Origin of the sequence: Corynebacterium testudinoris (assembly GCF_001021045.1) — a bacterium.
Taxonomy (GTDB): domain Bacteria; phylum Actinomycetota; class Actinomycetes; order Mycobacteriales; family Mycobacteriaceae; genus Corynebacterium; species Corynebacterium testudinoris.
The window spans coordinates 2,627,136-2,721,226 of record NZ_CP011545.1 but is presented as its reverse complement, the minus strand read 5'-3'; the positions used below and the strand labels follow the sequence as shown (position 1 = coordinate 2,721,226).

96 protein-coding genes and 1 riboswitch (1 of these 97 only partly in view) are annotated in these 94,091 nt (G+C 63.7%); of the genes, 43 read left to right on the top strand and 53 right to left on the bottom strand.

Annotation, left to right across the window (positions count from 1 at the left end; all coding sequences use genetic code 11):
* Positions 1 to 723 precede the first annotated feature (723 nt).
* From rpmH to CTEST_RS12940, 8 genes are all read left to right on the top strand, one after another.
* Positions 724 to 867: a 50S ribosomal protein L34 gene (rpmH, locus tag CTEST_RS13485; protein WP_015402223.1), complete on the top strand. Its 144-nt coding sequence runs from the start codon at positions 724 to 726 to the stop codon at positions 865 to 867.
* Between the two features lie 15 nt (positions 868 to 882).
* A complete protein-coding gene (rnpA, locus tag CTEST_RS12965) occupies positions 883 to 1,251 on the top strand; it encodes a ribonuclease P protein component (RefSeq protein ID WP_083985639.1) in 369 nt (122 codons plus the stop codon).
* Positions 1,244 to 1,525, top strand: a complete 282-nt coding sequence (gene yidD, locus CTEST_RS13480) for a membrane protein insertion efficiency factor YidD (RefSeq protein ID WP_083985637.1) — start codon at positions 1,244 to 1,246, stop codon at positions 1,523 to 1,525. Before rnpA ends, yidD begins: the two co-directional genes overlap by 8 nt.
* 5 nt (positions 1,526 to 1,530) lie before the next feature.
* Entirely contained in the window at positions 1,531 to 2,490 is a 960-nt protein-coding gene (gene yidC / locus CTEST_RS12960) for a membrane protein insertase YidC (protein WP_047254099.1), read from the top strand.
* An 88-nt stretch (positions 2,491 to 2,578) separates the two neighbouring features.
* Positions 2,579 to 3,235, top strand: coding sequence for a 16S rRNA (guanine(527)-N(7))-methyltransferase RsmG (gene rsmG / locus CTEST_RS12955; RefSeq protein WP_047254098.1), 657 nt, complete (start codon positions 2,579 to 2,581; stop codon positions 3,233 to 3,235).
* A gap of 82 nt (positions 3,236 to 3,317) precedes the next feature.
* Positions 3,318 to 4,235 (top strand): ParA family protein, encoded by a 918-nt coding sequence (locus CTEST_RS12950; RefSeq protein ID WP_047254097.1) that lies wholly within the window; start codon positions 3,318 to 3,320, stop codon positions 4,233 to 4,235.
* Entirely contained in the window at positions 4,235 to 5,341 is a 1,107-nt protein-coding gene (locus tag CTEST_RS12945) for a ParB/RepB/Spo0J family partition protein (protein WP_047254096.1), read from the top strand. Before CTEST_RS12950 ends, CTEST_RS12945 begins: the two co-directional genes overlap by 1 nt.
* Positions 5,342 to 5,355: 14 nt before the next feature.
* Positions 5,356 to 6,018, top strand: coding sequence for a hypothetical protein (locus CTEST_RS12940; RefSeq protein ID WP_047254095.1), 663 nt, complete (start codon positions 5,356 to 5,358; stop codon positions 6,016 to 6,018).
* Here the strand turns inward: CTEST_RS12940 and CTEST_RS12935 are convergent.
* The 7 genes from CTEST_RS12935 to CTEST_RS12905 form a co-directional block, all read right to left on the bottom strand.
* On the bottom strand, positions 6,015 to 7,196 hold the full coding sequence (locus CTEST_RS12935; protein ID WP_047254094.1) for an N-acetylmuramoyl-L-alanine amidase: 1,182 nt from the start codon (positions 7,194 to 7,196) through the stop codon (positions 6,015 to 6,017). The two genes, CTEST_RS12940 and CTEST_RS12935, sit on opposite strands and share 4 nt — an antisense overlap.
* A gap of 57 nt (positions 7,197 to 7,253) precedes the next feature.
* Positions 7,254 to 7,577 carry a thioredoxin gene (gene trxA, locus CTEST_RS12930; RefSeq protein WP_047254093.1) on the bottom strand — a complete coding sequence of 108 codons (324 nt, stop codon included), beginning with the start codon at positions 7,575 to 7,577 and terminating at the stop codon, positions 7,254 to 7,256.
* 11 nt (positions 7,578 to 7,588) lie between these two features.
* Positions 7,589 to 8,536, bottom strand: coding sequence for a thioredoxin-disulfide reductase (trxB, locus tag CTEST_RS12925; RefSeq protein ID WP_047254092.1), 948 nt, complete (start codon positions 8,534 to 8,536; stop codon positions 7,589 to 7,591).
* Between the two features lie 87 nt (positions 8,537 to 8,623).
* Entirely contained in the window at positions 8,624 to 9,181 is a 558-nt protein-coding gene (locus tag CTEST_RS12920; protein WP_047254091.1) for a sigma-70 family RNA polymerase sigma factor, read from the bottom strand.
* Positions 9,182 to 9,279: 98 nt separating this feature from the next.
* The gene (locus CTEST_RS12915; RefSeq protein WP_047254090.1) at positions 9,280 to 12,564 is read right to left on the bottom strand and encodes a lipid II flippase MurJ; all 3,285 of its coding nucleotides are present in this window, start codon (positions 12,562 to 12,564) and stop codon (positions 9,280 to 9,282) included.
* Between the two features lie 6 nt (positions 12,565 to 12,570).
* The gene (locus CTEST_RS13630) at positions 12,571 to 15,117 is read right to left on the bottom strand and encodes a hypothetical protein (protein WP_047254089.1); all 2,547 of its coding nucleotides are present in this window, start codon (positions 15,115 to 15,117) and stop codon (positions 12,571 to 12,573) included.
* Positions 15,114 to 15,917, bottom strand: coding sequence for an NUDIX hydrolase (locus CTEST_RS12905; protein WP_047254088.1), 804 nt, complete (start codon positions 15,915 to 15,917; stop codon positions 15,114 to 15,116). The genes CTEST_RS13630 and CTEST_RS12905 overlap by 4 nt, the downstream gene beginning before the upstream one ends.
* A 74-nt stretch (positions 15,918 to 15,991) precedes the next feature.
* Here CTEST_RS12905 and CTEST_RS12900 point away from each other — a divergent pair, with 74 nt between their 5' ends.
* Genes CTEST_RS12900 through CTEST_RS12885 form a run of 4 tightly spaced genes read left to right on the top strand, consistent with a single transcriptional unit; the run spans position 15,992 to position 19,122 of the window.
* Positions 15,992 to 17,464 (top strand): CCA tRNA nucleotidyltransferase, encoded by a 1,473-nt coding sequence (locus tag CTEST_RS12900; protein WP_047254087.1) that lies wholly within the window; start codon positions 15,992 to 15,994, stop codon positions 17,462 to 17,464.
* A gap of 7 nt (positions 17,465 to 17,471) precedes the next feature.
* Positions 17,472 to 18,077 carry a YqgE/AlgH family protein gene (locus CTEST_RS12895; RefSeq protein WP_047254086.1) on the top strand — a complete coding sequence of 202 codons (606 nt, stop codon included), beginning with the start codon at positions 17,472 to 17,474 and terminating at the stop codon, positions 18,075 to 18,077.
* 2 nt (positions 18,078 to 18,079) lie between these two features.
* Positions 18,080 to 18,781 carry an AzlC family ABC transporter permease gene (locus CTEST_RS12890; RefSeq protein ID WP_047254085.1) on the top strand — a complete coding sequence of 234 codons (702 nt, stop codon included), beginning with the start codon at positions 18,080 to 18,082 and terminating at the stop codon, positions 18,779 to 18,781.
* Positions 18,763 to 19,122 (top strand): branched-chain amino acid transporter permease, encoded by a 360-nt coding sequence (locus tag CTEST_RS12885; RefSeq protein ID WP_083985635.1) that lies wholly within the window; start codon positions 18,763 to 18,765, stop codon positions 19,120 to 19,122. The genes CTEST_RS12890 and CTEST_RS12885 overlap by 19 nt, the downstream gene beginning before the upstream one ends.
* Here the strand turns inward: CTEST_RS12885 and CTEST_RS12880 are convergent.
* From CTEST_RS12880 to CTEST_RS12855, 6 genes are all read right to left on the bottom strand, one after another.
* Positions 19,119 to 19,439, bottom strand: a complete 321-nt coding sequence (locus CTEST_RS12880; protein ID WP_047254473.1) for a hypothetical protein — start codon at positions 19,437 to 19,439, stop codon at positions 19,119 to 19,121. The genes CTEST_RS12885 and CTEST_RS12880 overlap by 4 nt on opposite strands.
* A gap of 50 nt (positions 19,440 to 19,489) precedes the next feature.
* Positions 19,490 to 20,473 (bottom strand): bile acid:sodium symporter family protein, encoded by a 984-nt coding sequence (locus CTEST_RS12875; protein WP_047254083.1) that lies wholly within the window; start codon positions 20,471 to 20,473, stop codon positions 19,490 to 19,492.
* 31 nt (positions 20,474 to 20,504) lie between these two features.
* Positions 20,505 to 22,049 (bottom strand): tripartite tricarboxylate transporter permease, encoded by a 1,545-nt coding sequence (locus tag CTEST_RS12870; protein WP_047254082.1) that lies wholly within the window; start codon positions 22,047 to 22,049, stop codon positions 20,505 to 20,507.
* A complete protein-coding gene (locus CTEST_RS12865) occupies positions 22,049 to 22,642 on the bottom strand; it encodes a tripartite tricarboxylate transporter TctB family protein (RefSeq protein ID WP_052844403.1) in 594 nt (197 codons plus the stop codon). Before CTEST_RS12865 ends, CTEST_RS12870 begins: the two co-directional genes overlap by 1 nt.
* A gap of 30 nt (positions 22,643 to 22,672) precedes the next feature.
* Positions 22,673 to 23,620 carry a Bug family tripartite tricarboxylate transporter substrate binding protein gene (locus CTEST_RS12860; RefSeq protein WP_236686103.1) on the bottom strand — a complete coding sequence of 316 codons (948 nt, stop codon included), beginning with the start codon at positions 23,618 to 23,620 and terminating at the stop codon, positions 22,673 to 22,675.
* Positions 23,621 to 23,856: 236 nt separating this feature from the next.
* Positions 23,857 to 24,537, bottom strand: a complete 681-nt coding sequence (locus tag CTEST_RS12855) for a GntR family transcriptional regulator (protein ID WP_047254080.1) — start codon at positions 24,535 to 24,537, stop codon at positions 23,857 to 23,859.
* Between the two features lie 93 nt (positions 24,538 to 24,630).
* Here CTEST_RS12855 and acnA point away from each other — a divergent pair, with 93 nt between their 5' ends.
* Entirely contained in the window at positions 24,631 to 27,249 is a 2,619-nt protein-coding gene (acnA, locus tag CTEST_RS12850) for an aconitate hydratase AcnA (protein WP_236686102.1), read from the top strand.
* On the opposite strand, the gene CTEST_RS12845 is transcribed toward acnA, so the two are convergent.
* Positions 27,215 to 27,559: a Rieske (2Fe-2S) protein gene (locus tag CTEST_RS12845; RefSeq protein ID WP_201774853.1), complete on the bottom strand. Its 345-nt coding sequence runs from the start codon at positions 27,557 to 27,559 to the stop codon at positions 27,215 to 27,217. The two genes, acnA and CTEST_RS12845, sit on opposite strands and share 35 nt — an antisense overlap.
* Before the next feature lie 490 nt (positions 27,560 to 28,049).
* On the opposite strand from CTEST_RS12845, the gene CTEST_RS13935 reads away from it, so the two are divergent.
* Positions 28,050 to 28,184 (top strand): hypothetical protein, encoded by a 135-nt coding sequence (locus tag CTEST_RS13935; RefSeq protein ID WP_260452630.1) that lies wholly within the window; start codon positions 28,050 to 28,052, stop codon positions 28,182 to 28,184.
* Between the two features lie 112 nt (positions 28,185 to 28,296).
* Here the strand turns inward: CTEST_RS13935 and CTEST_RS12835 are convergent, their stop codons facing one another.
* The 5 genes from CTEST_RS12835 to CTEST_RS13470 all read right to left on the bottom strand — a co-directional run bounded on the left by CTEST_RS12835 (position 28,297) and on the right by CTEST_RS13470 (position 32,129).
* On the bottom strand, positions 28,297 to 29,871 hold the full coding sequence (locus CTEST_RS12835; RefSeq protein WP_047254077.1) for a hypothetical protein: 1,575 nt from the start codon (positions 29,869 to 29,871) through the stop codon (positions 28,297 to 28,299).
* On the bottom strand, positions 29,868 to 30,749 hold the full coding sequence (locus CTEST_RS12830; RefSeq protein WP_047254076.1) for an ABC transporter ATP-binding protein: 882 nt from the start codon (positions 30,747 to 30,749) through the stop codon (positions 29,868 to 29,870). Before CTEST_RS12830 ends, CTEST_RS12835 begins: the two co-directional genes overlap by 4 nt.
* A 467-nt stretch (positions 30,750 to 31,216) precedes the next feature.
* Positions 31,217 to 31,570: an SRPBCC family protein gene (locus CTEST_RS12825; protein ID WP_047254075.1), complete on the bottom strand. Its 354-nt coding sequence runs from the start codon at positions 31,568 to 31,570 to the stop codon at positions 31,217 to 31,219.
* 176 nt (positions 31,571 to 31,746) lie between these two features.
* Positions 31,747 to 31,884, bottom strand: coding sequence for a Clp protease N-terminal domain-containing protein (locus tag CTEST_RS13475; protein ID WP_083985633.1), 138 nt, complete (start codon positions 31,882 to 31,884; stop codon positions 31,747 to 31,749).
* Positions 31,881 to 32,129 (bottom strand): hypothetical protein, encoded by a 249-nt coding sequence (locus CTEST_RS13470; protein ID WP_083985631.1) that lies wholly within the window; start codon positions 32,127 to 32,129, stop codon positions 31,881 to 31,883. Before CTEST_RS13470 ends, CTEST_RS13475 begins: the two co-directional genes overlap by 4 nt.
* 135 nt (positions 32,130 to 32,264) lie before the next feature.
* Here CTEST_RS13470 and CTEST_RS12820 point away from each other — a divergent pair, with 135 nt between their 5' ends.
* Positions 32,265 to 32,762, top strand: coding sequence for a GyrI-like domain-containing protein (locus CTEST_RS12820; protein WP_047254074.1), 498 nt, complete (start codon positions 32,265 to 32,267; stop codon positions 32,760 to 32,762).
* On the opposite strand, the gene trpA is transcribed toward CTEST_RS12820, so the two are convergent.
* The 7 genes from trpA to CTEST_RS12785 form a co-directional block, all read right to left on the bottom strand.
* Positions 32,763 to 33,605: a tryptophan synthase subunit alpha gene (gene trpA / locus CTEST_RS12815; protein ID WP_047254073.1), complete on the bottom strand. Its 843-nt coding sequence runs from the start codon at positions 33,603 to 33,605 to the stop codon at positions 32,763 to 32,765.
* A 2-nt stretch (positions 33,606 to 33,607) separates the two neighbouring features.
* Complete coding sequence (gene trpB, locus CTEST_RS12810) at positions 33,608 to 34,855, bottom strand: tryptophan synthase subunit beta (RefSeq protein WP_083985630.1); 1,248 nt, start codon at positions 34,853 to 34,855, stop codon at positions 33,608 to 33,610.
* Positions 34,856 to 34,863: 8 nt separating this feature from the next.
* Positions 34,864 to 36,297 carry a bifunctional indole-3-glycerol-phosphate synthase TrpC/phosphoribosylanthranilate isomerase TrpF gene (gene trpCF / locus CTEST_RS12805; RefSeq protein WP_047254470.1) on the bottom strand — a complete coding sequence of 478 codons (1,434 nt, stop codon included), beginning with the start codon at positions 36,295 to 36,297 and terminating at the stop codon, positions 34,864 to 34,866.
* Positions 36,284 to 37,312 carry an anthranilate phosphoribosyltransferase gene (gene trpD / locus CTEST_RS12800; protein ID WP_047254071.1) on the bottom strand — a complete coding sequence of 343 codons (1,029 nt, stop codon included), beginning with the start codon at positions 37,310 to 37,312 and terminating at the stop codon, positions 36,284 to 36,286. The genes trpCF and trpD overlap by 14 nt, the downstream gene beginning before the upstream one ends.
* On the bottom strand, positions 37,313 to 37,960 hold the full coding sequence (locus tag CTEST_RS12795; protein ID WP_047254070.1) for an anthranilate synthase component II: 648 nt from the start codon (positions 37,958 to 37,960) through the stop codon (positions 37,313 to 37,315).
* Positions 37,957 to 39,519 (bottom strand): anthranilate synthase component 1, encoded by a 1,563-nt coding sequence (locus CTEST_RS12790; RefSeq protein WP_047254069.1) that lies wholly within the window; start codon positions 39,517 to 39,519, stop codon positions 37,957 to 37,959. Before CTEST_RS12790 ends, CTEST_RS12795 begins: the two co-directional genes overlap by 4 nt.
* 264 nt (positions 39,520 to 39,783) lie before the next feature.
* Entirely contained in the window at positions 39,784 to 40,251 is a 468-nt protein-coding gene (locus CTEST_RS12785) for an SdpI family protein (RefSeq protein WP_047254068.1), read from the bottom strand.
* A 109-nt stretch (positions 40,252 to 40,360) separates the two neighbouring features.
* On the opposite strand from CTEST_RS12785, the gene CTEST_RS12780 reads away from it, so the two are divergent.
* On the top strand, positions 40,361 to 41,605 hold the full coding sequence (locus CTEST_RS12780; protein WP_047254067.1) for a dicarboxylate/amino acid:cation symporter: 1,245 nt from the start codon (positions 40,361 to 40,363) through the stop codon (positions 41,603 to 41,605).
* Here CTEST_RS12780 and CTEST_RS12775 read toward each other — a convergent pair.
* The gene (locus tag CTEST_RS12775; RefSeq protein ID WP_047254066.1) at positions 41,580 to 41,867 is read right to left on the bottom strand and encodes a hypothetical protein; all 288 of its coding nucleotides are present in this window, start codon (positions 41,865 to 41,867) and stop codon (positions 41,580 to 41,582) included. The genes CTEST_RS12780 and CTEST_RS12775 overlap by 26 nt on opposite strands.
* Positions 41,868 to 41,889: 22 nt before the next feature.
* Positions 41,890 to 42,019, bottom strand: a riboswitch (SAM riboswitch).
* A gap of 198 nt (positions 42,020 to 42,217) precedes the next feature.
* Complete coding sequence (locus CTEST_RS12770) at positions 42,218 to 42,595, bottom strand: YbaN family protein (RefSeq protein ID WP_047254065.1); 378 nt, start codon at positions 42,593 to 42,595, stop codon at positions 42,218 to 42,220.
* Between the two features lie 41 nt (positions 42,596 to 42,636).
* Here CTEST_RS12770 and CTEST_RS12765 point away from each other — a divergent pair, with 41 nt between their 5' ends.
* Both CTEST_RS12765 and leuS read left to right on the top strand, forming a co-directional pair.
* On the top strand, positions 42,637 to 44,628 hold the full coding sequence (locus tag CTEST_RS12765; RefSeq protein WP_047254064.1) for an exo-alpha-sialidase: 1,992 nt from the start codon (positions 42,637 to 42,639) through the stop codon (positions 44,626 to 44,628).
* Positions 44,629 to 44,639: 11 nt separating this feature from the next.
* On the top strand, positions 44,640 to 47,453 hold the full coding sequence (gene leuS, locus CTEST_RS12760) for a leucine--tRNA ligase (RefSeq protein WP_047254063.1): 2,814 nt from the start codon (positions 44,640 to 44,642) through the stop codon (positions 47,451 to 47,453).
* Here leuS and CTEST_RS12755 read toward each other — a convergent pair.
* Entirely contained in the window at positions 47,450 to 48,439 is a 990-nt protein-coding gene (locus CTEST_RS12755; protein WP_047254062.1) for an MDR family oxidoreductase, read from the bottom strand. The two genes, leuS and CTEST_RS12755, sit on opposite strands and share 4 nt — an antisense overlap.
* A gap of 51 nt (positions 48,440 to 48,490) precedes the next feature.
* Positions 48,491 to 49,924 (bottom strand): HNH endonuclease signature motif containing protein, encoded by a 1,434-nt coding sequence (locus tag CTEST_RS12750; protein ID WP_158408171.1) that lies wholly within the window; start codon positions 49,922 to 49,924, stop codon positions 48,491 to 48,493.
* Between the two features lie 91 nt (positions 49,925 to 50,015).
* Between CTEST_RS12750 and CTEST_RS12745 the strand changes: the two genes are divergently transcribed.
* The 3 genes from CTEST_RS12745 to CTEST_RS12735 all read left to right on the top strand — a co-directional run bounded on the left by CTEST_RS12745 (position 50,016) and on the right by CTEST_RS12735 (position 51,912).
* Complete coding sequence (locus tag CTEST_RS12745; protein WP_047254060.1) at positions 50,016 to 50,558, top strand: VanZ family protein; 543 nt, start codon at positions 50,016 to 50,018, stop codon at positions 50,556 to 50,558.
* Positions 50,559 to 50,621: 63 nt separating this feature from the next.
* Complete coding sequence (locus tag CTEST_RS12740) at positions 50,622 to 50,939, top strand: cupin domain-containing protein (RefSeq protein ID WP_047254059.1); 318 nt, start codon at positions 50,622 to 50,624, stop codon at positions 50,937 to 50,939.
* Between the two features lie 7 nt (positions 50,940 to 50,946).
* Entirely contained in the window at positions 50,947 to 51,912 is a 966-nt protein-coding gene (locus CTEST_RS12735; RefSeq protein ID WP_047254058.1) for a DNA glycosylase AlkZ-like family protein, read from the top strand.
* Positions 51,913 to 52,045: 133 nt separating this feature from the next.
* On the opposite strand, the gene CTEST_RS12730 is transcribed toward CTEST_RS12735, so the two are convergent.
* The gene (locus CTEST_RS12730) at positions 52,046 to 53,695 is read right to left on the bottom strand and encodes a bifunctional ADP-dependent NAD(P)H-hydrate dehydratase/NAD(P)H-hydrate epimerase (RefSeq protein WP_047254057.1); all 1,650 of its coding nucleotides are present in this window, start codon (positions 53,693 to 53,695) and stop codon (positions 52,046 to 52,048) included.
* Positions 53,696 to 53,730: 35 nt separating this feature from the next.
* Between CTEST_RS12730 and CTEST_RS12725 the strand changes: the two genes are divergently transcribed.
* On the top strand, positions 53,731 to 54,420 hold the full coding sequence (locus CTEST_RS12725; protein ID WP_052844402.1) for a YwaF family protein: 690 nt from the start codon (positions 53,731 to 53,733) through the stop codon (positions 54,418 to 54,420).
* On the opposite strand, the gene paaZ is transcribed toward CTEST_RS12725, so the two are convergent.
* A complete protein-coding gene (gene paaZ / locus CTEST_RS12720; RefSeq protein ID WP_047254056.1) occupies positions 54,402 to 56,438 on the bottom strand; it encodes a phenylacetic acid degradation bifunctional protein PaaZ in 2,037 nt (678 codons plus the stop codon). The two genes, CTEST_RS12725 and paaZ, sit on opposite strands and share 19 nt — an antisense overlap.
* Before the next feature lie 88 nt (positions 56,439 to 56,526).
* On the opposite strand from paaZ, the gene CTEST_RS12715 reads away from it, so the two are divergent.
* The gene (locus CTEST_RS12715; protein WP_047254055.1) at positions 56,527 to 56,919 is read left to right on the top strand and encodes a PaaI family thioesterase; all 393 of its coding nucleotides are present in this window, start codon (positions 56,527 to 56,529) and stop codon (positions 56,917 to 56,919) included.
* Positions 56,920 to 56,952: 33 nt separating this feature from the next.
* On the opposite strand, the gene CTEST_RS13800 is transcribed toward CTEST_RS12715, so the two are convergent.
* Positions 56,953 to 57,453 (bottom strand): HPP family protein, encoded by a 501-nt coding sequence (locus CTEST_RS13800; RefSeq protein WP_047254054.1) that lies wholly within the window; start codon positions 57,451 to 57,453, stop codon positions 56,953 to 56,955.
* Between the two features lie 104 nt (positions 57,454 to 57,557).
* On the opposite strand from CTEST_RS13800, the gene CTEST_RS12705 reads away from it, so the two are divergent.
* On the top strand, positions 57,558 to 58,112 hold the full coding sequence (locus CTEST_RS12705; RefSeq protein ID WP_047254053.1) for a TetR/AcrR family transcriptional regulator: 555 nt from the start codon (positions 57,558 to 57,560) through the stop codon (positions 58,110 to 58,112).
* Here the strand turns inward: CTEST_RS12705 and CTEST_RS12700 are convergent.
* The 10 genes from CTEST_RS12700 to paaI form a co-directional block, all read right to left on the bottom strand.
* A complete protein-coding gene (locus tag CTEST_RS12700; protein ID WP_047254052.1) occupies positions 58,109 to 58,945 on the bottom strand; it encodes a 3-hydroxyacyl-CoA dehydrogenase family protein in 837 nt (278 codons plus the stop codon). The genes CTEST_RS12705 and CTEST_RS12700 overlap by 4 nt on opposite strands.
* 1 nt (position 58,946) lies before the next feature.
* The gene (locus CTEST_RS12695) at positions 58,947 to 59,708 is read right to left on the bottom strand and encodes an enoyl-CoA hydratase/isomerase family protein (protein ID WP_047254051.1); all 762 of its coding nucleotides are present in this window, start codon (positions 59,706 to 59,708) and stop codon (positions 58,947 to 58,949) included.
* 4 nt (positions 59,709 to 59,712) lie between these two features.
* The gene (locus CTEST_RS12690) at positions 59,713 to 60,915 is read right to left on the bottom strand and encodes a thiolase family protein (RefSeq protein WP_047254050.1); all 1,203 of its coding nucleotides are present in this window, start codon (positions 60,913 to 60,915) and stop codon (positions 59,713 to 59,715) included.
* Between the two features lie 34 nt (positions 60,916 to 60,949).
* Positions 60,950 to 61,720 (bottom strand): enoyl-CoA hydratase/isomerase family protein, encoded by a 771-nt coding sequence (locus tag CTEST_RS12685; protein ID WP_047254049.1) that lies wholly within the window; start codon positions 61,718 to 61,720, stop codon positions 60,950 to 60,952.
* A 12-nt stretch (positions 61,721 to 61,732) separates the two neighbouring features.
* The gene (gene paaE / locus CTEST_RS12680) at positions 61,733 to 62,911 is read right to left on the bottom strand and encodes a 1,2-phenylacetyl-CoA epoxidase subunit PaaE (RefSeq protein ID WP_047254048.1); all 1,179 of its coding nucleotides are present in this window, start codon (positions 62,909 to 62,911) and stop codon (positions 61,733 to 61,735) included.
* A complete protein-coding gene (gene paaD / locus CTEST_RS12675; protein ID WP_047254468.1) occupies positions 62,911 to 63,438 on the bottom strand; it encodes a 1,2-phenylacetyl-CoA epoxidase subunit PaaD in 528 nt (175 codons plus the stop codon). The genes paaE and paaD overlap by 1 nt, the downstream gene beginning before the upstream one ends.
* 5 nt (positions 63,439 to 63,443) lie before the next feature.
* Positions 63,444 to 64,280 carry a 1,2-phenylacetyl-CoA epoxidase subunit PaaC gene (gene paaC, locus CTEST_RS12670; protein WP_047254047.1) on the bottom strand — a complete coding sequence of 279 codons (837 nt, stop codon included), beginning with the start codon at positions 64,278 to 64,280 and terminating at the stop codon, positions 63,444 to 63,446.
* A complete protein-coding gene (gene paaB / locus CTEST_RS12665; protein WP_047254046.1) occupies positions 64,277 to 64,567 on the bottom strand; it encodes a 1,2-phenylacetyl-CoA epoxidase subunit PaaB in 291 nt (96 codons plus the stop codon). The genes paaC and paaB overlap by 4 nt, the downstream gene beginning before the upstream one ends.
* An 18-nt stretch (positions 64,568 to 64,585) precedes the next feature.
* Complete coding sequence (gene paaA / locus CTEST_RS12660) at positions 64,586 to 65,536, bottom strand: 1,2-phenylacetyl-CoA epoxidase subunit PaaA (RefSeq protein ID WP_047254045.1); 951 nt, start codon at positions 65,534 to 65,536, stop codon at positions 64,586 to 64,588.
* A 92-nt stretch (positions 65,537 to 65,628) separates the two neighbouring features.
* Positions 65,629 to 66,060, bottom strand: a complete 432-nt coding sequence (gene paaI / locus CTEST_RS12655) for a hydroxyphenylacetyl-CoA thioesterase PaaI (protein ID WP_047254044.1) — start codon at positions 66,058 to 66,060, stop codon at positions 65,629 to 65,631.
* 139 nt (positions 66,061 to 66,199) lie between these two features.
* On the opposite strand from paaI, the gene CTEST_RS12650 reads away from it, so the two are divergent.
* From CTEST_RS12650 to CTEST_RS12640, 3 genes are all read left to right on the top strand, one after another.
* Positions 66,200 to 66,808: a TetR/AcrR family transcriptional regulator gene (locus CTEST_RS12650; RefSeq protein ID WP_047254043.1), complete on the top strand. Its 609-nt coding sequence runs from the start codon at positions 66,200 to 66,202 to the stop codon at positions 66,806 to 66,808.
* 252 nt (positions 66,809 to 67,060) lie between these two features.
* A complete protein-coding gene (locus CTEST_RS12645; RefSeq protein ID WP_047254042.1) occupies positions 67,061 to 68,374 on the top strand; it encodes an AMP-binding protein in 1,314 nt (437 codons plus the stop codon).
* 83 nt (positions 68,375 to 68,457) lie between these two features.
* Complete coding sequence (locus CTEST_RS12640) at positions 68,458 to 69,798, top strand: MFS transporter (protein ID WP_047254041.1); 1,341 nt, start codon at positions 68,458 to 68,460, stop codon at positions 69,796 to 69,798.
* Here the strand turns inward: CTEST_RS12640 and CTEST_RS12635 are convergent.
* Positions 69,795 to 70,607: an Fpg/Nei family DNA glycosylase gene (locus CTEST_RS12635; protein ID WP_144413292.1), complete on the bottom strand. Its 813-nt coding sequence runs from the start codon at positions 70,605 to 70,607 to the stop codon at positions 69,795 to 69,797. The genes CTEST_RS12640 and CTEST_RS12635 overlap by 4 nt on opposite strands.
* Before the next feature lie 70 nt (positions 70,608 to 70,677).
* Here CTEST_RS12635 and CTEST_RS12630 point away from each other — a divergent pair, with 70 nt between their 5' ends.
* Positions 70,678 to 72,171: a DUF1846 domain-containing protein gene (locus CTEST_RS12630; protein ID WP_047254039.1), complete on the top strand. Its 1,494-nt coding sequence runs from the start codon at positions 70,678 to 70,680 to the stop codon at positions 72,169 to 72,171.
* Between the two features lie 10 nt (positions 72,172 to 72,181).
* Positions 72,182 to 73,087 carry an oxygen-dependent tRNA uridine(34) hydroxylase TrhO gene (gene trhO, locus CTEST_RS12625; protein ID WP_047254038.1) on the top strand — a complete coding sequence of 302 codons (906 nt, stop codon included), beginning with the start codon at positions 72,182 to 72,184 and terminating at the stop codon, positions 73,085 to 73,087.
* Here trhO and CTEST_RS12620 read toward each other — a convergent pair.
* The 4 genes from CTEST_RS12620 to CTEST_RS12605 are packed head-to-tail and all read right to left on the bottom strand — an operon-like array spanning position 73,065 to position 76,190.
* A complete protein-coding gene (locus CTEST_RS12620; protein WP_047254037.1) occupies positions 73,065 to 73,598 on the bottom strand; it encodes a hypothetical protein in 534 nt (177 codons plus the stop codon). The genes trhO and CTEST_RS12620 overlap by 23 nt on opposite strands.
* Before the next feature lie 21 nt (positions 73,599 to 73,619).
* Complete coding sequence (locus CTEST_RS12615; protein WP_047254036.1) at positions 73,620 to 74,573, bottom strand: universal stress protein; 954 nt, start codon at positions 74,571 to 74,573, stop codon at positions 73,620 to 73,622.
* A gap of 20 nt (positions 74,574 to 74,593) precedes the next feature.
* Complete coding sequence (locus tag CTEST_RS12610; RefSeq protein ID WP_083985775.1) at positions 74,594 to 75,055, bottom strand: MarR family winged helix-turn-helix transcriptional regulator; 462 nt, start codon at positions 75,053 to 75,055, stop codon at positions 74,594 to 74,596.
* Positions 75,056 to 75,098: 43 nt separating this feature from the next.
* Positions 75,099 to 76,190 (bottom strand): inositol-3-phosphate synthase, encoded by a 1,092-nt coding sequence (locus CTEST_RS12605; RefSeq protein WP_047254034.1) that lies wholly within the window; start codon positions 76,188 to 76,190, stop codon positions 75,099 to 75,101.
* Positions 76,191 to 76,338: 148 nt separating this feature from the next.
* On the opposite strand from CTEST_RS12605, the gene CTEST_RS12600 reads away from it, so the two are divergent.
* The 9 genes from CTEST_RS12600 (at position 76,339) to CTEST_RS12560 (ending at position 84,876) form a co-directional block, all read left to right on the top strand.
* The gene (locus tag CTEST_RS12600) at positions 76,339 to 76,704 is read left to right on the top strand and encodes a DUF5318 family protein (RefSeq protein ID WP_047254033.1); all 366 of its coding nucleotides are present in this window, start codon (positions 76,339 to 76,341) and stop codon (positions 76,702 to 76,704) included.
* A gap of 99 nt (positions 76,705 to 76,803) precedes the next feature.
* Positions 76,804 to 78,954, top strand: coding sequence for a transglycosylase domain-containing protein (locus CTEST_RS12595; RefSeq protein WP_047254032.1), 2,151 nt, complete (start codon positions 76,804 to 76,806; stop codon positions 78,952 to 78,954).
* A gap of 5 nt (positions 78,955 to 78,959) precedes the next feature.
* Positions 78,960 to 80,360 carry a glycosyltransferase family 87 protein gene (locus CTEST_RS12590; protein WP_047254031.1) on the top strand — a complete coding sequence of 467 codons (1,401 nt, stop codon included), beginning with the start codon at positions 78,960 to 78,962 and terminating at the stop codon, positions 80,358 to 80,360.
* Positions 80,357 to 80,545: a hypothetical protein gene (locus CTEST_RS12585; protein ID WP_047254030.1), complete on the top strand. Its 189-nt coding sequence runs from the start codon at positions 80,357 to 80,359 to the stop codon at positions 80,543 to 80,545. Before CTEST_RS12590 ends, CTEST_RS12585 begins: the two co-directional genes overlap by 4 nt.
* 159 nt (positions 80,546 to 80,704) lie before the next feature.
* Complete coding sequence (rpsF, locus tag CTEST_RS12580) at positions 80,705 to 80,992, top strand: 30S ribosomal protein S6 (protein ID WP_144413291.1); 288 nt, start codon at positions 80,705 to 80,707, stop codon at positions 80,990 to 80,992.
* Between the two features lie 78 nt (positions 80,993 to 81,070).
* Positions 81,071 to 81,688, top strand: a complete 618-nt coding sequence (locus CTEST_RS12575) for a single-stranded DNA-binding protein (RefSeq protein ID WP_047254028.1) — start codon at positions 81,071 to 81,073, stop codon at positions 81,686 to 81,688.
* Positions 81,689 to 81,773: 85 nt separating this feature from the next.
* A complete protein-coding gene (gene rplI / locus CTEST_RS12570) occupies positions 81,774 to 82,226 on the top strand; it encodes a 50S ribosomal protein L9 (protein ID WP_047254027.1) in 453 nt (150 codons plus the stop codon).
* A gap of 582 nt (positions 82,227 to 82,808) precedes the next feature.
* Entirely contained in the window at positions 82,809 to 84,308 is a 1,500-nt protein-coding gene (dnaB, locus tag CTEST_RS12565; protein WP_047254026.1) for a replicative DNA helicase, read from the top strand.
* A 94-nt stretch (positions 84,309 to 84,402) separates the two neighbouring features.
* A complete protein-coding gene (locus tag CTEST_RS12560; protein WP_047254025.1) occupies positions 84,403 to 84,876 on the top strand; it encodes a hypothetical protein in 474 nt (157 codons plus the stop codon).
* A gap of 59 nt (positions 84,877 to 84,935) precedes the next feature.
* Here the strand turns inward: CTEST_RS12560 and CTEST_RS12555 are convergent, their stop codons facing one another.
* Entirely contained in the window at positions 84,936 to 86,099 is a 1,164-nt protein-coding gene (locus CTEST_RS12555) for an MFS transporter (RefSeq protein WP_047254024.1), read from the bottom strand.
* A 278-nt stretch (positions 86,100 to 86,377) separates the two neighbouring features.
* Here CTEST_RS12555 and CTEST_RS13715 point away from each other — a divergent pair, with 278 nt between their 5' ends.
* The gene (locus CTEST_RS13715; protein ID WP_158408170.1) at positions 86,378 to 86,521 is read left to right on the top strand and encodes a hypothetical protein; all 144 of its coding nucleotides are present in this window, start codon (positions 86,378 to 86,380) and stop codon (positions 86,519 to 86,521) included.
* On the opposite strand, the gene CTEST_RS12550 is transcribed toward CTEST_RS13715, so the two are convergent.
* The 3 genes from CTEST_RS12550 to CTEST_RS12540 all read right to left on the bottom strand — a co-directional run bounded on the left by CTEST_RS12550 (position 86,518) and on the right by CTEST_RS12540 (position 90,450).
* Positions 86,518 to 87,855 (bottom strand): MFS transporter, encoded by a 1,338-nt coding sequence (locus CTEST_RS12550; protein WP_047254023.1) that lies wholly within the window; start codon positions 87,853 to 87,855, stop codon positions 86,518 to 86,520. The two genes, CTEST_RS13715 and CTEST_RS12550, sit on opposite strands and share 4 nt — an antisense overlap.
* Before the next feature lie 26 nt (positions 87,856 to 87,881).
* Positions 87,882 to 90,158: a heavy metal translocating P-type ATPase gene (locus CTEST_RS12545; protein ID WP_144413290.1), complete on the bottom strand. Its 2,277-nt coding sequence runs from the start codon at positions 90,156 to 90,158 to the stop codon at positions 87,882 to 87,884.
* A gap of 85 nt (positions 90,159 to 90,243) precedes the next feature.
* Entirely contained in the window at positions 90,244 to 90,450 is a 207-nt protein-coding gene (locus CTEST_RS12540; RefSeq protein WP_047254022.1) for a heavy-metal-associated domain-containing protein, read from the bottom strand.
* A gap of 155 nt (positions 90,451 to 90,605) precedes the next feature.
* Here CTEST_RS12540 and trxA (CTEST_RS12535) point away from each other — a divergent pair, with 155 nt between their 5' ends.
* Both trxA (CTEST_RS12535) and CTEST_RS12530 read left to right on the top strand, forming a co-directional pair.
* Positions 90,606 to 90,989, top strand: a complete 384-nt coding sequence (gene trxA / locus CTEST_RS12535) for a thioredoxin (RefSeq protein WP_047254021.1) — start codon at positions 90,606 to 90,608, stop codon at positions 90,987 to 90,989.
* Between the two features lie 139 nt (positions 90,990 to 91,128).
* On the top strand, positions 91,129 to 91,935 hold the full coding sequence (locus CTEST_RS12530) for a PspA/IM30 family protein (RefSeq protein WP_047254020.1): 807 nt from the start codon (positions 91,129 to 91,131) through the stop codon (positions 91,933 to 91,935).
* A 22-nt stretch (positions 91,936 to 91,957) separates the two neighbouring features.
* Here the strand turns inward: CTEST_RS12530 and CTEST_RS12525 are convergent, their stop codons facing one another.
* Complete coding sequence (locus tag CTEST_RS12525; RefSeq protein ID WP_047254019.1) at positions 91,958 to 93,259, bottom strand: NYN domain-containing protein; 1,302 nt, start codon at positions 93,257 to 93,259, stop codon at positions 91,958 to 91,960.
* A 191-nt stretch (positions 93,260 to 93,450) separates the two neighbouring features.
* Here CTEST_RS12525 and CTEST_RS12520 point away from each other — a divergent pair, with 191 nt between their 5' ends.
* Entirely contained in the window at positions 93,451 to 93,825 is a 375-nt protein-coding gene (locus CTEST_RS12520; protein ID WP_047254018.1) for a GntR family transcriptional regulator, read from the top strand.
* A protein-coding gene (locus CTEST_RS12515; RefSeq protein WP_047254017.1) for an ATP-binding cassette domain-containing protein crosses the window boundary here: on the top strand, positions 93,822 to 94,091 show its 5' portion. 627 nt of this gene lie beyond the right edge of the window; 270 of the gene's 897 nt are visible here — the first part of the coding sequence; it begins with the start codon at positions 93,822 to 93,824; the stop codon falls past the right edge of the window. Before CTEST_RS12520 ends, CTEST_RS12515 begins: the two co-directional genes overlap by 4 nt.

Sequence of the window (94,091 nt, the reverse complement as noted above, 5' to 3'; positions counted from 1 at the left end):
AGGCCAGATTCACTAAAAAAGTGGCTGCAACCTCGCTATCCACAAAGTTATCCACAGGTGTGGAGAACGGACCCCCGGATATGTTATCCACAGCCTAGTCGAAAGCTTGTGGATAACCTATTTCGGGAGTTTTAAGGCTGTGACCTGGCATTAAAGGAGAAAAGACTAAAACTCTCAACCTCTAATTTACAGTTATCCACAGATCCATTCACTCACACGGTGTGATTCATTCTGATTGCTCTATTGTTACTAGCTCGCTGGAAGCGCTGTCTAGTGATTTGCTTTCAGTCGTGTGGCGCCAGCGTCCGGGGCACCCACGACTGAGCGGAAGGTTGCCAGGACGAATAAGCAAAGACCCCGGTAACCAGCACTGAAAGACAATGATGTTATTTCAGGTGCCCCCGCTCGCCCCAGGTGAACGAGTGGGCGTGTCGATTTGTTCGAGGTCCGCGCATTCGCGTAGTCTGGCATGGTCTGTCACACCACCGGACACGTCGCCTCATGTCTTCACCGGCCTGAGAACTTCGCCGGAGGGTGTGTGTGAGAGCAGAGTCGGCACTGAATTCGGGCCGCGGCACGCACTACCCCGCCGCGCGTCTGTGTGGACCCTGCGCGCCACAGGTGGAGAAATCTTGCCACCCGGGGCATCTCAAAACTGTCATTTCACATTTGAACGGACGGCTGATCCCGGTCAGCCTCCGCGTTACGTAGAGGAGAACAACCGTGGCAAAGGGCAAGCGGACGTTCCAACCAAATAACCGTCGTCGTGCACGCGTGCACGGCTTCCGTACCCGTATGCGTACCCGCGCCGGTCGTGCAATCGTCTCGGCTCGTCGTCGTAAGGGTCGCGCCAAGCTCACCGCTTAGAAGGAGCACACCCCGGTGCTTCCTCAGCAGCATAAATTCACATCACCGTCCGATTTTAGTCGGACGATGAAGCGTGGACGTCGCGCAGGAACCCGCACCGTGGTGGTCCACCTCGTGGATCGCTCCAGCATGCCCGACGCGGATGTCGCCCTCCAGGGCGGCCCCCGCGTCGGGTTCATTGTCTCTAAAGCCGTTGGGAACGCGGTGATCCGTCACCGCACCACCCGACGGCTTCGACATATCTGTGCGGGACGCTTTGACTCCCTCGCAATCCCCACTGACCTGGTGATTCGTGCCCTGCCTGCGGCAGGGACGGCGTCGACAAGCGAGCTCGACCGCGACCTGGACACCGCACTGCGAAAACTGGGAGTAAGCCATGGATGACGGCCTGCCCACTCCGCGGGGATTCGTCGCCCGAGGGCTGGCAGCGGCAGTGCGTTTCTACCAAAACTATCTGTCCCCGCTTAAGATGGGGTCGTCCTGCCGTTTTGAACCAACGTGCAGCGCCTACGCTTTAGAGGCCGTTTCACGCTACGGGGCCGCCACCGGCGTTGTTATGACGCTGGCTCGACTGAGCAAGTGTGGTCCGTGGCACCCGGGCGGGTATGACCCCGTCGTAACGCGAAACCTGACATCAACTGACATCAAGGAGTTCTGACACAGGTGCTCAACTTCATCTATTGGCCGATCTCGGCCATCCTGTGGTTCTGGCACAAAGCTTTTAGCTTTGTCCTGGACCCGGATTCCGGCATCTCCTGGGTGCTAGCCATCATTTTCCTCACCTTCACCATCAAGGCCTTGCTGTTTAGGCCGACGATGAACCAGCTGCGCTCCGGCCGCAAGATGCAAGAGATGCAGCCGAAGATGCAGGAAATTCGCACCAAGTACAAAAATGACCAGACGAAGATGATGGAGGAGACGCGCAAGCTCCAGAAGGAGATGGGCGTCAACCCCATCGCCGGCTGTCTGCCCATGCTGGTGCAGATCCCCGTGTTCATCGGCCTGTTCCACGTGCTGCGTTCCTTCAACCGCACCGGCGAAGGCGTCGGCCAGCTCGGGATGTCCATCGAGCAGAACTACAACACGCCGAACTACATCTTCGGTGTCGACGACGTGCAGTCTTTCCTCGACGCCACCATTTTCGGCGTTCCGCTCTCGGCATTCATCTCGATGCCGCAGGAAATGTACGCCGCGTTCCCCAACGTTGATTTCACCCGCACCGACATCATGTTCGTCGCCGTGCCGCTGGTGCTCATCATTGCCGTGGCCACCCACTTCAACGCCCGTATGTCCATCGACCGCCAGGCCGCTCGCATCGCCTCCGGCAAGCAGGCCGCCCCCTCCGGCGACCGCGCCGAGATGATGCAGTCCCAGATGGCCGTGATGAACAAGATGATGCTGTGGTTTATGCCGCTGACCATCCTGTTCACCGGCTTCCTCTGGCACATCGGCCTGCTGTTCTACATGGTTTCCAACAACGTGTGGACCTTCTTCCAGCAGCGCTACATCTTCAACAAGATGGACGCCGAAGAGGCCGCCGAGGAAGAGGCCCGCAAAGCCCTCAAGCGCACGACCGCCCCGGCACCCGGCGCCCGCAAAGTGAACAAAAAGAAGAAGAAGTAATCGCTTCATCGCCTTATCCCCACAGCCACCGCCTCAGCGCGGTGGCTGTGTTGATTCACGCCCATGACCACCAGGTAGTCTCAGGACCATGAGTCAGACCCCGGATCCCGTTCTGGAACCCACCCCGGCCGCCGCCGCGGAGATCTTCGGTGATCTCCTGCCCCTGGCCGAGTCCTATCACCGTTCCCTGGCCACCGACGGTTCGGTGCGCGGCTTTATCGGCCCCCGCGAGGTGCCCCGCCTGTGGGAACGCCACATCCTCAACTGTGCGGTCATCGGCGAGGTCATGGACCACGGGATCAGGGTCGCCGATATCGGCTCCGGGGCGGGATTGCCGGGCATCCCCCTGGCGTTGGCCCGACCCGACCTGGAGATCACCCTCATTGAGCCGCTGCTCAAGCGCTCGGTCTACTTGGCGGAGGTAGTGGAACAGCTCGCGCTGCCCAACGTCACCGTCATCCGCGGCCGGGCGGAGGACAAGGAGGTCCGTTCGCAGCTGGGCGCGATCGATGTGGTCACCTCCCGGGCCGTTGCCCCCCTGGGCAAGCTCGCCGGGTGGTCGCTGCCCCTGGTCACCGTCGGGGGCTCGATGATCGCGATGAAGGGTTCCTCGGTGACCGAAGAGCTTGACCGCGATGCCCGGGAGATCAAACGGGCCGGCGGCGGGAAGGCGGACATCCTCAGCGTGGGTGGGAAACTGCTGGCAGAGCCGACCACCCTCATCCGTATCCCCCGGGTGCGCTGAGGAAGTGCTCACTACCCGGTGAGCAACCACTAAGGTAGTAAGAGCTACGTCGACAAGTGCAGGAAGAGGTCCACGCACATCCATGGATGACCACACACGGGTTCGTTCCCCCAGGGCCACGCTGCCCAAGCCGGAACGCCCACGCCTGATCACCGTCGCAAACCAAAAAGGTGGGGTGGGGAAAACCACCTCATCGGTCAATCTCGCTGCTAGCTTGGCGGAGCACGGCAACAAGGTGCTGGTCATCGACCTCGACCCCCAGGGCAACGCCTCCACCGCACTCGGTGCCGTCCATACCTCCGGCACCACGTCCAGCTACGAAATGCTCATCGGCGAGGCCACCGGCCTCGAAGCCATGCAGCAGTCCACGGCCCACGACAATCTCTATTGCATCCCCGCCACCATTGACCTCGCGGGCGCGGAAATTGAAATGGTGAGCATGGTGCGCCGCGAATACCGGCTCCACGATGCTTTGCGGCGCGGATTCATCCAGGACCAGGGCTTCGACTATGTTTTCATCGACTGTCCGCCCTCCCTGGGACTGCTCACCATCAACGCGATGACGGCCGTCGACGAGGTCCTCATCCCCATCCAGTGCGAGTACTACGCCCTCGAGGGGGTGGGTCAGTTGCTCAACAACATCACCATGATTCGCGAGCACCTGAATACCAACCTGCACATCTCCGCCATCTTGTTGACGATGTATGACGGCCGGACCAAGCTCTCGGAGCAGGTGGCCACCGAGGTGCGCCAGCACTTCGGCGACGTGGTGTTGGTCAACCTCATCCCCCGCTCGGTGAAGATCTCCGAGGCGCCCGGATTCGGGCAGACGATCATTCAATTCGACCGCTCCTCGAAGGGAGCGATGGCCTACCTCGATGCCGCGTGGGAGTTCGGCGCTCGGGGTGACTACCAGGCGGTGGCGTCCACCGGCGCCATCGGTGTGAGCCCGGAAACCGCCGCTGAGCTCAACGCCTTGGACACTTCGGAGGAGCAATAATGACCGATTCGCAGGCAAAAAAGCTGCCCAAGGGTGCCCCCAAGATCATGCAGGAACCCCGCAAGGGTGGCCTGGGTCGTGGACTTGCCGCCCTCATTCCTTCCGGCCCGACGTCCGGCTCGCCCCGCCTGGGTGACGGTGCTGCGGACGTCATCCTCGGCGGCACCAAAGGTGCCCGCCAGGCCAGCACTGCGGGACCGGCTAAGCGCGAGGCAAGCGCGGGCGTCGATAAGGGCGTCGATAAGGGCGTCGAAAAGGGCGCAGACAAGCACGTAGCACCGGCAGCCGGTATCGGCGCGACTTATCGCGAGATCCCCCTCGGGGAGATTGTGCCCAACCCGCAGCAGCCTCGCCAGGTGTTCGATGAGGAGGCGCTGGCCGAGCTGGTCCATTCGATTCGTGAGTTCGGGCTCATGCAGCCGATCGTTGTGCGGCGGGCGGCGGATGACTCCACCTACGAGATCATCATGGGCGAGCGCCGGTGGAGGGCGTCGTCGAAGGCCGGGCTGAGTACCATCCCGGCGATCGTCCGGGAGACCGATGACGGCGACATGCTGCGCGATGCGCTCCTGGAGAACATTCACCGGGTGCAGCTCAACCCGCTGGAAGAGGCGTCGGCCTACCAGCAGCTGTTGGAGGAGTTTGGCGTCACCCAGACCGAGCTGGCGGACCGCTTGGGCCGTTCCCGCCCGGTGATCACCAATACGTTGCGTTTGCTCACCTTGCCGGTGGCGGTGCAGCGGCGGGTGGCGGCTGGGGTGTTGTCCTCGGGTCACGCTCGGGCGATCGCCGGCGTCAAGCTCGGTGACGATACCGCCGCCGCGCAGGATCACCTCGCGGAGCGCGTTGTCGCCGAGGGCATGAGTGTGCGCGCGACGGAAGAGGCTGTCACGCTGCTCAATCGCAATGGGGCACCGGCGGAAAAGAAGCAGGCCGCGCCGATCGCGCAGCCGGAAGCTTTCCTTCGCGCCGCCGACCGCCTCGCCGATGAGTGGGACACCAAAGTCACCGTCACCATGGGCCGCCGCAAGGGCAAGATGGTCGTCGAGTTCGGTGACCCGGAGGACTTTGAGCGGATCCTCGCGCTCATCGAGGGTCAGGGATAGCGCAGGCGACGAGCGTGTACGCGACGCTGATACCCCTGAGCCAGGAAACGCTGGACCAGATTCACCCGCAGGCCGCGCGCTCGATCTTTTGGGAGCTTGACGCCGACGCCGCCGCGACCGTCCTGGCCACGAGTGACCCGGCCTTTGAAAAAGAGGCCTGGCTGGCTCGCACCCTGTTCGACTACGGCTCCTGCGGCTTCTCCATCGCCCGGAGCACCTTCAATCATGCCGTGGCTACCGTCTTGTACTGCTCGCGTGCGGATGCCCCCGGTGCCGCCCAACTGCCCACCGCCCCCGTCTCTGCGGATGCGGAGCTGCTCACGTCACTGTTCATTGACCCCGGCTTCGCCGGTGTTGGCCTGGAGGCCGTGCTTCTCGACGCCGTTATCATGGAACTCGTCGGCCGGGACGTCCCCGCCATCGAGGCGTTCGGTTGGCGCAGTGATTTCTTCGCCCGCCCCGACGTCGACTTCTTGCTGCGCGGCGCCGTTGGGGACCTGGTGCGTTCTGCCCCCGAGATCGGACTGATCTCCGTCTCGGTGTTGGAGGCTGCCGGCTTCAAGGTCATCGCCGACCACCCGGTGCTCCCCCGCCTGCGCCTCGACCTGCCACCCCAGCAGGATCTGCTCTCGGCCGCGGACGTGGAATTGCTCCTCGCCCGCGCGCGCTCCTGCTAGAGGTTTTCCGCCTTGAGCAGCTCGGCGAACTTGAACGTTCCGGTCGGCTGATCATCTTGATCTAGCAGGTAGAGCCGCTTCACGGCCACGACAATGGCCTCCGCAATATTGTCCCGGATAGCAGGATTCGTGAGCTTGGCGACGTCGTCGGGGTTAGAGAGGTAGCCCGCCACCAGCTCCACCGTGGGCATCTGCGTCAAGCGCAGCAACTCCCACGTGCGGGCGTGGATGCCGCAGCTTTGCAGCTCCGTACGAGCCACGATCTCCCGCTGGACATAGCCCGAGAGGGTCTCACCCGTCAGCGAGCTATCGCCATGATCCGAACCGAAGTAGAAGGTGGCCACGCCGGAGGCCTTCTCGTTGGGATAAGAATCGCACTGCAGGCTGATCATGAGATCCGCGCCGAAGGCATTGGCGATCTCCGCCCGGGTCTTGGAGGAGGGGTTGTCCATGCGGGGGCGGGAAATGATGGTTTCCATGCCCGCGGCGACCATGCGGCCCTCGAGGCGGGAGGCCAGATCCCACAGGATCTCCTCCTCGGTGATCTCACCATAGAGACCCATCACGCTGCGGCCCTGGTCAGAACCACCAAATGCCGGGTCAATGACCACGCGCTTGCCAGCCAGCTTCGGGCCAGCACTACGGACGTTTTCCCGCTCCCGAATCGCCTGCGGGGAACCACCCGTGATGCGACGACCCAGCAGCTTGAGGGCGCGGATCGTGTCGGGACCGCAGACCCCATCGTCCTGGAGTCCTGAGTTGAGCTGGAAATTCACCAACGCCTCATAGGTGGCCTTACCGAAGTGCCCGTCGATGCGATGGGCATAAAAACCCAGCTCCTGCAGCTGGTTCTGCAGCTGGGAGACATCATCGCCGACCAGCTCATTGCCCGGTTGGAAAGACAACACGCGGGCGCCGAGCTTGTAAGAGGCCTGGCGCAGCTCCCGCAGCGTCGTCTCATCGATGGCGCCGGAGGGAATGATGCCGCGGGACTGCTGGAAGGCCTTGAGGATGACCGAAAGCTCCTCGTTGAAAAGCTTGTCTTCCTCATCGAACTTCTGGGACTTCCAGTCGGTGAGGGCGTCCTCAAAACCGGGGAGCAATCCGAGACGAGCGAGCGTCGAACGAGCCTCTGCAACCCGAGGGCTACGATCCCCGACACGTAGAATCTTCGTCACGACACTCCTTCCAGGGAAACACGTCCAGTCCGAACTTTCGAAGTCTCAGACTACCAGTCAGAGATGAGATTCCAGCTTCGCCACGATCGCGGACTTCGGCTGCAGGCCAACGAACTCATCGACCTTCTCGCCGTTCTTGAAGAACATGACAGCCGGGATCGACATGACCTGGAACATGGCCCCGAGGGTCCGTTCGGCGGAGACATCCACCTTGGCCACGGTGACCTTATCTCCCATCTCATCTGCGATCTCTTCAATGATCGGGCTCAGCTTTTTGCAGGGCCCGCACCAATCCGCCCAGAAGTCGACGATGACCGTCTTGTCCGAATCGATGACGACATCTTTGAATGTGGCCTGGGTGACGTCAATGACGTTGCTCACGCTCAGTCTCCTTAGAGGTTTTCGAGGTAGTGCTGGGCATCCAGAGCCGCGCGGCAGCCGGAGCCGGCAGCGGTGATGGCCTGCTGGTAATGATCATCGACCAAGTCGCCCGCAGCGAAGACGCCAGCGAGGTTCGTGTGAGTGGAGGGCTCCGCAACCTGGACGTACCCGCCGGCGTTGAGGTCCACCTGGCCGTTAAGGAAGCCCGAGCGCGGATCGTGGCCAATGGCGACGAACATGGCCGACACAGGCAGCTCGGAGACCTCTCCGGTGACGGTGTCCCGCAGGATGAGGCCCGCGACCTTGCCCGCCTGATCGCCGGTGCCCTCGATGACGCGGTCGACGACCTTGTTCAACGCGAACTCGATCTTGTCGTTCTGCTTCGCGCGGTCCAGCATGATCGGCGAGGCACGGAAACCCTCGCGGCGGTGAATGATGGTCACCTTGTCCGCGAACTTGGTGAGGAAGGTAGCTTCCTCCATAGCGGAGTCGCCACCACCGACCACGGCGATCTCAGCGCCCTTGAAGAAGAACCCGTCACAGGTGGCACAGCTAGAAACACCACGTCCCATGAGCTCTGATTCGCCGGGCACGCCGAGCAAGCGAGGGGCGGCACCCGTGGCGAGAATGACCGTGCGGGCCTGGAAAACCTCATCGCCCACGTGGATCTTCTTAATCTCCCCGTCGAGCTCCACCGAGTCGACCAGCTCCATGCGCAGATCGGCGCCGAATCGCTCGGCCTGGGAACGCATCTCCACCATGAGGTCCGGGCCCATAATGCCCTTCTCAAAGCCGGGGTAATTCTCCACCTCGGTGGTGGTCATCAACGATCCGCCGTACTCGTAGCCTTCAAAAACGATGGGCTTGAGCTCCGCGCGGGCGGCGTACAACGCCGCGGTGTAACCGGCGGGTCCTGAACCGATGATCGCCACATCGTGGATGGTGTCTACAGCGGTCATAACGTGGGGTCTCCTGAGGGTTGTCAATGAAAAGTCTGCGGCCTAAGTCTATCCTCCGCTCCCATTACAACGCCCAGCTACCGTGGTTCATTCCGGCGCCACACTCTCCCCCATGTTTTCCCTCAGCGCCTGCCGCGCGCGAGCGCGGCGCGACTTGATGGTGCCCGGCTGGACCCCCTCCTGCTGGGCGACGTGGGCGATGGAATACCCGGCGACGTCGATAAGCCAAAGGGCCTCGCGCTGGTTCGGGCAGAGCTTAGCTAAACCCTCCTGCAGGTGCAGGAGGGTTTCTTTGTGGTGGATGGGGTCGACGGCGAGCTTGAGGTTTATCTCGTGCGGGACGGTCTCGGAGTCCAAGACGGCGAGTTCGACCTGGTTGCGGTGGTTACGGAAGTCCCAGCCAGTGTTCATGACCAGCCGGTGTAACCAGGTACTCAGACTCGCTTCGTGGCGGTAGGTGTGCAGTTTTCGGCTGGCACGCAGGAAGGCCTCCTGGAGGATGTCGTTGGCGTCTTCCTCGTTGTGGCCGTATTTGCGGGCGACCCAGAGGAGTCGGGCGCGGTGCTTTTCCACGATCTTGCTAAAGGCCCGCATATCCCCGGCGATGTAGGCATCTATGAGAGCCCCGTCTGGTTGGTTCATCATTTCCCCCCGGAAATTTCGGTGACCCACCCAGTCCACCCTAGGGCGAGCCACCTCGCCACCGGAGGAGCAATATTCGCCCACTCCGGTGGGAACCACCCCTAGCGAGTACCCACCAGATCCACCTCGGCGATGGTGGTGGCGGCGCCATCGGCAGCCGGCTCGGTGATCCACAGCAACACGGCGGTGACTTCGACGGGCTGTGAGAGCCCGATCGTTGTGGTGCCGGCGTGGAGGGTGCCCTGAGCGAGGCGCGGGGCGTCGCCAGGCGTGAGGCTGGTGGCATCACTGATGGAGTAAATCTCGAACGACGCACCGGGGTTGGTGGCCTGGACCAGGACGTTTCGCAGGGAGAACTGCTCGCCGACGTCGATAGTGACGCCGGAGGGGAAGGCGGCGGGTGTCCAGCCGGTGTCGGGATCATCATCGGTGACCTCGGGCGCGCTCGTCCCGGAGGGGTTGAGGATGATGGGTAGGGCCGTCGGGGCGGCGTCGCTGGAGCGCTGTAGGGAATCGCTAGTGACCGGGGCTTCGACGTTGTCCTTGCCAAAGATCGACGCGACGTACGTGGTGAGGGTGGCCACCAAGACCACCGCACCGATGGCGAGCAGGGCGATGAGGGTGGTCATCCGGCCCGAATAGGCCTTGGACCCGAAGCCGGGCTGGGCGGAGGGCTTGGGAACGGAGTCCTCGGCAACGACAAGGACTTCCTCGGCCCGCTCGGCCCCGTCATCGGCGTCTTCCACCCCGGCGAAAGCTCGGAGTTCACGCGCGAGATCGTGCATGTCCGCATTCTCTGCGCGCGCCGCGGCGACCAAGTGATCAAGCCCGGTGCTCGAGGCGGCGAGGAGGGCCAGCGCGGAGGCAATGGATTGGCGGTCCCGGTCGATGGAGGCACCCGGCAGCACTGCCGGGAAGGCAAGCACCGCGGTGCCGTCGGTAGAGATGCGGATGCGGGCGCGGTTGTCCAGGCCCAACGGTGAGTTGGACTCGTGGGCGCGGGCGGCGGACTCGACCAGCGGGGCGAGAGCCAGTGCCACGGCCTGGGGATCGAGGCGATCGTCGGACTCGGCGACGGCCTTGAGGGAGGAGCCAGGCACCCAGTCGGCGACGATGAGGCAGCCGGCGCGGTACGCCAGAGCCTCGACGTCCGGCCCGGCGACCTTGCGGGTGCGGCGGGAGACCTCAGAGGCGATGCCCGCGGCCGCCGCGGAGGAGGTCGGGGCCATCGGCGCGCTGCCGGTGGTGTCGACGAAGCTCAGGGCGACCTCGCGGCCGGTGGCGAGCTCCTTCGCCTGCCAGAAGCGCGCGCCCGGCACGGAACCGTGATCGGCGAGGAGGCGGAAGCGGCCGTCGGACACCGGCGCGCCGGGGACCAGGCGCGGGCCGCGGACGACACCGGCGGACATGGGCGGCGGCACCGGGGAGGCATTGAAGGGGTCCATCGCCATGAGCTGGCTGGACATCTCGCCAACGCTGGGCTCTTCCACCTGGATCTCGCGGGAGGTGTCGGGGCGGATGATGCGGGACAGGCCGGGGATCCGGCCGAGCACGCGGCCGAGGTTTTGCACCTCGGGGAGGCGGGAGAACGATAGGGCGATTCCGGTGACAATGAGGAAGATGAGGCCGACGATGGACATCCGCAGCAGGAAGCCAACGGACCCTAAGGGGCGGAACAGTGGCTCGGCGAAGAACAGCAGCAGGTAATCAGCCAGCAAGGCCACGGCGACGCCGACGAGCGAGGCGGCCGCTGCCCAGATCGTCGTGCGCATGAGCGATCGGGTGCCCAGGTGGCCGAGCTTGCGGCGCAACAGCAGCGCGCCGATGACGGCGCCGGTGATGAAGCCGAAGCCGTTGGCGGCACCGAGGAGGACGACGACGCGCTCGGGGGCGGTGGCCACCGTCGGTGCCAGCAGTGAGAGGACGATCTTGGTCACCGTGATGCCGGCGATGATGAAGGTCGGGGTCCAGGCTTCCTCGCGGGCGTAGAACACGCGCAGGTGAAGTAGCACGAGGGCGTAAGGGATGAGCGTGAACGCGGAGAAGCTCAACGTCAGGCCGATGAGCGTGGCCGAGGCGCCGTCGAAGTTGCGGTAGGCAAACAGGCCCATGCCGATCTGGGGCCCAAACGCCGTGAGGAAGACGACGATGGGGATGAGCGCGATGAACGTCAGCTTGGAAGCCAGGTTGAGGTCGCCGACCACGGCCTTGTCGTCGCCGTCCGCGGCGTTACGGGACAGGCGGGGCATGATCGCGGTGAGCAGGGTGACGCCGATGATGCCGTAGGGCACCTGCAGCAACAGCCAGGCCTGCTGGTAAATGTTCGGCGCGGAGGCATGGGCCTCGGAGGCGATACGCATGGTGACGATGTAGCCAACCTGCGAGATGGCCACGTACACGATGATGGCCATGGCCATGCCGCCGAATTGGCGCAGCCGGTGGTCGATCCCCCACAGGGGCCGCAGGTCCACGCCCGCCTTCTTCAAGTACGGCAGCATGATGAGCGACTGGATGATCACGCCCAGGGTGGTGCCCGCGCCGAGCAGCATGACGTGCGGGTCGAGGATGCCGGAGGGGGCGTGGGGATTGAGGAAGCCCGGCAGCGTCATGTACAGCACGAGGACCGTGATGGAGACGACGTTGTTGGCCACCGGCGCCCAGGCACCAGGTTTGAAGATGGACTTGGTGTTGAGCACCGCCATGAACAGCGCAAAGATGCCGTAGAAGAAGATCTGCGGCAGCAGTAGATAGGCAAATGAGGTGGCCTGGATGACGTTGACCTTGCCCTCGTCATCGAGCATGATGCGCGTGAGAATCGGCGCGGCGATCACGGCCAGCACCGTCACCACGATGAGCAGCGAGGCGGACAGGGTGAACAGGCGCCGGAAGAACGCCGCTCCCCTATCGGGGTCTTCCTTTTCCGCGCGGATGAGCACGGGCACCACCAGCGAGGTGAGCACGGCGCCAAGGACGATCTCCGTGATGAGGTTGGGCAGCGTGTTCGCCGAGTTGAACGCCGACGCCACCGCGGGGCCGAGCGCCGCACCAATGAGGAGGTTGCGCAGGAAACCGGTGATACGGGAGACGAGCGTGGCCACCGCCATGGAACCGCCGGCGCGGACCACCTCTGAATCCGTCGCGACCTTTCCCGAGTCATTGTCATCAGCGACCGCCAGCACGGCACCCGCCGAGGCGAGCGGAGATTCCCCCACCGCCCCAGTACCCGCCGCACCCGGCGCGGCGGTCAGCGTCGAACGGTCCCGCTCCCGTGCAGCCGCAGCACCGGAACCGGTGCGCCGGTCCGGGACCGGGGCGGGAGGGGTCGGCGTGGAAAAGCGCGCACGCTGTCCGACAGGGGGAGAAGGGACATTCTCGTTGGTAGTCACTTTGACCTAACCATTCTTGGTTTGTTCACTTTGACGACGCTTGTCGGAGCGTCGGCGCCCCACCCGGAACACCAATGCCAGGGTGAGCCCGATGATGAGGAGCAGCGCGATTCCGTAGGTGCCGACAATACCGGCCCGGGTTTGCACGGTGATGTCCACCGGAGTGGAGATGGGCGAGCCGTCGCGAGTGGCCAACCACAGCTGCAGCTGGGTTTGATCCCGCCCGGAGGGCAGGTCCGCGGTCATCTGTACCGTGATCGACCCGTGGGCGGGGATGTGGACCCGCTCGGGGACGTTGACGTGGGCACCGGTGGGCCCGGAGTACGCCAACTCGGCGTCGACAGGCAGCGGGAGGCCGTTTTCTGCGACGATGAGCAGCGGTGAGCTTTCCGATACCCGCGTGTACACATTGCCCGGCGGGATGAGCGCCACCGACCCGCGCAGGTCTTGGAGGGCCTGGCGGTTGGCATCGAGGCGCTCATCGGTGCGGAGCACGGCCGTGTCGTAGGTGCCGATGCTGTTGCGGTCGGTGGCGGTGAGGGAGGACACGACATCGCGGCGCAGCGGCAAGGTGAAGCCGTAGCGGTTGAGGGCAATTGCGGGGTCGTTGAGGGTGATGCGGGTGAGATCGTCGATGTAGCGGGCTTGCTGGCCCGCGCGCAGCACCTCGGCGTCGCTGATCACTGATGGGTCGATGTAGGGGCTGCCGAAGCGCACGACACCCGGCGTCGGCGGGGCGATCGGCTGGTCATCCAGCCCGGTCGGGCCACTGATCGCGGTGCCGAGCGCCAAGGGCAGCGCCGCGGAGCTAGCGAACAGAGCGGACGTCGTGTCCAGCAGCGTTGCCGCGGTGCCGGGGTCGAGGTTGGCCGGGGGGACGGCGAAGATGGGGTCGGGCTTTTGCGCCCACTCCCCCGGCAGCGACTTTTCGGCCACGGTCAGCCGCAGCGCCGCGCCCGCTGAGATGGCGCGGGCCGCGGTGGAATCCTGTCGGTAGTCGTATCGTGCCTCCGGGTTGGAGTAGCCGGTCGTCGCGGGCGCGGGTCCCGTCGACGCCAGCATGGCGCCCAAGGCGCCGGGGAACTTCCAGGCGTGGATACCCGGCGCGAGCAGGGCGGAGGAGTCGGTCGAGGGCACTCCCCACGTTGTGTTGTCGGCAACGAGGACGCTCACCGGCTGGGCGGGTGCGACCGGCACCGCAGGCCCCGTCGGGGTGAGATCGGTGGATTCCAGAGCGGTGTCATCATCCGTGGTCGGTTCCTGCGGCGCGAGGGCGGCGACTTCCCGCTCCCAGGTCTGCTGCATGCCGCCCGTGGACACGGTCGAGGTGGACTGGTCGGCCCAGCCGAGTGCCGGGGCGGCCTGCTCGGTGACGTAACCGCTGTTGGGGATGACCAGATTACTCACCGGCGTGGCACCCAGTTCGTCGCGGAGGACGGTCGGGCCGCGCTCCACGGATTCGCGGAAGAGCCATTCGTCGCGGGTGGCGGCGACGGCGTTGAGGTCGGCATTGTTCCAGGGCAGGGCGACCACACAGCTGCGGGAGGCAACCTCGCGCAAAGCCGAGAGCCACTCCCTGGCCTGCTCCGTACCGGTCCCCTGCTCGCCCTGATCCGAGTCGTCGCTGCTGCCCCAGGAATCGCGCAGCCGCTGCGATTTTTGTACCGGCGACGGGCGGGTATCAGAAACGACGTAGCCATCGTCTGCCATCCGCGCGACGGTATCCACCAGGGCAGGATCGATGGCCAGGCACGAACCCTCGCGCAGGTTCGTGGCGTGGGGTCCCTCCGTGATGGCGTAGCGATACGTCGACAGCAGGCGTTCCAGCCGACCGCCCTCAGCCAGCTGGCCGGCGAGCTGATCGCTGCTGAGGATGAGCGCCGGTTGTTCCGGCGCGGTCCCCAACTCCCCCGGCACAATGTCAATCTCCGCCGTCAAGGGGTACAAGAGGTTGAGCCCGGGCGCCTGAGTCGCGGGGGCGTCCCCGTCGCTGGCCACGGACACCAGCATCCGCTCGCTGCTCAGCTGCCGCTCGCCGCCTTCATCCAGCGAGCCGCTCAGCGCAAACATCACCGGGTACACCGCGCCGGGCTCGAGACCCAGGTCGGCGGCACTGATCGCGACGGTGACGTCGCGCCGCTCCCCCGGCGCCACAGAGCCAGAGATGCTTATCGACGCCGCCCCAAACGGGTACGCAGAATCGTCCCGGCTCAGCGCCTGCCGGGCCTGCCCCGCCGTCGGCGTGGCATAGCCACGCTGCGGGCGCAGGGTGAGATTGCTGGCGGTGGTTGCTGAATCATTCGACACCGTGAGGGTGACGGTGAGCTGCTGGCCCGGTGCCAGCTGCGCGGCGCCGAGATCGGGGGCGTCGAAAAGCTCGAGACCGATGCCGTCTGCGGACTCGCCGCGGGCTGCCGGATTGACCCACTGCTCGGCGACCGACGGATCATCGGGGCTGACGGGGGTTGGGAGGGCGTGTGCGGGGGTGACCCAAGCGGGCGTGGATAAGCACAGCAATACCCCGGCAACCAGGAGGCGCTGCGAGCGGCTCACCTCGGGGTCGCCCTTCCGGCGGCCTTCTCCTCCCGCGCCAACTCAGGCAGAAGGTCGTGCGCGGTGCGGGCGAGCTTGCGCTCGTCGGCATAAGCCAGGTGCTCAATGAGCTCGGAGACGGGAATCCACGACACCTCGGTGACTTCCGGGTCCTCATCGTTGAGGCCGCCATCGACGAACCGCAGCAGGTGGTGGTGCACCGTCTTGTGGATGCGCACCCCCTCGGAGACGAACCAATAATCAATAACACCGAGGTCAGCGAAGGTTTTTCCGTGCACGCCGGTTTCTTCCCACACCTCGCGCTCGGCCGTCGCCCGGCGATCCTCCCCCGGTTCCACATGCCCCTTTGGCATGGACCACAGGAGGCGGCCGCGGCGATCCAGGCGCCCGATCAATGCGACATACACCCGGCTGAGATCAACCTCACCGGCATCATTGACGGCTTCTGCCAGGCCCGACACGACGAGCCCACCGGCGGAGGTTTCATCGCGGGTAACCATCCGGCTATTGGCCGGTGAGCGGCGTTTCTGCTGCGCATTGCGCTGATTGCCGCGCTGGTTGGAGCGTTGCGAGGCCGAGCGCCGACGGTTGCCGGAGCCATCGCGGTTGCCTGACTTCCGGCGGCCGCGCCCTTTATCCTCGTCGCCGGTTGTTCCTGAGGATCCCGAGGATCCCGAGGATTCAGCCTTCTGGGACTTCTGCCCCTCCTCCGGGGCGCCTTGGGCACGGCGACGCGAACGCCGGCGGCGGCGCCGACGCTTCGGATCATGGGAATCCGATCCCCGCTCAATGTCAGTCATCCCCGCCATCGTATCCGCTGGGAGCACCTTTCGAAATTCCCGAACGCCCGTGTGTCACCGGTAGATTGGTGGCTGTGACTTTTGCGGACGCTCCACTGACCCCCCTGGCCCTGTTATCGCGGGCTGAGAAGACCATCGTCGGGCTGTCCCCGGTGCTGTCCGATTTGGTGGCGGCGTTCGCGGCAAGGGATGTTCCTCTATATCTCGTCGGTGGTTCCGTGCGCGACGCGGTCCTCGACCGGTTGGGCGATGATCTCGATTTCACCACTCCTGCCCGCCCCGACCTCATCCTGGAGATCCTCAACGGCTGGACTGACACCGTGTGGGACACGGGCATTGACTTTGGCACGATCTCCGCCGTCAAATACGGCCAGCAAGTCGAGATCACCACCTTCCGCTCCGACACGTATGACGGGCAGTCCCGCAACCCGGCCGTCATGTTCGGCGACACCCTCGAGGGTGATCTCATTCGCCGCGACTTCCGCTGCAATGCGATGGCCGTCGAGTTGTCGCTTATCGACGGCGCGCTGGAGGGTCGTTTCCACGACCCCCTCGGCGGGCTCGATGATGTGATCAGTCACTGCCTGGACACCCCCGATGCCCCCGAAATCTCCTTCAACGACGATCCCCTGCGCATGCTGCGCGCCGCCCGCTTCGTCTCCCAGCTCGGGTTCGGGGTCACCGATCGGGTCCGTTCCGCCATGACTGACATGGCCGGGCAGATTGAGCGCATCACCGTCGAGCGGATCCAGGTGGAGCTGGACAAACTCATGCTCGGCGCCGCCCCCTGGGCCGGAATGAACCTGCTGGTCAACACCGGCATCGCGGGCTATGTCTTCCCGGAAATCCCCGCAATGCAGGCGATGCAAGATGAGCACCGCCAGCACAAGGACGTTTACGCCCACTCCATGCAGGTCCTCCGCCAGGCCATCGACCAGGAAGAAGACGGCCCGGATCTCGTGCTGCGTTGGGCGGCGTTGCTCCACGACAGCGGCAAGCCCGCCACTCGTTCCTTCGAGGACGGCCGTGTCTCCTTCCACCACCACGAGGTCGTCGGCTCCAAGCTGGTGCGCAAGCGTCTGCGCACCCTGAAATACCCCAAGCACGTCACCTCCGACATCAGCCAACTCGTCTACCTGCACATGCGCTTCCACGGCTTCGGCGAGGGCCAGTGGACCGATTCGGCCGTGCGCCGCTACGTCACCGACGCCGGCGAACTCCTCCCCCGCCTGCACAAACTCGTGCGCGCGGACTGCACCACCCGCAATCAGAAAAAGGCGGCCCGCCTGCAGCGCACCTACGATCACCTGGAAGAGCGCATCGCCGATATCGCCGCCAAGGAGGACCTCGCCCGCGTGCGACCGGACCTCGATGGCAACGAGATCATGGACCTCCTTTCCCTGCCTCCGGGGCCCGAGGTGGGTAAGGCGTGGGCATTCATGAAGGAGCTGCGCCTGGAGCGCGGGCCGTTGGAGCGCGAGGTTGCGATTGCAGAACTGCGCCAGTGGTGGGAAGCTGAACAGTCACATCGTGAGGAAGGACAATAGCGTGTCAATGCCTGACTTTTTCGCCGACCGCTTATTCAATGCCCTCGAGCGCAACGAGCCCGAGCCCGGCATGCTGCTCGTTGCGGCCCCCGGCATGCTGTCCGAAGAGTTCAACCGTTCCGTCGTGCTCATCATCGAGCACAACGATCACCTGACGTTCGGCGTCAACCTCGCCTCGCGGAGTGACGTCGCGGTGTTCAACGTCATGCCCGAATGGCTCCCCGCCGTCGCCAAACCTCAAGCCCTCTACATTGGTGGGCCGCTGAGCCAGCAGTCCGTCGTTGGCCTGGCCATGACCAAGCCGGGAGTCGACCCGGGTCAGGCACCCCAGCTCAATCGCCTGGCCAACCGCCTCGCCCATGTCGATCTGCGCGCCGACCCGGAGGAGATCGCCGAGCTCGTCGAAGGCGTGCGCCTGTTCGCCGGCTATGCCGAGTGGGCACCCGGCCAGCTCGACGAGGAGATCGAGCGCGGCGATTGGTTCGTCGCCCCCGCCCTACCCACCGACGTGGTGGCGCCTGGTCGCGCCGATCTGTGGGGTGATGTCATGCGCCGCCAGCAGATGCCCCTTCCGTTGTTCTCTACGTTCCCGGCCGACTTGGTGGATAACTAAGGATGGTCGGCGAAGAAATAAAGAAGGGCCTGCGCGAGGCTTGGCCCGTCGCCCTCGGTCTCATTCCCCTCGGGCTGGCCTTCGGCCTGCTCATTACTCAGGTGGGTTTCGCCTGGTTTTGGGCCCCCATCTTCTCCCTGGTCATCTACGCCGGGTCAACGGAGTTCCTCGCGATCAGCCTCATCACCTCCGGCGTCGGCCCGGTCTCCGCAGCGATCACCGGCTTCATGGTGAACTTCCGCCACATCTTCTACGGCCTCACCTTCCCGCGCGATGCCATCCGCAGCCGGGTCGGTCGCGCGTATTCGACCTATGCCCTCACCGATGAGAACTACGCGATCGTCTCCGCCCGCCCCCCGGGCAAGGTGAGTGGTCCCTGGGTCCTCACCATCCAGATCTTCTGCCAGTCCTCGTGGGTTATCGCCGGTATCGTCGGTGCGCTCGTCGGTGGAGTGATCCCCTCGGGCCTGCAGGGCATGGAGTTCGCCTTGGTGGCGTTGTTCGCCGTGCTGGCGTGGGAGACCTTCCGCAACAATCCGGACTGGTCGCTCCCCATCATCGCCCTCGTCCTCGGTGTGCTCGTGGGCTTGGTGTCCCCCGCGCACCTTCTCATGATCGCGTTGCTGCTGTACTTTTTCACCCTCCTGGCGCGATTCCTCTCCCCCGCCCTGGACCAGAAGCTGGAATGGAGGCGGAGTCGATGAACTACGGCCTGCCTGAAGGGGTGACCCTCACCGGCGCCCTGGCGGTCTTGCTGCCCATCGCGTTGGTGACGCTGGCCCTGCGGTGGCTTCCCTTCGCCTTTGTCAATGTCCTCAAGGGCAACGAGTTTTTCGCGTTGCTCGGCCGGATGATGCCCGTGGGCGTCATGGTGGTCCTCGTCGTGTACACGCTATTCGGACAGGCGAAGGCGCCCGGCGGAGTGTGGGCCGCCCTCATCGCGTTGGCGTTCACCCTGGGTCTGCATGCGTGGCGGCGCGACTCCGGCCTCTCCATCCTGGGGGGAACCGCGGTCTACATGCTGCTGGTGAATCTCGTCTTCTAGAGTTCCGGGAACGCTGCGGCGGCTTCCGCCCACAGGCCTTCGAACTCGTCGTTGGTGAGCTTTCGGGCCTCGATGTCCGGGAAATCCGCGTAGGTATCCGGGTGCGGGACAGTTGCTTGGGGGCGATTATTCATGCCGGCAGAGGTCTCCTGGGTGGCTGCCCCGCGGATGCGTTCCGCCGGGTCGAGCTCGATGATGCGCAGCATGGTGCAGGTTTCTGGGTCGATCTCTTCCAACTCGGCGAGGTGGGTGACGGACCCGGCGCCGGGGATGCTCATGTCGATACGAACGTAAAGGTGCTGTTTCACGTGAAACATCTTCGGTGGTTTGATGTCGAAGTGCAAGCCCGGCGGGCGTCGATAAGCACTCAGTAATGCACTTTGGTGGGCTCGCCGCCGCGGGCCTCGCGGGCGTAGCGCGCTGCCAGCCAGGAACACATCATCAGCTGGACCTGGTGGAAGATCATCAGCGGCAAGATAAGCAACCCCAGGTTTGCCCCACCGAAAATGACCGACGCCATGGGCAGCCCCGTCGCCAGCGACTTCTTAGTGCCGCAGAATTGGACGGCCTTGACGTCCTTCTCATCAAAGCCCAGACGTCGCGCAACGAAGCGGGTGAGCCACAACATCAACGCCACCATCGCGATCGACAACCCAATGAGGAACGCAATCTCCCCCACCGACACCTGACCCCACACGCCGCTGACCACCCCGGCCGAAAATGCTGAGTACACGACCATCGTGATCGAGCCCCGGTCCACCAGCTTGGTGGCCTTGTTAGCGGCAAAGCCCTTCACCCAGCGGCGGGCAAGCTGCCCCAAAATGAACGGCAACAGCAGAAGGACAGCAATGTCGAGGAACACCTGGGCATCGACATGAATGCCACCGCCCTGAGACATGAACAGCATGACCAGCAGCGGAGTGAGGAACACGCCCGCCAAATTGGAGGCACTCGCCGCGACGATCGCCCCGGCGACGTTACCCTTAGCGATCGACGTGAAAGCCACCGAGGACTGCACCGTCGACGGCACGAGCGTGAGATAAAGAATACCCAGGTAGAGGCTCTCAGGAATGACATGAGTCAACGGTTGCAAGGACCAACCGAGCAGGGGAAACACGACGAACGTAAACCCCAAAATCAACAGATGCAAGCGCCAATGCATGAGCCCCTTGAGGGCCTCACGGGTAGACAGGCGAGCCCCATAAAGAAAGAACAAAAGCGCGATGGCCAGATTCGTCGCGATGGAAAAGTACCTAGCAAACTCCCCCCGCGCCGGAGCGATGAGGGCGACAACGACCGCCAGGACGATAAGCACAATGAGCGGATCGACCCGCCGGAGTCTGGACACCATGCCGTCAAGTCTACGACCCGGCGAGGCTCACCTAGGACTGCGGCGTCAGCACAGCCTGCCCGTGTTCACTGTGCCCTTCACGGCGCTTCCGCGCGTTGGAGTAGTGCTTGTAGCCAGCCGCGACCAGAACAACGCTCATCATGGCGTACAGCAACCACGTGATCCAGGAGCCCACCAAGATGCTGTAGTCACCGCCCGAGGACAGCAACGCATTGCGGAAACTCGTCTCAGCCAACGGGCCGAGGATGACACCGATCATGACCGGGGCGAGCGGGAAATCATAGCGGCGCATGAAAAAACCAAGGATGCCAATCCCCAGCACGAGGATGAGATCGGTCACCGACGCCGACGTGGCGTACACCCCGAGCGCACAGAACAACGCAATCCCGGCGTAAAGAAAGTGCGAAGGAATGAGGAGCAGCTTCGCCCACATCGGAGCCAGCGGCAGGTTGAGGATGAGCAACACCACGAGGCCGATGAACAGCGACGCCAACAACGGCCAGACGAGGTCAGCATTGCGATCGAAGAGCAGCGGTCCCGGCTGGATGCCGTACTGCTGGAACGCCGCCAACATGATCGCCGCAGTGGCGGAGGTTGGCAGGCCCATGGCAAGCAGGGCACCCATCGCGGTGCCGGCCGTCGCATTACCCGCCGCCTCCGGCGCAGCGACACCTCGAATAGCCCCCTTGCCAAACTGGGGATCCTTGCGGCGCGCGTCGAGGTTACGCTCCGTGGCGTAGGCCATGAAGGTGGGCACTTCGGCGCCGCCGACGGGGATGACACCGAACGGCACACCGAAACCGGCACCACGGAGCCAGGCGGGGAATGCCTCCCGGAACTCCGCCCAGGACAGGTACGGGCGACCCATTCCGGATTTCGGCGCCTTCGGGTTCGTGTTCCGGCGATAAATAACGTAGAAAACCTCGCCCAGTGCGAGGATGCCGACGGTGACGACGATGATGCTGATGCCGTCGAAAAGCTCCGGGACTCCCCCGGTGAACCGCTGCGTACCGGAGATCCCATCGATACCGACGGTGGCGATGAGCAAGCCAATCACCAGCGAGGAGAGTCCTTTGATGAGGGAATCTGAGACAACGGCCGAACACGCCAGGAAGGCGAAAACCGCGAGCGCGAAGTATTCAGCGGGGCCGAAGAGGATAGCGAACTCGGCCAACTTGGGGGCGAAGAAAACGACCAGGGTCGTGGCGATGAGGCCACCGGTGAAAGCACCGATGGCGGAGGTAGCCAGGGCCTGCGGCGCGCGGCCAGCTAACGCCATCTTGTGCCCCTCGAAGGAGGTCGCGATGGCGGTGGAACCACCCGGCGTGTTCACCAGGATGGCCATCGTGGAGTCACCGAACAACCCACCAAAGTAGACCCCGGCGAACATGATGAACGCCGCCGTCGGGTCAAGGCTGAAGGTGATGGGCAGCAGCAGGGCCACGGCCATCGCCGAACCCATGCCGGGGAGGACACCGACGGCCGTGCCGAGGAGCGCTCCAATGACCACCCACAGCAAGTTCATCGGATCAAAAGCGGCGGAGAATCCGCCAAAAAGTAGCTGGAGTTGTTCCATTAGAAGATGCCTCCCAAGATTCCAGCCGGCAAGGAAAGCCCGAGGCCCATGGAGAAGGCAACTTGGATAGCCGAGGACACGACCAGACCAACTGCGAGGTTAAGCAGGGGCTTCTTTCCGCCGAGCGCCAAGGACAGCACCCAGAAAAGCAGCGCCGCGCTGATGATCCAGCCCAGTGGCTCCAGCACCAGGGCAAACACGCCGAAGGCCATGATGGCGATGAGCAGCCCGCGCCTGTTGGTCTGCGTGACGGGGAGCATGCTCTCCGCCACGTCCTCCCCGACCGGCGGCACGTATCGGGTGCCACGGTCGAATTCGGGATGGCGGAAGGTTTCCACCACCAGCGCCACCACCAATACGGTGGAGAAGGCGGCCAGCAAGCTGGGATAGAGCTTTGGACCCGGTGACTGCGCCGACGCAGGAACATCCATGGTGAGGATGCCGTAGATGACATAAACGGTGAATACTGCCAGGATTGCGGCAACGACTAGGGAACCGTATCCCTTAAGGAAGAGGTGCTCGCGTGACCCCGGCGATTGTTCCGGTGACTGTTCTGGGGGCTGTTCAGTGGGCTGTTCAGTGGTGATGGTCATGTGATTGTCCTAGGTGTGTCGGGGTCGGGATCAGTATCCGAGGTCGGACCAAATGGCGTCGACGATCGCGATTTCTTCCTCGAGGTTCTTGGCAAAGGCCTCCCCCACGAGGGACGTGTCCGTCCACTGGTTGCGTTCGAGGGCGTTCGCCCAGCTGTCGGACGCGATCATCTCGCTGACGATGGCTTCGAGCTCTGCTCGCTGCTCATCGGTGATTCCCGGCGGGGCGACGACCCCGCGCCAGTTAGTCAGCGTGACGTCGTACCCCTCGTCAACGAGGGTGGGGGCATCAATTCCTTCGACGGGTTCCTCAGCCGACACCGCCAGGACCTTGAGGCGGCCGGCTTGGACCTGGTCTTCAAAGTCGGCGTAGCCGCTGACGGAAGCGGAGATCGTGCCGGACAGCAGCGCGGTGGCGAGCTCCGCTCCGCCAGAATGGGCCATGTAGTTGATCTCGGTGGGATCCATGTCGGCGGCACTGGCGATCTGGGCAACGATCATCTGGTCGAGGCTGCCGAGGGAGCCGCCGCCGAAAGCGAACGTTCCGGGTGCTTGCTTCCAATCCGCGACGAGTTCATCGACGGAGTTGTAGGGCGAGTCAATGGGAACAACGACGACATCGTAGTCGTCGGTGAGACGGGCAATGGGGGTGACGTCACCCAAGTTGACCCCGGAGCCGTTGATATTGATCGCCCCCAGCATCGTGATGCCCATGACCATGAGAGTGGTGGATTCGCCGGGCATTTCTACGAGCTGGCTGAGCCCGATGGTGCCACCCGCGCCGGGGATGTTGACCACCTGCGGGCTGTTGACAATTCCCTCGGCTCGCAGGGCCTGTTGCGCCTCACGCGCAGCCCCATCCCATCCGCCGCCCGCATTGGCCGGGGCGATGAGTGTGAGGCTGGCGCGGGCATTGGATCCTGATTCTGATCGCGCTGCGTCCGTGACGCCAAGAATGACGAGGGCGAGGCCCACCACTGCGGCAATGACGGTTATCGCTGTTCTAAGGGGTGTTCTGGCTGGTGAATCGTGGGATCTCGACATTGGGTGCTGCCCCTCCAAATCTGCGGGATCGAGCTTGGGTTAGCTCGGTCTCTGCATCTTATAAGTTGCACACCATGAAGTCCATCACAGTATTCACGGATTGTGACGTGAGGCATGGCAGAAGTTTGCAGGGGTTCAACGCCAGGGGTGCGCTGGAGAGCGCTGGAAAGTTACGTGTGGGAAGTGGCCTCCAGCACCTCGATGGCCCGCCCACCGAGGCTGCCCTGAATGTGGCGTCGCATGGTTGCTTCCGCCCGCTTCGAGTCCCCAACGGTGATGGCGTCGACTAATTCGCGGTGTTCTGCTGCCACTCGGGAGCTTTCCGCTGCGGAATCACCCCGCGACTGCAGCCCGATGAGCCGGTAGCGGTCGGCTTTGTCCCATAGTCGTTCCAACAGATCGACGAGGATGGGGTTATGGGAGGCCACGTAGATGGCGCGGTGAAACTCCCGATGGGCCATGAGTGCTGGTAGATCGACCCCTTCGCTAAGTGGCTGGAGCTGCGAAGAAGCCTGAATGATGCGGGTGAGTTCGTCCTCGGTTCGCCGGGCCGCCGCTAGACCGGCGGCGAGGGGATCGAGTTGGTCCCGTACTTCCAACAGGTGGCGGGCTTCATCTGCCGTGACCTGGGTGACTCGGGCATCTTTGTGGGCGGAGAGGGAAATAAGGCCCTCTGCGGACAGACGGCGGATTGCCTCCCGGAGCGGCGTGGTGCTCACCCCCATTTTCTTCGCCAGGTCCCCCTGCTGGATGGCAGTACCGGGAGTTAGCTCTCCGGTGATGATCAGCTCACGCAGGCTGAGGTAGGCAAACCCGGTTTTGGTGAGGGATCCGTGTACTTGTAGGGCCATCGCTCCCCCAATTCTCTCAACGACTGTTGAAACTAGGGTATCACCGCGTAATCTACTTCATAGATTATAAGATATAACGTGATTGGAGTCCTCGTGACGGTACCTACCCGCACCCTGACCGTCGCTGGCGTTGCTCACCGGTACTACTCGGCCAGTGACACCCTGGGCCCGGACTACCGGAGATGGCCGACCGTGCTGCGCCTCCTCGCGGAGAACATCGCCCGGCGCGCCCCCGAACCCGATCGCTCGTCAATGCTGTCCGCTGTCCGCGGCTGGATCCATCAGCGCACCAGCGACGCAGAGATCCACTACTCCCCAAGCCGGCTTCTCATGCATGACACCACCAGTACGCCAGCTCTGGTGGACATGGCAGCCATGCGGGACGCCCTGGCATTGTCCGGTGTCGATCCCACGTCTATCAATCCCCTGCTGCCTGTTGAGATCTCGGTAGACCATTCCCTCGCCGTTGAGCACTACGGAACGGCAGATGCTCCTGGCAAGAACATCCGCACGGAGATTCGCCGCAATCGCGAGCGCTATCGGTTTCTCAAATGGGCTTCGTCTGCCCTGAACAATATCCACATCAACCCGCCCGGTACCGGCATCATGCACACCATCAACCTGGAGCAATTGGCCACCGTGGTTACTTCCGGGCAGATGGAAGGCGAGCCGTGGGTCTATCCCGACATGATGTTGGGGACCGACAGTCACACGCCCATGATCAACGGGCTTGGAGTTCTGGGCTGGGGTATCGGCGGCTTAGAGGCCGAGTCGGTGATGTTCGGTTTCCCCACGACACTTAAGATCCCCGATGTGGTCGGTGTGAAGCTGACGGGGGCGCTTCGCCCAGGCGTTCTCTCTACAGATCTGGCGCTCGTGGTGACCAATGAGCTGCGCCGCCTGGGTGTAGCGGGAGCTTTTGTCGAGTTTTTTGGCCCCGGTGTCGCCTCCCTCAGTGTTGGGGATCGCGCGGTCGTCGCCAATATGGCACCGGAATATGGAGCTACCACTGGCTATTTTCCCGCGGACGAGGCGGTGATTGACTACCTCCGCCTGACCGGGCGGCCGGCCTCCGCCCAGCAGCTCGTTCGTGACTACCTCCAACCCGCTGGACTTTGGTTCGAGCCGGAGAACTGCCCCGAATACTCTCGTGAGATTCTCATTGACCTCTCTGCTATTCGCACGAGCGTGGCGGGGCCCCGCCGTCCGCAGGACCTGTTGTCGATCGAGCAAGTTCCTCATGCACTAAGAAGTGAAACGTTCCCAGCGGAACGTGATCCTGACCTCCCGGAATTCCCGATCGCCCTGGCATCGATCACCAGCTGCACTAACACTTCCGACGCCCGCCTCCTCATCGCTGCCGGTCTCCTGGCGCGAACAGCTCGCCGCCGTGGTCTTCGGCCACCGGAATGGGTCAAAACCTCGCTGGCGCCCGGGTCACCGGCAGCGGTGTCCTTCCTCGAGCGTGCCGGGCTGCTCGACGATCTCGCGGCAGTGGGCTTCGACATCGTAGGATTTGGCTGCGCCACCTGCATTGGCAACTCCGGTCCCCTACCGGAGATGATCGCTAGGTCATTGCGGGCGGGGACGTCTCAGCCAGTGGCGGTGCTCTCCGGAAATCGCAACTTTCCCGGGCGTGTGCACCCTGACCTGGAATTAGGGTTGCTCATGAGTCCGCCGATGGTCATTGCCTATGCGCTTACCGGTGACGCTGCTACGAATGTGTCATCAGATCCCTTGGGCACAGATCGTGAGGGCCGTCCGGTGTATGTGCGGGACTTGTGGCCATCTTCGGAGGAGATCGATCATGTTCTCAGCGAGGCCATCGATCCCGATGACTATCTGCGTGACTTCCGCACGGCCTCGGACAGTCGGCTGTGGCAGGAGATTGAGGCGCCCACCGGCGACCTTTTTCCCTGGGATGAGGATTCCACCATGTTGCGGCCTCCTCCTTTCGCGCGCAAGGCCAGCGGCAGTTTGCTCGGGACGTATCTCGCTCACCCGCTGATGGTGCTTGGCAGCGATGTCACCACCGATCACATTTCGCCTGCTAGCGCGATTCCCCGTGACAGTTTTATCGCCGATTTTCTGGTGGCACGCGGAGAGGACCGCGATGACCTCAACGTTTTTGCTTCGCGGCGAGGCAATTGGGAGGTCATGGCGCGTGGTGCCTTTCATGCGAAATCTCTCCGCAACTCCTTGGCTCCTGGGGCTGGTACGGCTACGACGGTGCACGGTCCTTCTGGGCAGGTCATGTCGGTGTGGGAGGCTGCGCAGCGCTATCAGCAGGAGGGCATTCCCGTCGTCGTTATCGCCGGTGAGCGTTACGGCATGGGATCTTCTCGTGATTGGGCGGCGAAGGTTCAGCACCTCCTCGGGGTGCGGGCCGTGCTCGCCACGAGCTTCGAGCGGATCCACCGCTCCAACCTCATCGGTATGGGAATTGTGCCGTTGACGGTGTCATCGGACATCCGCCTGCGGCTCGACGGGCTGAGTCCGGGCGATCGCCTGGAAATTCAGGCTGAGCACGTCGCACCCCGCTCCCCCATCAATGTCTCCGTCCACAGCGAATCCGGTAATTGGAGCTTTTCGACGACCGCGGCGATCGAGACCGACATGGAAGTTCAGCTCCTGCGGGCAGGCGGGGTGATCCCCACCATCCTTGACTCGGCTATCGCTAGCCGACGACCAGAGAGTCACCCTCCTGCTTAAGTGTCTTGGTGGTCAGTGGGTCTCGGGCGAGGCCCGAGACAACCGAGCCGTCGGAAATCTTGAACACCGAATTGTGGACGGTGCAGCGAACCGTGTCACCCTCGACTTCGGTAATGGGATTGTTCTGATGCGGGCAGGTGGTGGAGTATGCCACGTAGGTGCCCGCCGTCGGTTGAGCGATGATGTATTTGTCAACGATGATCGCGCTCCCCACCGGAACCTCTTGTGCCGCAACCTCTGCAGGTGCTTCCGAACCGCAGGCGGCGAGAAATGCACCCGCCACGGTGGTCGCCGTTCCGAGCAAGAACATGCGTCGGGTGCAACGGGTGGTCGGAGGTGTGGATGCTTCGCTCATACTGAAAATAGTAGTACGGTACGCATCTGCTCGATGAGAGTGACGATACGTGACGAAACGAAGCGACGCATCGGAGTGATATCTATCAACGTCACTGTGACGATAAAGTTTTGGCGAAGTCGTTGAGTACCGCTTTCCAATGTGACTTTGTGGCATCTCGGTCAGCCATGGAGGCCAAGCCATCGTGTTTGATGCTCAGTCGTGCCTTGGGTTGGTGGTTGCGCGAGGCGTCTGAGCAATCAAGAGTGGCTCTAGATCCGTCCGCAAATGAACAGCGCCAATAGCGCCACTTCTCGGTTGCTGATGTGGTCGGCTCTCCGGTTGCCGCAGAGGGCAGCAGGGTCGCGCCTCCCACCGTCATGAAGGAGTGGAAGCTCTCGAAGATTTCCTTCCACTCCCCTGGCACCGTCTTCGAGACCCCGGCATTGATAGAGCCCGTGACTGTTTGTCCAACTTCTCGGCGTCCGATGAGGCGCTCTACTTCCACGGCGATCCCCTGAGCCCACCAATCGGTCGCTCCCTCGGATTGTGCGATAGCCACCATCTCCTGGTGGCTGAGCTCCTGGATCCCTTGGCCTAGTTCGGTAGCCCGACTCTCCATGAGGGCTCGCCAATCCGTAGCATGTCGTCCGGTCGCGCGGGAGAATCTATCCGTCGTCATCGTTCCATTGTTTCACGTGAAACACTGCGCGCTAGAGGAGCTCCCGGCGGTTGGCTCCCCACAATCCAACGGCGATGAGAGTGAGCGACACCGCGACAAACCCGACATGAACACTCCAGCTGTTCTGAAGAGCGGTCACCTCATGTTCAAAGGGAGACAGCTCGATGAGCCACGTGGGGAGTTTAAACAGCGGTCCGAAGAGGGTGAGGATGGACGCGATGGCTACCGGCGCCCACGAGAAGTAGGACAGGTGCGGAGTCAACCCGACGATGAACACCGCGAGAGCCGTGAGGAGGAGTGCTGGTGCAAGTTGGGAAAGAGCACTGGGAAGAAGTGCCTCGAAGTCCGCCGCCGTGCTGTTTTGCTCGGAGGCCAGTCCCGCCGCGCCACCGGCATAGAGCGCGAGGGTGCCCATGACGACGCTCGCAACGCCTATCACTGAGAGGGAGCCGAGCGGAGCCCAGCGACGGACACCGGTGGACCTCATCAGCTCCGCGGTGCCGTCCCTCTCCGCGCCGTGTTGGCTGATGATGCTCTGCACCCCAGCAACGGCCACCAAAATTCCGCACAATTTCGCGGTGTAGCGGATGAACTCCGTCTTCAAATCCCCCTCATTAAACAGGTCTTCGAAGACCTTTCCCACCGCTGGGTCGCCCGACATCCATTCCGATAGCGATCCGGTGAGGGCCAGGAACATCCCGGTAATGCCGGCGATGACGGCCGCCCACGTGAGTACCGTCCCGCGATGCAATACCCATTGAAGATGGACGAGGTTGCGGACCACGCGGGTGCGCTTGGTCGTGCGCTCGGGCAGCTGAACTAGCCCCCGCTCGTATTCTCGCTTGGCTTCGGCCACATACAACGTGCCCGCGAGCATCAGACACACTACTGCGAGCAGTCCCGCATTGAGAAAGTTGTTGTCGCTGTAGGCTGCCACGATCTGTTTCCAGCCGAGGGGACTGATCCAGTTGAGCCAGCTGATCTCTTTGCTGTCCGCGACCGAGCGAATGATGAACGACACTGCCACGGTGAGAACGCCGACCCTGGTGAGACTCGCGGGGTTGTTGACCATCAGCAGGGCTAACAGGGCCAGCAGCGAAGAACCGATCATGGTCAGGGTGAGATTGAGGCCGAAGGCGATGGCGCCATCGATGGGAAGCTCGTCGATATACAGCGAGCTACCCGTCAGGACGAGAGTCGACCCGGCGCCCACGAAGGCTGACACCAGCGCAGTGGTCGCCATGGCTGCCACCACAGGGGCGCGGCGTGCGATTCCGGCGGACAGGGCGAGCTCGGTGAATCCGAGGTGCTCTGAGCGCCTGGCCAACCCCACAAGGAGAATCACGGACATGATGGAACCCAGGAGCAGGATCTGAGAGCCCGCCTCCCACATCACGATCTGGCCTAAGGAAACGGGAGAATGAAGGGAACCGTAGATGGCCACCATGCCGAGGTTTGATTGCATCCCGGCGGTGAAGGCCTCCCGGGACTCCATCGTCGGGTAGTACGACTCGTATGCGGGAGGGAAGCTGGCGAGGAAGAGCCATAGGCACACGCTCCAGACCAGAATGAATACTCGACGTACCCGCAGATTGAGAGCGATCACGGCACGGCCTCCCCGTAGTGGCTGAGAAACAGGGACTCTAAGCTCGCCGGAGTGGCAGTGATGTCCTCTCCCCCACTATCCAAAATGAGGCGCAGAATTCTCGAGACGTCGTCTTTGGCGGCGGTGACGTGGAAGCGCTCTCCTTCGAATTCGGCGTTCGGTAGGGTCCGCAGGGATGGCGTGGGGTGGGAGACTATGGCGGTGATCTCATGTGCGGAAAGATGCCGAAGTTGCTCGATGGTTCCGGCTTCGACGGTGCGGCCATCTTTGATGACAGTGACGGCATCGCAAAGCTTCTCTACTTCGCTCATGATGTGGCTGGACAGCAGTACGGTCGCACCATTGTCGCGCTCCTTGCGTACTTCTTTGATGAAGACTTGTTCCATGAGCGGATCGAGCCCTGCGGTCGGTTCATCCAAGATGAGCACCTCCGCACCGAACGACAACGCGGCGATGAGCCCGACTTTGCGACGGTTACCCGTGGAGTAGTCACGAGTCTTCTTGTCCGGATCGAGTTTGAAGGCCTCAATGAGTTCCTCTTCGCGCCGGGTATCGACTGCGGAACCGCGTAGTGATTCCATGGCTCGGAAGACCTCCCGGCCGGTGAGCCCGGGCCAGAGAGCGACGTCCCCGGGGACGTATCCGACCTTCTTCAGTACCGCCGGATTCTGCCTCGGGTCGCTACCCAGCACGGTCGCTACCCCGGAACTGGGGTGGAGGACGCCGAGCAAGATGCGTATAGTCGTCGATTTGCCTGAGCCGTTGGGTCCGAGGAAGCCATGGATACTCCCCTGCTCCACGGCCAAGTTGAAGCCATCGAGGGCCTGGAAGGCGCCAAAGCGCTTGCTGAGATGCTCGACGTTGATAACCGGACTCATACTGGTTCAGCTCCTCATGTTTCACGTGAAACAATTTCAAGAGCCTGGGCGCTTGATGCTGGGAGCTTGAGTCAGCCTCCCCTACCGCCAGATGCTTGCACCTTCCACGCTTTGCGGTCACTATGGGCCAGAGCTTCTGCTCGTTGCTGCTGGGTAAGGCCGATTTTACGCTGGCGACAGTGAAAGGGGAAAGGAATCAAGAGCGGAGAGCTTGGGAAATGTTATCCGCTTTGGACCGGAGAAAGCTGCGCACGGTCAACGGCCGCAGCAGTCTACGGAGAGGTGCGGCCAACGATGAGGCAATTCCGAGCTGCCGACGAGAACCAGCCAGGAATGAAGTCGACAGAGTTAGTTCCGTGCCACCCGGTCCGCTCGGCTCAAGCGTCACCATGAAGAGCTGAATAGCCGCCCCCTCCACCTCTGGGAAGGTGCGTTCCCACTCAATGGCAGTTGTCGGGGTGTAACGCCTAACAATCAACTCGGAGATGGTGGTCCGGTGCCGTGAGTCGGAGCGGGGGGTATGCTCGAATGACACCAAAGTCAGCCCTCTCGCACCGTTTGAACTCGACGCTATTCCACTCCAGCCAGCGATCAGGGTCCGAGAGCAGCGACCACACCTCATCTGGAGTCGCGGGAACGAAGCGCCGATACTCCTGTGACCGAGTATTGGTCGTGTCGGTATCGGAGGCGGCGAAGATCAGCGACTCAGGGTCCACGCCAAATGAGTTGAGCATCGAGATGACGAGTCCGGTGTGCTCGGCCACTAAAGTACGGAAGAGTGCCACGTCCGGCTGAGGAGAGTTGTGAGCAGCCAAGAGCATGTCCCGGACGCCCTCCCGAAAGTGCCATGGACGTCCCGGCGCAGCGGGCGGGATCCCGGCCGGAGCAGAGTTTGTTGGCGGTGTGAGCCCCAACGATGCGATCCTCTGTCGGTGAGCGGAGGCGAATGCCTCGCGCGCGCTGGCCAAGGCTATCCCGCGTGAGTTGAGGGTATTTGTCACCGCTCCCCAACTCCGAGCAATGCGAGAAAGAGATGCTCGACATCGATCTCCGGGTGCCCCGCCCGGCGTTTTTCATCCTCTGCCAGGATCACTAGCTCGCGGTAGCTCTTCGTTGCCAGGTATAAGCTCTTCATCCTCGTCGCCTCCTAGGGACTTCGATGCGTGGGTCGATTCGCTTGCTGTATTTCTTGTGAACGGCTTGACGTGAGACACCAAGGGATGAAGCAATGTCCGACCAGCTCATTCCCGCCCGCAAGGCAGCTTCTACTTGCTGGAGTTCGAGGGAATCGACAAGTAGTCGCAGGGAGGCGATCGCCTGGAGGCCCTCCCGGGGGTTGGTGGTGTCGCTGGCTGATGCGGTGAGGTCCGTGCTGCTCATGGTTAGCAACCTAGTTTGCTAACCACAGGCTGTCAACCATGGTTGCTAGAGAAAGTCAAAAGCCTCGTCCACGAACTTCCAACCCAGGTACCCTCGGCGGTAACCACCCTGCCCTCCACGAAAGGCCCTACCACCATGACTGACTTCAGCGTTGACGAAGCCCGCGCCGTCTCCACCGCAATCGTCCGGGTAGAGAATGCCCCCATGAATGCTCTCGAGCCCATCTTTGACGCCACGTTCGCCGCCTTGGGCCCGCTCATCGAGACTGCCGGTATCTCGCCGATGGGCGCACCGTTCGCGATGTATTCCCGCTTCTCCGATGACTGGCAACACTGCGACATCGAGGTCGGAGTACCAGTGGAAGTTGCCCTCCCCCAAGCTATCGAGATTCCTGGCGCGGATGGAAAGCCCATCTTCATCGAGCCTTCTGAACTTCCCGGAGGCAAGGTTGCCACGATGCTGTACGTGGGCGCCTACGACGGACTCAAGGGGGCGTGGGAATCCTTCACCGACGCCCTCACGGAGGAAGGCTACCGCCCCGATATGCCGTGCTGGGAGGTCTACCTCACTGAGCCCACCCCGGAGGCAGATCCCAACACAATGCGCACGGGCTTGAACACCCGCGTGGAGTAGCTAACGCACGGTGGCGGCCTTCATTGCCGCCACAAATGACCTCAGCTCCTCTTTCAGGACTGGCATATCGGTCACCCTCCCTGGCGAGGGGTGCTCGCCGGCGACGTAGCGGTCAATGATCTTTGTGATTGCGGAGCCGGAGATCGCCCCCGCTGCCCCGGCGGCGATGGCGTCGCGCACGTGGGAAGGGCTGGAGATGCCAAATCCTAGGAGGATGGGAGCCCCGCCGTGTTTCTTGACGTTCCCCACCACCTCTTCCAGGCCAGTCACGGAAGACTCACGCTCGGTGCCGGTGACGCCGTCGCGAGAGACGGCGTAGATGTAGCCGCGTGAGTGGGTAGCCACGCCTTCCAGCGTCTTCTCTGCCGCCTGGGCTGGGGCGATGAAGATGGGATCAATCCCAGCCTCCATGGCGGCGGCGGCGAAGGGCTCACCTTCGCGGACGGGGACGTCGGGAAGCAAGATGGAATCTGCTCCTGCCTCGGCGAACTCGCGGTAGAAGGTGTCGATTCCGCGGGTAAAGGGCACGTTTCCGTAGACGAGCATGCCAAGCGGGAGGTCGGGGAACTCGGCGCGGATCGTGCGGATTTGCGCGAGGGCATCGTTGACGGTCACTCCCCCGTCGAGGGCGCGGATGTGGGATCGCTGGATCGTGGGGCCGTCGGCAACCGGATCGGAGAAGGGGACGCCGAGTTCGAGGGCATCGGCACCCGCCTCGACGACGGTGCGGATGATCTCCAGCGCGTCAGCCGGGGTCGGGTCACCGAGCATGATGAAGGGGACGAAGGCGCCCTCCCCACGGGCGTCGAGGGCGGAGAAGAGCTGATCGTAGCGGCTAGACATGGTTACTTCTCCTTCTGGAGCACGAGCTCGGGATTCTCTTCGAGGGTGCGGCGCACATGGTCGACGTCCTTATCGCCACGGCCTGATAGGGACACGAGGATGGTGAGGTTTTCACCCTTCTCCTCGGCCAGAGCGGCGCGCTTGAGGGCATAGGCCAAGGCGTGGGAGGACTCGAGGGCGGGAATGATGCCCTCGTGGAGGGAAAGCAGTTGGAAGGCTTCGAGAGCTTCGGCGTCGGTGATCCCGACGTAAGTCGCCCGGCCAGTGTCATGCAGGTGGGCATGCTGTGGGCCAACTCCGGGGTAGTCCAGGCCGGCGGAAATGGAGTAAGACTCCTCCACCTGGCCGTCGGAATTGCGCATGAGGTAGCTGCGCGCACCGTGCAGGATGCCGATTTGCCCATTGGCGATGGTGGCGCCGTGCTTGCCGGAATCCAGGCCCAGGCCGCCGGGTTCTGCCCCGACGAGTTCGACGCTGTCGTCGTCGATGAAGTCCGCGAACATACCGATGGCGTTGGAGCCGCCGCCGACGCAGGCGACGACGACGTCGGGCAAGCCACCGACGCGCTCCTTCATCTGGGCTTTCGCCTCCTCGGAGATGACGCGGTGGAAATCGCGCACGATCGTTGGGAAGGGATGTGGGCCGGCCGCGGTGCCCAAGAGGTAGTGGGACTCATGGAAGGTGGCGGTCCAGTCGCGGAGGGCTTCGTTGACGGCGTCCTTGAGCGTGCCGGAACCGGCGTCGACGGGGATGACCTGCGCGCCCATGAGCTTCATGCGGAAGACGTTGGGTTGTTGTCGTTCGACGTCCTTGGCACCCATGTAGATCACGCAGTCGAGTCCGAGCAGGGAGCAGGCGAGGGCGGTGGCTGTGCCGTGTTGTCCCGCGCCGGTCTCGGCGATGATGCGGGTCTTGCCCATCCGCTTGGCTAGGAGGGCCTGGCCGATCACCTGGTTGGTCTTGTGGGCGCCGCCGTGCACGAGGTCCTCGCGTTTGAGGAAGATCCGCGCGTACCCCTTGCCTTTTCCGGCTAGTGGCAGGTTGGAGCATTCGGTGAGGGGGGTCGGCCGTCCGAGGTAGTCACGCAGGTAGCCCGCGAGCTCGGCTCGGAAGGCGGGATCGTTCTGCGCGTCAACGAAGGCCTGTTCCAGCTGGTCAAGGGCGGGAATGAGGGATTCGGGGACGAATTGTCCGCCGAATTCGCCGAAGTAGGCCGGAAGCAAGGTGTCGTGGGAAAGATGATCGGTCATGGTGATTCCTAGGCTGGTGCGTAGCTGCGGATGATGTCAAAGGCGCGTCGGAGGGCGCCGGAGTCCTTGCGTCCCGGCTGGTCGGGGTACTCGACGCCGGAGTTGAGGTCGAGGCCGTAGCAACCGACGGCCAGGGCCTCCGTGAGGTTGTCGAGGTTGAGGCCGCCGGCGAGGAAGCTGTGCTGTTTGACCACGTCTGGGATCTTCGTCCATGCGAAGCTCGTCCCGGTCCCACCGTCTCCGGCGTCTAACACGATGCCGTCCACGGCATCGCCGTCAATGAGCGCGGCGGCGAGAGCGGCGCCGTCGTGGTTGCCCGTCATGCTGACGGCGCGCCATACCTGGACGGTATCGGGGACCTCGGCGGTGACGGCGTCGACAAGCGCAATCTCGGCTTCTGTTGACCCTTGGTAGGGGGCGTGAACTTGGACAACGCCGATGCCGTCTTGGATGAGTTCGGCGTAGCCACTGGTTCGGCGGGAGACGGCAACGTAGATGAGGCCCGGCTCGTGGGCGATGATATTGCGGGCTGTTTCACGTGAAACATTGCGCGGTGAAGAGTCCTCGAAGATCAACCCGCCATAGACGGCGCCGACGGCCCGGGCGGCCTGCGCTGCCGAAGTCGAGGTGAGGCCACAGACCTTGTTATCCCCGAACACTAGGCGGCGGGCGGCCAGGTCGATGTCTGGCTGGCTGGTCAGCTGCGAGCCGACGAGGAAGGCATGGGAATGCGCCGACAGGGCACGGACCGTCTCATTGTCACGGATGCCCGACTCAGACACCACGACGGCATCCGACGGCAGCAAGGCCGCCAGCCGGGCCGAACGATCGAGATCAATGCTGAGGTCATGCAAGTTCCGATGGTTGATGCCGATGATCTTCGCTCCCAGCGCTACCGCGCGGGACACCTCGGACTCATCGATCACCTCGGTGAGAATATCCAGGTCATAGCGCTGAGCCACCGCAGCAAACGCCCGGTATTCCTCGTCGGAAAGAATCGAGAGCATGAGCAAGATCGCATCCGCACCGAAGTAGCGGGCGGCGTGCACCTGGACCTCGTCGATGATGAAGTCCTTGCACAACACCGGCAGGTGCGTCGAGGCGGCAACGGTCGCGAGGTGATCGTAGTCCCCACCGAAGCGGTCGGGCTCGCACAGAACCGAGATCGCCGAGGCATAGCGAGAATAGATGCGGGCAATCGCGCCGGGCTCGTAATGCTCCCGGATGAGGCCGAGGGAGGGCGACGATGACTTGCATTCCATGATGAATGCCGGTGCCGCTACTCCCATCCCCCGCCCCTGGAGAGCATGGAAGAGCGAGCGATTCGATCGCGGTAAGGAATCGACGTCGACGTGGGCCAGCCGCGCGCGGATCTCCGGCAGGTGACCTCGGCGCCCGGTGACAATTCCCTCTAGGACGGTGGGCAACTTAGACACTGTAATCAGTCCCTTCGTGGCGGGCGAGCCAATTCTTGACGGTGCCATCGTCGATCAATTGCAGCGCCAACTCTGTGCCCTCGCGGAGGGAATCCACCCGCGAGTTGAGGTAGAACATACCGGCGGCGTTAACGGCTAGGGCGTCGCGGTGGGCTTGGGGGCCACTCCCGTCGAAGATCGCGCGCATGTGGGCGGCGTTCTCCACGCCATCGCCGCCAACCAGATCACTGAGGGGCCACTCCCGAACACCGAGGTCAGCGGGTGTGACGGTGTAGTTCGACATGGAACCATCCTCGGCTAGTTCCCAGATGGTGGTGGGTCCGTGGACAGCGATTTCATCGGTGCCGGAACCGTGGGCCACGAGGGCTCGGGAGCGGCCAAGCTCGCGGAACACTTCGAGGATCATCTGGCCCTGGTCGGGGTTGGCCACGCCCATGATCTGAAATTCGGGGCGCACCGGCGAGAGGAGGGGGCCGAGGACATTGAACAACGTCGGTACCTTGAGGGCCTTGCGCACCGGCTGCACGTGCGCGACCGCCGGGTTGTAGGCGGGAGCGAAGAGGAAGGTGAAGCCGGAGGACTCGAATTGGCGGACCGCCCGGTCGGGATCCAGGTCGAGCGGAATGTTCAACGCCTCCAAGACGTCGGCGGACCCGGACTTGGAGGAGACGGAGCGGTTACCGTGCTTCACCACCTTGAGCCCACCGGCGGCAGCCACTAGTGAGGCGCCGGTGGTGATGTTAATGGTGTTGGCGCCGTCGCCGCCGGTGCCCGCGGTGTCCAGCACGCCCTTCCCGCTCACCGGGAACGGGCGGCCGGCATTAAGGAATGCCTTGGCGGCACCGGCGATGTCGGAGAAGGTTTCACCGCGGGTGCGGATGGTGGCCAGGAGGGCGGCGATGTGGACATCGTCGTAGTCACCCACGGTCAAAGGGGTGAAGGCGGCGACGGCCTCGTCCAACGTCGGAGAGGGATTGTCCAGGTAGCTAATCAGCGTCTGAAGGGTCTTGTCGCTGGTCATTTAGTGGGTGCCTTCCTTGTTCGCATTATCCAATAATTGTTCGACACATCGACTAAGCATGATGGGGCCCTGCGGGCTGAGGATGCTCTCGGGGTGGAACTGCAGTCCCATGGCCATGCCATCGGTGGTTTCGGCGGCCATGACGACATCGCCTAAGTCCGTCTTCGTGGTTGCCAACGACACCATCCCGGGGGGAATGGATGCGCATCCCAGCGAGTGATAGCGAGCGACGGGCACTAGCCGGCCGATGACGCCGGGTAGGTCCGGGCCGGCGTCGATAGTCATTCCGGCGAAGACCGGATGCTGGACGCCGACGTCGGTCAACCGCATGGGCACGGACACGCCGTGGACGGGGCCGCAGGGCTCGACGGTGCCCTCGTGGGCGTCGAGAAGCGCCTGGAAGCCCAAGCAAATCCCCAGCAACGGCACCTTTCCCAGCACCGCAGAGATGAGCGGCATCATGATTCCGGCGTCGCGCGGGTGGCCGGGGCCTGGTGAGAGGCAGATGAGGTCCGGTTCGGCGGCCAGAACATCTTCCACGGAGACGGTGTTGCGGAAGACGGTGCAGCGGAACCCGGCCTCGACGAAGGCGTCGACGAGGTTGTAAACGAAGCTGTCTTGGTTGTCCACCAGCACGATGTGGGTCATCGGAGTACCTCCAGGGTTGAGCCGGATGCGAGGGCGATGGCGTTGAGCACGGCGTAGGCCTTGTGCAGCGTCTCATCCGCTTCCGCCTGCGGGTGGGAATCGCGGACCACGCCAGCGCCGGCCTGCACGTGGGCCACTCCCCCGCGCACGAAGGCGGATCGGATGACAATGCAGTTGTCCATGTCCCCGTTGCCGCGCAGGTAGCCAATCGCCCCGCCATAGGAGCCGCGGCGTTGCTTTTCCACGCCCCTCAGCAGCTCCATCGCGCGAATCTTCGGCGCACCCGACAGCGTGCCCATGTTCATGCATGCCCGATAGGCATCGAGCGCGTCGAGGGAAGGATCGAGAGTGGCGGTCACCCGGGAGACGAGGTGCATGACGCGAGAATAGCGGTCGACTTGCAGCAGGTCGGCGACGCGGCGAGTGGCCGGTACCGCGACGCGCGCCAGGTCATTGCGGGCCAAGTCGACGAGCATGGTGTGCTCGGCGATCTCTTTGGCATCCGTGCGTAGCTCCAGCTCCATGCGGATATCCAGCTCATCGTTGATGGTGCCATCCGGGTTCATCCCGCGGGGGCGCGTCCCGGCAATCGGGTACAGCTGCACCTCGCGGGTGGCGGAATCAAACTTGAGGTTGGATTCCGGGGAGGCACCAAACAACTCATACGCCTCGCCGCTGGCATCCAGCCCGCGCTGGTAGAACATGTACGGGCTCGGGTTGGTCTCGCGCAGTTTCCGATAGGCCGCGAAGGCATCCGGGCAGGGCGCGGAGAAGGTGCGGGCGGGCACGACCTGGTAAATATCGCCGTCATAAATGTTTCCTTTGAGGTCTTCGACCCAGGAGCAGAACTTGTCATCGGCGATGTCGGCCTCGACGCGGAGAACATCCTCTGGATGTTCTGTGACCTGATAGGCGTGCTCGGTGGAGGGCTCGGCGGCGTCGATAAGCGACACCAGCTCGTCGACGCGCTCGGCGACCCCCGGATCGTCGAAGCTGACGGCCGTGAGGGTCGCGGTCTGCGACTGGTGATGAATAGTGAGGACGATCTCCGCGAGGATGAACTGATAATCCGGGTAGGTGTTCGGGCCATCGGCCACGGCCGGCAGCTGCTCGAAGGTCTCCAGGAAATCGAAGGCGATCCCGCCCGCCAACATGGGCAGCGTGTGCGAAGGGTCGACGTACCCCGCGTCCCGGGTCAGCGCTCGCAGCGGCTCGATGGCGCTGATCGCGGTGAGCCGCTCGCGCTCATCGACCGCCGTGGCCTGCGGAAAGGTGAAATGTCCCCGGCCGTAGGCGGCCAGCTGCTCATTGAGCTTATCGACGACCCGCGTCCCCGACGCCGTCAACGGCGTCGCCGTCACCGTCGAGCCCTGACAGGTCAGGCGCACCGACGCGGCGATGACCGCCACGGAAGAAATACCCGAACGAGTGGTGATGTCGGCCGATTCCAACAGGAGCGAATCCTGCGCGCTCGTGCCACCGATGTGGGCGAACAAGCCGGAGGCGTCGGCGTGGTAGCGGACGCTCCGAGTGATGACGTGGGGAGATGAGGGGCTCATCTGGCCTTCCTGGAGTACGGGGGCTGGGCTGGGGAGAGGCTGCCTGCTCTCATCTTCTGCGCCGGATTCCAGGTATCCCCCGGGGTGGTGGACCGGGAGAAAAATGGCCCGCGACGCTTCGATGGAAGCTGGCGGGCCGAATTTGCAACAAACGTGGCACGCCGATTAAGCGCGCCACCACCAGTTGGTGCTTCGGGAAGAAGGAGTGTTATTCACAATATGAAACGTTAATCTCGCAGCGCGGGAAGCGCAACTATTCAGCAACTATTCATCGGAAGCGGCCGCCGCACGGCGCACCGCCTGCAGATCGACCTTCTCCGGCGTGGCCTCTGGGGTGGAATTACCGCAGTTGCAGTCGTTGCCGCACCCTCCCCCACTAGCTTGTTCGGCCTGTGTTGCTTGTTCATCCATGAGCACCGCCATCCGCGCGCCGGAGTTCGCCCCCACACTCACGGCCATGACGGCCGCGACGAGGAAGAACAGCGACACGATGAACCACCAGCCGCTCAACGTCCACGAGATGAACCCACCGAAGAGCAAGATGAGCGCGGCGAGGAGCCAAAAAGGGCCGGCGACGGCGTGCGCGCCATCCCAAATGTCCTTCGATTTCCGCACTTCCGGCACGCGCAACCCGATGAGCGAGTTGCCGGGGAGGCGGCGGGTGGTGGCGAGCGCTCCGACGATGAGCAACACAGCACTGAGTGCGAAGAAGATGAGACCGACGACGAACATGGTTGCAGTCTATCCCTCCTGCTGAGCGCCAGGAGAATCGATGATCTTAAAGATCCAGGTAGTAACCTGAAGTGCGACACTAGTCCAGCCCAAAAGAAAGAGGCCACGTATGGACCTCAAGCGCATTTCCTCTTCGCTGCTGTTTAGGGTGGTCATCGCGATCATCCTGGGCATCATCTGCAGCTTCTTCTTCCCTGATTGGCTCGCCCGGGTCTTCGCCACCTTTAATAGCCTCTTTGGCGGTTTCCTCGGTTTCTTTGTGCCGGTTCTCATTTTTGCCTTGATCACCCCGGCCATCGCCGGGCTGGGTCGCGGGGCCGGCAAGTGGCTTGGCATCACCACCGGCATCGCGTATCTCTCGACGATCCTCTCGGGCCTCATCGCCTACGGCACTGCCCAACTCGTGTACCCGTGGCTGCTGGCCAACCAGGGCGAGGTCGAAGCCGTCGATGTCAGCGAGGGCGATCTGGCCCCCTACTTCAGCATCGTCATGGACCCGCCCTTCGCCGTCATGACCGCCCTGCTCCTGGCCTTTGCCGTGGGCCTGGCCATGACGTCGGTGAAGTCGGACACGCTGTACAAGGGTTCGCGTGACTTGGAGCGCGTCGTGATGAAGGTTATCTCCAGCTTCATCATTCCCCTGCTGCCCGTCTTCATCTTCGGTATGTTCCTGTCCCTGGGTATGAACGGCAACCTTGTGGACACGATGGTCGCCTTCGGCAAGGTACTCGCGCTGTCGGTCCTCATGACCTTTGTGTTCCTCACGCTGCAATACGCCCTGGCCGGAGCCATCGCCGGGCGCAATCCGTTCGTGGCCTTCAAGAACATGCTGCCGGCCTATGCCACCGCGCTGGGTACCTCCTCCTCCGCGGCGACGATCCCCGTCACCTACGCCTCGACACTGAAGAACCAGGTCGAGACCAACGTGGCCGGCTTCGTCGTTCCCCTCTGTGCGACGATCCACCTGGCTGGCTCGATGATGAAGATCACGCTTTACGCCTTCGCCATCGTCTACATGTCGGGCCTCGACGTTTCCCCGGGCCTAGCGATCGGCTTCATCCTGCTGCTTGGCATCACTATGATCGCCGCGCCGGGTGTCCCGGGTGGCGCGATCATGGCCGCCGTCGGCCTGCTGGGTTCCATGCTCGGCTTCGATGATGCGCAGGTCGCCCTCATGATTGCCGCGTACATCGCAGTCGATTCCTTCGGCACCGCAGCCAACGTCACTGGCGACGGCGCGATCGCCATGATCGTGAACAAGTTCGCCAAGGGCAAGATCCCTCCGACCGTTTCGGAAGAGGACGGCTCCGACGAGCTCGCTCAGGCGATCAGCGGGGAGTCTGACTCCAAGTAGCCTGCTGCCAGGTGGGGGTGAGCTCGATGATGCTCTCCTCCCCTGGGCCAGCGACCTGGCCTGGGGCGTAGACCCGCAGCACATTTGCCGCGGCGTCGAGATAGGCCCGGCCAAATCCGGTGAACTCCTCATCGAGGCCCAGGGCTACGTGGTGGAAGCGGCGCACGGCTTCGGGGTCGTCGTTCCAGATCGACATGAGGCGGTCGTGGAGGGCGAAAGTGAGCCAGTTGTCGTCGTGGGCCAGCACATCAATGGGGGTCATGGCGGGGATTAACCTCCTGGGAGTCGCAAGTTTCCCGCGCGCGAGAAGCCGCTCGGGCAGCGCGCGGACCGATCTTCCCTCGGGGAGCACCGTTGTGCGAGACACGGTTGCCGGTCAGCGTGCCGGGGCAGATGTAGCTGACGCTCTTGATCGTGGAGCCCAGGCTAACACTGGCTAGACTAAGTTGTCTACCTAGAGTGAATAAAATGCCCGTCCGGCCCCGCAGTGCCAGCACCGCCAGGAACCCGACGAGCGTGGCCAGCAGCAGGTAGATGGTCACGCCGGAGGTCGATCCGGTAGCCCGCGCCACCGTTCGGAAGAGCTGCTTCGGGTCATGACGGGACATTCTATTAAACGCTGGCCGGGTCTTTCTCCGGTCGCGGGCTCAGCCGAACAATGTGCACCGTCACCGCGGAGGCGATGAGGATTGTCATCACGCCCGGCCACAGCATGCCCATGAGCCACACGGACAGCCCGATGCCCACCCACAGGACCACCAACGTGCGCACTTTGTCTCGGGGCGACATCGCGTGCTGATAGTAGTTGGAGATGTACCTGCCAAAGATCCGATGGTGGAGCAGGTACGAGTGGAGGCGCTCCGAACCGCGCGCGAAGCAGAAGGCGCTGAGCAGGAGGAACGGGGTCGTCGGCAAGATTGGTAAGACGATTCCGGCCGCTCCCAACGCCAGGCTGAGGCAGCCAATGGCGATGAAGAGCGGCTTTAACATAAGCCCTACCTTAACGCGCGCGCTCAACCTACCCTAAGTGGATGACCCGCACGATCCTCTGTGATTTTCGCAGCACCGTCGCCGACAGCCCCCTCCTCCACTCCCCCGCACTCACCCTCGAACTCCGCCGCGGCGCCCTCTACCTCACCGCGCCGGGCGTCATTCTGGACATGGAAGATACCGCCAACCTCGCCGACGGTATCTGGCACAGCCTGGGCATTGTCACCGGCGAATCGGGCACCCGCATCTTCGTCGATGGCTACCAGTGCTTCTCCGCCACCGCCGATCTCAGCAACATCGATGACCTCTACCCCGCCCCGGCCGTCCGCGGCCTCGAGACGATCGAGGGCGAACTCCCAGAGACCGAGATCCTCGCCCGCGCCGTCCACCCCGTCCCCCTCATCGAATTCGCGGCGGCGGAGCTCGATGCTTTCGACGTCGCCGAGGTCGTCGAGCTGCGCACGGGCACCATCGTCCTGCGCTTCCGCGTCCGCGGCCCGGGCCAATATGGCACCGTGTTGGCCGCCGCCGGAGACGGCGAGGAGCGTCTTACTGTGCTTATCGACGCCGCCGGCATCCACTACCGCACCCTCACTCACCGTGGCACCTGGCGGGATTTCACCCTCCCGGGGCGGTTCGACGATGGCGAGTGGATCGACCTGGCCATCACCGTCACCGGCGGGGCCGTCGACATTTATCATTCCGGCTACCTCGACGCCCATCTGCCGGGCCGGGCCTTTTTCGCCGACACCGCGGGGCTGGACCGGATCGTGGTCGGGCAGGATACGAAAGGCGAGCGGCTGTGGGGTGAGGTCCGCGACGCCGCCATTTTCCCGGTTCCCCTCAATGGCGCCCAGCTCAAGCGGCTCAGCGGCGTCGCGCCGATCCACACTCGCTGCCTCTTCGACTCTGGCTACGACGGTGCCGTCAGTTACCGCATCCCCTCGCTGCTCACGACCGCCTCTGGCGTCGTCATCGCGGGGGCTGACCAGCGGGAAACCATCCCCAATGATGCCCCCAACGCCGTTAACTTCGTCGTGCGCCGTTCCCTCGACGGCGGTGACACGTGGGGGTCGATGAGCACCGTTGTGTCTTGGCCGGGCGAGGGCCTGCTCGGGGCGTCTGCGACTGATTCCTGCCTCGTGCAGGATCGGACTTCTGGGCGAGTCATCGCCCTCCTTGACCACTTCCCGGGTGGGATTGGGCAGCCGAACGCTGCGGAAGGGGTGGGCGTCGATAAGCAAGGACGATATGTGCTTTCTGATGGCACCGTCGATGCCGACCCGCCCCCGGAGGCATTTCTTGCGGCGGAGGTCGCGCCGGAGGGGCAGGCGCTGACCGCGCGCACCTCCTACGTGCAGATGGTGTTTTCTGACGACGATGGCGCCACCTGGTCCCAGCCGATGAACCTCAACCAGCAGCTCAAGGACGAATCGATGATCTTCCTCGGGGTGGCGCCCGGCTGCGGCATTCAACTCGCCAGCGGCCGGCTGCTCATCCCGATGTACTTCAACACCACCGCCAACCGAGCCCATTTCCGGTGCGCAGTGGCCTATTCCGACGACGGCGGACACACCTGGACGCTGGGCTCAGCCCCGCGGGGCGAGACCGCCACCTACGAATCCACCATCGTCGAGCGGGCGGACGGCTCCGTGCTCATGCTTATGCGCAACCAAGCTGAGATCGGCCGGGTGGCTGCCGCCGTCAGTGAGGATGGTGGCGAGACGTTTGGGGAGATCACCTTTCTTGATGATGTGCCGGAGATCTTCTCCCAACCCAATGCGATCCGCCTCGGCGACGCACTCGTCTTCGCCAATGCCTCCCAGCTCCTCCCCTACCGCGGGCGCGGAGTGCTGCGGCTGAGCAGGGACGACGGTGCGACGTGGCCCATCGCGCGGACCTTCAACCCGAAGCATTACGTCTATCAATGCATGACCCAGCTGCCCGATGGCACCCTCGGCCTCCTGTGGGAACGCGAGACCCAGGGCCTCTACTTCACCCGCGTGCCGCTGCAATGGTTCCCCGCCGACTAGACTGCTTAACCATGACAAACCCGAGCGAATCTACTCCCGCTTTCCGCTACACGCCGCAGCTCGCGAACCAGATCGAGCAGGCCTGGCAGCAGTATTGGACCGACAACGGCACGTTCAATGCGCCGAACCCCGTCGGTGACCTCGCGCCAGCGGACGGCAGCTCGCTCCCGGAAAACAAGCTCTTCGTCCAGGACATGTTCCCCTACCCTTCCGGCACTGGTGTGCACGTGGGGCACCCGCTGGGCTACATCGCCACGGATGTGTACGCGCGTTTCAACCGCATGCTGGGCAAGAATGTTCTGCACGCCTTTGGCTATGACGCCTTCGGCTTGCCCGCCGAGCAGTACGCCATCCAGACGGGCACCCACCCGCGGACGACCACGATGGCCAACATTGAGAACATGCGCCGCCAGCTCGGATTGCTCGGACTGGGGCATGATCAGCGACGTTCCATCGCCACGACCGATCCGGAGTTCTACCGGTGGACCCAGTGGATCTTCCTGCAGATTTACAACTCCTGGTTTGATAAGGAGCAGCAGAAGGCCCGCCCCATCTCGGAGCTGATCCCGCTGTTGGAGGCAGGCGAGCTGCCGACGCCGGATGGGCGTGCCTACGGTGAGCTGACGGCCGTCGAGAAGCAGCAAGCTGTCGACGAATACCGCCTGGTGTACCGCTCGAACTCCATGGTCAACTGGTGCCCCGGCCTGGGCACGGTCCTGGCGAACGAGGAGGTCACTGCCGACGGTCGCTCGGAGCGGGGCAACTTCCCCGTCTTCCGCAAGCAATTGTCGCAGTGGATGATGCGCATCACCGCCTACTCCGACCGGCTTATCGATGATCTCGAGCTGCTCGACTGGCCCGACAAGGTCAAGTCCATGCAACGCAACTGGATCGGCCGTTCCCGCGGCGCCGAGGTCGACTTCAGCGCGCAGGGCCACACGCTCACCGTCTTCACCACCCGCCCCGACACCCTGTTCGGCGCGACCTACATGGTGCTGGCCCCTGAACACGAGCTTGTCGACGCCCTCGTAGCAGGTGGCACCGGATCCTTCGACAGCATCGACCCGCGGTGGACCGCGGGTGAGGCGACTCCGGCCGAGGCCGTCGCCGCCTACCGCGCCTCCATCGCCGCGAAGTCCGACCTGGAACGCCAGGAAAACAAGGACAAGACCGGCGTGTTCCTCGGCGCCTACGCCGTCAACCCCGTCAATGGTGCGCAGATTCCGATCTTCATCGCCGACTACGTCCTCACCGGATACGGCACCGGCGCCATCATGGCCGTCCCCGCGCACGACGCCCGCGACCATGAATTCGCCACCGCCTTCGGCCTGCCCATCATCGAGGTCGTCTCCGAGGACGGCATCGTTTTCAACTCCTCCAGCGCCGAGGGCCTAGACATCAACGGCCTGAGCCAGGCCGACGCGATCGAGAAGACCATTGAGTGGCTCAGTGCCGCTGGCCTGGGCGTGGAGAAGATCCAGTACAAACTGCGCGATTGGCTCTTCGCCCGCCAGCGCTACTGGGGCGAGCCCTTCCCCGTCGTCTACAGCCAGGACGGCCTCGCGCACGCGTTGCCCGAGTCGATGCTGCCCGTCGAGCTGCCCGAGGTTGCTGACTACAAGCCCGTGTCCTTCGACCCCAATGATGCCGATTCCGAGCCGCAGCCCCCGTTGGCCAAGGCCCGCGAGTGGGTCGAGGTCGAACTCGACCTAGGCGATGGCCCGCAGATGTACACCCGCGACACCAATGTCATGCCGCAGTGGGCGGGATCCTCCTGGTACCAGCTGCGCTACATCGACCCGACGAACTCGGAAAAATTCGTCGACATTGACAACGAGCGTTACTGGACCGGCCCGCAGTTCCCCGGCGACAGCGGCGGCGTGGACCTCTACGTCGGCGGTGTCGAGCACGCCGTGCTGCACCTGCTGTACTCGCGTTTCTGGCATAAGGTCCTGTTCGACCTTGGCCACGTCACCTCCATCGAGCCCTACCGTCGCCTGTACAACCAGGGTTACATCCAGGCTTTCGCGTACACCGACGCTCGCGGGGTGTACGTCCCCGCCGAGGAGGTCACGGAGAAGGATGGAAAATTCTTCTACCAGGGCGAAGAGGTCACCCAGGAGTACGGCAAGATGGGCAAGTCCCTGAAAAATGCCGTCGCCCCCGATGACATCTGCGACAACTACGGCGCCGACACCCTGCGCGTGTACGAGATGGCCATGGGACCCCTCGATACCTCCCGCCCGTGGGCCACCAAGGACGTCGTTGGCGCGCAGCGTTTCCTCCAGCGCTTGTGGCGCCTCATCGTCGACGAGTCGACCGGTGACATTGTGACCACTGACGCCGCACTCAGCGATGAGGACAACAAGTACCTGCACCGCACCATTGAGGGCGTGCGTGATGATTACGCTAACCTGCGCGTGAACACCGTCGTGGCCAAGCTCATCGAGTACGTCAACTACCTGACCAAGACCTACCCGCAGGAAGTCCCCTTCGCTGCAGTCGAACCACTGGTCATCATGGTCTCCCCTGTCGCCCCGCACATCGCCGAGGAACTGTGGAAGCGCCTCGGGCACACCGACACGGTCACCTTCGTCGACTTCCCCACCTACGACGAAAAATGGCTTGTCGACGACGAGATCGAACTACCCGTCCAGATCAACGGCAAGGTCCGCGCCCGCGTCGTCATTCCCGCGGACGCCACCGAGGAGACCATCATGGAGCGGGTCCTCGCCGAGCCGAACGTTGTCGCTCACCTCGAGGGCAAGAACCTCCGCAAGCAGATCGTCATCCCGGGTCGGATGATCAACCTGGTGATCAACTAATTGATCTCCACGACCGTCCGACCGCTGCGCTTGCCGGCGAGCTGATCCCGGCCAGCCTCAATCACCTCGTCCAGGGTGACAGTGCTGGTCAGGCGGTCGAGGACGGAACGGTCAACCTGCTCGTCCAGCTCCTTCCACCGGTCGATCCGCTCGGACAAATCGGCATCAACCGAATTGATGCCAACGAGGTTGACCGCGCGGAGGATGAACGGAAGCACCGTGGCGGGCAGGTCGGGGCCCTGCGCCAGGCCACAGGCCGTGACCACGCCATTCCGGCGCGTCATAGCCAGCGCGTTGACGAGGGTATGGGAGCCAAGGGAGTCCACCACCCCATCAAACCGGGCCTTCTGCAACGGACGTCCGGGGCTGGATAGTTCAGCCCTGTCGATGACCTCCCACGCTCCGAGCCCACGCAAATGACTATCGAATTCCTCGACCCGTCCGGTGGAGGCCGTCACCCGATACCCGGCGTTGGCCAGCATGTGCACCGCGATCGACCCCACTCCCCCGGTCGCGCCGGTGACCAGCACGTTTTCCCCGGGATGAATGCCATATTTCTGCAAGGCATGGACGGAAAGCGCGGCGGTGAAGCCGGCCGTGCCGATGGCCGCCGCATGGTGTGAGCTCATGGACTCGGGCAGGACGATGGCCGTCGCGGCGTCGATACGCAGACGGGTGGTGAAGCCACCGTGACGGAACTCGCCGAGGCCAGCGCCGTTGACCACCACGCGATCGCCGGGATGGAAGCGGGGCGATTCGGACTCGACGACGACGCCGACCACGTCGATGCCGGGGATGAGCGGAAGGGTGCGCACGACCCCGCGATCGCCCGCCAGTGCCATGGCGTCCTTGTAGTTCAGGCTGGAATGGGTGACGTCAATGAGCACATCCCCCTCTCCGAGCATGTCCTCGGTCCCGGCGACGAGGCGGGTGCGGGTGGAGCCGTCGTGTTCTTCGACGATGATGCTGCGATGTGGGCTGTTCATGGGACCAGCCTAGCCAGACCTGGCGCGGTGTGCGCAGCTGCGCACATGCCGTCAACGTCGGTCCTCCGCAGGTTGCGAGGGTGTTTCATCCGCGAGCGGGTCCGGTTCATCGAATTCATCGAAGGACTCTGGGTGGTCCCACACGGGGATAAGATCCTCATCGCCCACCGGGACTTTCCCGTAGGTGTAGGGGTCCTTCCACTGTCCCATCGCCTCGTCGCGGATGGGTGGCTGACGGCTCACGGAGGTATAGGATTCCCCGCCGGGCATTCGGAAGCGGAGTGTGCCGGGGTCTTGGTCGTCCGCGACGATGGTCATGGTGCCGGCGGTGACGAGCGCGTGGCACCCGGAGCAGAGGGGAATGAGGTTGTTCAGATCGGTTGAACCTCCCTTGTACCACTCATGGATGTGGTGAAACTCCAGGAAATGCGTGTGATTGCACCCGGGCGTGGCGCATTGCTGGCCCCAGATGGAGAGCAGCGCGACTTCCTGAGCGGAGCTGACGGTCCGCGCGCTGCGGGTGAGTTTGAGGTGAAGGCCGTCCTTGTCCAGCAGGTGATAGCGCAGTGATCCGTTGAGCAGGGTGCGGATCAGATCGGAGGACTGGGCTGCCGGCTGACCGGGGAGGGTGGCGCGACCATCGAGAGTGGTGAGGACGTTGACCTGCGCCCCGGGTGCCCGCACACTGCTGCGCGGCTGGCAGCGCACCACGTTGATCATGCCGAGGAAGGCGTGCAACATGCTGTTGAGCATGGGCACCCCGAAGCGCGTTGTTGCGGGCTGCGCGGGAGCGTCGGGTGCGGCCTCGGCCAAAAGCTTATCGACGCCCTCCCCCTCCAGATCTTCCGGCTTCACCCCGTCGAGCCCGCGGAGGTTAGCGAGCTCCCCGATCTTCATGGACGCCAGAAACTGGGCGGCGTTCTCCGGGTCCAGCTCGCCCCAGTAGCGCAGACCGCCGGTCTCCTCATCGATGACAACGCGCAGACTGTTGCGAGCTTTCCGTTTGGAATTGCGTTCGCGGCCGCTGAGCGCCTGTTCGAGCTCCGGGTAGGCGTGTTGGAGAGCGAGTGCGACGAGCTCTTCTTCGTTCTCGCCCGTGAGGTAACGAAGCAATAGGCGGACTTTGGAATAGGAGATATCCCCGGAGAGGAAACCGGCACTGAGCAGAGGGTATTCCGCGAGTCTCTTGCCCACGTTGATGTACTCGAGGGCGGTGCGGCGGGAGAGGTCTTGGGTGCGCATGAGCCACGTGGCGGTGTTGGGCGCGCCGTGTTTCTTGGACAATGCGCGGAGGTGGAATTGGGCTACCAGGAGGATGAATTGAGCCTTGTGGATGGTCAGGTTGCGGTGGGTCAGTGAGATGGCTTTGTGGAGGTCGGAGTTGCTCATTGCGGTGATGGTGTCAAGCATCAGGGCATCCTTGGGGTGCTCGGTGTAGTTAGCAATATCCTCGAACACTTGCACGGTAACATGAGGTCCCGACATAGGATTTTCTCCGCTGTTTGGACTGGTCAGCGACGTAAGTTGTGCGCAGCTGCGCACACTTATGGGAGGCGTGTGGCGTACAGTATTTCGCATGCCTAGACCCTCACGTTCCCTGGTTGTGATCGCGCTTGCGGTCTATCTCACCGTCATGGTGTCCCTGACCATGCTCAAGGCGTTTTATCGCATCGGCTACCTCTGGGATCCGGCGAGACAGCGCCAGCAAACGCTGCGTCTCATTCCCTTTGAGGACATCATGACCGCCAAGAGTTGGTTCGCTCCGCTATTTGGCTACGTGGGCAACCTGGGCTTTTTCATCCCCTTCGGCATCCTGGTCTATGTGCTTGTCCATGAAGCTGTGGCCCGCCCGATTGTTACCACCGTGCTTGCCGGCCTGGCCACCAGTCTCACCATCGAGGTCGCGCAATACGTGTTCTCGCTGGGGTATTCCGATATTGATGATGTCTTAATGAACACTCTCGGAGCTTTCCTCGGTGCCCTGGTCGCGCGCGCGATGGGCCCCCGTTTCCACATGGTGTGGGTCTGGTTGGCGTTGGTCTTGGGGTTGGTGTTCGTCGTGCTCGTGGGCTTTGGGGAGCGGCTGGGTGATTCATCGAAGGTAGTCACTGTCGAATAGTGACTCGTCTCACTTTCGGGCGAGGTAGGCTCGGAAATAGCCGGACTACCAAGGAGAAATAGCATGTCCATCGTCAATGAGAAGGCCCGCCAGCTGCTGGAGGAAGCGTGTGCTTCCGACAATGGGCGCGCCGCAAAACTGCTGGTCAATGATGGCCCCCTCCGTCAGACCGTGATTGCTTTGAAGCAGGGAACGACCCTGCAGGAGCACAATTCCCCTCCCGCCGCCTCCCTGTTCATGTTCAGCGGCAAGATAGCTGTGCAGGGCGAAGAAGAGTCGACGATCGGTGAGGGGCAGCTGGTCACCTTCATTCACCAGCGCCACGCCATCGCTGCGCTGGAGGATTCCGTGTTCCTCCTGACCACGGTCACGGGTATCTAACAGTCGAATGGATCAGCTCGACGAACTGCGTGCCCGCCGCCTCATTGCTCAAGGTCTCGCGCCATCCGCTGCGGCCCCCACCCTCGATTCTGCTGCGGCGGTCACCACGCACCTGCTCGCGCTGCAGGGGCAGAATTATCGCGCGGGCATCCGCGCGATCGCCGTGCGGTCGTCGCTTGACGACGCCGCGGTGCTCGCGGCCGTCGATAAGCATGAGGTAGTGCGGGGGTGGCCGCAACGCGGCACCCTGCACTTCATGCCCGCGGAGGACGTGCGGTGGATGATGAGTTTGTGTGGCCGGCGGATTGAGCGGTCGTTGGCGCGCTGGTCGGAGCTGATGGGGTTGCCTCCCGCGGCCGTGGATGAGGCGCGAGTAGCATTTCATGAGGAGCTAAAGGGCCGGGACCTGCACAATCCCCTCCCCCGCGTGGAGGCCTATGGCGTGCTGGCGGCGGCGGGAGTTGATCCAGGCGAGGGTCGGGGGCCGCACCTCATGCGAGCTTTCGGTGGTGAGGGCCACGTTGTGCAGGGGCCGCGGGCGGGCGCGCAGGACACGTTCATGCACGTGGATCAGCTGCCGGTGCCTCAGCGGGAGGTGGCGGACCCGCTGGAGGAGATGGGAACCCGTTACGCGCGATCGCATGGCCCCGTGAACGCGAAAGATCTGGTGTGGTGGGCCGGGCTGACCGTGCGGCAATCGCGGGCGGCGCTGGGTGCGGCGCGCAGAGTCATCGCGTGGGGTGAGGATTATGTCATGGCCGATTGGCAGGCGGATGTCACTGCCGGGGAGCTAGCGGAGGCGATCGATCGCGAGTACACGTTGCCCGCGTTCGATGAAATCCTGCTCGGATACGCGGAAAAGTCACTCATATTAGCCGATGAGCACCGGCCCCATGTTCTCACTAAAAATGGGCTGAGCTGGCCCTTTACCATGGCGAATGGGGTCGTCACTGGTCGGGCCACCCAAGCTTAGAAGATGTAAATCAGTAGAGCGATGATCAGCAAAATGCCGACGATGGTCCAAATGAGTCCGCTTCCGCGCATGTCTTTCTCCTTTCCAAGGGGAATATTTCCCCCATGCTACCCGAGTACTCTTGCACGGCGCCTTATACGTTGGTGATGTAAGCAGTCGCGGATGGAATGGCCTCGGCGATCCGCGACGCCGACGTGGGTGCCGGGCCGTGCGGGGTCTGGGCGGAAAGCCACGTCGCGACGCCATGGACACTTGCCGCGGCGGGTGCATTGACCAGGGCAAGTCCGGGCTCCGGGAAGATGGCGTACGACGACGCCAAAAGCGCACCGAGAATGCCCGCCAGCACGTCGCCTGAACCGGCGGTGGCAGCCCACGAGGTGCCGGCATCGACGGAAGAGAGGTGATCAGCGGGGGTCGCGATGACAGTGTGGCGGCCTTTGAGAAGCACCCCGCACTCCAGCTCCCGGGAGAGGGCGGTGACCGCGCCAATTCGATCAACGTCCGGATCCGGAATGAAAGCCTCAAGGGAATCGGCGAGGCGGCGGAACTCTCCGAGGTGTGGCGTCAAAAGAGTATCCGCAGGTCGAGACCGCAAAAGTGTGCGCAGCTGCGCACTTTCTGCCAGGAGAGTGAGCGCATCCGCGTCGATGACCACAGGCTCGGGGCGGCCGAGGAGTTTGGTCAGTTCGGCTTCGGCGGCGGCATCCGCACCCCGGCCGGGGCCGACCACCCAGGCCTGGACTCGTCCGGTCTTACTCGCCGAATCGGAAATGACGACCTCCGGCAACGCCCGCACGATGTCGCTTTTGAGCGGGCCGACGTATCGGACCATCCCAGGCGTCGTGCGAACAGCGGCAGCAGTGGTGAGGTAGCCAGCCCCCGGGAACGTTGCACTGCCCGCGCAGATTCCGACGACCCCGCCGGTGTACTTGTCATCACCAGGTTGCGGTTCAAGGTTTCTCGGCCGATGGGGAATCAACGTACGCAGTGGGTCGGGCCAGCGGTAACGCTCGGCGGGCGCGGCCCGCCAGGCAAGCATGGTCTGTTCTTGGTTCTCTCGGGCGGACATCAACAGCGTTTCCCAAAGTGATCGACCGCCACTGCTGATGTCCGCGTAGATCACTTCGCCGCACTCCGGGGAAACCGCATGGGCACGGCGCAAGCCACCAAAGGTAACTGTGACATCTGCCCGGACGTGTTGGCGAAGTCTCCGCTCGCTTGTTTTGGTGCCGTCGAAAAATGCCGCTACGCGGGGGTTAAAAGGAAGTCGGGTGGTAGAAACCAATTCTGGAGTAGACCCATAATCGGGGTCAACACCGGACGGGATGTCGATTGCTAGGACAGGCAGTTGCGGTTCTTCAGTGAAAGAAAGCCACAGCGCCAATTCTTCTCCAAGCCCACCGGTGCCGCCGATCCCGAGGATGCCATCGATGACGAGCTGGTAGAGCCCGATGTTGGCAGGCAGGGCATCGAGCACCACGCCGCCAGCGGAAGAAAACGCCTCGAGAGCCCGCTCGTGCACCCGCCCATCCCGGCCCAGCAGAACCGCGTCGACGCCATGGGTGCTGCAGAGCTCGGCACCCGCGTACAGCGCGTCACCACCATTGCCGCCCGCCCCAACGAGCAGGAGGACCCGGCGCCGGTCCGGCGCCTCGCACATCGTGCGAGCGGTCACCGCAACCACGTGCGCAGCCTGGCGCATGAGCTGATCGGGTGCCAACTGGACGTCGATAAGCTGTTGTTCCGCCGCGCGGACCTGGGCAACCGTATAGACGTAGGCCATGTGCCCGAGTGTAGTTAGCGGTAACGTGTGTCACCATGATGCAGCCCTACAGCGCGGAGCACTGGGCAGCGTTGGCCGCCACCGTGGTGGTCACCGTCGTGCTCCTCAGCTACGCGCGCCGCAATGGCGACGGAACTTACGTCACCATCGCCGGGTGGACACTGCTGGTCGTCTCATTGGTGTGGACCTGCTGGGACATGCAGCCAGCGCTGTTTGATATTCACCGCTCCCTGCCATTCCACCTTTCCGACCTCACCCGCGTCCTCGCATCATTGGCGCTGATCACCCGCAGCTGGTGGTTCCTCGCACCCAGCTACTACTGGGGGCTGACGCTGAACACGCAATCCATCATCACCCCTGACCTCAGCTACGCCTTCCACCCGGTGTCGGAATACTTCATGTACTGGGTGCTGCACATTGCCGTGTTCGCCGTCCCGCTGGTCATGGTCTTTAGCCTGGGGCATCGACCGAGGTGGCGCTGGTTGCGCGCCACCGCCTGGTGGTCAGCCGGGTGGATGGGCGCGACGATGGCCTTCAACGCCGCCACCAACAGCAACTATGGCTACCTCAACGGCCTCCCGCCCATCCCATCCGCACTGGACTACCTGGGGCCGTGGCCCTGGTATCTGCTCGTGGGGATCGGGTTGCTCGGAACGGTGTGGGCCGGCGTGATGACCTGGCCGTTCGAACGCCGGTCCCGTAGTGCTCAGCTCCAGTCTGCGTAGGTGGTGTTCACCTTCTCCACGAGGGTGAGCACGTCATAGGACGCCACCAGCTCATCATCCTGGTTGAACAGCTGGGCATCCCAGCAAACCTCACCGTAGTCATCGGTCACGCGCGGGGTGATGCGCTTGGCCGTGAGTTCGACGCGCACGGAATCGCCGTAGGTGACGGGGGTGATAAAGCGGAGGTTTTCCAAACCGTAGTTCGCCAACACGGGCCCGGGGGTGGGTTCGACGAACAGGCCTGCCGCCCAGGAGACGAGCAGGTAACCGTGGGCTACGCGCCGGGGGAAGAAGGGGTTGGCGGTGGCGGCCTCTTCATCAACGTGCGCGTAGAAGGTGTCGCCTGTGCTCTCGGCGAACTCGAGAATCTCGTCAAGGGTGACGGTGCGCAGGTCAGAGGCAAATTGGTCCCCAATCTGCAGCGAAGCCAGGTCCTTGCGGAAGGGGTGAATGGCGGTGCCGGCAGCAACGTCCGCGCGGGTGACTTTGTTCACGGCGGCCCCGCGTACCCACTCGCCAGTGATGGCCGTCAGATGATCGGGGGAGCCCTGGATGGCCGTGCGCTGCATGTAGTGCTTCACGCCGCGGATGCCGCCTAGTTCCTCGCCGCCGCCCGCGCGCCCTGGTCCACCGTGGACGAGGTGGGGGAGAGGCGAGCCGTGCCCGGTGGAGGAAGCAGCATCGTCCCGGTCGAGGAAGTGCAGGCGCCCGTGGTGCCCGCCGATGCCGAGCGCGAATCGGGCGGCGAGCTCGGGGGAGTGGGTGATCACGGAGGCCACGAGCGAGCCGCGGCCGCGGGCGGCGAGCCGGATGGCGTCGTCGGTGTCGGTGTAGCCGATGATGGAGACGACCGGCCCGAAGGCCTCCACCTCGTGCACGGCGTCCACGTCCGGGTCGGCGAAGGAGAGGATGGTCGGCGCGAAGAACGCGCCCTCCCGCAGGTCGCTGCCGCCGGTCACTATGGTTCCACCAGCGGAAATAAGCTTATCGACGGCCGCCCCCACATCGTTGCGCTGTTCCACCGACACCAGCGGTCCCAGGGTTTTCGCTTCCACGCGCTCGCGGAGGGCATGGGCGACGGTGTCGGCGAGGGCGGTGGGGACGATGGCGCGACGCACGGCAGTGCACTTTTGTCCCGCTTTGGCGGTCATCTCCACGTAGAGGGTCTTAATGAACGCGTCGAACTCGGGGGAGTCGACGCTAACGTCCTCACCAAGGATGGCGGCGTTGAGCGAGTCGGCCTCCGCAGTGAACCGCACGCCGTTGTGCAGGACGTTGTCATGGGAGCGCAGCGTGGCGGCGGTGGCGGCGGAGCCGGTGAAGGCGACGTGGTCGCGGTAATCGAGGTGATCGAGGAGATCGCGGGCAGACCCGGAGATGAGCTGGAGGGATCCCTCGGGGAGAATGCCGGACTCGATCATGAGGCGAACGCAGGCGGCCGTAACGTACCCGGTCGGGGTGGCGGGTTTCACCAGCGTGGGCATGCCGGCGATGAAGGCGGGCGCGAACTTCTCCAACATGCCCCAGACGGGGAAGTTGAAGGCATTGATCTGCACCGCGACGCCGGGGAGAGTGGTGTACATGTGGGTGGCCACGAAGGAACTATCGCGGGAGAGCACCTCCGTGGGGCCATCGACGATGACGTGCCCGTTGGGGAGCTCGCGGCGGCCCTTGGAGGAATAGGTGAACAGCGTGGAAATGCCGCCGTCGATGTCGATCGCGTTGTCGCGAGGGGTAGCACCGGTCTTGGCGGCCAGCTGATATAGCTCGTCTTTGTGCTCGTCGAGGTACAGGGCGAGCTCTTTGAGCTTGAGGGCGCGTTCATGAATGGTGAGCTCGCGGAGGTACCGTTGCCCGACGTCGCGGGCGTAATCGATGGCGCCAGCGAGGTCGAGGCCCTCGGTGGAGACGGTGGCTACGAGCTCGCCGGTGGTGGCGTCGAGGACGTCCGTGACACGGGAGGGGTGGGTCGGGGTGACCCAGGAGCCGGAGAGGTAGCTGGGGACGAGGTGGGACATGGGGTGTCCTTCCTAAACTAATTAGTGACCGACCGGACGGTAGGGATTTCGGGCTAGTATAATCTAGATCACAAAAGAATGGAGCAACATGGAACCGTGGACCATTGAACTGGGAGAACTCGATAAGAAGATGGGTGTCACCGTCGTCGAGCAATCCCCCGAGAAAGTGGTGGCCACCATGCCTATCGACGGAAACCGCCAGTCACTCGGGCTCCTCCACGGCGGGGCGATGGTCGCGATCGCGGAGGCCGTCGGATCCTGGGCCGCGGTCATCCACGCCTCGACCATGGGCAAGGTGGCCGTCGGGGTGGATATCAACGCCACCCACCACGCCTCCGGCCGGGAGGGGATGGTGACGGCCACCGCCACGGCTATCCGCCTGGGCAGGACGCTGACCAGCCACGAGGTGACCATCACGGACGACGCAGGGCGGCGGCTGTGTACGGCACGGATTACCAACGCGATCGTCGATAAGCATTAGCGGTAGTCGTAGAAGCCCTTGCCGGACTTGCGGTTACCACCAATACGCCGGATAGGCCACACGTTTCAGTGTGGAACGAAGCAGTCCGAACAGTACGAGCACTCCAGCCCCGAGACCAGCGCAGATCACGAATGAGATGTGCCCCTGTGTCAGCATTGCTCCGATTACAGCGGTGGCTGCTGCTGGTGAATGCGACGTGCGCGTCAGCAGCATTGCGCCAAGCGCGAAGCCTCCGGCGATGGCGGCAGCCCAAAGTGAGTGGCTCGCCAGCCCGACCGTGACACCAACGATGGCCGAGATTACCTGACCTCCGATTACGTGACGGGGCTGTGCCAACGGCAATGACGGCGCACCGGCGATCAGGGCCATGCTCGCAGCCATGGGTGGGATGAGCAGCAAGTGTCCCGATAGGGCTCCGAGGGCGACAAGTGCAGTCAGCGCTGCCGTCGAGGTGAGTGTCGCCACCAGCAGGGTGGAAATTGCTGGGCGTGCGGGTGCTCTGCTGGCAAAGATCGGCTTCACATCTGATGTCACGACCGCGTTCCTTTCGCTGTGCGAGAACGATCGTTCTCTACGTGCTTGGTAGAGTATAGAACGACCGTTCTCAACGCAACTTTGAAAGGTTCCGGTGGACAGCCATGTCGTCTCAAACGGCTCGTGATCAACTGCTTGACGCAGCTGAAGAGCTCTTCTACGAACGCGGGTATCAAGCCGTCGGGATGGATGCCCTCCGCGCTGCATCCGGTCTGCCTCTCAAGCGCATCTACTCACTGTTCGCAGGCAAGGATGCGATCGCGGTGGCGATGCTCGATCGTCGTGATGAACGATGGCGCGCCTCGTTAGCACAGCGGGTTGCCCAAGAAACGCAGCCAAAGGGTCAGGTGCTGGCGATATTCGATTGGCTCTCAGACTGGCTCGCGGGCGAAGGTCACCGCGGATGCGCCTGGATCAACGCATTCGGTGAACTCGGCGGGACTTCTCTCGACGTCGCAGAGTCGGTGCGTCGACACAAGATACGCCTGCGCAACTATGTGAACGACGTCGTAGCCGGAACGGGTGCGCCGCAAGCTACAGCAGATGCGATCTTCCTCCTGATAGAAGGATGCATGGTCACCGCGGGTATCTCGGGGAATGCCGACGCCGCTGAGCAAGCGAAGGCGGCAGCCGATCGGCTACTGGCCGCCAACAACTAGCGGTAGTCGTAGAAGCCCTTGCCGGACTTGCGGCCGAGCTCACCGCGGGCGACCATATCGCGCATGAGCTGCGGCGGGGCGAAGCGGGGGCCTAAGGACGACTCGAGGTACTCCGCGATCCCCAAACGCACGTCGAGGCCGACGATATCGGTGAGCGCGAGCGGACCAACCGGGAACTTGTAGCCCAGGACCATGGCCTGGTCGATGTCCTCGGCGCTGGCCACGCCCTCCTCAACCATGCGGATCGCCTCGATGGCGATGGCTACACCCAGGCGGGATGAGGCGAAACCGGGGGAGTCCTTGACCACGATCGGCGTCTTGCCCAGGCCCTCCACCCAGACCTTCGCATCCTTGACCAGGGAGGGCGGGGTGGAGTCAGCGACGACGATTTCCACGAGCTTCGAAGCGGGCACCGGGTTGAAAAAATGCAGCCCAATGACGTCATTGTCCACGATGCCCGCTAAGTCGGTGACCGACAGCGACGACGTATTGGTGGCGATGGCCGCGGCGGGGGAGTGTTCGGCGATCGTCCGGAAAGAACTAATCTTCAGCTCGATGGACTCCGGCACGGCTTCGATGATCAGCGGGTGATGGGCAAAGGCCGCCGGGTCGGTGGTCACAGTGAGCCGGTCCATCCACTCCTCGGGGGAACCCTCCGCACCCCGGGCAAAGGAACCGGCGACGTCCTGGGCGATGCGTTCGCGGGCGGCGGTGACGGCGGCGTCATTGACATCAACGACCGTGACGGAAGCACCGGCGGCGAGGAAAGAATGGGCGATTCCTGCGCCCATGCGGCCGCCACCGAGGACGCCAACTTGCTTGGGGATACTCATGCTATTTCTTCTTTCGGTCAAGGAACGCCTGCATGCGATCGAACTTCGCGTCCGATTCGAAGAGGATGGCCTGGGCAATGTTGTCCACCGCCGGGTGAGCGGCCGTCGGCATCGCCATTACCTGCTTGCTCAGGCGCACGGCGAGCGGATCGAGGGCGGCGATGCGATCGGCTAGGCTCTGCGCGGCGTCGAGGAGGTCGGCGGGAGAGTGCAGCTCGGTGACCAGGTGGAGATCGAGGGCCTCGCGTCCGGACACCAGGCGGCCGGCCAGGAGGATTTCCTTAGCGACGGCCACGCCGACGAGCTCCTTGAGCCGCCAGAGCCCACCCGCTGCGGCAATGATTCCCAGGCTGGCTTCCGGCTGACCAAACGTGGCGTCCGGGGTGGCGATTCGGAAGTCGGCGGCCAGGGCCAGTTCCAGGCCACCGCCCAGCGCATAACCATCGACGGCGGCGATGACCGGGGACGGCAACTGCGCGATGCGCTGAAAAATGGTGTTGTTGACCCCGCGGAGGGCATCGTCGCGGCGGCGTTCGCGCAGCTGACCAATATCAGCGCCCGAAGCGAAGATGCCCTTGCCCTTGGCCTCACACCCAGTGATGAGGAGGATCTTGGGGTTGTGCTCCAAGTAGGAGCAGATGGTGTGGAGCTCGCTGACCATCTGCTCATCAATCGCGTTGCGGACCTCGGGGCGGGTGAGCTGGACCAGGAGCCGATCGTCCGACTCGGAGACGGTCAGGGCACTAAACTCCGGGAATGTCATGGTCTTAGACCCTCTCAATTGCGATGGCGGCACCCTGGCCGACGCCGATGCACATCGTGGCGATGCCGCGCTGGCTGCCCTCGTGCTCCAGGCGGTTGAGCAGGGTGATGGTGATCCGGGACCCCGACGAGCCGAGGGGATGGCCCAGCGCGATGGCCCCGCCCCAGGCGTTGACTTTGTTCTCATCGAGTTCTAGCTCGCGGATACATGCCAGCGACTGGGTGGCAAAAGCCTCGTTGAGCTCGATGGCATCGACGCTGCCGATGTTCCACCCGGCTTTCTCTAGGACGCGGCGTGTGGCAGGGATCGGACCCAGACCCATGACCTCCGGGGCCAGGCCCGCGTTGGCATTCGCGACGACCCGGGCGCGGGGTGTGAGGCCGTAACGCTCGACGGCGCGCTGGCTGACGACGAGGATGGCGGAGGCGCCGTCGTTAAGCGATGAAGAATTGCCAGCCGTGACGACCTTGCCCCCCTCGACCACCGGGCGCAACGCGGCCAGGACCTCCGGCGTGGTGCCGGGGCGCGGCCCCTCATCGGTGTCGATGAGCGTGGTGTTGCCCTTGCGATCGGTGATCTCAACGGGGACGATCTCGGGGACAAAGTAGCCGGCCTCGATGGCGGCGAGGGCGCGAGCCTGGGACTGGGCGGCGAAAGCGTCGGCATCCTCCCGCGAAATGGTGCACACCCGCGCGACCTCCTCAGCCGTCTCCGGCATGGAAAACGTCGTCTTCTCCTGGCTTGCGAACTTCGGGTTGATAAAACGCCAGCCGATGGAGGTATCGAAGGTCTCGCCAGGCTTGGCAAACCCGCTGCGCGGCTTTTCGACGACCCACGGAGCCCGCGACATCGACTCCACCCCGCCGGCGACAACGACGTCCGCCTGCCCCGAATTCACCATCGCCGTGGCCAGGGCAATCGCCGACATCCCGGAGGCGCACAGGCGATTGACGGTGATACCGGGGACGGAATCCGGGTAGCCAGCCAGCAACCACGCCATGCGGGCGACGTTACGATTCTCCTCGCCGGCACCGTTGGCGTTGCCGAGGATCACCTCGTCGACCGCCGACGGGTCGATGCCGGCGTCCTCGATGACCGCGCGGATGGTGAGGGCAGCGAGGTCATCCGGACGGACAGAGGAGAGAGCTCCGCCGTAGCGGCCGACGGGGGTCCGGCGGCCGGAAACGAGAAAGGCGTCAGTGCTCACTGGGGTGCTCCTAGGAGGTTTCGAGGCGGTGGTGTTAACGGCCGTGGAAGGTGGGGCGACGTTTGTCGTTGAAGGCAGCGAAACCCTCCGCGTAGTCGGCGGAGGAACATAGTCGGCCCTGCGCGAGGTTTTCCTCGTCGACCGATTCCCACAGTCCGAGGCGCTGATCGCGGATGTCGTGGACGAGTGTGCGGCTGGCCAGGAAAGCTAAGGTGGCGCCCTCGGCTGCGCGGGCCGCCTTCTCGCGGGCGAAGTCAAGGAGCTCATCGGCGGGGAGCGCGCGGGAGAACAATCCAGCGTCCACCGCCTCGCGGCCGGAGATCATATCGCCGGTGACGATGAGATCCATGGCGCGGTGGGCTCCCAGGCGTTCCACGAACAGGGCGTGCCCGCCGGAGTCGAGGGTGGCGCCGAGGTTGGCGAAGGGGGAACCGAAGGTGGCATCCTCGGCGACGTAGGCAATGTCACTGGCGATGACCAGGCCCAGGCCGACACCGAGGCAGACCCCGTGGACAGCCGTGAAGGTCGGGGCGGGGAAGGTGCTCATCTGCTTGAGCACGGGAGTGACCTTGTTGGCGAGGTAGTCCGTGGCGTCATCGTCGGCCGGGTTGAGTCCGCGAATATTACGGCCCGCGCTAAATGCTTTGCCCTCGCCGCGCAGCAGGAGGGAACGAACGTTGCGTTGGGCGGCCTCGGTGTAGGCCTGGGAAAGCTCCTGCAGGTCAGCTTCCGTGAGGGAATTGAGCGCCCGCGGGTTGTTGAGCACCACCTCTGCGGTGGATCCGTCGACGATGAGATCGATCATTTGGGCTCCCGGTTAGGCGTCGTAGTCGACGGTGATGGACTCGCCCGTCGGGCGGGTCTGGCAGGTGAGGACGTAGCCGCGGGCGACCTCGTCGGGCTCCAGCGCGTAGTTCTCATCCATCGTGAACTCACCTTCGACGACCTTGGCGCGGCAGGTGCCGCAGACGCCGCCAGCGCAGGCGAAAGGCACGTCGGGGCGGGCGCGGAGGGCGGCGTTGAGGACCGTTTCGTTGGCGGATGCGGGGGATTCGATGCTGCCGGAGAGGCCATCGAGCTGGAAGGAAATGGTGATGTTCTTGCCCGAAGGGTCGACAATGACGGGCCGGCCGGTATTGCCCTGTTGCGGGCCGTCGGAGGGTTTGCCGGTGGAGAAGAGCTCGAAACGAATGTTCTCGTTGTCCACGCCGCGCGCAGCAAGCTCGTCGCGGACGAGCTGGACCATCTCGAAGGGGCCGCACAGGAACCACTCGCGGGTGTCTTCCGTGAGGATGACCTTGTCCAGGAGGATCTTCAACTTCTCGTCATCAATACGCCCCGAGAACAGCGGGTTGACGCGCTGCTCGCGAGAGAGGACGTGGTGGACGGCGAAGCGGGTGGGGTACTTGTCCTTGAGATCGCCCAGCTCTTCCGCAAACATGACGTCGCTGCCACCCTTGTTGGCGTAGACCAGCTCGAACGTTGCGGTGGGGGAGCCGGAGAGGAGCGCCTGCGCGATGGACATGATGGGGGTGATGCCGGACCCGGCGGCGATGGCGACGAGATGGGGAGCACCGCCGACGTCGGCAAGCTCTTCTTTGAGCAGGGCCTGAGCATCGTTGAGGGAGGTGACGTGCACCCGGGAAGTGAACGCCCCCTGTGGGTTCATCACCTCGATGACGGTGCCCGGCTGCAGCTCATCGTTGGCCCAGGTGGAGAACACCCCGCCGAGGTCGCGCTTGATGGCGACGCGGATGATGCCGGATTGGGGGATATCGCAGATGGAGTAGGAACGACGAACTTCCTGGCCGTCGATCGTGGCGCGGAGGGCAACGTACTGGCCGGGAACATAGTCGTAGTCCGCGCGCAGTTCTTCCGGCACCGCGAAGCTGACCTCGACGGCGTTGTCGGTCAGCCGGCGGACTTCGGAGACTTCGAGGGGTTGGAACTTTGCCCTCTGCTTGGTGGATTCGGGAGCAGACGCGGTTGCAGACATCAGTGCACCTTGAAGTAGTCGAAGGGTTCGAGGCAGTCCTGGCAGCTATAGAGCGCTTTGCAGGAGGTGGAGCCGAATTGGGCGAGTTTCTTAGTCCGGGTCGAGCGGCAGCGGGGGCACGGAACCGGGGTGGGGGGCGCCAGCGTTAAGGGGATGGGGCCTGGGGCGACGGGGGAGGTGTGGTGCTGGGGAGGGGCGATGCCGTACTCGCGGAGCTGGTCACGCCCCTGTTCGGTGATCCAATCGGTGCTCCAGGCGGGTTGCAGCACGAGGTCCACCACCGCGTCCTCGTAGCCGGCGGCGGCGAGGGCTTCCGAGACTTCTCGGCTGATGTAGTCCATGGCCGGACACCCGGAGTAGGTCGGGGTGATGGTGACAACGGCCTGGCCATCAATGATGGCGGCGCGGCGCAGAATGCCCAGGTCAGCGATGGAGATGACGGGAATCTCCGGATCGGGGACGGCTGCGGCGGTATCCCAGACCCGGGCATCCGCGGGGTCGGTGGGGCGCAGGGGGTGGGTAGACATGGTGATCACCAGGTCGCGCCGGGATGTTGGCGGGCGAGGGACTGCATTTCGAGGAGGATGTAGCCGCGGTGCTCGGAGAAGCAGCCGGTGCGGTGGCCAGACATCGCCTGCGGGGTGGCAGGGATCTCGAGCTCGGCCATGGTGAGAAGGTGAGCGATGCGCTCGTCGAATTGCGCCTTGAGGCTCGAGGGCGCAACGGCAATACCCTGCTCGGCGAGGGTGGTGTGAAGGGGCAGGTCCTCGAATAGCTCCGCGATGTAGGGCCACATGTAGAACAGGCCTTCCTCGATCCTCTCCTTGGAATAGTCGGTGCCCAGGCTCAGGCGCAGGACCCATTGGCTCGCGTGGTCGACGTGGTACTCGACTTCCTTGATCGCTTTCGCGGCGATGGCGGCAATGGTGGGATCGGTGGAGTCGAGCAGGGCCGAGTACAGGCCGTACATGTAATAGGAGGCGATGAGCTGGCGGGCAATGGTCTGGCCGAAGTCGCCGTTCTCCTGCTCCATGAGGCGGGCGGAGCGGAACTCTTCCTCATCGCGGAAGTAGGCGAGGTTGTCTTCGGTCTGGTTCGAGGCTGTGCCGGCGTAAGAATAAAGGAAACGAGCGTGGCCGATGAGGTCGAGCGCGATGTTGGCCAGCGCGATGTCTTCTTCCATCTCCGGGGCGCGGGAGACCCACCAGCTGAGGCGCTGGCCGAGGATGAGGGCGTCGTCGGCAAGCATCGTGGCGTACGCCGCGACATCCGGGGAGGCTGCGGCACCGGAGTGCTGGACGTCCTCGGCGGTGAGCGATTCGCCCTGGGTTTGGCGGGTGGCGGAGTCGACGGAGGCGAAGTTATTCACAGGTGCGGCACCCCTTCCGACTTGTCGTAATAGGTGGCGTGGCGGTAGTTCTTGCCGGAGGCTGATTCGAAGTAGCCGCCCTTGGAATCGGGATCAGAGGAGGTCACGGCCTCGGAGGGGACGACCCACACGGAGGTGCCCTCATTGCGGCGGGTGTAGAGGTCACGGGCATTGCGCAGGGCCATGGTGGCGTCGGGCGCGTGCAAGGAACCGGCGTGGACGTGGGACAGGCCACGGGAGGATCGGACGAAGACCTCCCACATGGGCCACGTCTGCTGTTCGGACATGGGTTGGCTCCTTATTAACTAGGCGATGAGGTGGGAGTCGGTGGCGCGGGCGGTCTTCTCGGCGTAGGCCGCGGCGGCCTCCAGCACCCAGGCGCCGTCGTTGTGTGCTTGTCGACGCCGCTGCATCCGCTGCACGTTGCATGGTCCCTCGCCGCGGATGACGGCTTTGAACTCGCTCCAGTCCAGCTCGCCGTAGTCGTAGTGGCCGCGTTCCTCGTTCCATGTGAGGTCCGGGTCATCGAAGGTGAGGCCGAGGGCTTCGACCTGGGGGACGATCATGTCGACGAAGCGTTGGCGCAGCTCATCATTGGAGAAGCGCTTAATCTTCCACTCCATGGACTGCTGTGAGTTGGGCGAATCCTCGTCGGGCGGGCCGAACATTTGCAGGGCGGGGCCGTAGAAGCGGTTGATGGATTCCTGCGCCATCTGTTTTTGTGCCTCGGTGCCGTGGGCGAGTTCGTAGAGGATTTCCCAGCCTTGGCGCTGGTGGAAGGACTCTTCCTTGCAGATGCGGACCATCGCGCGACCGTAGGGGGCGTAGGACGCGCGGCAGAGAGGGACCTGGTTGCAGATGGCGGCGCCGTCGACCAGCCAGCCGATGGCCCCGATGTCGGCCCACGTGCGCGCCGGGTAGTTGAAGATCGAGGAGTATTTGGCGCGGCCGGTGAGCAGCTGGTCTACGAGTTCATCACGGCCGGTGCCCAGGGTCTCGGCGCCGGAGTAGAGGTAGAGGCCGTGGCCGGCTTCGTCTTGGACTTTGGCGATGAGGATGGCTTTGCGCTTGAGGGAAGGCGCGCGGGAGATCCAGTTGGCCTCCGGCTGCATCCCGATGATCTCTGAGTGTGCGTGCTGGGAGATCTGGCGGGTGAGGGTCTTGCGGTAGGCGTCGGGCATCCAGTCGGTGGGTTCGATGCGGGAGTCCTCGGCGATGATCCGCTCGAAAGCCTCCTGGCCTGTGCTGGTAGTCACTTAGGTTACGTCCTTTGCTGGGGAGGTCGAATAACCGATCGTTCGGTCAGTATATGGACGAGTGTGATCTATGTCAATCTTTTTCTCCCGGGCTAGCGCCGGGGGATGGTGCGGGACGTCCCCCGAAACTCGGCAATGACTTTTCCGTTGACGGTGAGTGTGACGTCGGTGATGCCGTTGCGGCCCCAGGTCCGCCTCTCCACCGCATGACCTTCGACAACATCCCCCTCGAAGGCTGGCGCGAGGTAGTGGATGCCCACCTGGGCGGCGACGGCGACCTCGCCGTGGGAATTACAGGCCCCGGCAAAAAGCGAGTCGGCGAAGATGAACAGGTATCCACCCTGCGCGGTGTGGTGGCCGTTGCACATGTCGGGGCGAATGGTGAAGGTGCCACGCGCTTCGCCGAGGCCGAGGTGGGTGATGGTCATGCCGATGCCTTGGGAGGCGAGGTCGGTCTCGAACATGGTGCGCACGTGCTCCAGCTGGGGATCGGTAGCAACGCCGGGGGCGAGGATGGGGCTCATGGGGGCTCCTGAACTAGTGGAATACTGACCAGTTGGTCGGTATTGAGCGGAGAGTCTACGTCATCCGAGGGGATATGCGCCCGGGTGTGGCTGCTTAAATGGGGGACAATCGAGTGAAATCCGATGTGAGGAGAATGGCATGCCGCTGTCAGGAAATTCCGGCGGCCGGGGTCGTCCCGGTTATGGCCGCGAGGACGTCATTCGCATCGCCGTAGAGGTGTTCAACCAGCATGGCTACGAGGCGACATCGATGGGCACCCTGGCGGCGCGCCTGGGCTTGAGCAAATCGGCCATTTATCATCACATCACCTCCAAGGAAGAGATCCTCGTCGAGGCCACCGACAAGGCCCTCGCGGAGCTGACCACGGTGATCGAGTCCGCCACGCAGGAGGCGGGGAGCACCGTCGAGAAGCTGGAGTTGCTCGTCGCGGGCTCCACCCGCGTGCTCTGTGAATACCCGGCCTACGTCCGGCTCCTGCTCCGCTTGCGGGGGAACACGGATGTGGAGCTGCAAATCCTTGAGCGTCGTCGCAGGCTGACGCAGGAGCTTATCGATGTCGTCCGGGATGCTCAGGAAAAAGGGCTGGTCAACGATGCGCTGGAGGCGGGGGTGATTGGCCGCCTCATTTTCGGCATGATCAACTCCATCGTCGAGTGGTACCGGCCCGGCGGCAAGTACACGCCGGAGGAGATGGCCGCGATCACCCCGCGGCTCGTTTTTGATGGGATTCTTATTCGTGAGGGGTAGTCCCAGGGGTGTTCGGGGCATCGGCGCGCTGTGCTGGGCTGATGGGGAGATGCTGCGGAGATTCGGGGGTAGTGTTCGGGTGAAAGCTGAGAATCTTTAGGACCTTTTATTGTGAATGTGTTGCACGTTACAGACGGACGGTTGTAACCTGTGCCACATGCTCGCTGACCGATTGGTCGGTTAGTAATTGGTAATCATCGTTGCCAATCGCCTGCACCCGACACATTCGGCGGGCATAGAAAGGACTACGCAGTGGCTTCCTCCACCGACATCACCTCCACGATCAACGGGCCCCAGACCAGCATCGAGTACGCCTCGCGCGATGAAATCACTGCGCTGCAAACCGAGCGCATGAAAAACACTCTGCGGCACGCGTACTACAACGTCCCGCACTACAAGCGGGATTTTGATGCCCGGGGAGTCCACCCGGACGATTTCAAAGAACTCAAGGACATCAGCCTGTTCCCCTTCACGGATAAGGCCATCCTGAGATCCGAATACCCCTTCGGGATGTTCGCCGTGCAGAAACACCAAATCGCGCGGATCCACGCATCGTCGGGCACCACTGGTCAGCCCACCGTGGTGGGATACACCCGCAATGACATCGAGACCTGGGCCGAATTGGTCGCGCGCTCGCTGAGCGCCGGTGGCGTTCGCCCCGGCGACCGTGTGCAGGTGACCTTCGGGTACGGACTGTTCACTGGCGGCCTGGGCCTGCACTACGGCGTGGAAAAGCTCGGTGCCACCGCCATCCCCACCTCCGGTGGGCAGACGGACCGCCAGCTGCAGATCATGCGTGACTTCCAGCCGGACGCGATCGTCGGCACGCCTTCCTACATGCTCAACGTGCTCGACCGGATGCGCGCGGAAGGCATGGACCCCGAGTCCAGCCCGATGCGGGTGGGCATCTTCGGGGCCGAGCCGTGGACCGAAGGCATGCGCCGGGACCTGGAGGCCGGTTTCGGGATCGACGCCACCGACATCTACGGGCTCTCGGAGGTCATGGGGCCGGGCGTGGCTCAAGAATGCATTGAGACCAAGGACGGCCTGACCATCTGGGAAGACCACTTCTACCCCGAAATCCTCCACCCCGAGACCCAGGAGCCAGTGCCGGATGGTGAGCTCGGCGAATTGGTCATCACCCCCTTGACCAAGGAAGCCTTCCCGGTCATTCGCTACCGCACGCACGACCTCACCCGCTTGCTGCCGGGAACGGCTCGCTCGATGCGCCGCCTCGGACGCATCAGCGCCCGCAATGATGACATGATCATCCTCCGCGGCGTCAACTGCTTCCCCTCCCAGTTCGAAGAACTGATCGTGGAGGACCATAACCTTCGCCCGCGCTACCAGTGCGTGCTCTCCAAGCGCGGACGCATGGACCACCTCACCCTCGTGGTCGAACACGCCCCCGGGCGCACGGCAGATGAGATCACCAACTCTCAGCTGCACCTGCGCAAGCTCATCAAGGACCGCATCGGCGTGTCCGTCGACGTCGATATTCGTTCTGCCGTCGACTCCGGCGAAGGCAAAGCCAAGCGCATCGTCGATAACCGCCCCAAGAGCTAACCCCCTCCTTCTCTTTAGTGCACCCGCCAGGCCGACGGCAGCTGACGCTGTCGGCCTTCTCGGGCTAGAAGAGAGTTACTGAGATGACTACCGCCACTCCCACCGAGCACACCGATTCCGCCTCCCCGCCCACCCCTGAGCCGATTACCTCCGAGCACCGTCGCGTCCTCGCGGGGGCCATGGTCGGCACCACCATCGAGTGGTTCGACTTCTTCATCTATGCCCAGGCAGCGGCTCTCATTTTCGCTGCCCAGTACTTCAACCCGGCCTCCAACGACAACGCCACCATGGCGCAGATCGTGTCCTGGGCGTCGCTGGGTATCTCCTTCCTCTTCCGCCCGCTCGGCGCGGTCATTGCCGGTCACCTGGGCGATCGCCTGGGCCGCAAGCCCGTCCTTGTGGTCACGCTGCTGGGCATGGGTGGCGCGACCGTCGCCATGGGTCTGCTGCCCAACTACGCCGCCATCGGCATCGCCGCGCCGATCATCCTCGTGCTGCTGCGCATCCTGCAGGGCCTGTCCGCCGGTGGCGAATGGGGCGGCGCCGCACTCCTGGCCGTCGAGCATGCCCCGGTTCAGCGCCGCGGCTACTTCGGGTCCTTCCCGCAGGTCGGCGTCCCCGCCGGCATGCTGTTGGCCACCCTGTTCATGCTCGTGCTCTCCGCCACGCTGACCACCGAGCAGTTCGAATCCTGGGGCTGGCGCATCCCGTTCGTCTCCTCACTGGTGCTCATCGTCGTCGGGTTCTTGATCCGCCGCCTCGTGGAGGAATCCCCCGTCTTCGCCGAGCTGGAGGAGTTGAAGAAGAAGTCTTCGGCCCCGCTGTCGGAGCTCTTCCGCAACCACACCGGCAAGGTCGTCCTCGCCGCCCTCATCTTCGCGGGCGTCAACGCGGCCGGTTACATGGCCATCGCCTTCATCGTCTCCTACGGCACGAAGAACGTCGGCTATGACCGCACCACCACCCTGGCGGTGACCTCGGCAACGGCCATCGCGTGGATCATCGCGACCCTGGTGTTCGGCGGGCTCTCCGACACGATTGGCCGTAAGCAAACCTTCGCCCTCGGCTACATCGGGTCGATCCTGTGGGCGGTGCCCATGTGGCTGCTCGTGGATACGGGCAATGTCGCGCTCTTCATCCTCTCGATGGTGGTCTTGGGCATCCTGCTCGGCGCGACGTATGGCCCGCAGTCGGCGCTGTATGCCGAGATGTTCCCGCCGGAGGTCCGCCTCTCGGGCGTGTCCATCGGATACGCCATCGGCTCCATCATCGGTGGCGCCTTCGCCCCGATGATCGCCGCACTGCTTCTCGACGCCACCGGCACCTCCATCTCCATCGGCATCTACATCGCGGTGGTCTCCCTCATCTCCCTCATCGCGGTGCTCATGGTACCGAAGGGTATCCAGGGCAAACCCCTCAACTAGTCGGGTTGGCAGCCGGGACACCAGAAGAGGTTCCGGCCCTCCATGACCTTCTCTGCAATATCGGTGCCGCAGACGAAGCAGGGTTGGCCGGAGCGGCGGTAGACGTAGACTTCGCCGCCGTGGTCGTCCTTGCGGGGCTCGCGGTTCATGGCTTCCGGGGTGTGTTCGGGTCGGACGGTATCAATGCGTCCGGCCCGAACTCCGTCGTTCATGAGGCCCACGAGGTCGAACCAGATGCTGTCGAACTCGTTGCGTTCGAGCTGGTTGCCGGGGAGGAAGGGGGAGATGCCGAGGCGGAAGAGCGTTTCCGCGCGGTAGATGTTGCCCACGCCGGCGAAGAGTTTTTGGTCCATGAGCAGGGAGCCGATGCTGCGGCCGGAGCGGGAGACGCGGGGCCAGAGGTGGTCGGGGGAGGCATCTTCGCGCAGGGGATCTTCGCCGAGCTTGGCCACGGCGATGTCGTATTCGGCGTCCGTGATCAACCGGCACCATTGGGGTCCGCGCAGGTTGGCGGCCTCCTCGCCGTTGTCGATCCGCAGGCGAATCTGGCCCCACACGTCGTCGGTGGGCTCGAAACGCATTTCCCCGATGAGCCCTAAGTGGATGTAGAGGATGTGCTCGGGGTGAGGCGCGTCGACGTCGATGAATAAGTGCTTGCCTCGTGCTTCCGCATGGGTGATGGGCGCGCCGTCGATAAGCGATGCCTCAGCGGCGAACCTCCCCTGGGGGGAGGTGATGTGCAGGTCGCGGCCCGCGAAGCGTTCGTTGAGCTCATTGGCGAGGCGGTGGATGACGTGACCTTCGGGCATGCGCACAGTGTAATGCGGACGCGGTAGAGTCGGGAGCGTCATCAAGGGACTGCTTCGGAGGGCTCACCGCATGCCACATGCCATCGGATTCGACCGTGATCGTTACATCGAGATGCAGTCGGAGCACATCAATGCTCGCCGCCGCGAGATCGGCGGCAAACTCTATCTCGAGATGGGTGGCAAGCTTTTCGACGATATGCATGCCTCCCGCGTGCTGCCCGGCTTCACGCCGGACAACAAGATCGCGATGCTCGAGCGGATCAAGGACGACCTGGAGATCGTCGTCTGCCTCAACGCCAAGGACCTAGAACGCCAAAAGGTGCGCGCGGACTTGGGCATTCCTTATGAGGAAGATGCACTGCGCCTCATCGATGTGTTCCGCGAGCGTGGCTTCCTGGTGGAAAATGTCGTGATCACCCAGCTCACCGACGATAACCCGATGGCGCAGACTTTCATCGATCGGCTGGAACGCCTCGGGCTGAAGGTGTCGCGCCACCGCGTCATTCCCGGCTACCCCGCCGATACGCGGCGGATCGTGTCGGAGGAGGGCTTCGGCGTCAATGAATACGTGGAAACCTCGCGCGATGTCATCGTCGTCACCGCGCCGGGGCCGGGTTCGGGCAAGCTGGCCACCTGCCTGTCGCAGGTTTACCACGAGTACCAGCGGGGTATCCGGGCTGGTTACGCCAAGTTTGAGACCTTCCCCATTTGGAACCTGCCGCTAGAACACCCCGTCAACCTCGCCTACGAGGCCGCGACCGTTGACTTGGATGACATCAACGTCATCGACCCTTTCCACCTCGCGGCCTATGGCGAGCAGGTAACCAGTTACAACCGCGACGTTGAGGTGTTCCCGCTGCTCAAGACCCTCCTGGAGACGCTGGCCGGGACGAGCCCCTACCAGTCGCCGACCGACATGGGCGTCAACATGGCGGGCTATTGCATCTCCGACGATGCCGTGTGCCGCGAGGCATCCCGGCAGGAGATCATCCGCCGCTACTACAAGGCCCTGGTGGATGAGCGCCGGGACGAGCTCGACGACACTCTCTCCGCGCGCGTCGCCATGGTGATGAGCAAGGCGGGCTGCCACGTCGAGGATCGCGTCGTCGTCGCCCCGGCGTTGGAGGTCGCGGAACAGACGGGGCTGCCGGGTGCGGCCATGGAGCTGGCCGATGGCACCATCATCACCGGCAAGACGACGGAACTGCTGGGTTGTTCCGCCGGCATGTTGCTTAACGCGCTCAAGCACCTCGCGGGCATCGATCGGGAGACTCACCTGCTGTCCCCGGAAGCCATCGAGCCGATCCAGACGCTCAAGACCACCCACCTGGGTTCCCGCAATCCGCGCCTGCACACCGATGAGGTCCTCATCGCGTTGTCCGTCTCCGCTGCTGGCAGTGATGAGGCGCGCCGGGCCCTGGCCGAGTTGAAGAACCTGGGAGGTTGCGAGGCGCACACCACCACGATCTTGGGATCGGTCGACGAGGGTATTTTCCGCAACCTCGGCGTGCTGGTCACCTCCGAGCCGGAGTACTGGCGCAAGTCGCTGTATCGCAAGAAGTAAGCTAACGGCTGTGTCTCTCAGCAAAATCCTCCTGTACTACCGCTTCACCCCCATCGCCGACCCCAAGGCGGTGATGCTTTGGCAGCGTGACCTCTGCGAATCGCTGGGGCTGCGCGGCCGCATCCTCATCTCTACCCACGGCATCAATGGCACCGTCGGCGGCGATATCGCGGCGTGCAAGAAGTACATCCGCAAGACCCGCGACTACCCGGGCTTCAAGGACATGGAGTTCAAGTGGTCCGAGGGCGGGGCGGAGGACTTTCCCAAGCTCAGCGTCAAGGTCCGCGAGGAGATCGTCGCCTTCGGCGCCGCCGGGGAACTGAAAGTCGACGAAGGCGGGGTCGTCGGCGGAGGCGTGCACCTCAAGCCCGAAGAGGTCAATGAGCTTGTCGACGCCCGCGGGGACGACGTCGTCTTCTTCGATGGCCGCAATGCGATGGAAGCGGAGATCGGCAAGTTCAAGGGGGCCGTCGTGCCCGATGTGAACACCACCCACGATTTCCTCGCGGAAATCGAGTCCGGCAAGTACGACTGGATGAAAAACCACCCCGTGGTCACCTACTGCACCGGCGGGGTGCGCTGCGAAATCCTGTCTTCACTGATGAAAAACCGCGGGTTCGAGGAGGTCTACCAAATCGACGGCGGCATCGTCCGCTACGGCGAAAAGTTTGGCAACCAGGGCCTGTGGGAGGGCTCGCTGTATGTCTTTGACAAGCGCATGCACGTCGAATTCGGCGACGACTACCAAGAGCTGGGCCACTGCATTCACTGCCACGCGGCGACGAACAACTTCATTAACTGCGCCAATGAAGACACGTGCCGGCAGCAAGCCCTCGTGTGCGAAACCTGCGCCGCGTCCCCGGCGACCGCCCACTGCGGCCGCGCCGAATGCGTTAGTTTTCTAGGGCTGGAATAAGGATCTGACCGGCGGTGATGAGCCAGACCATGCAGAAGGGCACCATCACCCAGAACACACCCATCCACGGGCGCCAGCGGGTGTAGCTGTTGAGCTTGCGGGTCATGATGATCGCGCAGCCGAGCACGCCGATGATGGGCACGATGCTGGTGACCAGCGGCCAGATGATCTGCGAGGTCCTCGTGCACAGCCACACCGCCTCGCCCGCCACGCACTCCGGCCCACCGATAAGGCGGAACACCACAAGCAGGCCCAGACCGAGGACGAAGGTGATCGCGGGGATGGCGGCGAGGAACTGCAACGCCTGACGCGAAGACTGCCGGTTACGCTCGGCCTGCACTACCGGATCAAGCCAGGACGCTAGCTCCTCCGGGGACTGCGGGTCCGGCGGCCGGAGGTTAGCAAAATCCGCGTCGGCCGTGAGGTCATTTTCCGGGTGCTCGAGGAAGCCGCGCCAACCCCACCGACGATTGCTGTCGGGATCGTAGTCACCTGGCCGCTCCTCAGTCATGCTCCCCACTCTAGACCCTCACTAATGGGTGGGGGCCGGCCGGATCACCACCGGAACCTCGACGTGGCGGAGGAACTCGGTTGCCGTGGACCCGAGGAAGACGCGCTCAATCGCGCCGGGTGGGTCCGAACTGAGGATGAGCAGGTCACCCTTCTTCCACTTGAGAGAATCGATCGCCCCTGACCAGCCGGAACCCGTACCAATCTCGGATTCGACGTCGAGCTCCGGGAAAGCACCATGGACCGAATCGTGGGCCCGGTCGAGCATGGCGAGGGAGTGCTCCCGCCATTCATCAACCAGCTCGCGGGTGAAGTCGACCTTGCTGTTGACCGGGGCATCAGCGATCCCGGAGGGGGAGAACGCGAGGATACGCAAGCCCACGGCCCATTCTTCGGCGATCTTGGCGGCGTAGTGCAGCGAATCATTCCGCTCATCGCCCTTGCTTTCCAGGTAGGCGAAGTTGATGCGGGTGACGCCGCGCTTGGATAGTTTCACCGCGCGGGGCGCCAGCGCGAGGGTGCGCGGGGAGGAATGCAGCAGGGCGTCAGTCGTGGAACCGGCGAGGAACCGGCCCTTGGGGGCAGCGGCATCGGAGCCCAAGATGACCAATTGGGCGTCGAAGGCCTCAGCGGCCTCGGTGAGCAGCACGGTCTCGGAGGGGCCGTCAGCGAAGACACTGATCGTCTCATCCCAAAAATGCTTATCGATGCCCGCGGTGCTCAACGCCCGCTTCACCGCCGCCTCGCTGGCGGCGGCTTCCTTATGGAACCACTTCCGGTACTTACCGCCCAGCTTGCTTAACGACGTCGCGGGCCACGGCCGGACGAAGGTGCTGACGACTCGGATGCGGACATTCGTCGTGCGGCTGAGCCACGCCGCCAGTTCAATGGCCTCTGTGCCGGGCGAATCAGGGCGCCAAGCAATGAGGAGCCGGGCGGGCTCGGGCGGGTCAGAATCAGGGGAGTGGGGTGCCATGACGGACCCAATTTTTCCGTCTAAGCGTTGTTCGTGTCAATAAGATCCGCCCCATAGACCTCCGCCAGCTTGTTAATAACCTCCGCCAGCTCCGATGCCCGCTCCAACTCCGAGTCATCGAGGGTGGAAATCATATCGGCGAGATACTTGGTGCGCTCATCGCCGACACGCTTGAGCTCGCTTTCCCCCAGGGGGGTCAACGCGACGCGCACCCCGCGCCGATCATTCTCGTCGCGGATGCGATCGACCAATTCCCGCTGCTCCAACTGATGCAAGGCATTAGACGCGGTAGGCATACGGATGCCCTCCCCGCGCGCTATTTCGCTGATGCGGGAAGGTCCGTTGTCCTTGAGGCGGGCCATGATCGACAGTTGGGGTCCTGTCAGGTCCGACTGCTCGGCGATGCGGAAGTACATCACGTAGAGCTTTGTCAGTGCCGGACGAATCCGGGCAGCTATGTCCTCAGGGTTCGGTTTTGTCATAGAACCCATGATAGACACGTTTGCACTTAAAACGGTCTACCTACTATTCATCCGCGCCGATAATGAACGCTTCGAGCTGCGCGCGGGCCTCATCGTCGCCGAGCTGAACCGGCGGGGACTTCATCAGATATGCGCTGGCAGGAAGCACGGGGCCGGCGACCTTGCGGTCGAGGGCGATCTTGGCGGCACGCACGGCGTCGATAATGATGCCTGCGGAGTTCGGCGAGTCCCACACCTCCAACTTGTACTCCAAGTTGAGGGGAACCTCGCCGAAGGCGGTGCCTTCGAGGCGAACGTAGGCCCACTTGCGATCATCCAGCCACTCGACGTAGTCCGAGGGGCCGATGTGGACGTTGCGGTCGGCGGTCTTGCCAGCGATGGGGGAATCGACCAGGTTCGACGTCACGGCCTGGGTCTTGGAGATCTTCTTCGATTCGAGGCGATCGCGGTCGAGCATGTTCTTGAAGTCCATGTTGCCGCCGACATTGAGCTGCATGGTGCGCTCCAGGCGCACACCGCGGTCTTCGAACAGCTTCGCCATGACACGGTGGGTGATCGTCGCACCCACCTGGGATTTGATGTCATCGCCGACGATGGGCAGGCCCGCGTCGATGAACTTCTGGGCCCACTCCGGGTCGGACGCGATGAAGACCGGGAGGGCATTGACGAAGGCGCAGCCGGCGTCAATGGCCGCCTGGGCGTAGAACTTGTCGGCCTGCTCGGAGCCGACCGGGAGGTAGGAGACGACGACGTCAACGGCGGCGTCGCGAAGCATCGTTGCCACATCGACCGGATCGGCCGAAGACTCCGTGATGGTCTCGCGGTAGTGCTTGCCCAGTCCGTCGAGGGTCGGGCCGCGCTGGACGGTGACGCCGGTGGCCGGGACATCGGCAATCTTGATGGTGCAGTTGCGCGAGGCCTCGATGGCGTCCGCCAGGTCCGTGCCCACCTTCGCCTCGTCGACGTCGAAAGCGCTGACAATCTCCACATCGCCGACGTGGTACTTGCCGAAAGTCACGTGCATGAGGCCGGGAACCTTCTCATCGGGGGAGGCATCCTGGTAGAACTCAATGCCTTGCACCAGGGACGCGGCGCAGTTACCCACGCCCACAATCGCTACGCGAACCTTACTCATTTACTCAATCACTCCTTGACACTGGCGGGCAGCGGATGCTGATCGCGCTCGAGGCCTCATCCTAAGGTGCTGAAGTGCAGATTTAGGCCAGGTAGACCTTCCTTACCGATTAAGAACGCCCACGTGGACGACGGCGTATCCTGGCCGCGTGGTTGAGTATCGCAATGAAGTGTCGCACCGCTGGGAACGTCATTCCCTGCTGGCTGGCTGGCGCGCGGGCAGCGTGACGCGGGAGGAGATCTGCGACGCGGACTTCCTCCTCATCACCGCCGCGCGCTACCACGGCCAGCCCGCCGGGACGCCGTGCCCGGTGTGTGAGGGCGAGAATATGCGCACTGTCCTGTGGATTCACGGCGACCAGTTGGGTCGAATGTCGGGGACCGCACGCAGCCGCGAGGAGATAGAGGCAATCGTCAGCGCCGGCCGGGAAGTCATCGTCCACACCGTCGAGGTCTGCCCGGACTGCCGGTGGAACCATCTCCTCACCGCCGTCACAGCAGTTCCGGGGGCGTGACCGGGCACACCTGAAGGCGAGAAAAGATTCCCCAGGATGGCATAAAGGAAGTAGTGTTCACTGTGTTAACAGTGTCATCAGCAACAGCGGGGACAACAGGTGTCTGAAGAGAAGAAAAATAAGCCCTCCACAGCCAAGCCCGCCCGTGGGCGTGGGCGCACCATCCTCAAGTGGGTGCTGGGTGCCATCGCGGCGATGATCCTCATCCCGTTGGGTGTGTTCTTCGTGGCCTACACCACCTACGACATCCCCCAGCCCGAGGAGCTGACCTCCAAGCAGGTCTCCACCATCAACGCCTCGGATGGGTCGACGGAACTGGCGCGCATCGTGCCGCCGGAAGGCAACCGCCGGCAGGTGCCGCTTAGCGACGTCCCGGAATCCGTCCAGAACGCGGTCCTCGCCGCCGAGGACCGCGAGTTCTGGACCAACAGCGGCTTCTCCGTCACCGGTTTCGGCCGCGCGGTCGTCGGCCAGCTCACCGGCAACGATTCCGCCGGTGGTGGATCGACGATTACCCAGCAGTACGTGAAGAACACGCTGGTGGGCGACGATCACTCGTACATCCGCAAGGCCCGCGAGCTCGTCTACTCCATCAAGATGACCAACGAGTGGAGCAAGGAAGACATCCTCGCCGCCTACCTCAACACCGTCTACCTCGGCCGCAACGCCTACGGTGTGGAAGCCGCCTCCCACGCGTACTTTAATAAGCCCGTCAACGAACTCGGCCCCGAGGAAGGCGCCCTGCTGGCCGCCACCATCCAGCTCCCCAGCCAGCTCGATCCTTGGAACAACCCGGAGGGCGCAGAGTCCCGCTGGAACTACGTCCTCGACGGCATGGTGGATATGGGCGTGCTCCCCGCTGAGCAGCGCGCCGGCATGATCTTCCCCGAGACCCGCAACCCCGCCGAGTACTCCGCCTACACCGAGGCGACCGGCACCAACGGCATGATCAAAAACCACGTCATGGCGGAACTTGATCGCCTGGGCATCACCGAAGAAGACGTGACCACCCGCGGCCTGCGAATCACCACGACGATCGACATGCAGGCTCAGAACGCCACCCTCAACGCCGTGGCCGCGCAGATGCCCGGCCTGCAAGAGGATGCCCGCACAGCCGTCGCCTCCGTCGAGCCCGGATCGGGTGCGGTGCGCTCCTACTACGGCGGCGACGATGCCGCCGGATGGGACTACGCCGACGCCGGCCTGCAGACCGGCTCGACCTTCAAGATCTTCGGCGTGGCCGCAGCCCTCCAGCAGGGACGCCCGCTGAGCTCGATGTACTCCGCCGCCCCCGTGACCATCCCGGGCGGCATCACGGTGAACAACTTCGACCGCTCGACCCCCGCGCCGTCGACCGTCGCCGACGCCCTCAAGCATTCCTACAACACGACGTTCATCCGCCTCCAGCAGGACCTCGCCAACACCACCCAGGACACCGCCGACATGGCCCACGCCTTGGGCGTCGCGCGTTCCATCCCGGGCGTGCCCGAGACGCTCACCGAAAATGGTGGACAGCCCTACGAGGGCATCATCCTCGGCCAGTACCAGTCCCGCGCCATCGACATGGCCACAGCCCTGGCCACCCTGGCCAACCGGGGCATCTGGCACGAGACTCACTGGGTTGAGCGCATCGAAACCGGCAACGGCGACGTGCTCTACCAACACGAAAACGGTGAAGGCGAGCGCCGCGTATCCCAGATCGTCGCCGATAACCTGCTCTCCGCGATGCAGCCCATCGCCGCCTACTCCAACGGCAGCAACCTCGCCGGAGGTCGGCCCTCCGCCGCCAAGACCGGTACCGCCCAGCTGGGCAACACCGGCTTGAACAAGGATGCCTGGATGATCGGCACGACCCCGGATCTGGCCACGGCCGTTTGGGTGGGCACCGCCGACAACACCTCCGCCATCTTCAACGAGTGGGGCGGCAACATGTACGGTGCCAACACCCCGGCCCGTATTTGGAAAATGACCCTCGACGGTGCGCTGGAAGGCAAGGAGATCAAGTACTTCGCCGACCCGGCCCCCATCAACTTCGGTATCGGCCCGCCGCCCATGCCCTACATCCCGCCGACTAGCACTTCGGCTGCTCCCACCTCTGAGGATGAGACCCCCTCGGAAACTCCGGAGGAGAGCCCGGAGGCAACCCCGCCGGCTATCCGCCTGCCCGAGTTGCCGTCGCTCCCGGCCCCGCCGACTGATGGCCTGGAGATCGCGCCGGGTCTTGTCATTCCTGGCCTCTTCCGCCAGTAGCGCCCGTGGGCAAAACTTTTTCGCGGGTCTCTCCCGCGGAGACTGAGCCGCTGGCGGCCGGGTTCACCGAGTTCCTCGGTGGGCCCGTTGGCCGTTTCGCGGCGGTGGGTCGCCAACGCTGGTGGACACCGCTGCGCGTCCTCATCTTCACCGCGCTCGTCTTCTTGTCCTTCGGCTATTTGTCCAAGGCCAATTGCCTCATGGGTGTGGCCGGCGAGGACGGGACGGTGTCCCTGAATTGGTCGGGCAACCGCCAATACGTCTCCGCCTGCTACAACGACATCGTCCCGCTCTACAGTGGGCGCGGCCTGGCCGAGGGGGGATTTCCCTACGCTTTTTCGTGGCAGGAGGGCGACCTCACCCGCTACTTGGAATACCCCGTGCTCACCGGCCTGTTCCAGGGGGCCATCGGCTGGCTTGCCCGGCTGAGCTATCCGCTTATCGACGTCCTCCCAGGCGCCATCCCCGCCGCCTCCTGGTACTTCGCCCTCACTGCCTTGGCAATGTCCGCCTTGTGGGTGCTCACGATCCGTCTCGTCGCCGCGCTGGCCGGCGACCGCATCTGGGACACTGTCCTCGTCGCAGCCTCACCGCTGGTCATTGTGCATGCCTTCACGAACTGGGATATCCCCTCCATCACCGCGATGGTTGGAGCGATGTACCTGGCCAGCCGCGGGCGGTACGGCTGGGCCGGTGTGCTCATCGGGGTGGGCACGGCGCTGAAACTGTGGCCGTTGTTTATCCTCGGCGCCTACCTCGTCCTGGCCGTCCGGTCCCGGACGTTTCGGCCTTTCCTCACCATGCTTGCCACCTCCGCTGGCACGTGGCTGGTGCTCAACCTGCCCGTCATGATCGCCTATCCCGAGGCGTGGAACGAGTTCCTCCGTCTCAACCGCGAACGCTCGTGGGAATGGACCACGATCTACGCGATTTTCTCCCGCCTCACCGGCTGGGGCGGCTTCGATGCCGCCGGCGCCACGCCCGTGTTTCTCAATGCCGTCAGCTTCGCACTTTTCTTGCTGGCCTGCCTGGCCATCGCCATCTTCGGCTGGCGCGTCGAACGGACCCCGCGGGTTGCGGAACTCATCTTCCTCGTCGTCGTGGCCTTCTTGCTGTTCAACAAAGTGTGGTCGCCGCAGTACTCGCTGTGGCTGCTCGTTCCCGCCGTCCTCGCCCTGCCGCGTTGGCGCCTGCTCGCGGCCTGGATGACCGTCGATGCCCTTGTGTGGCCCCTGCTCATGTGGCACATGTTGGGGGTAGACAACAACGGCATCCGGCACGAGCTTCTCGACGCCGCCCTCATCACCCGCCTCGTCCTCCTCACCGTCATGGTCGTCCTGGTGGTCCGCCAGATGCTCGGGCGAGAGCCCGAGCCAGTCTCCGATAGGGGAGGATGGAACCCATGAGCACCATCACCATCCTCGGCATTGCCTCCATCGTCCTCGGCGCGCTGTGCGTCACCGGCGCCTTTATCGCGTACAGCTACCGCAAGCCGGTGGGCATCTCCGTTGGTCTGGGGATCGGCGCATTCATCTTCCTCACCGTTTTCCCAGTTATTCTCGCGGTGTTCTACGCGACCTCACCAGTGTGATTGCGCGGCGGAGATATTCGCGGGGATATCCGCGGGGATTTCCGCCTGAACAGCAGGTGGGGTACAGTGGTGGGGTTGCTTGACGCAACAGACCCTCCTGTCACGCCCACAAGGGGCGTGGCCGATTCAATTACTAGACCATAGGAGGTGATGAGGTCCGTGCGTCACTACGAAATCATGATCATTCTGGATCCGAGCCAGGATGAGCGCACTGTAGCCCCGTCCCTGGATAAGTTCCTGGAGATCGTCCGCAAGGAAGACGGCAAGGTTGTGAAGGTTGATGTGTGGGGCAAGCGTCGTCTTGCTTACCCGATCAACAAGAAGGACGAGGGCATCTACGCCGTCGTCGACCTCGAGTGCGAGTCCGCGACCGTTCTTGAACTCGATCGCGTTCTTAACCTGAACGACACCGTCCTGCGCACCAAGGTGCTGCGCTCCGACGCTTAAGAGCGGATACTGGGTTCCATCACCAGGCACATCGCCACATCAGTCACGAGAATCCGCGTAGCAGGAAGGTAAGAACACATGGCACAGGGAGATACCAACATCACGATCGTCGGCAATGCCGTCAACGATCCTGAGCTCCGCTTCACCCCTTCGGGTGCAGCGGTGGCCAACTTCCGTATCGCCTCCACCCCCCGCCGGTTCAACTCTCAGACGAACCAGTGGGAGGACGGCGAAGCTCTGTTCCTCACTTGCAACGTGTGGCGCCAAGCCGCGGAGAACGTCGCCGAGACGATCTCTAAGGGCATGCGCGTCATCGTGACCGGCCGCCTCCGTCAGCGTTCTTTCCAGAACAAAGACGGCGAAAGCCGCACCGTGTATGAGATTGAGGTCGACGAAGTCGGCCCCTCCCTCAAGTACGCCTCTGCTCAGGTCAACCGCAACCCTCGTGAGGGTGGCGGCAACTTCAGCGGCGGTGGCGGCGGAGGATTCCAGCAGTCTCAGAACAGCGGCGGTTTTGGCGGCAATCAGGGCCAGCAGTCCCAGGGTGGCTTCGGCGGCGGACAGCAGTCCCCGCAGCAGCAGCCCCAGCAGGGTTCTGGCGGCCAGCAGCAGCACACTCCGAACAACGACCCGTGGGGTTCCGCCCCGCCGGCCGGTGGCTTCGGTGGTGCCGCTGATGATGAGCCTCCGTTCTGATCGAGCAGATTTTCACAACCACATCAGACTTTCTCGCCCCGCACTCAGTGCGTAGCGGCGGGACACACAACGAAAGGCAGGGATCATGAAGCTGATCCTCACCGCTGCCGTTGAAAACCTCGGAGTCGCTGGCGACATCGTCGAGGTCAAGAACGGCTACGGACGCAACTACCTGCTTCCCCGCGGTCTGGCCATTGTGGCTACCCGTGGTGCCGAGAAGCAGATCGAGGGCATCCAGCGTGCCCAGGAGGCTCGCGGTATCCGCGACCTCGACCACGCCCGCGCAGTCCGCGAGCAGCTGGAGGCCCTCACCGGCGTCTCCGTCGCTGTCCGCACCGCCGACAGTGGCAAGCTCTTCGGCTCCGTTAAGGCTGACGACATTGCAGATGCCGTCAAGAAGGCCGGCGGCCCCACCTTGGACAAGCGCAACATTGAGCTCCCCAAGGGTCTCGTGAAGAAGACCGGTAACTACCAGGTTCAGGTCAAGCTCCACGACGACGTGACTGGCAAAATCAACTTTGAGGTCGTCGGCGCGTAATACACGCGCCTGACGGCGGCTGGTTTCCCGACCTCGGGAAGTCCGGCCCAACGACAACAGCGGACCTACGGCCCCACTGGATGACTGGTGTTACATCAGTTCTCCCGGTTGGGGCCGTACGTCTGCCCAGAATCGGGCCAGTGGATAACTGTGGATAACTCGAGGTGATTCATCTCTCGGCTACCCCCGCGACGGCCACTAGCAACGCCGTTGTGGTGAGTAGCTGCTGCGAGAACGCCTGTCAAACGGGCAGGTAGCGGCGTTTATTCGCAGTCTGGGCGCGGTTATCCACAGGGCCGATCACTGATGTGACCTGTGGCGATGCTGAATTTCGGTTGTTGACGGGTCTCTGTTATCCACAACTTCTCCACAGATGTGCGCACACGGAAAGACAAGAACGGCCCGTTCACCTATCTTTGTCCACAGGGGCTGTGGATAACTCGTGCGTTCGGGGGCGAGCTTTCCGGATTTTCACGCCCCATTATTGGTCGGGGGTGCCCGGCCATAGCTGAGCCTGAACGGCTTTGGCCCACTAGACTGCGAGGGCAGTGCGCGATGACAAGCGGAAGGAAAAATGGCGAGATGACTTCGGGATTTAACGGAGCAAGCTTCGACGACGACTACGTTCCGCCCGCCGAGCCCTCGGAGGATTTTGGGGTGCCGCTTCCGCCGGACGATAACGCACTGCCGGCCCGGCAGGCGTCGTCACGCCCCCGCCATCAGCGGGATAAGGCGGCGGCCGCGCAGGCTGCCTTCAGTGAGTTCCGCAAACCTCCCCACGACCGGGAGGCGGAGCAGGGCGTCCTGGGCGCCATGCTCGTCAGCCCGAACACGGTCATGGAGATCATCGGTGACTTAGGCCCGGAGGACTTCTATCACCCGGCGCACCAGTTGATCTTCTCCTCGATGATTGATCTCTTCGGTGAGGGCATCAACATCGACCCGGTGATCGTCTCTGCCCGGCTAGATCGGCACAACGATCTGGAACGCGTCGGCGGGGCGCCCTATCTGATCACCCTCATGTCCTCGGTTCCCACCGCAGCTAATGCCCGCTACTACGCGGACATCGTGGCGGAGAAGGCCGTCCTGCGCCGCTTGGTGGATGCCGGTACCCGCGTCGTGCAGCTCGGATACGAAGGGTCCGAGGGTGCTGAGTTGGACACCGTGTTGGACATGGCCCAGCAGCAGGTCTTCTCAGTAGCCCAGCGCACGGAGACCGAAGACTACGCGGTGCTGGCCGATGTCATCGACCCGACGATGGAGGAGCTCGACAAGATTGCCAACATGGGCGGCCTCGCTCGGGGCGTGCCAACTGGCTTTGTCGATCTGGACAACCTCACCAACGGCCTGCACGGCGGCCAGATGATCATCGTCGCCGCCCGACCGGGTGTGGGTAAGTCAACCATCGCTCTGGACTTCATGCGGTCCGCCTCCATCCGCCACGGCAAGGCCTCCGCGATCTTCTCGCTGGAAATGAGCAAGTCCGAAATCGTCATGCGCCTCATGTCCGCCGAGACGGAAATCAAACTCTCCGACATGCGCGCCGGACGCATGACAGACGATCAGTGGACGAAGCTAGCCAACCGTGTCGGGCAGATCGCCGAGGCCCCACTGTTTATTGACGATTCCCCGAACCTCACCATGATGGAGATCCGCTCTAAGGCCCGCCGCCTCAAGCAGAAGCACGACCTCCAACTCATCGTCCTCGACTACCTGCAGCTGATGAGCTCGGGCAAAAAGGTCGAATCCCGACAGCAGGAAGTCTCCGAGTTCTCCCGTCAGCTCAAGCTGCTAGCCAAGGAGCTCGACGTTCCTCTCATCGCGATCTCGCAGCTCAACCGTGGACCGGAAGCCCGTACCGATAAGCGCCCCCAGCTCGCCGATCTCCGTGAATCTGGCTCCCTGGAGCAGGACGCCGACATGGTCATGTTGCTCTACCGGCCGGACTCCCAGGACAAGGAAAACGAGCGCTCGGGCGAGGCGGACATCATCCTGGCCAAGCATCGTGGTGGCCCCATCGACACCGTCACGGTGGCGCACCAGCTGCACTACTCGCGCTTCGTCGACCTCGCGCGCGGTTAGGTCGTGCCAGTTAATGACGGACACCAAGGTGTAGTACAGCGCGTGCTCGCCCTCCGAGGCGACGTCGACCATGCCGATTCACTAGGGTGTAGCAATGGCGAAGGAATTAGCTCCGGGAACGTTTGACGCTGAGGAAGCGGGCACCTACCTAACGGGCATTCTCAAACGCCAGGTCGAGAGTGAGTGCCCCTACTTCGTAGATGGCCAGAAGAAGTACGCGGTGCTTTCCACCGAGGCTGTATGGGTAGAAGATGGACTGTTCAATGTCCTCATCAGAGTCCAAGTAGAAAACACGAGTGCCCTAGTGGGATGGGTGACCGAACTCATCACCAGCTCCCAGTCTCCCATGTCGTTTGAGCACCTCAACGCGCACCTTTTGTGGTCGGGTTTCCTGGCTGGTGACAACTTCATGGCTCGGGCAGACTTCAATGACCCGGAGGCGATCACGTGGATTAACCTCCCCGAATCGTTCGCTCTCCGAGTTCCAATTCCACACTCCTGGACGGAGCTCCTTGATCTGCGCCAAGAACTATCCCCCTTGTGGATTAACGAGGCTTCATCGAGTTGACTTGTGGTTGACCGCAGTCGTTCGGTTGGTGAGGTCTGCGACTGCTGGACGAGGCGCGGTTAGCGACCTCGCGCCACCCGAGCGGCAATGCGGGTGACGGGCACTATCGACGCCGCCGCGATGACCGCTCCGATGAGGAACACCGTGGGGTAGCCAATGATCGGTCCCACGAGGGAGATGACGAACGGTGCAAAGAACCCGAGGTAGGTCAGCGAGTAGAAGACGCCGTTCGCTGCACCAAGGTCTTGCGGCGGGGCAATGCGGCGTACTTCCCGAAGGCCGGAGACCATCATGATGCCGTAGGCCGCGCCGAGGACCACTCCGGCGAGGACGACGAGCCACGGCGATAGCGTGACGGCCACTGCCACAGAGAGCAGCATGCCGATGACGACGAGCCCGAGTCCGAGGATTGCCGGTGGAACGAGGTCGCTGCCGAAGCGGGTGGCGACGGGTTGGATGAACACTCCGGTGAGCATCGTGACGGCGGCGACGAGGCCGGTGTAGGCGATGGGCCAGGTGACCTGGTCGATGACGAGCGCCGTCAGGGCGGCAAACGCCGTGGTGACGGCGCCGAATCCCCAGGGTGCCCACGCTGCGACTGCCCAGAGGAAGCGGGAGGAGAGCACGCTGCGGGGGAACCAGGCGCGCCGCTGCGCACCGGGGTGGGCGGCGCCACCAGGGGATCGCCACGTCAGGGGTGCGATGACGATGAGGAGGGCGAGGTGGACGAGGAATGGCAGCAGGTCGGGGCGGGGGAGGAACTGGGCGACGAGACCGCTGGCGAGGGGGCCGACGCCGAAGCCCGCGGAGAGGAACACCGTGGCTCGGCGGGCGCCGACGTGGGTGGGGCCGGTAGAGACCTCTTGTAACCAGGCGGCGCCGGCGGCCATGACGAGGCCCACGGCCATGCCGACGATGAAGCGCCCCGCGGCCAAAAACGCGAAGGAGCCGCTCACCCCGGCGCACAGCACGATAGAGCCGAGGGCGCTGAGCAGGAGGGCGGGACGGACGATGGCGCGGCGACCGCGGACGTCGGAAAGCGGACCTCCGATGAGAAGGGCGGGGATGAGACCAGCGGCGTAGACGCCGAGGAGGAAGGTGACTTCCGATTGCGTGAGCCCGGCGACCTCGCGGTAGGCGGGCAGCAGCGGGGCGAAGAGGTTCGCGCCGAAGGCGATGACGAACATGCCGAGTCCGATGCGGAGCCAATCGCGAATGGCCATCTCGCCCCCTAACTGGTGGTGTGAGCTTCCCGACAACGCTAGCGGATGAGGGAGGGGAATGCCGTTACCCCTGGATTGGGGTGGTCAATGGGTCACGGGGACGAGCGAGTGAGAAACCCCACTCGGCGACACCGCAATATCCTGCGCCTTTGGAGCCTTTAGGTAAACCTATTTAAGGGCGTAGTTACTTAAGTGTGGCTTAGCAATGGTGCCTGAGCTGCAGGAACTTTCCTACTATGAGGGTCCACGTTGACAATGAGCACCCAAGGAGGGGCATCATGACTACCCGCATTGAGGAAAAGATCTCGGTTGAGCACACCGAGCACGCCACCATCCTGCATCTCCCGCGGAGCCTGGACGCCATTGCCGCCGCCACTGAGCCGGAGTCGCTTCTCCAACGCATTGCGCGCTGGTTTTCTTAAGCGTCGAGGACCTTGCCGCGCTGTTCGGGGAGCGTGAGGGTGGTCAGCGCTGCGATGGCAAAGGACACGGCGAACAGGCCGAAGAGCAGGACGGAGCCGCCAAAAAGCAGCAGCGGCGGCACGATGAGCGGGGCGGCGATGGAGGCCAGGCGCCCAAATCCGGCGGCCGCGCCGGTGCCTGCGCCGCGGATATGGCTGGGGTAGAGCTCGGGGCCGATGGCGTAGAGGGCTCCCCATGCGCCGAGGTTGAAGAAGGACAGCAGGCAGCCGGCGAGGATGATTGTCCACTCCACGTCGGCATTGCCGAAGAAGATCGCGGAGGCGGCTGACCCGGCGAGGAAGGTTGCCAGGGTGGAGCGGCGGCCCCATGCCTCGATGAGCCACGCGGCGACGGCATAGCCCGGTAGTTGGGCCAGGGTGATAATCAGCGTGAATTGAAAGGATTTCACCAGGGTAAAGCCATCCGCCACCAGCAGTGACGGGATCCAGATGAAGGCGCCGTAGTAGGAGAGGTTGACGCAGAACCACACGACCCACAAGGCGGCCGTGCGGCGGCGTAGGCCCGGAGCCCAGATGGAGGTGGCGTCGTCGAAGTCCTCCCGGACGATGGTGGGGTCGGTGAGTAGGGCGGCGTCGATACGCGAAAGCTCCTGCGGATCGACTTGTTGCTCGAAGGAGGAGACCACCGTCTCCGCCTCGTCGTGGCGGCCCTTGTCCTCGAGGAAACGGACGGACTCGGGGAGGCCGTGGCGGACAACCAGGGCGTAGAGGGCGGGGATCATTCCCAACGCCAGTGCCCACCGCCAGCCGCTATCGGAGGAGGTGACCACAAAGGCGCCGATCATCGCGGCGGCGATCCAGCCCAGAGCCCAGAAGGCTTCGAGGATGACCACCATGCGGCCGCGAATGCGGCGGGGGGCGAACTCCGACACCAGGGTGGAGGCGACGGGGAGTTCGGCGCCCAAGCCCACGCCGACGATAAACCGCAGCGCGATGAGCACTGCCAGGGACCCGGCGAGGGCGGAGGCGCCCGTGGCGAGGCCGTAGACCAGCAGCGTTAAGGCAAAAACTTGCCGACGCCCGATCCTATCGGCCAGCAAGCCACCAAAGGTGGCGCCCACGGCCATCCCGACGAAACCGATGGAACCGAGCCACGAGGTCTGCGTGGGGCTCAGGCCCCAGTGGATGGCCAGGGCGGCCATGATGAAGGAAACGAGGCCGACATCCATGGCATCGAGTGCCCAGCCGATGCCCGAGCCCACGAGTAGACGGCGGTGTTTGGGGGTGACCGGGAGCCGGTCGAGTCGTTCATTCCTGGTCAACTGGTCACTCATGGAGGGAACACTACTCTACGATGACCTCAGTGCAGCGAGGTGAATCCCCGCAGACGCAGCGAGTTTGTGACCACGAAGACGGAGGAGAACGCCATGGCGATTCCGGCGAGCATCGGGTTGAGGTAGCCGAGGGCGGCCACGGGGATGAGGATGACGTTGTAGGCGAACGCCCAGAAGAGATTGCCCTTGATCGTGGACAAGGTCTTGCGGGAGAGGCGGATGGCGTCGACGGCGGAGCGGAGGTCATTGTTCATGAGGGTGATGTCGGAGGCTTCGATGGCGACATCGGTGCCCGCTCCCATGGCCAAACCAAGATCGGCTTGCGCGAGGGCGGCGGCATCGTTGACACCGTCACCGACCATGGCGACATTGCGGCCCTGTTCCTGGAGCCCGGAGACGACGTTGACCTTGTCGGCGGGCATGACCTCGGAGATGACATCCGCGGGATCGATGCCTACCTCCGCCGCTACCGCCTGCGCAGCGCCGGCGTTATCGCCGGTGAGTAGCATGGGGGTCAACCCGAGGGAACGCATCGCGGCGATCGCCTCGGCGGAGGTGGGTTTGACGGTGTCGCGGACGGCGATGATGCCGGCGACGGCGGCGTCGATAAGCACAACAACCGGGGTGGCACCATCGTCTTGGGCCTGGTGGAACGCCTGCTGCACGTCGGCGGGCAGATCGCTGCCCGGGCGCCCAACGGTGACGCGCCGACCGCCGACGGTGCCGCTCACACCCATGCCGGGCTCGTTGCTGAAGTCCGTCACCTGCGCGGGAGTGTCCACCTCGCGGGCGATGGCGCGGGCGATCGGGTGCTCAGACGCTGCTTCCACGGCGGCGGCCGCCTCCAGGACCTCAGACGAATGGAAGCCCGCAGCGGGCGTGACCGAGGTGACGGACATGGCACCTTCGGTGACCGTGCCGGTCTTGTCCATGACGATGGTGTCCACGCGCCGGGTCTGCTCGAGCACTTCCGGCCCCTTGATGAGCAGGCCCAGCTGCGCCCCGCGACCGGTGCCCACGAGCAGGGCGGTGGGGGTGGCAAGTCCCAGCGCGCAGGGGCAGGCGATGATGAGCACGGCGACGGCGGCGGTGAAGGCCGGGGCGAGGCCACTGCCCAGCAGCAGGTGCGCGCCGAACGTAAGCACGGAGACCGCGATGACCACGGGGACGAAGACCTGGGAAATGCGGTCCACTAGGCGCTGCACGGGGGCCTTCTGTGCCTGCGCCTCAGTGACGAGCTTGGCCATTTGTGCCAGCGTGGAATCCTCGCCGACCCGGCTGACTTGGATGAGCAGGCGGCCGGAGGTGTTGATCGTGGCGCCGGTGACGCGGGAGCCGGGCGCGACATCGACGGGCAGTGATTCGCCGGTGAGCATGGACTCATCGACGGCGGAGCGGCCGTCGGTGACGGTGCCGTCGGCGGCGATCTTCTCTCCGGGGCGGACGACGATCGTGTCACCCACGGCGAGGGAGGAGATGGGGATGCGGGTCTCGCGGCCGTCGGCAAGCACTGTCGCATCCTTGGCCCCCATGTCGAGCAGGGCGCGCAGGGCCTCGGAAGAGCGCCCCTTGGCGCGGGTTTCAAACCAGCGACCGAGCAGCAGGAAGGTGATCACTACCGCTGCGGTTTCGAGATAGATCTCATCCATCGTCGAGTCCGAGGGGAACAGGTGCATTTCCATCTTCATGCCGGGATGGCCAGCGTGCCCGAAGAACAGCGCCCACAGGCTCCACACGTACGCGGCGGTCGTGCCGAGGGAGATGAGCGAATCCATGGTGAAGGCACCGTGGCGCAGATTGGCCAGCGCCGCGGTGTGGAACGGTGCTCCGCCGACGACGTACACCAACGTCGCCATGGCCAGCACCGCCCATTGCCAGTTGGTGAACTGGAGGGCGGGAATCATGCTCAGTGCCACGATGGGCACCGTCAGGATGGCTGATCCGATGAGGCGTTTCTTGAGGTCAGCGGCTTCCCGTTCGCGGGCTGCCTCCTGCGGGCTCATGCTTGCCGACGCCCCGCCGGCTCCACCGTCGGTGGTGCCCGCGGCGGGCTCCGCTTCCGGTGGGGTCAGTTCGAAGGCGTCGTAGCCGGCGCCGCGCACGACGTCGATGAGCTTTTCCGGGTCCGCCTTGGCGGGGTCATAGGTAATGGCCGCGGACTCGGTTGCGAAGTTGACCGTGGCTTCGACTCCATCGACCTTGTTGAGCTTCCTCTCCACTCGTGCGGAGCAGGAAGTGCAGGTCATGCCGGTGACTCCCAGGTCAAGCTCGAGGACGTCGGTAGCCGGGGTGGTGCTGATCATGAGGGATCCAATTCTTGGGAGGCGTGACTATGCCACCCAGCATATACCCCCACGGGGTATACGGCAAGGGCCCTACGTGGGGAAGCTAGTCCTCTTCCTTCACCGAATAGCCGGCATTCTCCACGGCCCTGATGATGTCAGCGTCGGAGAAAGCGAACCCAGTGACGGACACGCGACCCGTCTCCAGATCGACCTCCACGCCCTGGGTTCCCGGCAGTTCATTGATCTCCTCCTCGACGGCAGCCTTGCAATGCTCACAGGTCATGCCTTCGACGACGTAGTTCTTGATCATGGCGGAGATTTTCCTTTCGTACACCGACCAGCTTCGGCCACCCGAGTTCGGCCACCCGAGGGAATACTGAAGGGCCAGGTAGGGTTGTGGCACAAGAGACCGGATCACTCCGGTCCGATAATGACCTTACAAAACGGCTAGTCAGGAGTAATCAATTGGCAACCATTGACGTTACAGAAGCAACCTTCGAAGAGACCGTCACCGCCGACGGTATCGTCCTCGTCGATGCTTGGGCCAGCTGGTGTGGCCCTTGTCGCGCTTTCGCCCCGACCTACGAGAAGGCATCGGAAAAGCACACCGACGCCGTCTTTGCCAAGCTCGACACCGAGGCTAACCAGGGCATCGCCTCCGCTCTGCAGATCCAGTCGATCCCCACGCTCATGATCTTCCGCGATGGAATCATGGTCTACCGCGAGGCCGGAGCTCTGCCCCCGGCCGCTCTGGAAGAGCTGGTCACCCAGGTCAAGGACCTGGACATGGATGAGGTGCGCCGCCAGGTCGCCGAAGCAAACGCCGCTAGCGACGCCGAGCAGGGCTAGTTCCTCTCGCCCCTTCACGCCCACAGCCGTCCCGGGAATCCGGGGCGGCTGTTGCTCGTCGCGGGTTCTCTCTAAACTTGTGGTCAGGATCCGGATCCCCGGGATCGACACACTGCAGTGAGAAAGCGAGACCCCCATCATGGCTAATCCGCTGAGCAAGGGCTGGAAGTACCTCATGGCCTCCTTCGACTCAAAGATCGACCAGAACGCCGATCCGAAGGTCCAGATCCAGCAGGCCACCGAAGCCGCCAAGCAGCAACACCAGCAGATCACCGAGCAGGCCGCCGCCATCATCGGCAATCAAAAGCAGCTGGAGATGAAGCTCGACCGCCTGATTAAGTCCCAGGCGGAGCACCAAGAGCAGGCCCGCACCGCCATCATGGCCGCCGATAAGGCCGCCGCCGACGGGGACGCCGCCAAGGCCCAGGAGTTTGGAAACACCGCAGAAATCTTCGCCACGCAGCTTGTCTCCGTGGAGCAGCAGCTCGAGGAGACGAAGGCACTGCACGCCCAGGCCACCCAGGCAGCAGCGCAGGCGCAGCAGCAGCAAAAAGAGTCGGAGATGCGCCTCAAGGAGCAGCTCTCCCAGATCGATCAGCTGCGTGCCCAGGCCGATCAGGCCGCCATGCAGGAGCAGACCACCCGCGCCATGGACACCATGAGCGAGCTGCGCCCGAACGACAACGTGCCGACGTTGGACGCAGTGCGCGACAAGATCGAACGTCGATACGCAGACGCCCTCGGCGCGCAAGAACTCGCCCAACACTCCGTCGACGACCGCATGGCTGAGATCGCCTCCGCAGGCACCGATATGAAGGCCGCCGCCCGCCTTGCGGAAATCCGCGCTTCCCTCGCCGGGGAGTCCGCGCCGGAGGCCATCGAGGCTGCCGAGTCTGCAGATGATGCCGTCGTCGTTGAGGAAGTGGAAGAGGAGAAGAAGGGCTAATCAGCCCTTCCTTCACCAGCCCCTAAGATTCGCGGCGGTAACTCACCAGAACCCCGCGAATCCCCGAGTGGAAGCCATCGCGGAGATTGACCCGTTGGGTTTCGCTGAGCGTGTACTCGTGGAGAGTCTCGCAGGCGAATTGCAGCAGAGGTCGGTCAATCTCGGGAGGCAGGCCGCCGCCAGAAAGCAAGTGTGCTTGGTCGCGCTGCTCGATGGTGGCGGCATTGTCGTACCACCACGTCGCGTACTGCTGGCCAACATCAAACGGGGTCTGGAAACCGGCGGACGTCCACACCTCTTCGGGCAGCGGCACGTAGCGGGAGCGCAGTTTGCGGCGCGGCGCCATCATGGAGGGCTTGGGGATGGAACCCGGGGTGGGGGTCGATTCCTCGTCGGACGACTCTTCTGAATTCTCCTCACGGACCTTGGTCGGTCCGGGTTTCGGGGTGTCCAGAGACAGATCGTTTTCCACCGAGGAGCGTTCCTGCTCGGGAGTGTCGCGTTCCGGGGTGTACTCCGCCTGCGCCGTCGGGGTCACGGGGGTGGGCTCGACGATCTCGCAGATATCAGAATCCGTTGGTGTCGGCGTTGCCTGGTGAGTTGCCGGCGGAGCTACTGGGGGAGCTGCCGGTGGGGCAGCGGGGGCCGCCTGCTCCTGCCGAGGGGTCGGCGGGAGGAAAGACGGAATCGCCCCGTTGGGAACGGTGGTCATGCCGTGCTCCTCGAACGGCTCGGCATCGCCGAGCGGGCGCGAGCGCACGACCGGTGGGAGCGGGCCCTCGAGAACCTGCAGCTGCATGGCGTCGGTGAAATCCTCGCGTGGGTCAAGGATGGTCGTGGAATCGCAGGCATGCCGCAGGGCGGCGGACATGGAATCCCAGCCGAAGCCGTACAAGTGAACGCGGATCCCATTCTCCGTGGCCTCTTGGACGCCCGGAATCATGTCGGCGTCACCGGAGACCAGCACAAAGTCCGAGAATTGTTGGCGAATGGCCGCGGCGACCATGTCCGCCACGAGGCGAGTATCCACGGCCTTTTGGGTGCGGCGCTCACCCCATTCAATGAGCTGGCCCGCGCGCAGTTGCACGCCGTCGCACGTGCGTAGCGCGCGCTGGTAGCGGTGGGGGCCGTTATCGGGAATGCCGTCGTACCAGAGCTGACGGTGGATTGGTTGGCGAAGTTGGTTGTGGACCATCGAGTCGAGGACGTTAACAACCTCGGGGAGGTCGATCTCTAATTGGGCGCGGGCGCCCGTCTCCCACGAGTTATAAAAGCTCGCGAGCAGGTAAGAGGTGTCAACGAGGACCAATGTGCGTTCAAGCATGGCTCCTAATTTCTATGTTTGTCGGGAATTCTAAGTCGATTTCTTCATTACCAGCATGCCTTAATCAGGGCCTGCACGTCGATGTCGGCCCCGTTGTGGTGGAGGGCCTTGTATCGGGCCTTGTGCCGGCAGTCCCGGAGCTCTATGGTTAGTTAAGTGAGTAACTAACCAACTAACTGGAGGAGGGGCGCGTGGATGACTCGACGGCTCCGTTGTTTCGGCAGATAGCCAACCTCATCGAAGACTCCATCGTCGACGGCAACCTCGGCGCCGGTGCCCGCGCGCCCTCGACCAACGAACTCGCCGAATTCCACCAGATCAACCCGGCGACCGCCCGCAAAGGAATCACCCTCCTCGTTGACAGTGGAGTGCTGGAAAAAAGGCGCGGTATCGGCATGTTTGTCACCGACGATGCCCGCGACATCATCCTCGCCAGACGGGGCGAAGAATTCGCCGCCTCCTACCTCGTCCCGCTCATCGACGAAGCCGTCAAGCTCGACATCACCCGCGCAGACATCCACCGACTCATCGACGCCGTCGCAGAAAGCCGAGGACTTTACCAATGACCATCCCACTGATCCACGCCGAAGACCTCTCCGTCGGATACGGCCGCGGCCAGGTCATCTCCGATCTCACGTTCTCGCTCGCCGCCGGCCAGGTTCACGGCCTCATCGGCCCCAACGGCGCCGGCAAGACCACTCTCCTCCGCGCCCTCGCTGGGCGCCTGCTTGTCGACGGCCGCCTCACCGTCTTCGATGCGTCCCCCTTCGACAATCCAGCGGTCCTCGACCGCACGGTCCTCGCCGGCATCGACGCCCCGCTTCCCGGGGGA

Excerpts from the sequence above, each read along its gene's own strand:
- CTEST_RS12890 (WP_047254085.1), top strand. The coding sequence starts at position 18,080 with ATGGTCGGCGAAGAAATAAAGAAGGGCCTGCGCGAGGCTTGGCCCGTC.
- CTEST_RS12825 (WP_047254075.1), bottom strand. The coding sequence starts at position 31,570 with ATGCTCTTGGCTGCTCACAACTCTCCTCAGCCGGACGTGGCACTCTTC.
- CTEST_RS12780 (WP_047254067.1), top strand. The coding sequence starts at position 40,361 with ATGGACCTCAAGCGCATTTCCTCTTCGCTGCTGTTTAGGGTGGTCATC.
- CTEST_RS12585 (WP_047254030.1), top strand. The coding sequence starts at position 80,357 with ATGAGCACCATCACCATCCTCGGCATTGCCTCCATCGTCCTCGGCGCG.
- CTEST_RS12820 (WP_047254074.1), top strand. The coding sequence starts at position 32,265 with ATGACTGACTTCAGCGTTGACGAAGCCCGCGCCGTCTCCACCGCAATC.
- CTEST_RS12775 (WP_047254066.1), bottom strand. The coding sequence starts at position 41,867 with ATGACCCCCATTGATGTGCTGGCCCACGACGACAACTGGCTCACTTTC.
- CTEST_RS12530 (WP_047254020.1), top strand. The coding sequence starts at position 91,129 with ATGGCTAATCCGCTGAGCAAGGGCTGGAAGTACCTCATGGCCTCCTTC.
- CTEST_RS12790 (WP_047254069.1), bottom strand. The coding sequence starts at position 39,519 with ATGAGCCCCTCATCTCCCCACGTCATCACTCGGAGCGTCCGCTACCAC.
- CTEST_RS12550 (WP_047254023.1), bottom strand. The coding sequence starts at position 87,855 with ATGAGTGACCAGTTGACCAGGAATGAACGACTCGACCGGCTCCCGGTC.
- CTEST_RS12730 (WP_047254057.1), bottom strand. The coding sequence starts at position 53,695 with ATGGCCTACGTCTATACGGTTGCCCAGGTCCGCGCGGCGGAACAACAG.
- CTEST_RS12845 (WP_201774853.1), bottom strand. The coding sequence starts at position 27,559 with ATGTTCTTGCTCGGAACGGCGACCACCGTGGCGGGTGCATTTCTCGCC.
- paaI (WP_047254044.1), bottom strand. The coding sequence starts at position 66,060 with ATGAGCCCCATCCTCGCCCCCGGCGTTGCTACCGATCCCCAGCTGGAG.
- CTEST_RS12630 (WP_047254039.1), top strand. The coding sequence starts at position 70,678 with ATGCCACATGCCATCGGATTCGACCGTGATCGTTACATCGAGATGCAG.
- CTEST_RS12620 (WP_047254037.1), bottom strand. The coding sequence starts at position 73,598 with ATGACTGAGGAGCGGCCAGGTGACTACGATCCCGACAGCAATCGTCGG.
- CTEST_RS12885 (WP_083985635.1), top strand. The coding sequence starts at position 18,763 with ATGGAGGCGGAGTCGATGAACTACGGCCTGCCTGAAGGGGTGACCCTC.
- CTEST_RS13715 (WP_158408170.1), top strand. The coding sequence starts at position 86,378 with ATGACTACCCGCATTGAGGAAAAGATCTCGGTTGAGCACACCGAGCAC.
- CTEST_RS12575 (WP_047254028.1), top strand. The coding sequence starts at position 81,071 with ATGGCACAGGGAGATACCAACATCACGATCGTCGGCAATGCCGTCAAC.
- CTEST_RS12865 (WP_052844403.1), bottom strand. The coding sequence starts at position 22,642 with ATGACCATCACCACTGAACAGCCCACTGAACAGCCCCCAGAACAGTCA.
- CTEST_RS12945 (WP_047254096.1), top strand. The coding sequence starts at position 4,235 with ATGACCGATTCGCAGGCAAAAAAGCTGCCCAAGGGTGCCCCCAAGATC.
- rsmG (WP_047254098.1), top strand. The coding sequence starts at position 2,579 with ATGAGTCAGACCCCGGATCCCGTTCTGGAACCCACCCCGGCCGCCGCC.
- CTEST_RS12795 (WP_047254070.1), bottom strand. The coding sequence starts at position 37,960 with ATGACCCACATCGTGCTGGTGGACAACCAAGACAGCTTCGTTTACAAC.
- CTEST_RS12830 (WP_047254076.1), bottom strand. The coding sequence starts at position 30,749 with ATGAGTCCGGTTATCAACGTCGAGCATCTCAGCAAGCGCTTTGGCGCC.
- CTEST_RS12735 (WP_047254058.1), top strand. The coding sequence starts at position 50,947 with ATGGATCAGCTCGACGAACTGCGTGCCCGCCGCCTCATTGCTCAAGGT.
- paaB (WP_047254046.1), bottom strand. The coding sequence starts at position 64,567 with ATGTCCGAACAGCAGACGTGGCCCATGTGGGAGGTCTTCGTCCGATCC.
- CTEST_RS12920 (WP_047254091.1), bottom strand. The coding sequence starts at position 9,181 with ATGATGAACCAACCAGACGGGGCTCTCATAGATGCCTACATCGCCGGG.
- CTEST_RS12685 (WP_047254049.1), bottom strand. The coding sequence starts at position 61,720 with ATGATCGATCTCATCGTCGACGGATCCACCGCAGAGGTGGTGCTCAAC.
- CTEST_RS12705 (WP_047254053.1), top strand. The coding sequence starts at position 57,558 with ATGTCGTCTCAAACGGCTCGTGATCAACTGCTTGACGCAGCTGAAGAG.
- CTEST_RS12650 (WP_047254043.1), top strand. The coding sequence starts at position 66,200 with ATGCCGCTGTCAGGAAATTCCGGCGGCCGGGGTCGTCCCGGTTATGGC.
- CTEST_RS12605 (WP_047254034.1), bottom strand. The coding sequence starts at position 76,190 with ATGAGTAAGGTTCGCGTAGCGATTGTGGGCGTGGGTAACTGCGCCGCG.
- CTEST_RS12745 (WP_047254060.1), top strand. The coding sequence starts at position 50,016 with ATGCCTAGACCCTCACGTTCCCTGGTTGTGATCGCGCTTGCGGTCTAT.
- CTEST_RS12555 (WP_047254024.1), bottom strand. The coding sequence starts at position 86,099 with ATGGCCATTCGCGATTGGCTCCGCATCGGACTCGGCATGTTCGTCATC.
- CTEST_RS12855 (WP_047254080.1), bottom strand. The coding sequence starts at position 24,537 with ATGGCCCTACAAGTACACGGATCCCTCACCAAAACCGGGTTTGCCTAC.
- trpD (WP_047254071.1), bottom strand. The coding sequence starts at position 37,312 with ATGACCAGCGACAAGACCCTTCAGACGCTGATTAGCTACCTGGACAAT.
- CTEST_RS12755 (WP_047254062.1), bottom strand. The coding sequence starts at position 48,439 with ATGAACAGCCCACATCGCAGCATCATCGTCGAAGAACACGACGGCTCC.
- CTEST_RS12560 (WP_047254025.1), top strand. The coding sequence starts at position 84,403 with ATGGCGAAGGAATTAGCTCCGGGAACGTTTGACGCTGAGGAAGCGGGC.
- CTEST_RS12740 (WP_047254059.1), top strand. The coding sequence starts at position 50,622 with ATGTCCATCGTCAATGAGAAGGCCCGCCAGCTGCTGGAGGAAGCGTGT.
- CTEST_RS13470 (WP_083985631.1), bottom strand. The coding sequence starts at position 32,129 with ATGAGCAGCACGGACCTCACCGCATCAGCCAGCGACACCACCAACCCC.
- paaE (WP_047254048.1), bottom strand. The coding sequence starts at position 62,911 with ATGTCTGCAACCGCGTCTGCTCCCGAATCCACCAAGCAGAGGGCAAAG.
- CTEST_RS12765 (WP_047254064.1), top strand. The coding sequence starts at position 42,637 with ATGACCCGCACGATCCTCTGTGATTTTCGCAGCACCGTCGCCGACAGC.
- CTEST_RS12895 (WP_047254086.1), top strand. The coding sequence starts at position 17,472 with ATGCCTGACTTTTTCGCCGACCGCTTATTCAATGCCCTCGAGCGCAAC.
- trpB (WP_083985630.1), bottom strand. The coding sequence starts at position 34,855 with ATGACCGATCATCTTTCCCACGACACCTTGCTTCCGGCCTACTTCGGC.
- CTEST_RS12875 (WP_047254083.1), bottom strand. The coding sequence starts at position 20,473 with ATGGTGTCCAGACTCCGGCGGGTCGATCCGCTCATTGTGCTTATCGTC.
- CTEST_RS12635 (WP_144413292.1), bottom strand. The coding sequence starts at position 70,607 with ATGCCCGAAGGTCACGTCATCCACCGCCTCGCCAATGAGCTCAACGAA.
- CTEST_RS12640 (WP_047254041.1), top strand. The coding sequence starts at position 68,458 with ATGACTACCGCCACTCCCACCGAGCACACCGATTCCGCCTCCCCGCCC.
- CTEST_RS12880 (WP_047254473.1), bottom strand. The coding sequence starts at position 19,439 with ATGTTTCACGTGAAACAGCACCTTTACGTTCGTATCGACATGAGCATC.
- CTEST_RS12545 (WP_144413290.1), bottom strand. The coding sequence starts at position 90,158 with ATGATCAGCACCACCCCGGCTACCGACGTCCTCGAGCTTGACCTGGGA.
- rplI (WP_047254027.1), top strand. The coding sequence starts at position 81,774 with ATGAAGCTGATCCTCACCGCTGCCGTTGAAAACCTCGGAGTCGCTGGC.
- dnaB (WP_047254026.1), top strand. The coding sequence starts at position 82,809 with ATGACTTCGGGATTTAACGGAGCAAGCTTCGACGACGACTACGTTCCG.
- CTEST_RS12870 (WP_047254082.1), bottom strand. The coding sequence starts at position 22,049 with ATGGAACAACTCCAGCTACTTTTTGGCGGATTCTCCGCCGCTTTTGAT.
- CTEST_RS12540 (WP_047254022.1), bottom strand. The coding sequence starts at position 90,450 with ATGATCAAGAACTACGTCGTCGAAGGCATGACCTGTGAGCATTGCAAG.
- trpA (WP_047254073.1), bottom strand. The coding sequence starts at position 33,605 with ATGTCTAGCCGCTACGATCAGCTCTTCTCCGCCCTCGACGCCCGTGGG.
- trxB (WP_047254092.1), bottom strand. The coding sequence starts at position 8,536 with ATGACCGCTGTAGACACCATCCACGATGTGGCGATCATCGGTTCAGGA.
- CTEST_RS13475 (WP_083985633.1), bottom strand. The coding sequence starts at position 31,884 with ATGAAGAGCTTATACCTGGCAACGAAGAGCTACCGCGAGCTAGTGATC.
- CTEST_RS12715 (WP_047254055.1), top strand. The coding sequence starts at position 56,527 with ATGGAACCGTGGACCATTGAACTGGGAGAACTCGATAAGAAGATGGGT.
- CTEST_RS12700 (WP_047254052.1), bottom strand. The coding sequence starts at position 58,945 with ATGAGTATCCCCAAGCAAGTTGGCGTCCTCGGTGGCGGCCGCATGGGC.
- CTEST_RS12725 (WP_052844402.1), top strand. The coding sequence starts at position 53,731 with ATGATGCAGCCCTACAGCGCGGAGCACTGGGCAGCGTTGGCCGCCACC.
- CTEST_RS12785 (WP_047254068.1), bottom strand. The coding sequence starts at position 40,251 with ATGTTCGTCGTCGGTCTCATCTTCTTCGCACTCAGTGCTGTGTTGCTC.
- yidD (WP_083985637.1), top strand. The coding sequence starts at position 1,244 with ATGGATGACGGCCTGCCCACTCCGCGGGGATTCGTCGCCCGAGGGCTG.
- paaZ (WP_047254056.1), bottom strand. The coding sequence starts at position 56,438 with ATGTCCCACCTCGTCCCCAGCTACCTCTCCGGCTCCTGGGTCACCCCG.
- CTEST_RS12950 (WP_047254097.1), top strand. The coding sequence starts at position 3,318 with ATGGATGACCACACACGGGTTCGTTCCCCCAGGGCCACGCTGCCCAAG.
- CTEST_RS12610 (WP_083985775.1), bottom strand. The coding sequence starts at position 75,055 with ATGACAAAACCGAACCCTGAGGACATAGCTGCCCGGATTCGTCCGGCA.
- CTEST_RS12525 (WP_047254019.1), bottom strand. The coding sequence starts at position 93,259 with ATGCTTGAACGCACATTGGTCCTCGTTGACACCTCTTACCTGCTCGCG.
- CTEST_RS12615 (WP_047254036.1), bottom strand. The coding sequence starts at position 74,573 with ATGGCACCCCACTCCCCTGATTCTGACCCGCCCGAGCCCGCCCGGCTC.
- paaD (WP_047254468.1), bottom strand. The coding sequence starts at position 63,438 with ATGTCTACCCACCCCCTGCGCCCCACCGACCCCGCGGATGCCCGGGTC.
- leuS (WP_047254063.1), top strand. The coding sequence starts at position 44,640 with ATGACAAACCCGAGCGAATCTACTCCCGCTTTCCGCTACACGCCGCAG.
- CTEST_RS12695 (WP_047254051.1), bottom strand. The coding sequence starts at position 59,708 with ATGACATTCCCGGAGTTTAGTGCCCTGACCGTCTCCGAGTCGGACGAT.
- CTEST_RS12750 (WP_158408171.1), bottom strand. The coding sequence starts at position 49,924 with ATGTCGGGACCTCATGTTACCGTGCAAGTGTTCGAGGATATTGCTAAC.
- CTEST_RS12770 (WP_047254065.1), bottom strand. The coding sequence starts at position 42,595 with ATGTTAAAGCCGCTCTTCATCGCCATTGGCTGCCTCAGCCTGGCGTTG.
- CTEST_RS12905 (WP_047254088.1), bottom strand. The coding sequence starts at position 15,917 with ATGACTGACATTGAGCGGGGATCGGATTCCCATGATCCGAAGCGTCGG.